General features: G+C 57.5%; 110 protein-coding genes and 2 tRNA genes (2 of these 112 cut by a window edge). 57 read left to right on the top strand and 55 right to left on the bottom strand.

Going from position 1 to position 113,592, the window contains the following annotated elements; translation table 11 throughout:
- The 3 genes in view from ACJO3M_RS06425 to selD are tightly spaced (at most 45 nt apart) and all read left to right on the top strand, a layout consistent with a single transcriptional unit that may run on beyond the window.
- On the top strand, window positions 1-157 hold the 3' end of the coding sequence (locus ACJO3M_RS06425; protein ID WP_407000543.1) for a hypothetical protein. It extends 242 nt beyond the left edge of the window; 157 of the gene's 399 nt are visible here — the last part of the coding sequence; the start codon falls outside the window, past its left edge; its stop codon occupies window positions 155-157.
- Window positions 158-202: 45 nt separating this feature from the next.
- A complete protein-coding gene (locus ACJO3M_RS06420; protein ID WP_407000542.1) occupies window positions 203-880 on the top strand; it encodes a helix-hairpin-helix domain-containing protein in 678 nt (225 codons plus the stop codon).
- Window positions 880-3,156, top strand: coding sequence for a selenide, water dikinase SelD (gene selD / locus ACJO3M_RS06415; protein WP_407000541.1), 2,277 nt, complete (start codon window positions 880-882; stop codon window positions 3,154-3,156). Before ACJO3M_RS06420 ends, selD begins: the two co-directional genes overlap by 1 nt.
- Here selD and senB read toward each other — a convergent pair.
- Window positions 3,140-4,123: a selenoneine biosynthesis selenosugar synthase SenB gene (senB, locus tag ACJO3M_RS06410; RefSeq protein ID WP_407000540.1), complete on the bottom strand. Its 984-nt coding sequence runs from the start codon at window positions 4,121-4,123 to the stop codon at window positions 3,140-3,142. The two genes, selD and senB, sit on opposite strands and share 17 nt — an antisense overlap.
- A 170-nt stretch (window positions 4,124-4,293) precedes the next feature.
- Between senB and ACJO3M_RS06405 the strand changes: the two genes are divergently transcribed.
- From ACJO3M_RS06405 to ACJO3M_RS06395, 3 genes are read left to right on the top strand one after another with little or no spacing between them, the layout of a single operon-like run.
- Window positions 4,294-5,160, top strand: a complete 867-nt coding sequence (locus ACJO3M_RS06405; protein ID WP_407000539.1) for a putative selenate ABC transporter substrate-binding protein — start codon at window positions 4,294-4,296, stop codon at window positions 5,158-5,160.
- The gene (locus tag ACJO3M_RS06400; protein ID WP_407000538.1) at window positions 5,160-5,810 is read left to right on the top strand and encodes an ATP-binding cassette domain-containing protein; all 651 of its coding nucleotides are present in this window, start codon (window positions 5,160-5,162) and stop codon (window positions 5,808-5,810) included. The genes ACJO3M_RS06405 and ACJO3M_RS06400 overlap by 1 nt, the downstream gene beginning before the upstream one ends.
- A gap of 17 nt (window positions 5,811-5,827) precedes the next feature.
- The gene (locus ACJO3M_RS06395; RefSeq protein ID WP_407000537.1) at window positions 5,828-7,294 is read left to right on the top strand and encodes a PhnE/PtxC family ABC transporter permease; all 1,467 of its coding nucleotides are present in this window, start codon (window positions 5,828-5,830) and stop codon (window positions 7,292-7,294) included.
- Window positions 7,295-7,330: 36 nt separating this feature from the next.
- Here ACJO3M_RS06395 and ACJO3M_RS06390 read toward each other — a convergent pair whose 3' ends face one another.
- Both ACJO3M_RS06390 and ACJO3M_RS06385 read right to left on the bottom strand, forming a co-directional pair.
- Complete coding sequence (locus ACJO3M_RS06390) at window positions 7,331-7,654, bottom strand: hypothetical protein (protein ID WP_407000536.1); 324 nt, start codon at window positions 7,652-7,654, stop codon at window positions 7,331-7,333.
- A gap of 65 nt (window positions 7,655-7,719) precedes the next feature.
- Entirely contained in the window at window positions 7,720-8,112 is a 393-nt protein-coding gene (locus tag ACJO3M_RS06385; RefSeq protein ID WP_407000535.1) for a hypothetical protein, read from the bottom strand.
- 198 nt (window positions 8,113-8,310) lie between these two features.
- Here ACJO3M_RS06385 and ACJO3M_RS06380 point away from each other — a divergent pair, with 198 nt between their 5' ends.
- From ACJO3M_RS06380 to ACJO3M_RS06370, 3 genes are read left to right on the top strand one after another with little or no spacing between them, the layout of a single operon-like run.
- Complete coding sequence (locus ACJO3M_RS06380; protein WP_407000534.1) at window positions 8,311-9,231, top strand: ABC transporter ATP-binding protein; 921 nt, start codon at window positions 8,311-8,313, stop codon at window positions 9,229-9,231.
- Window positions 9,232-9,256: 25 nt separating this feature from the next.
- A complete protein-coding gene (locus tag ACJO3M_RS06375; RefSeq protein ID WP_407000533.1) occupies window positions 9,257-10,018 on the top strand; it encodes an ABC transporter permease in 762 nt (253 codons plus the stop codon).
- A complete protein-coding gene (locus tag ACJO3M_RS06370; RefSeq protein WP_407000532.1) occupies window positions 9,979-10,533 on the top strand; it encodes a DUF192 domain-containing protein in 555 nt (184 codons plus the stop codon). The genes ACJO3M_RS06375 and ACJO3M_RS06370 overlap by 40 nt, the downstream gene beginning before the upstream one ends.
- Window positions 10,534-10,587: 54 nt before the next feature.
- Here the strand turns inward: ACJO3M_RS06370 and ACJO3M_RS06365 are convergent, their stop codons facing one another.
- Both ACJO3M_RS06365 and ACJO3M_RS06360 read right to left on the bottom strand, forming a co-directional pair.
- Window positions 10,588-11,733, bottom strand: a complete 1,146-nt coding sequence (locus ACJO3M_RS06365; protein WP_407000531.1) for a choice-of-anchor P family protein — start codon at window positions 11,731-11,733, stop codon at window positions 10,588-10,590.
- A gap of 188 nt (window positions 11,734-11,921) precedes the next feature.
- Window positions 11,922-12,707, bottom strand: a complete 786-nt coding sequence (locus ACJO3M_RS06360) for an enoyl-CoA hydratase (RefSeq protein WP_407000530.1) — start codon at window positions 12,705-12,707, stop codon at window positions 11,922-11,924.
- Between the two features lie 229 nt (window positions 12,708-12,936).
- Between ACJO3M_RS06360 and ACJO3M_RS06355 the strand changes: the two genes are divergently transcribed.
- The 4 genes from ACJO3M_RS06355 to ACJO3M_RS06340 all read left to right on the top strand — a co-directional run bounded on the left by ACJO3M_RS06355 (window position 12,937) and on the right by ACJO3M_RS06340 (window position 17,551).
- Window positions 12,937-15,537, top strand: coding sequence for a DUF6351 family protein (locus ACJO3M_RS06355; RefSeq protein WP_407000529.1), 2,601 nt, complete (start codon window positions 12,937-12,939; stop codon window positions 15,535-15,537).
- A gap of 108 nt (window positions 15,538-15,645) precedes the next feature.
- A complete protein-coding gene (locus tag ACJO3M_RS06350) occupies window positions 15,646-15,789 on the top strand; it encodes a hypothetical protein (RefSeq protein ID WP_407000528.1) in 144 nt (47 codons plus the stop codon).
- 22 nt (window positions 15,790-15,811) lie between these two features.
- Window positions 15,812-16,729: a DMT family transporter gene (locus tag ACJO3M_RS06345; RefSeq protein ID WP_407000527.1), complete on the top strand. Its 918-nt coding sequence runs from the start codon at window positions 15,812-15,814 to the stop codon at window positions 16,727-16,729.
- Between the two features lie 18 nt (window positions 16,730-16,747).
- Complete coding sequence (locus ACJO3M_RS06340) at window positions 16,748-17,551, top strand: enoyl-CoA hydratase-related protein (RefSeq protein ID WP_407000526.1); 804 nt, start codon at window positions 16,748-16,750, stop codon at window positions 17,549-17,551.
- Between the two features lie 57 nt (window positions 17,552-17,608).
- Here ACJO3M_RS06340 and ACJO3M_RS06335 read toward each other — a convergent pair whose 3' ends face one another.
- The 3 genes from ACJO3M_RS06335 to ACJO3M_RS06325 all read right to left on the bottom strand — a co-directional run bounded on the left by ACJO3M_RS06335 (window position 17,609) and on the right by ACJO3M_RS06325 (window position 19,556).
- Window positions 17,609-18,604 carry a hypothetical protein gene (locus ACJO3M_RS06335; protein WP_407000525.1) on the bottom strand — a complete coding sequence of 332 codons (996 nt, stop codon included), beginning with the start codon at window positions 18,602-18,604 and terminating at the stop codon, window positions 17,609-17,611.
- Window positions 18,605-18,766: 162 nt separating this feature from the next.
- A tRNA-Leu gene (locus ACJO3M_RS06330) sits at window positions 18,767-18,853 on the bottom strand.
- Window positions 18,854-18,932: 79 nt separating this feature from the next.
- On the bottom strand, window positions 18,933-19,556 hold the full coding sequence (locus ACJO3M_RS06325; RefSeq protein WP_407000524.1) for a class I SAM-dependent methyltransferase: 624 nt from the start codon (window positions 19,554-19,556) through the stop codon (window positions 18,933-18,935).
- A 187-nt stretch (window positions 19,557-19,743) separates the two neighbouring features.
- Between ACJO3M_RS06325 and ACJO3M_RS06320 the strand changes: the two genes are divergently transcribed.
- Genes ACJO3M_RS06320 through cydC form a run of 4 tightly spaced genes read left to right on the top strand, consistent with a single transcriptional unit; the run spans window position 19,744 to window position 25,497 of the window.
- On the top strand, window positions 19,744-21,189 hold the full coding sequence (locus tag ACJO3M_RS06320; RefSeq protein ID WP_407000523.1) for a cytochrome ubiquinol oxidase subunit I: 1,446 nt from the start codon (window positions 19,744-19,746) through the stop codon (window positions 21,187-21,189).
- A 2-nt stretch (window positions 21,190-21,191) separates the two neighbouring features.
- The gene (cydB, locus tag ACJO3M_RS06315; protein WP_407000522.1) at window positions 21,192-22,193 is read left to right on the top strand and encodes a cytochrome d ubiquinol oxidase subunit II; all 1,002 of its coding nucleotides are present in this window, start codon (window positions 21,192-21,194) and stop codon (window positions 22,191-22,193) included.
- Complete coding sequence (gene cydD / locus ACJO3M_RS06310; RefSeq protein WP_407000521.1) at window positions 22,194-23,885, top strand: thiol reductant ABC exporter subunit CydD; 1,692 nt, start codon at window positions 22,194-22,196, stop codon at window positions 23,883-23,885.
- Window positions 23,878-25,497 carry a thiol reductant ABC exporter subunit CydC gene (gene cydC, locus ACJO3M_RS06305; RefSeq protein WP_407000520.1) on the top strand — a complete coding sequence of 540 codons (1,620 nt, stop codon included), beginning with the start codon at window positions 23,878-23,880 and terminating at the stop codon, window positions 25,495-25,497. Before cydD ends, cydC begins: the two co-directional genes overlap by 8 nt.
- 7 nt (window positions 25,498-25,504) lie before the next feature.
- Here cydC and ACJO3M_RS06300 read toward each other — a convergent pair whose 3' ends face one another.
- Both ACJO3M_RS06300 and ACJO3M_RS06295 read right to left on the bottom strand, forming a co-directional pair.
- Window positions 25,505-26,746 (bottom strand): saccharopine dehydrogenase family protein, encoded by a 1,242-nt coding sequence (locus tag ACJO3M_RS06300; protein ID WP_407000519.1) that lies wholly within the window; start codon window positions 26,744-26,746, stop codon window positions 25,505-25,507.
- 11 nt (window positions 26,747-26,757) lie between these two features.
- Window positions 26,758-27,159, bottom strand: a complete 402-nt coding sequence (locus ACJO3M_RS06295) for a hypothetical protein (RefSeq protein ID WP_407000518.1) — start codon at window positions 27,157-27,159, stop codon at window positions 26,758-26,760.
- Between the two features lie 110 nt (window positions 27,160-27,269).
- Here ACJO3M_RS06295 and ACJO3M_RS06290 point away from each other — a divergent pair, with 110 nt between their 5' ends.
- Together ACJO3M_RS06290 and ACJO3M_RS06285 are read left to right on the top strand one after the other, a co-directional pair.
- The gene (locus ACJO3M_RS06290; RefSeq protein ID WP_407000917.1) at window positions 27,270-27,596 is read left to right on the top strand and encodes a hypothetical protein; all 327 of its coding nucleotides are present in this window, start codon (window positions 27,270-27,272) and stop codon (window positions 27,594-27,596) included.
- 12 nt (window positions 27,597-27,608) lie between these two features.
- Window positions 27,609-28,070: a hypothetical protein gene (locus tag ACJO3M_RS06285; RefSeq protein WP_407000517.1), complete on the top strand. Its 462-nt coding sequence runs from the start codon at window positions 27,609-27,611 to the stop codon at window positions 28,068-28,070.
- A gap of 27 nt (window positions 28,071-28,097) precedes the next feature.
- On the opposite strand, the gene ACJO3M_RS06280 is transcribed toward ACJO3M_RS06285, so the two are convergent.
- Window positions 28,098-29,039: an electron transfer flavoprotein subunit alpha/FixB family protein gene (locus ACJO3M_RS06280; protein ID WP_407000516.1), complete on the bottom strand. Its 942-nt coding sequence runs from the start codon at window positions 29,037-29,039 to the stop codon at window positions 28,098-28,100.
- Complete coding sequence (locus ACJO3M_RS06275; protein WP_407000515.1) at window positions 29,040-29,789, bottom strand: electron transfer flavoprotein subunit beta/FixA family protein; 750 nt, start codon at window positions 29,787-29,789, stop codon at window positions 29,040-29,042.
- Window positions 29,790-30,317: 528 nt separating this feature from the next.
- On the opposite strand from ACJO3M_RS06275, the gene ACJO3M_RS06270 reads away from it, so the two are divergent.
- Window positions 30,318-31,970: an electron transfer flavoprotein-ubiquinone oxidoreductase gene (locus ACJO3M_RS06270; protein WP_407000514.1), complete on the top strand. Its 1,653-nt coding sequence runs from the start codon at window positions 30,318-30,320 to the stop codon at window positions 31,968-31,970.
- A 147-nt stretch (window positions 31,971-32,117) separates the two neighbouring features.
- Here the strand turns inward: ACJO3M_RS06270 and ACJO3M_RS06265 are convergent, their stop codons facing one another.
- The 7 genes from ACJO3M_RS06265 to ACJO3M_RS06235 form a co-directional block, all read right to left on the bottom strand.
- Complete coding sequence (locus ACJO3M_RS06265; RefSeq protein WP_297794253.1) at window positions 32,118-32,579, bottom strand: FKBP-type peptidyl-prolyl cis-trans isomerase; 462 nt, start codon at window positions 32,577-32,579, stop codon at window positions 32,118-32,120.
- A 202-nt stretch (window positions 32,580-32,781) separates the two neighbouring features.
- Complete coding sequence (locus ACJO3M_RS06260) at window positions 32,782-33,354, bottom strand: DUF1285 domain-containing protein (RefSeq protein WP_407000513.1); 573 nt, start codon at window positions 33,352-33,354, stop codon at window positions 32,782-32,784.
- A 3-nt stretch (window positions 33,355-33,357) separates the two neighbouring features.
- Window positions 33,358-34,254: a radical SAM protein gene (locus ACJO3M_RS06255; RefSeq protein WP_407000512.1), complete on the bottom strand. Its 897-nt coding sequence runs from the start codon at window positions 34,252-34,254 to the stop codon at window positions 33,358-33,360.
- A 41-nt stretch (window positions 34,255-34,295) separates the two neighbouring features.
- A complete protein-coding gene (locus ACJO3M_RS06250) occupies window positions 34,296-34,745 on the bottom strand; it encodes a SixA phosphatase family protein (protein ID WP_407000511.1) in 450 nt (149 codons plus the stop codon).
- Window positions 34,746-34,772: 27 nt separating this feature from the next.
- Entirely contained in the window at window positions 34,773-35,840 is a 1,068-nt protein-coding gene (locus tag ACJO3M_RS06245; protein WP_407000510.1) for an NAD(P)H-dependent glycerol-3-phosphate dehydrogenase, read from the bottom strand.
- A gap of 69 nt (window positions 35,841-35,909) precedes the next feature.
- Entirely contained in the window at window positions 35,910-36,401 is a 492-nt protein-coding gene (locus ACJO3M_RS06240) for an STAS domain-containing protein (RefSeq protein WP_406985269.1), read from the bottom strand.
- 14 nt (window positions 36,402-36,415) lie between these two features.
- Window positions 36,416-37,624: a PP2C family protein-serine/threonine phosphatase gene (locus ACJO3M_RS06235; RefSeq protein ID WP_407000509.1), complete on the bottom strand. Its 1,209-nt coding sequence runs from the start codon at window positions 37,622-37,624 to the stop codon at window positions 36,416-36,418.
- A 113-nt stretch (window positions 37,625-37,737) separates the two neighbouring features.
- Between ACJO3M_RS06235 and ACJO3M_RS06230 the strand changes: the two genes are divergently transcribed.
- Window positions 37,738-39,207 (top strand): HD domain-containing protein, encoded by a 1,470-nt coding sequence (locus ACJO3M_RS06230; protein ID WP_407000508.1) that lies wholly within the window; start codon window positions 37,738-37,740, stop codon window positions 39,205-39,207.
- Window positions 39,208-39,214: 7 nt separating this feature from the next.
- Here ACJO3M_RS06230 and ACJO3M_RS06225 read toward each other — a convergent pair whose 3' ends face one another.
- On the bottom strand, window positions 39,215-40,231 hold the full coding sequence (locus tag ACJO3M_RS06225) for an NAD(P)/FAD-dependent oxidoreductase (RefSeq protein ID WP_407000507.1): 1,017 nt from the start codon (window positions 40,229-40,231) through the stop codon (window positions 39,215-39,217).
- A gap of 114 nt (window positions 40,232-40,345) precedes the next feature.
- Here ACJO3M_RS06225 and ACJO3M_RS06220 point away from each other — a divergent pair, with 114 nt between their 5' ends.
- The 10 genes from ACJO3M_RS06220 (at window position 40,346) to ACJO3M_RS06175 (ending at window position 48,825) form a co-directional block, all read left to right on the top strand.
- Window positions 40,346-41,302 carry an acyl-CoA desaturase gene (locus tag ACJO3M_RS06220; RefSeq protein WP_407000506.1) on the top strand — a complete coding sequence of 319 codons (957 nt, stop codon included), beginning with the start codon at window positions 40,346-40,348 and terminating at the stop codon, window positions 41,300-41,302.
- Window positions 41,299-41,766 (top strand): nuclear transport factor 2 family protein, encoded by a 468-nt coding sequence (locus ACJO3M_RS06215; RefSeq protein ID WP_407000505.1) that lies wholly within the window; start codon window positions 41,299-41,301, stop codon window positions 41,764-41,766. Before ACJO3M_RS06220 ends, ACJO3M_RS06215 begins: the two co-directional genes overlap by 4 nt.
- Window positions 41,763-42,545, top strand: a complete 783-nt coding sequence (locus ACJO3M_RS06210) for an SDR family NAD(P)-dependent oxidoreductase (RefSeq protein ID WP_407000504.1) — start codon at window positions 41,763-41,765, stop codon at window positions 42,543-42,545. The genes ACJO3M_RS06215 and ACJO3M_RS06210 overlap by 4 nt, the downstream gene beginning before the upstream one ends.
- 13 nt (window positions 42,546-42,558) lie before the next feature.
- On the top strand, window positions 42,559-43,824 hold the full coding sequence (locus ACJO3M_RS06205) for an NAD(P)/FAD-dependent oxidoreductase (RefSeq protein WP_407000503.1): 1,266 nt from the start codon (window positions 42,559-42,561) through the stop codon (window positions 43,822-43,824).
- 2 nt (window positions 43,825-43,826) lie between these two features.
- Complete coding sequence (locus tag ACJO3M_RS06200) at window positions 43,827-44,747, top strand: DUF1365 domain-containing protein (RefSeq protein WP_407000502.1); 921 nt, start codon at window positions 43,827-43,829, stop codon at window positions 44,745-44,747.
- Window positions 44,735-46,006: a class I SAM-dependent methyltransferase gene (locus ACJO3M_RS06195; RefSeq protein ID WP_407000501.1), complete on the top strand. Its 1,272-nt coding sequence runs from the start codon at window positions 44,735-44,737 to the stop codon at window positions 46,004-46,006. Before ACJO3M_RS06200 ends, ACJO3M_RS06195 begins: the two co-directional genes overlap by 13 nt.
- Window positions 46,003-46,524 (top strand): DUF2878 domain-containing protein, encoded by a 522-nt coding sequence (locus tag ACJO3M_RS06190; protein WP_407000500.1) that lies wholly within the window; start codon window positions 46,003-46,005, stop codon window positions 46,522-46,524. Before ACJO3M_RS06195 ends, ACJO3M_RS06190 begins: the two co-directional genes overlap by 4 nt.
- A complete protein-coding gene (locus ACJO3M_RS06185; RefSeq protein ID WP_407000499.1) occupies window positions 46,521-47,264 on the top strand; it encodes a hypothetical protein in 744 nt (247 codons plus the stop codon). The genes ACJO3M_RS06190 and ACJO3M_RS06185 overlap by 4 nt, the downstream gene beginning before the upstream one ends.
- A gap of 98 nt (window positions 47,265-47,362) precedes the next feature.
- Window positions 47,363-48,175 carry an exodeoxyribonuclease III gene (gene xthA / locus ACJO3M_RS06180; RefSeq protein WP_407000498.1) on the top strand — a complete coding sequence of 271 codons (813 nt, stop codon included), beginning with the start codon at window positions 47,363-47,365 and terminating at the stop codon, window positions 48,173-48,175.
- A 20-nt stretch (window positions 48,176-48,195) separates the two neighbouring features.
- On the top strand, window positions 48,196-48,825 hold the full coding sequence (locus ACJO3M_RS06175) for a TetR/AcrR family transcriptional regulator (RefSeq protein ID WP_407000497.1): 630 nt from the start codon (window positions 48,196-48,198) through the stop codon (window positions 48,823-48,825).
- 19 nt (window positions 48,826-48,844) lie between these two features.
- Here ACJO3M_RS06175 and ACJO3M_RS06170 read toward each other — a convergent pair whose 3' ends face one another.
- Window positions 48,845-49,267 (bottom strand): phasin family protein, encoded by a 423-nt coding sequence (locus ACJO3M_RS06170; RefSeq protein WP_407000496.1) that lies wholly within the window; start codon window positions 49,265-49,267, stop codon window positions 48,845-48,847.
- A gap of 375 nt (window positions 49,268-49,642) precedes the next feature.
- Between ACJO3M_RS06170 and ACJO3M_RS06165 the strand changes: the two genes are divergently transcribed.
- From ACJO3M_RS06165 to ACJO3M_RS06135, 7 genes are all read left to right on the top strand, one after another.
- Window positions 49,643-50,080 (top strand): YeeE/YedE family protein, encoded by a 438-nt coding sequence (locus tag ACJO3M_RS06165; RefSeq protein WP_407000494.1) that lies wholly within the window; start codon window positions 49,643-49,645, stop codon window positions 50,078-50,080.
- A 4-nt stretch (window positions 50,081-50,084) separates the two neighbouring features.
- Window positions 50,085-50,510, top strand: a complete 426-nt coding sequence (locus ACJO3M_RS06160; protein WP_407000493.1) for a DUF6691 family protein — start codon at window positions 50,085-50,087, stop codon at window positions 50,508-50,510.
- A 105-nt stretch (window positions 50,511-50,615) separates the two neighbouring features.
- The gene (locus ACJO3M_RS06155; RefSeq protein WP_407000492.1) at window positions 50,616-51,047 is read left to right on the top strand and encodes a protein tyrosine phosphatase family protein; all 432 of its coding nucleotides are present in this window, start codon (window positions 50,616-50,618) and stop codon (window positions 51,045-51,047) included.
- A 45-nt stretch (window positions 51,048-51,092) separates the two neighbouring features.
- Window positions 51,093-52,202: a ferrochelatase gene (gene hemH / locus ACJO3M_RS06150; RefSeq protein WP_407000491.1), complete on the top strand. Its 1,110-nt coding sequence runs from the start codon at window positions 51,093-51,095 to the stop codon at window positions 52,200-52,202.
- A 13-nt stretch (window positions 52,203-52,215) separates the two neighbouring features.
- Window positions 52,216-52,953 carry a 5-oxoprolinase subunit PxpA gene (locus tag ACJO3M_RS06145; RefSeq protein WP_407000490.1) on the top strand — a complete coding sequence of 246 codons (738 nt, stop codon included), beginning with the start codon at window positions 52,216-52,218 and terminating at the stop codon, window positions 52,951-52,953.
- A complete protein-coding gene (gene pxpB, locus ACJO3M_RS06140) occupies window positions 52,950-53,645 on the top strand; it encodes a 5-oxoprolinase subunit PxpB (protein WP_407000489.1) in 696 nt (231 codons plus the stop codon). Before ACJO3M_RS06145 ends, pxpB begins: the two co-directional genes overlap by 4 nt.
- Window positions 53,646-53,656: 11 nt before the next feature.
- Window positions 53,657-54,595: a 5-oxoprolinase subunit C family protein gene (locus ACJO3M_RS06135; protein WP_407000488.1), complete on the top strand. Its 939-nt coding sequence runs from the start codon at window positions 53,657-53,659 to the stop codon at window positions 54,593-54,595.
- Window positions 54,596-54,666: 71 nt separating this feature from the next.
- On the opposite strand, the gene ACJO3M_RS06130 is transcribed toward ACJO3M_RS06135, so the two are convergent.
- A tRNA-Ser gene (locus tag ACJO3M_RS06130) sits at window positions 54,667-54,757 on the bottom strand.
- A 211-nt stretch (window positions 54,758-54,968) separates the two neighbouring features.
- Here ACJO3M_RS06130 and ACJO3M_RS06125 point away from each other — a divergent pair.
- From ACJO3M_RS06125 to ACJO3M_RS06105, 5 genes are all read left to right on the top strand, one after another.
- On the top strand, window positions 54,969-55,667 hold the full coding sequence (locus ACJO3M_RS06125; protein WP_407000487.1) for a Bax inhibitor-1/YccA family protein: 699 nt from the start codon (window positions 54,969-54,971) through the stop codon (window positions 55,665-55,667).
- A gap of 102 nt (window positions 55,668-55,769) precedes the next feature.
- Window positions 55,770-56,183 (top strand): sulfurtransferase complex subunit TusD, encoded by a 414-nt coding sequence (tusD, locus tag ACJO3M_RS06120; RefSeq protein WP_406985246.1) that lies wholly within the window; start codon window positions 55,770-55,772, stop codon window positions 56,181-56,183.
- 3 nt (window positions 56,184-56,186) lie between these two features.
- Complete coding sequence (locus ACJO3M_RS06115; protein WP_407000486.1) at window positions 56,187-56,537, top strand: DsrE family protein; 351 nt, start codon at window positions 56,187-56,189, stop codon at window positions 56,535-56,537.
- Window positions 56,538-56,566: 29 nt separating this feature from the next.
- Entirely contained in the window at window positions 56,567-56,839 is a 273-nt protein-coding gene (tusB, locus tag ACJO3M_RS06110; protein WP_407000485.1) for a sulfurtransferase complex subunit TusB, read from the top strand.
- A 3-nt stretch (window positions 56,840-56,842) separates the two neighbouring features.
- On the top strand, window positions 56,843-57,160 hold the full coding sequence (locus tag ACJO3M_RS06105; protein ID WP_407000484.1) for a TusE/DsrC/DsvC family sulfur relay protein: 318 nt from the start codon (window positions 56,843-56,845) through the stop codon (window positions 57,158-57,160).
- Between the two features lies 1 nt (window position 57,161).
- On the opposite strand, the gene ACJO3M_RS06100 is transcribed toward ACJO3M_RS06105, so the two are convergent.
- The 3 genes from ACJO3M_RS06100 to nfuA all read right to left on the bottom strand — a co-directional run bounded on the left by ACJO3M_RS06100 (window position 57,162) and on the right by nfuA (window position 59,560).
- Window positions 57,162-57,506, bottom strand: a complete 345-nt coding sequence (locus tag ACJO3M_RS06100; protein WP_407000483.1) for a hypothetical protein — start codon at window positions 57,504-57,506, stop codon at window positions 57,162-57,164.
- 33 nt (window positions 57,507-57,539) lie between these two features.
- Window positions 57,540-58,736: a DUF445 domain-containing protein gene (locus tag ACJO3M_RS06095; protein ID WP_407000482.1), complete on the bottom strand. Its 1,197-nt coding sequence runs from the start codon at window positions 58,734-58,736 to the stop codon at window positions 57,540-57,542.
- A 236-nt stretch (window positions 58,737-58,972) separates the two neighbouring features.
- A complete protein-coding gene (nfuA, locus tag ACJO3M_RS06090) occupies window positions 58,973-59,560 on the bottom strand; it encodes a Fe-S biogenesis protein NfuA (protein ID WP_407000481.1) in 588 nt (195 codons plus the stop codon).
- A gap of 220 nt (window positions 59,561-59,780) precedes the next feature.
- Here nfuA and metH point away from each other — a divergent pair, with 220 nt between their 5' ends.
- From metH to ACJO3M_RS06070, 4 genes are all read left to right on the top strand, one after another.
- The gene (gene metH / locus ACJO3M_RS06085) at window positions 59,781-63,479 is read left to right on the top strand and encodes a methionine synthase (protein ID WP_407000479.1); all 3,699 of its coding nucleotides are present in this window, start codon (window positions 59,781-59,783) and stop codon (window positions 63,477-63,479) included.
- A 23-nt stretch (window positions 63,480-63,502) separates the two neighbouring features.
- Window positions 63,503-63,742 (top strand): DUF2970 domain-containing protein, encoded by a 240-nt coding sequence (locus ACJO3M_RS06080; protein WP_407000478.1) that lies wholly within the window; start codon window positions 63,503-63,505, stop codon window positions 63,740-63,742.
- 356 nt (window positions 63,743-64,098) lie between these two features.
- On the top strand, window positions 64,099-65,751 hold the full coding sequence (locus ACJO3M_RS06075) for a nitrite/sulfite reductase (protein WP_407000477.1): 1,653 nt from the start codon (window positions 64,099-64,101) through the stop codon (window positions 65,749-65,751).
- A complete protein-coding gene (locus ACJO3M_RS06070) occupies window positions 65,744-66,250 on the top strand; it encodes a DUF934 domain-containing protein (RefSeq protein ID WP_407000476.1) in 507 nt (168 codons plus the stop codon). Before ACJO3M_RS06075 ends, ACJO3M_RS06070 begins: the two co-directional genes overlap by 8 nt.
- A gap of 180 nt (window positions 66,251-66,430) precedes the next feature.
- Here the strand turns inward: ACJO3M_RS06070 and ACJO3M_RS06065 are convergent, their stop codons facing one another.
- Both ACJO3M_RS06065 and sohB read right to left on the bottom strand, forming a co-directional pair.
- On the bottom strand, window positions 66,431-67,429 hold the full coding sequence (locus tag ACJO3M_RS06065) for a YhdH/YhfP family quinone oxidoreductase (protein ID WP_407000475.1): 999 nt from the start codon (window positions 67,427-67,429) through the stop codon (window positions 66,431-66,433).
- A 25-nt stretch (window positions 67,430-67,454) separates the two neighbouring features.
- Window positions 67,455-68,516 (bottom strand): protease SohB, encoded by a 1,062-nt coding sequence (gene sohB / locus ACJO3M_RS06060; protein WP_407000474.1) that lies wholly within the window; start codon window positions 68,514-68,516, stop codon window positions 67,455-67,457.
- A gap of 226 nt (window positions 68,517-68,742) precedes the next feature.
- Between sohB and ACJO3M_RS06055 the strand changes: the two genes are divergently transcribed.
- Complete coding sequence (locus tag ACJO3M_RS06055) at window positions 68,743-69,057, top strand: SCP2 sterol-binding domain-containing protein (RefSeq protein WP_406985233.1); 315 nt, start codon at window positions 68,743-68,745, stop codon at window positions 69,055-69,057.
- Between the two features lie 64 nt (window positions 69,058-69,121).
- On the opposite strand, the gene ACJO3M_RS06050 is transcribed toward ACJO3M_RS06055, so the two are convergent.
- The 4 genes from ACJO3M_RS06050 to ACJO3M_RS06035 form a co-directional block, all read right to left on the bottom strand.
- Window positions 69,122-70,828: a FimL-related protein gene (locus tag ACJO3M_RS06050; RefSeq protein WP_407000473.1), complete on the bottom strand. Its 1,707-nt coding sequence runs from the start codon at window positions 70,826-70,828 to the stop codon at window positions 69,122-69,124.
- A gap of 248 nt (window positions 70,829-71,076) precedes the next feature.
- The gene (dnaQ, locus tag ACJO3M_RS06045) at window positions 71,077-71,790 is read right to left on the bottom strand and encodes a DNA polymerase III subunit epsilon (RefSeq protein ID WP_407000472.1); all 714 of its coding nucleotides are present in this window, start codon (window positions 71,788-71,790) and stop codon (window positions 71,077-71,079) included.
- Between the two features lie 18 nt (window positions 71,791-71,808).
- Window positions 71,809-72,252: a ribonuclease HI gene (gene rnhA, locus ACJO3M_RS06040; RefSeq protein WP_407000471.1), complete on the bottom strand. Its 444-nt coding sequence runs from the start codon at window positions 72,250-72,252 to the stop codon at window positions 71,809-71,811.
- Complete coding sequence (locus tag ACJO3M_RS06035; protein WP_407000470.1) at window positions 72,242-73,054, bottom strand: class I SAM-dependent methyltransferase; 813 nt, start codon at window positions 73,052-73,054, stop codon at window positions 72,242-72,244. Before ACJO3M_RS06035 ends, rnhA begins: the two co-directional genes overlap by 11 nt.
- A gap of 98 nt (window positions 73,055-73,152) precedes the next feature.
- Here ACJO3M_RS06035 and gloB point away from each other — a divergent pair, with 98 nt between their 5' ends.
- The 7 genes from gloB to ACJO3M_RS06000 all read left to right on the top strand — a co-directional run bounded on the left by gloB (window position 73,153) and on the right by ACJO3M_RS06000 (window position 82,355).
- Window positions 73,153-73,947, top strand: a complete 795-nt coding sequence (gene gloB / locus ACJO3M_RS06030; RefSeq protein ID WP_407000469.1) for a hydroxyacylglutathione hydrolase — start codon at window positions 73,153-73,155, stop codon at window positions 73,945-73,947.
- 155 nt (window positions 73,948-74,102) lie between these two features.
- Window positions 74,103-75,848: a lytic transglycosylase gene (locus tag ACJO3M_RS06025; RefSeq protein ID WP_407000467.1), complete on the top strand. Its 1,746-nt coding sequence runs from the start codon at window positions 74,103-74,105 to the stop codon at window positions 75,846-75,848.
- A gap of 80 nt (window positions 75,849-75,928) precedes the next feature.
- Entirely contained in the window at window positions 75,929-77,746 is a 1,818-nt protein-coding gene (locus ACJO3M_RS06020; RefSeq protein ID WP_407000466.1) for an extracellular solute-binding protein, read from the top strand.
- 43 nt (window positions 77,747-77,789) lie between these two features.
- A complete protein-coding gene (locus ACJO3M_RS06015) occupies window positions 77,790-78,875 on the top strand; it encodes a microcin C ABC transporter permease YejB (protein ID WP_407000464.1) in 1,086 nt (361 codons plus the stop codon).
- 6 nt (window positions 78,876-78,881) lie between these two features.
- Complete coding sequence (locus ACJO3M_RS06010) at window positions 78,882-79,901, top strand: ABC transporter permease (RefSeq protein WP_407000916.1); 1,020 nt, start codon at window positions 78,882-78,884, stop codon at window positions 79,899-79,901.
- 1 nt (window position 79,902) lies between these two features.
- On the top strand, window positions 79,903-81,504 hold the full coding sequence (locus tag ACJO3M_RS06005; RefSeq protein WP_407000463.1) for an ABC transporter ATP-binding protein: 1,602 nt from the start codon (window positions 79,903-79,905) through the stop codon (window positions 81,502-81,504).
- Between the two features lie 65 nt (window positions 81,505-81,569).
- Complete coding sequence (locus ACJO3M_RS06000; protein WP_406985223.1) at window positions 81,570-82,355, top strand: enoyl-ACP reductase FabI; 786 nt, start codon at window positions 81,570-81,572, stop codon at window positions 82,353-82,355.
- A gap of 43 nt (window positions 82,356-82,398) precedes the next feature.
- On the opposite strand, the gene ACJO3M_RS05995 is transcribed toward ACJO3M_RS06000, so the two are convergent.
- Entirely contained in the window at window positions 82,399-82,815 is a 417-nt protein-coding gene (locus tag ACJO3M_RS05995; protein WP_407000462.1) for a PilZ domain-containing protein, read from the bottom strand.
- A gap of 19 nt (window positions 82,816-82,834) precedes the next feature.
- The gene (locus tag ACJO3M_RS05990) at window positions 82,835-84,607 is read right to left on the bottom strand and encodes a DUF1631 family protein (protein ID WP_407000461.1); all 1,773 of its coding nucleotides are present in this window, start codon (window positions 84,605-84,607) and stop codon (window positions 82,835-82,837) included.
- A 230-nt stretch (window positions 84,608-84,837) separates the two neighbouring features.
- Between ACJO3M_RS05990 and ACJO3M_RS05985 the strand changes: the two genes are divergently transcribed.
- Window positions 84,838-85,911, top strand: coding sequence for a 3-deoxy-7-phosphoheptulonate synthase (locus ACJO3M_RS05985; RefSeq protein WP_407000460.1), 1,074 nt, complete (start codon window positions 84,838-84,840; stop codon window positions 85,909-85,911).
- 37 nt (window positions 85,912-85,948) lie between these two features.
- Here ACJO3M_RS05985 and cobA read toward each other — a convergent pair whose 3' ends face one another.
- The 20 genes from cobA to leuC all read right to left on the bottom strand — a co-directional run bounded on the left by cobA (window position 85,949) and on the right by leuC (window position 111,105).
- Window positions 85,949-86,800, bottom strand: coding sequence for a uroporphyrinogen-III C-methyltransferase (cobA, locus tag ACJO3M_RS05980; RefSeq protein WP_407000459.1), 852 nt, complete (start codon window positions 86,798-86,800; stop codon window positions 85,949-85,951).
- Window positions 86,797-88,071, bottom strand: coding sequence for a serine--tRNA ligase (gene serS / locus ACJO3M_RS05975; protein ID WP_407000458.1), 1,275 nt, complete (start codon window positions 88,069-88,071; stop codon window positions 86,797-86,799). The genes cobA and serS overlap by 4 nt, the downstream gene beginning before the upstream one ends.
- Before the next feature lie 91 nt (window positions 88,072-88,162).
- A complete protein-coding gene (locus ACJO3M_RS05970; protein WP_407000457.1) occupies window positions 88,163-89,503 on the bottom strand; it encodes a replication-associated recombination protein A in 1,341 nt (446 codons plus the stop codon).
- Window positions 89,503-90,156: an outer membrane lipoprotein periplasmic chaperone LolA gene (gene lolA / locus ACJO3M_RS05965; RefSeq protein WP_407000456.1), complete on the bottom strand. Its 654-nt coding sequence runs from the start codon at window positions 90,154-90,156 to the stop codon at window positions 89,503-89,505. The genes ACJO3M_RS05970 and lolA overlap by 1 nt, the downstream gene beginning before the upstream one ends.
- A gap of 13 nt (window positions 90,157-90,169) precedes the next feature.
- Window positions 90,170-92,755, bottom strand: coding sequence for a DNA translocase FtsK (locus ACJO3M_RS05960; RefSeq protein WP_407000455.1), 2,586 nt, complete (start codon window positions 92,753-92,755; stop codon window positions 90,170-90,172).
- 6 nt (window positions 92,756-92,761) lie between these two features.
- On the bottom strand, window positions 92,762-94,003 hold the full coding sequence (locus ACJO3M_RS05955; RefSeq protein ID WP_407000454.1) for an O-succinylhomoserine sulfhydrylase: 1,242 nt from the start codon (window positions 94,001-94,003) through the stop codon (window positions 92,762-92,764).
- Window positions 94,004-94,033: 30 nt separating this feature from the next.
- Window positions 94,034-95,557, bottom strand: coding sequence for an amidophosphoribosyltransferase (gene purF, locus ACJO3M_RS05950; protein WP_407000453.1), 1,524 nt, complete (start codon window positions 95,555-95,557; stop codon window positions 94,034-94,036).
- A 35-nt stretch (window positions 95,558-95,592) separates the two neighbouring features.
- Window positions 95,593-96,162 (bottom strand): CvpA family protein, encoded by a 570-nt coding sequence (locus tag ACJO3M_RS05945; RefSeq protein ID WP_407000452.1) that lies wholly within the window; start codon window positions 96,160-96,162, stop codon window positions 95,593-95,595.
- Between the two features lie 94 nt (window positions 96,163-96,256).
- Window positions 96,257-96,904 (bottom strand): SPOR domain-containing protein, encoded by a 648-nt coding sequence (locus ACJO3M_RS05940; protein ID WP_407000451.1) that lies wholly within the window; start codon window positions 96,902-96,904, stop codon window positions 96,257-96,259.
- 134 nt (window positions 96,905-97,038) lie between these two features.
- The gene (gene folC / locus ACJO3M_RS05935; RefSeq protein WP_407000450.1) at window positions 97,039-98,343 is read right to left on the bottom strand and encodes a bifunctional tetrahydrofolate synthase/dihydrofolate synthase; all 1,305 of its coding nucleotides are present in this window, start codon (window positions 98,341-98,343) and stop codon (window positions 97,039-97,041) included.
- Window positions 98,327-99,253: an acetyl-CoA carboxylase, carboxyltransferase subunit beta gene (gene accD, locus ACJO3M_RS05930; RefSeq protein WP_407000449.1), complete on the bottom strand. Its 927-nt coding sequence runs from the start codon at window positions 99,251-99,253 to the stop codon at window positions 98,327-98,329. Before accD ends, folC begins: the two co-directional genes overlap by 17 nt.
- Before the next feature lie 46 nt (window positions 99,254-99,299).
- Entirely contained in the window at window positions 99,300-100,112 is an 813-nt protein-coding gene (gene trpA, locus ACJO3M_RS05925) for a tryptophan synthase subunit alpha (RefSeq protein ID WP_406985208.1), read from the bottom strand.
- Between the two features lie 41 nt (window positions 100,113-100,153).
- On the bottom strand, window positions 100,154-101,362 hold the full coding sequence (gene trpB / locus ACJO3M_RS05920) for a tryptophan synthase subunit beta (RefSeq protein WP_406985279.1): 1,209 nt from the start codon (window positions 101,360-101,362) through the stop codon (window positions 100,154-100,156).
- Window positions 101,355-101,984: a phosphoribosylanthranilate isomerase gene (locus ACJO3M_RS05915; RefSeq protein ID WP_407000448.1), complete on the bottom strand. Its 630-nt coding sequence runs from the start codon at window positions 101,982-101,984 to the stop codon at window positions 101,355-101,357. Before ACJO3M_RS05915 ends, trpB begins: the two co-directional genes overlap by 8 nt.
- A gap of 10 nt (window positions 101,985-101,994) precedes the next feature.
- A complete protein-coding gene (truA, locus tag ACJO3M_RS05910) occupies window positions 101,995-102,888 on the bottom strand; it encodes a tRNA pseudouridine(38-40) synthase TruA (RefSeq protein WP_407000447.1) in 894 nt (297 codons plus the stop codon).
- 103 nt (window positions 102,889-102,991) lie between these two features.
- On the bottom strand, window positions 102,992-106,207 hold the full coding sequence (locus tag ACJO3M_RS05905; protein WP_407000446.1) for a FimV/HubP family polar landmark protein: 3,216 nt from the start codon (window positions 106,205-106,207) through the stop codon (window positions 102,992-102,994).
- Window positions 106,208-106,592: 385 nt separating this feature from the next.
- The gene (gene asd, locus ACJO3M_RS05900) at window positions 106,593-107,708 is read right to left on the bottom strand and encodes an aspartate-semialdehyde dehydrogenase (RefSeq protein ID WP_407000445.1); all 1,116 of its coding nucleotides are present in this window, start codon (window positions 107,706-107,708) and stop codon (window positions 106,593-106,595) included.
- Window positions 107,709-107,836: 128 nt separating this feature from the next.
- Window positions 107,837-108,910 (bottom strand): 3-isopropylmalate dehydrogenase, encoded by a 1,074-nt coding sequence (gene leuB / locus ACJO3M_RS05895; RefSeq protein WP_407000444.1) that lies wholly within the window; start codon window positions 108,908-108,910, stop codon window positions 107,837-107,839.
- 112 nt (window positions 108,911-109,022) lie between these two features.
- Window positions 109,023-109,670, bottom strand: a complete 648-nt coding sequence (gene leuD, locus ACJO3M_RS05890; protein ID WP_407000443.1) for a 3-isopropylmalate dehydratase small subunit — start codon at window positions 109,668-109,670, stop codon at window positions 109,023-109,025.
- A 16-nt stretch (window positions 109,671-109,686) separates the two neighbouring features.
- Complete coding sequence (gene leuC / locus ACJO3M_RS05885) at window positions 109,687-111,105, bottom strand: 3-isopropylmalate dehydratase large subunit (protein ID WP_407000442.1); 1,419 nt, start codon at window positions 111,103-111,105, stop codon at window positions 109,687-109,689.
- Window positions 111,106-111,284: 179 nt separating this feature from the next.
- Here leuC and ACJO3M_RS05880 point away from each other — a divergent pair, with 179 nt between their 5' ends.
- Window positions 111,285-112,169 carry a LysR family transcriptional regulator gene (locus tag ACJO3M_RS05880; RefSeq protein ID WP_407000441.1) on the top strand — a complete coding sequence of 295 codons (885 nt, stop codon included), beginning with the start codon at window positions 111,285-111,287 and terminating at the stop codon, window positions 112,167-112,169.
- Here the strand turns inward: ACJO3M_RS05880 and ACJO3M_RS05875 are convergent.
- Complete coding sequence (locus ACJO3M_RS05875) at window positions 112,166-113,326, bottom strand: MFS transporter (protein WP_407000915.1); 1,161 nt, start codon at window positions 113,324-113,326, stop codon at window positions 112,166-112,168. The genes ACJO3M_RS05880 and ACJO3M_RS05875 overlap by 4 nt on opposite strands.
- Window positions 113,327-113,422: 96 nt before the next feature.
- Window positions 113,423-113,592, bottom strand: partial view of a chorismate synthase gene (gene aroC, locus ACJO3M_RS05870; protein WP_407000440.1) — the 3' end only. 925 nt of this gene lie beyond the right edge of the window; the window shows 170 of its 1,095 coding nt (coding positions 926-1,095); the start codon falls outside the window, past its right edge; it ends in the stop codon at window positions 113,423-113,425.

The raw sequence follows: 113,592 nt of genomic DNA, 5'->3' as shown, positions 1-113,592 counted from the left end.
CTTCTTCTATGCCATTGATTTCATAGAACTTGACGGCACCAACTCTTCCCCGGTAGCCGACAAGCTCCGGCGCATTCGGGATGTGGTCATTAAAAAGCAGTCCCTGAAATCACGACGTTCCTCCGGGCCAGCTTCAGGTTTACAGCAAACGGCCTGACCAAGCACGACCTCACTTCGTTCAAACCGTAAGGAGACAGCCTTCATGGCCAAAAAAGCCAACAAACCAAGCGTGGATAAAATTGTCAAAAAGGTGAACAAGGAATTCGATAAAACGTCTTCCCAGATTGAAAGCCTGATCAATGATGCTCTCAAGCAGTTTGATAGCCTTCAGAATCAGATTCAGGATCCGGTACGCAAGTTACTGAAAGAAGTGGATGAACTTCGCGATCGGGAAATGAAGCGTTTCAATGAGGAATTCGAACGTAGACTGAAGGAATTCCATGAATTGCAGAACAGCATTCTTGATCGCCTGGGTATTGCCAGCAAGGAAGTCAGCGAGGAAGTAAAGAAAACCGCTGATACGGCATCCGCTAAGGTTAGCGCGGCCAAACCTAAAAAGGCAGCTGCAAAGCCGGCCGCCAAGAGTCCAGCCAAGAAAGCCCCCGCGAAATCGGCGACCAAGGCCAAGACCAAAACTCCTGCAAAGAAGGCTCCGGCCAAAAAGGCACCTGCCAAAAAGGCGGCCAAGCCAGCAGACAAAAACGATCTGACGCGCGTCAAAGGAGTAGGCCCGGCGACAGCCAAGAAAATGCAGGATGCGGGTATTACCTCCATCGAGCAGATCGCCACGCCCTCCGATGCGGATAAGGAAAAGCTGCAGGCCTTCTCAACAATGAAAGGGTTCGCAACGCTGTCTGACGAAGCCAAGAAAGTTCTCTGATGCGAACGCCTGAGCAGCCTGTATTACGGGATATTGTCCTGATTGGCGGCGGGCACAGTCACGTTGGGGTTCTTAAGCGGTTCGCCATGAATCCTGTACCGGGTGTCCGGTTGACGCTGATTTGCCGCGACACCCATACCCCCTACTCCGGCATGCTGCCGGGGTACGTGGCTGGGCATTACTCCTACGACGACGTCCACATCGACCTGAGCCGGCTGGCTGAATATGCCGGCGCCCGCTTCTATCGCGACGAAGCCATTGGCCTCGACAGGGATCGAAAGCGGGTCATCTGTAAGACCCGACCGGACGTGCCCTACGATCTCCTGTCCATCAATATCGGCTCATCTCCCCGGGTTGAAGATGTGTTGGGTGCTGCCGAACATGCGGTACCCGTTAAACCGATTAACGGTTTCAACAGTCGCTGGCTGGCGCTGCTGTCACGCCTGGAGAACCATCAGGGGCCGATGACCGTTGCGGTGGTCGGTGCCGGCGCCGGTGGCGTGGAGCTGACGCTGGCCATGCAGTTCCGCCTGCGGAACGAACTGAAACAGCGCGGGCTTGATCCGGATCAGTTGCACTTTCATCTGTTTGATGCAGAGAGCCAGATCCTGCCGACCCATAACGCCAGGGTGCGCGCGGTATTCGCCGAAAAACTCAGCAGCCGCGGGGTGAAGGTCCATCTGGGAACCGCTGTCTCCGAGGTGGAAGCCGGACGACTTCAAACCGCGAATGGCGACACGTTCGATGTTGATGAAGTGTTGTGGGTCACCCGCGCCGGAGGTCCCGCCTGGTTGAAAGACACCGGCCTGGCGCTCGACGACGGCGGTTTCATACGGGTCAGGGATACCCTGCAAACGGAAACCGACGACGCCATCCTAGCCGCCGGTGATATCGCCAATGTGGTCAATCATCCCCGGGAAAAGGCGGGCGTGTTTGCTGTCCGTCAGGGCCCTCCCCTGGCAGATAACCTCAAACGTCTGGCTACGGGCAAGTCCGCGAAGGATTTTCATCCCCAGAAGAAATGGCTGGCGCTGATCAGCACCGGTGACAAGTTTGCCGTCGCCTCCCGGGGTGATATGTCGTTCGCGGGTTCCTGGGTGTGGCGCTGGAAGGACTGGATCGACCGGCGTTTCATGGACAAGTTCAGTGATCTGCCGCCCATGGAAGACACTGGCAAGTTACCGGATACAGCCGCCGCCCAGAGCGCTGAGGAAGCCTCTCAGGCCATTTCTGCTGTCGCCATGCGCTGCGGTGGTTGTGGCGCCAAAGTTGGCAGCACGGTGCTGTCACGGGCCCTTGGTGAGCTGAAGCCCATCGAGCGGGATGACATCATTATTGGCCTGCACGCGCCCGACGATGCGGCCGTGCTCAGGGTGCCACCGGGAAAGGCCGTGGTTCACACCGTCGACTTCTTCCGCGCATTCATTGATGACCCGTACATCTTTGGTCAGGTTGCGGCGAACCACAGCCTTGGTGATGTCTTCGCCATGGGCGCCGAAGCGCAGAGCGCCACCGCCGTTGCAACCGTGCCCTATGGCATTGAGTCCAAGGTTGAAGATGTGGTGTACCAGATGATGTCCGGTGCCGTTGAAGTGTTAAACGATGCCGGCTGCGCCCTGGTGGGCGGCCACACCGGTGAAGGCCGGGAGCTGGCCCTGGGGTTTGCTGTCAACGGCCTGATCGACCCGGACGAAGTCATGAGTAAAGGCGGTCTCAAGGCCGGGGATGCGCTGATCCTCACCAAGCCCATTGGTACCGGAACCCTGTTTGCCGCCCATGCGAAACTCGCCGCGAAAGGACGCTGGATCGATTCGGCGCTGGCCTCCATGGTCCAGTCCAACAAGAGTGCGGCCCAGTGTTTGCGGAAGTACGGGGCCAAAGCCTGTACAGACGTAACCGGTTTTGGCCTGCTTGGCCACCTGGTGGAGATGACGCGGCCCTCGGGTGTCGATGCGGAACTGGACCTGTCCGCCATTCCGGTGTTGCCCGGCGCCGAGGAAACGGCCGCGGCCGGTATCCTGAGTTCATTGCAACCGGCCAACATCCGCCTGCGCCGGGGTATTCGTGATCAGGACAAATGGGTAAAGCACCCGCGTTATCCGCTGATCTTTGATCCCCAGACCGCCGGAGGGCTACTCGCCAGCGTGCCGGCGGACGTAGCCGACGACTGCGTGCGGGAACTCAAGGCTATGGGTTATCCCCATACCGCGATCATCGGCAGGGTGACTCCCCAGGACGAAAGCGGTCCCATAGAACCGATCAGCCTTCGGGACTGATCCTCTGCCTGCTGTTGGCGATGGCCTGCTCTATCGCCAACAGCAAGGACGTCTGTTCCACTTCCGGAACGAAACTACCCGCCAGAGCTTCCACGTGGCGGCGCAATTGCGACAGGTAGTCCGGTGACGTCTCCGCCCGTGACATCAACTGCGCCAGGTGTTGTTCGTCCTTTACCCGAAAACAGCCAGGATAGTCGTTCCCCAGAAGTCCCCGGTTTCCGGGAATATCCGAAGCCAGTATGGGCAGGCCCGCCCGGCACGCTTCCGAGACCACGTTGGCGCCGCCCTCCATCACCGAACTGATGACCATCAACCGTGACCGGGCCATCAGCGCGTCCGTTGCGGGCTTGTCCAGTTCTCCCAGCCACTGAAAACGGGGGTTCCGGGCCTGCTCGGCTTCAGCCATGCGTTGCCAACGCTCTGTGTGGGGCTTACCGGCATTGAACACCCGTATCCGGGAGTTCTCGGGCAGGTAATGGCAGGCCAGCGCCGCCCTAAGAGGATCCTTCTCGTCCCGCAAATGGCCAACCACGCAGATATCAAAGTGGCCATCATCAGCTTCGGCCGGTGTAATCAGCCCAGCAGACTGCAACACCGTGACCAGTTTCGACCGGAAAACGTCCGGGATGTCGTCGGCCACTTGATGGTGCAGACCAATGAGCGCGTCCGCCAGTGCCATCGACTGCCGGGTGTCCTGTGGAAATACGTGTTGATGGTGATAGATATCGGTGCCGGTCAGCACAGTGATTACGGGCGCTTCTGGATGGTCCCGGCAAAACTCGCGGATGGCTTGATGACTGCGCCAGGCGTGGAGTGCAATGAACACATCACAGGGATCCGGGGATAGTTCCGTGACCAGAGACACCCGATGACCGGCGTTCTGCAATAATCTTGACCAACGCTCCGCCGTGGCCCGGTTGCCGGCCCGTGAACCAGGTGGTGCAGGTGTCAGAATCTGGATATGCATTGTACAACCTTCTGCCTGATCATATTCTTGTTGGCGTTCCTGATCCGCAAGCGCTGACCCGATTTAGCCGCTCAATCGTATTGCAGTTCATGCCGGAGGTAAATCAGGGTATCCTGAACATCCGTGCAGTAACGCACTGAAATTTCCACTGTTATAAAAGGAATCACTCCATGGCCATGAGCTTTATACGGAAATTCATGCTTTCCAGCCTGCTAGCCCTTGCCTCATTCACGGTTTCAGCCCAGACATTCGTGTTCACCGCCATACCGGACGAGGACGAAACCAAGCTGAAAGAGCGTTTTCAGGGTATAGCGGATTACCTGCAGGAAGAGCTGGATGTTGAAGTCCGATACATTCCGGTCAAATCCTACGCTGCCGCGATTTCCGCATTCCGCAACAACCAGGTGCAGCTGGCCTGGTTTGGTGGTCTGTCCGGCGTTCAGGCCCGGGCACTGGTGCCGGGATCCCAGGCGCTGGCCCAGGGCGTTGAAGATGAAGCCTTCTATAACTATTTCATCGCACACAAGAGCACCGGCCTGGAAAAGTCCGACACCCTGCCGGAAGAGGTGCGCGGTAAGACTTTCACCTTTGGCTCGAAGGGGTCCACCTCCGGCCGCCTGATTCCGGAATACCATATTCGCCGGATCTTTAACGAAGCCCCCGAGGACGTGTTCTCCAGGGTTGGCTTCAGTGGCAACCACACCCGTACCCTGCGTCTGGTGGAAGCCGGTACCTACGATGTTGGCGCCATCAACTATGCCGTTTGGGAGAAGGAACTGGAGAACGGCAATATCAACACCGACGAAGTGAAAGTCATCTGGGAAACTCCGACCTACCCGAACTATCAGTGGACCATCCGCGGTGATGTGGACAACCGGTACGGCGAGGGTTTCACTGACAAGGTCCGGCAGGCCCTGCTGGATATGGATGATCCTGCATTGCTGGAAAGTTTCCCCCGCTCAGGGTTCATCCCGACGGCCAATGAAAACTACGAGCCCATCCGCTCAGTGGCGGAGCAGATTGGAATTCTGGATTAATGTCAGGATTTCAGCTCTCCGGACTGACGGCCTCCTTCGATGGCGAGCGGGTTATTGGCCCGCTCAGCCTGGATGTTAAGGAAGGCGAACGAGTGGCGCTGGTCGGAAAGAGCGGTGCCGGTAAATCAACGCTGATCAAGTTGATTCACGATCGGGTCGACGGCCATGCTTCCCTGGTGCCGCAGGATCTTGGCCTGGTGAATGCGTTGCCGGTCTTCCACAATGTGTTTATGGGGCAACTGGATGCCCATCCGGCATGGTACAACACCCTGACCCTGGTCCGGCCCTTCCGCAAGGACCGTGATGCCATCAGGGTGCTACTGCGTGAACTCTCCATGGCGGACAAGTTCTGGACGCCAGCCGCGTCCCTTTCCGGCGGGCAGCGCCAGCGGGTGGCCATCGCACGCGCGATATACCGAAACGCCGACCTCCTGCTCTCGGACGAGCCCATATCGGCCCTTGATGGCCCCATGGCTCACCTGGTCATGAAAGCTTTGAATCAGCGGTTTGCGACCAGCGTAACCGCCCTTCATGATGTGGAGATGGCGTTGACCTACGCCACGCGAATTGTCGGCATCCAGGATGGCCAGATTGCGCTGGATGAACCCAGCCAACGATTATCCGCGGCTGATATCATGCCGCTGTACTGACGGGCGACAGCAACCGTATGTATCTCTCTCCCACCCTGAGAATCAGCCTGCTCTTTCTGGCGATCGCCATCGCCGGGCTGTTCTTTGCGGACATCGCCATCACCACCGCCAACCCCTGGCAGGATCTCGGGCGATTTTTCCTCGGGGTGGCCACACCCGATTTTTTCAGCACTGAAGGACTGGCTACAGCATTGCTGCGAACCGTGGCATTCGCTTTTGTGGGCGTTGCACTGGGCAGCGCGTGCGGCTTCCTGCTGTCGCTTATTTACCGGTTTTCTCCGGTGCGAATCTTCTGCGCCTTTATACGTGCGATTCACGAACTTTTCTGGGCGTTGATCTTTCTGCAGTTTTTCGGCTTTCACCCGCTGACGGGGGTGTTGGCCATCGCCATTCCGTACGCGGGCATATTCGCCAAGGTCTATTCCGAAATTCTCGAGGAATCGGACCCCGGCCCTGCACGTTTGCTGCCGCCCGGCACGGGCGTTATCTCCACGTTCCTGTATACCCGCATACCGGATTGCTGGGTACAGCTTCGCACCTATACCGCCTACCGCCTGGAATGCGGGTTGCGCTCCAGCGCGATCCTGGGGTTTGTCGGGCTGCCCACCCTCGGGTTCTACCTGGAGACTTCCTTTTCCCAGGGGTTCTATTCCGAAGCCGGGGCCATGCTGATTCTGTTCTATGTCCTGATTGCGACCATTCCCCTGTGGGTGAAACCAAAACTGCTGCCGATCTATATCCTCGGCGCCCCCTTCTTCCTCGGTGACGGCATGCCCATCATCTGGGGCAACGTGGAGCGTTTCTTTACCGAGGACATTGTTCCGGCGCCGCTGAGAGACGGCGAGGGGCTGGCCGGGCTGGGTTCCTGGTTTGGTGATCTGATGCTTAACGAGGCTATGCCGGGAATATGGAATACCCTGGTGCTGACCCAGATTGCTCTGGTGGCCACCGGGATTCTCACCCTGCTGGCGTTTCCGCTGATCTCCAACCACTTTGGCGGCCCGGTCAGGCGCACCTCCGGCCATGTGTTGCTGGTGATTGCACGCTCCACCCCCGAGTATATTCTTGCCTACATTCTGCTCCAGCTCTGGGGGCCGTCCATGCTACCTGCCGTGGTGGCGCTGGCGCTGCATAACGGCGGCATCATTGGTCACCTGATCGGGCGGCAGACCAACACCATAACGCTCCGCCCAGACGCTCCCACCGGCTATCGTCGGTATAGCTGGGAGCTTGTGCCACGCGTGTACCGGTCTTTCCTGGCTTTCCTGTTCTATCGCTGGGAAATCATCATGCGGGAAACCGCCATACTCGGGATACTCGGTATCTACACCCTGGGGTTCTATGTGGACAGCGCAATCCAGCAAATCCGCTTTGATCGCGCCATCGTGCTGATCCTGATCACCGCCCTGCTGAATATCGGTATCGATATCCTTGGGCGTTACATACGCCGCAAACTTGCCCTGCAGACCATGCCGACCTGCTGATGTTGCAGTGTTGGGAAAAAGGTATGACCGGTGAATTCAGGCAGAGCCCTGGGCCGCGGCACGCGGGCCGGACGGTTCCAGTTGCCAGTCGGTGCCCAGATCCATGGCTTGTGATGAATCGGGCGAGTCGAGGGGAACGCCGGCAATAACAGGCTTGCTGAAACTGCCATCATCAAGGTGGCGCATGGACTCAACGTCCACCGAACGTACCAGGTAGGATTGGCCATCAAGCTGCACCCGCGCCCGGTGCGTCAGCCCAAAGATAAAACGGCAGTAGTCCAGCTTGAGCTGGAGCAAATCCTGTTCGGCTTTGCGGATTTTGCGGAGGAGAACTTTCTGAACGCTTTCGCTGTAATCCATCACATCTTTCCTGGCCAACTTGTTATTCCAATTATTCTACACAATCCTGACACCCTGTCATGGCCCTAGTTTCCTTCGGCCTGAAATACCAGTTTCACCGGCATATCATCGAACACCCTGTTGCCCTGTTTCAGATCAATACGCCACAACATGTCGGGATCGGTGGTGCAGAACGGCGCGGTGAAAGTAGCGCGCCAGACACCAATGCCTGCTTCCGTTTCCGCCCGCGTTAATGGCACCGGGTATTCGCCCAGGTACATGGATTCCCCCTTCAGCACCGCCAGGAAGCGGTCCGGATTGGAGCTGGTGTGAAGGCGCAGATGGTATTCCTGACCCTGGGTGCCTACTTTACCCTTTTCCAGTTCCGCCACCCAGAGCGTCCCCATCATCTTCCATTCACATGGGCCCATGTGAAGATCGCAAACCGGCGTTTCTGAAGCCTGCTCTTCCCCGGACATCAGCCATCCTGGCCCAAAAACAGCGGCTGCTATCAGCCCCGTCATTAGTACAACAACCGCAATCGCTCGTAACAATTCCATTTCCTCCAAGCAAAAGGTGGCATTATGGTCATTCACAACAGGAACGCAAAGGTTTCTAAACCACTGCCCATCGTGAGAAAATACTGCGCTTTGATTCACCACCCACAGGATACGCCAGTGCAGCCGGACATTTCCGTAAAGCACCTGAACAAAGTATACGCCGATGGATTTCAGGCCCTGAAGGATATCAACCTGGACATCACCCCGGGTGAAATCTTCGCCCTGCTCGGTCCCAATGGTGCGGGTAAAACCACATTGATCAGCATCATTTGCGGTATCGTGAACCTCTCCAGCGGCGAAGTGAAAGCCGCGGGCCACGACATCGTGCGGGACTATCGCAAGGCCCGGGAAAGCATCGGCCTGGTCCCCCAGGAACTGAACACCGACGCGTTCGAAACGGTCTGGGACGCGGTTTCATTCAGCCGTGGTCTGTTTGGTAAGGCGCCAAAGCCGGCGCATATCGAAAAGGTCCTTAAGGATCTATCGCTCTGGGATAAACGGAATAACCGCATCATGTCTCTCTCCGGTGGCATGAAACGCCGGGTGATGATCGCCAAGGCGTTGTCCCATGAACCCAGGATTCTGTTCCTCGACGAGCCCACCGCCGGGGTGGATGTGGAGCTGCGCCGGGATATGTGGGAGATGGTTCGCCATCTCCGGGAAGACGGCGTCACCATTATTCTGACCACCCATTACATCGAAGAAGCCGAAGAGATGGCGGACCGCATCGGCGTCATCCGTGAGGGGGAAATCATCCTGGTCGAAGAAAAGGACCGGCTGATGAGCAAGCTCGGCAAAAAGGAACTGCGCCTGCAGCTTCAGTCACCATTGGAGACGGTACCGGGCGAACTGGTGCTGGAGCCGGTTGAGCTATCCGATGATGGTTACGAGCTGATCTACACCTTCGACTCCCAGCAGGAACAGGCCGGTGTTGCACGCCTGCTTCGCACCCTGGGGGATATTGGCATCGAATACCGGGACCTGAAGACCCGGGAAAGTTCGCTGGAAGAGATCTTCGTCGGCCTGGTTCACGATTAGTGGCGCCGACATACTGGAGCAACCCATGAATTTATATGGTATCCGAGCAATTTATAACTTCGAGATGGCCCGTATGCGCCGCACTCTGATGCAAAGCGTGGCGTCGCCGGTGATCTCGACATCGCTGTACTTCGTGGTCTTCGGATCCGCCATTGGCAGCCGCATGGGCGATATCGATAACATCAGCTATGGCGCCTACATTATCCCGGGCCTGGTGATGCTTTCATTGTTGATGCAGAGCATCTCCAATGCCTCTTTCGGGATCTATATGCCCAAGTTTTCGGGCACCATCTACGAAGTGCTTTCGGCGCCGGTTTCCTACGTGGAGGTCGTGCTGGGTTATGTGGGCGCCGCGACCACGAAGTCGGTGATCCTCGGCCTGATCATACTGGCCACCGCCAAACTGTTCGTGGATTACGACGTGCTGCACCCGTTCTGGATGTTTTTCTTCCTGGTGCTCACCTCCGTCACCTTCAGCCTGTTTGGCTTCATCATCGGCATCTGGGCCGATGGCTTTGAGAAACTTCAGATTATCCCGATGATGATCGTAACGCCTCTGGTGTTCCTGGGCGGCACTTTCTATTCCATCGAGATGTTGCCGGAGATCTGGCAAACCATCAGCCTGTTCAACCCGGTGGTGTACCTGATCAGTGGTTTTCGCTGGGCCTTCTACGGGGTATCCGATGTTCATGTCGGCATCAGCGCCGGCATGATTCTGATGTTCCTGACTGCCTGCATGGTGGCGATATGGTGGATATTCAAAACCGGTTACCGGCTGCGGTCGTGACAGGACTTTCAGCAGGAACCGGCCGTTACGCCGGGGTTACATGCCTGCTGATTGGGTGCCTGTTCGTGCTGGGGGGCATGGCCAGGGAAACCATCGCGGAGGAGCGGTTGCCATTACGTCAGGCATGCCTGATCTCCGACAAGGGAGTCATCCCGATTACTGTGGAAATGGCAATCACTGACTCCCAGCGCAGGAAAGGGCTGATGGGGCGGGAATCACTCCCTGCGAACAGCGGCATGCTGTTTGTCTATGACGAACCCAGAAAACCGGACCACGGGTTCTGGATGTACAAAACCCTGATTCCCCTGGACATCGCCTATCTGGATAAAACCGGGACCATCAAGGCCATCAAGCACATGGCCCCCTGCAGATCCCGCACAAGTTCAGGTTGCCCGGTGTACCGCGCGGGGGTCAGCTTTTCCGCTGTGTTGGAAATGAACCGCTCCTTTTTCCGGAACCACGGTATTTCGGTAGGTCACCATTTCTCAACCAGCGAGTCCATCTGCAAACATTGAGATATCGAAGGCCAGCCCGGGATTTGTGGCCCGGGCCAGCCAAAGGCAAGGTGGTTATTTCTTCTTGCCTCCCTTGTTTCCGTTACCACCTTTGCTGTCATCATCTGTCTTGCATGACTTCGGTTTGTGAAGCTGGATGTTTCCGCCCTGGCTCAGTGTTCCACTGGCGGAGTAGCCAGAGTCACAACTGATGCCAAAGGTATCGGATCGTCCCGGTTCACCATTGTCTGCAACGGTTACCGTGCAGAAGGTAGCGCCGCCGTCATCGGCAACGTAATCCAGCTCGCGGGTTGTGGCATCGACAATACGATAGTCGACGACTGAACTGCCCCGTATGTGATGGCCCGGTGCAACCAGGTTGAAACGGCCTTTCATGTCGCCATTGGGGAACACGCCACCGTTCATGCCGAAGTTCACACGCTGCCCATAGTCATCGAAGAAAAAGCCACCACCGGTGACAAAATCCGCTGCAGGCGGGCACTCACCGTCCGGCCCACTACCACAGATCAGTCCCGCCTCGGCCCGGGAAACTTCGACTTCAGCTACTGGCGTACCCAGAGCGCCGAGAACCTCCACGCGGAGCGCAGTTACGGTGATGCTCTTGTCGGTTTCGACCTGTTCATTGATCGTCACTTTGATCAGCCCGCCAATATCCAGGGTCTGATTTGGCTTTCCGCTCACCTCGATGGGCATGCCATTGATCGTCAGCCCGACGATGTCAGAGTACCCGGAAAGAACCGGAGAGCCGTTGGTACACTGTGCCGAAGCGACAGCCTGAAGGACCGTGGCGCTGATGCTCAGATCAACGCCCAGGGACGTCAGATCAAGTCCGAGTCCCGCAGTAATGGCCATGGAATCGGTGCGGTGGCCGGAGCCCACCGTTGTCGCGTGCAGAACGCTGGCCCGAACCAGTCCCTGATCTACGTTTAGCAGGGACTCATCCTTGCTGCCCCCATGACTATCGAGCTGTCCCGTATCAGAGAGCACGATGTTCTCTTTGAGGAGCAGGAGGTTAAGGGACAAATCCAGCGCGGTCGAGCTGCCGATATAGGACGGCATCACTGACGTGTCAGATCCACCACCATTGTTCCCATTATTCGACTTGGGTGCGGCGACAGCCAGAGCCGAAGCAAAACACATTGCCACGGCCACAACGATCGCTACACCCCCTTGCCTGAGTGTTGCAGTATCCAAGGTCATATCACTCTCCTTGTTAGTTTTTATAGTGTGGCTACTGTCCTGGTTTCCCAAACCACATTATGAGTATTAGTGCTAACAAGGAGTGCGAGAAAGACGGATTCACTCTATAGAATGGCCAAAGTAGTACAGATGTACATAAAAGGGATATATCAACTTCAAGAACAGGTGCTTAGCGGGCTGTCGAGTTTTCAGTTGTCCTTCCATTCCGGTTTGCGCTTCTCCAGAAACGCGCAAATCCCTTCCTGGGCATCACCGGCGGCCAGGTTATCGGTCATCACCTGGGAGGTGTAGTCATAGGCATCCGCCAGGCCAAGTTCCAGCTGCCGGTAAAACGCTTCCTTGCCGACTTTCAGGGTATGGCTGGACTTGCCAGCAATAACCCGGGCCATGTTGTACACCGTTTCGTCCAGTACCTGTTCGTCCACCACCTTGTTCACCAGCCCGATCTGCTCTGCCCGCAGCGCGCCGATCATCTCGCCAGTCAGCAGCATTTCCATGGCGTGCTTGCGATGCACATTGCGGGATACTGCCACCATCGGGGTGGAACAGAATAACCCGATGTTAACGCCGGGGGTGGCAAACCGCGCCGTATCCGCCGCAACCGCCAGGTCGCAACTGGCCACCAGCTGGCAACCGGCGGCCGTGGCAACGCCGGCAACCCGGGCAATGACAGGTTTCGGCAAATTGACCACCTGTTGCATGACCTTGCTGCACTGATCAAACAGAGCTTTCTGCTGATCCTGGTTGCCAAACTGTTCCCTGACCTCTTTCAGATCATGGCCGGCACAGAACACCCGGCCACTGGCACCGAGTACAACGACCCGGGTATCCGGATCTTCAGCCAGAGACTCTAGCCGGTCCGATAACGACTGCAACATGGCCATGGACAGACTGTTGCGATTCTCCGGCTGGTTCAGGGTCAACGTTGTGATGCCATTGTCGGTGGCAACGGTAATCATCTCTTCCGCAGTCATGGTGACCTCATTCCTCAGACTTTCTCACAGTATTCAGCGGCCCCGGCGTCAAGTCGAGCAGACTTTCGTCGGCATCGTCCGCAACGCCGTCCCAGGTAGTTCGTGACACAGTTCACAAAAGTGACACCCTCCAATGTCCGCGTGGCCAACGCCCAGACAGTAAAACTTATGGTTTTATGTCGGCAAAGCGTGACAAAACATCACAAAAAAACAACAAAAAGAGGTAATCATGAGACTAATCAAGCAGGCTTTGCCCTTGGCAGTCGTAATAGCGCTCACCGGCTGCGGCGGAGGTGGCGGCGGCTCAGATGACAACCCCGATGACACGACCAGCGCGGTGGATTCGGAACAGCAGGAAGTGGCTGGCCAGGGTGTTATCCGCGTGCTTTCAAACCGGCCCGACCTGATCAACGGTGGTGACGCCCTGGTAGAAGTGGCGTCAGCGAATCTTGAGGGCGCCAGAATCCAGCTCAACGGTAAAGACATCAGTGACGCCCTGACCGCCATGGAGAACGGTACGCGTCGTGGGCTGATCACCGGCCTGGAACTCGGCGAGAACGAACTCAAGGTTATCCTCGGTAAAGGCGGTGTGCTGCGCAAAACCATCACCAACCACCCCAAAGGCGGCCCGGTATTCTCCGGCCCCCAGGTTCAGCCCTGGAACTGCACCAACGAGAACCCGGTAGACGACAAGTGTAACCAGCCGGCGGAATTCGAGTTAAAATATGTGCCCCAGTCGCAGTTTGACCTGTTTGCCGAAAGCTTTGACCCGGAATCCCCCGGATTACCGGGGGCATTCCTGCCCTACGACCCCGAAAACCCGCCACCGTCCGAAGACATCGCCCAGGTCACCACCGATGAAGGCGTCACCGTTCCCTACATCGTGCGGGTGGAAACCGGCGTGATGAACCGCGATCGCTACCAGGTCATGTCCCTGTATCAGCCGGATCAGGAATGGTCAGCGTTGGCGCCCCAGGAACAGTGGAACGGCAAAATCCTGATCCATCACGGGGGCAACGTGGGCGTCAGCTACGGCATGGGCCAGCCGCCCAATGGCGATATTGCCGGTACCGCGCCGGAGGGAGCGGAAACCCTGTTGGGGGACAGCATTTCCGTCGCCCTTGCACGCGGCTTTGTGACCCTGTCCACGGCCCAGGCCAACCTCGGGCATAACGTCAACCTGGTGACCGCAGCGGAATCCCTGGTAATGGCCAAGGAACACATCGTTGAGCAGTATGGCCCGGTGCGTTACACCATCGGCACCGGATGCTCCGGCGGCGCCATTGCCCAGCAGCATATCGCCAACGCCTATCCGGGCATTTATCAGGGGCTGATCGTTCAATGCTCCTACCCGGATGTGTGGACCACCGCCACCCAGTTTGCCGACTACAACCTGCTCAACGAGTACCTGGGCAACAAGGTATCCGAAGACCCGGCAGACCTGCTGACTTTCGTTGAGAGCCTGCTCACCTCACCGGTACTGGCGGTCCAGTGGCCTGCGCTGTACGGCCACCTGCCGGTAAATCCGATCGTTTCCGACCTGGCCTTCTTCCCCTCGGCGGAGCCGGATCAGGAGAACTGCCCGGGCCTGGCGGGACAAGCGGACGTGTATGATCCGGAAACCCGCCCGGATGGCCTGCGCTGCGGCCTGATTGATTACATGGTCAATCAGTTCGGCACGCGCCAGCCAGACGCGTGGTCCCCCAATGAGCAACTGCTGTCACGGGGCTTTGCCGGCATTCCGCTGGACAACACCGGCGTGCAGTACGGCCTGAAAGCCTTGCAGGACGGCGTCATCACTGGCGATCAGTTCCTGGCCGTCAACCGCGACATCGGTGGTCTCGACGTGGACATCAACTACCAGCCGGAGCGTATCGCTGCTGACCCGGAAGCGCTGGAGAATGCCTACCGCACCGGTGCAGTCAACACTGCGGAAAACCTCGCCAACGTCCCCATCATCGACCTGCGCGGCCCGGACCCCGGCATTGCCCACGACGCCTTCCACTCCTGGCAGGTACGGGCCCGGCTGCAAGAAACCCAGGGCCACGCCCGCAACCACGTGATCTGGTACGGCGCCTTCCCGCTGGCCGGCGATACCATCTTCACCACCGAAGCACTGCTGGTCATGGATCAGTGGCTGGCCGGCATAGAAGCTGATCAGGAAGCGACTCCGGTGCCGAACAAGGTCATCGCCAATAAGCCCGTCACCGCCAGGGACCGTTGCCTGTCGCTGTCCGCGCCGTTCTCTGCAGAAGGCCCCAAAGCGCCCTACACCGGTAACCTGCTTTATCCGGAGCCGCAAGTCTCCGGGCTGGATTCCGACCAGATTCCCACCTTCCCCGCAGAGCTGGGCCAGATACTGGACGTTGCCACCGGGCAAGTCTGTGGCCTGGATCTGGGCGACCTGGGGCTTCCCGACACCATCACCGACCCGCTCCAGCCCATCACAGACGAGGTCGTGAAAATCCAGGAACTGGTGGTCCAGACCCGCTTCGGCACCCCGCGCACCGTCGCCGGTGACGCCATCACCACACTGAACAACAAATGCCAACTGAAACCCGTGGAACCGGCGGACTATCCGGCCAGCATCCTTGACGGCGTGCTCACTTCCGATAACTTCGCCCAACAAGTCGCGGAGATCTTCCCGAACGGTGTCTGCGATTACAGCAAACCTCCGGTCGGCAAAGTGCCCACCCTGACCTGGTTGCAGTATGGCAATGAGAATGATGTCACCACCGGAGGCGAACCACTGCCCATACAGAAAGATACCGTCGCAGGCTGGGCTTCCCCGGCGTTCGGGGTGGATCTGAACCCAAGAACCAATCTCTGATCCCTGCCAAACAGGGGCGGCGCCTGCTGCCCCTGTTTGGGTTGCTATCCTCCCTCCTCGCCCACAAGATAGAGACAGTTCAGCTATTTTCTCAGGGAGAGGACCGTCATGCAGAAATCCACCATCCTTAAGATCGTTGTTGCCGTTGCCATCATCGTCGGCGGCATCTTGGTCGTCATGAAGGACGACCCGGCTGTGCCAACCGGAGACATCAACACCATCACCCCACTGCCAGATCAGGACAACCAGTAACACACGCCAGGGAACCGGTAACTTGACCGTAGAAACAACCCGGATAAAAGGGCTGACTATTGCCGCACTGGGCGTGCTGTTTATTACCCCGGACGCGCTCCTCGTAAAGATTACCTCCGTCGACCCGGTTGTTTTCGTGTTCTGGCGGGGCCTTCTGCTGGCCATCAGCTTTTACGTGATCAGCTGGCTCAGGTACCGCTCACGACTGGTACCCGAGATCCGCAAATGCGGCTGGAAAGGCCTGTTCTGCGCAGGGGCCTTTGCCATAAGCACACTGGGCTTTGTAGTGGGCATGAAAAACACCGCCGCCGGCAACGTTCTGGTGATCCTGAATACCGCGCCGGTGATTGCCGCCGTGATCGCGTGGGCAGTGTGGAAGGAAACCCTGCCCCTTAGAACCTGGGCCATCATCCTGGTGTGCGTCACCGGCGCCACGTTCATGGCGATTGGTGAATGGGGCAAGGGCAACCCGCTGGGGCTGATCATGGCATTCGTTGCCGCCACGGCCCTTGCCTCCAACCTAAACATGGCCCGTTCCAAACCGGACAGCGACATGAGCGTGATGCTGATGTTCGGCGCCCTGCTGCTGGCCGCTGTGGCCGCGCTGGCCGGCGGCGCACACATACCCTCACCCCGGGACAGCTTCTTTATCGCCCTGCTCTGCCTGGTGTTTCTCCCCATGGCCTGCATTCTTATCCAGATCGGCCCCCGTTATATTCCCGCGGCGGAAGTCAGCCTGATGCTGCTGTTGGAAACCGTACTGGGCTCCTTCCTCGTCTGGCTGTTCCTTGGCGAAGTACCGCCCAGACTCAGCCTGATCGGCGGGGTTATCGTGTTCTCCGCCCTGGCCGTTCACGGCTGGGTTGAAGTACGAAGGTACCGGCGAAGTCGCACGCAGTTGATCAACCCGGACCCGGCGCGGGAAGATACGCACTACTGATCACAAGGAATCGAAGCCATGACCACCCTACCGCAACTGACCGACGCCCTGCTGACCCTGGAAAACCGGGTAGCCACCCTCACCCTGAATCGCCACGACCTGCGCAACGCTCTGACAGGATCCCACCTGATCGAGGACATCGTGAGCACCGCCGAATGGGTAAACCAGTGTGAAGACGTATCAGTACTGGTAATCACCGGCGCCGGTTCCGCCTTCAGCGCCGGCGGCAACATCCGCGACATGGCCAACCGCAGCGGTGATTTCGCCGGCGATGTGGCCGAATGCGCCGACCGCTACCGCAAAGGCATCCAGCGAATCCCCCTGGCCCTGCAGGATGTGGAAGTCCCCATCATCGCCGCCGTCAACGGCCCCGCCATCGGCGCAGGCTTCGACCTGGCCAACATGGCCGATATCCGCCTCGCCTCGGAAACCGCAAAGTTCGGAGAAACCTTCCTCAACCTCGGCATCATCCCCGGCGATGGCGGTGCCTGGTTCATGCAGCGGCTGATCGGCTACCAGCGAGCCTTCGAACTGACACTCACCGGCCGCATCATCGATGCGAAAGAAGCAAAGGAACTGGGCATTGTTCTGGAAGTCGTCCCCGCCGATGAACTGCTCAATGCAGCACAAGCCATGGCGGATCGAATGGCCAGCCAGCCGCCGAAAGCCACGCGCCTGACCAAGCGCCTGATGAAAATGGCTCCGCGTATGGAGCTGAAGGATTTCCTGGATGTATGCGCCAATTTTCAGGGCATGTGCCACAACGAGCCGGAGCATCTGGAGGCGGTTAATCGGATGTTGGAGGCTATGGCGAAGAAGTAACGGCCTATCAGTTAGCCGCATCAGGGGCAGCTTGTGCTGCCCCTGTATACTCAGTTACTACAGAGCACCCGGGAACACGTTGGCATCGAATTCGTCGCAGGTTTCATAGGACTCAACAGTATTATTGTTGACCTCCACGACAACGTCCGCGCCGGTGCCGGTGTCCATCCCGTAACGCACTTCAACCACACCATCCCCTGCCATACGATTGATCCCCTGGATGGGGCATAGGGTCTCCTGGGAGAGATCGATCACGACGGGGCTGGGCGTTGTATAGTCAACGTAGCCGTTCATTGCCGAGCTGATCAGTTTGAATTGCGTACTTAAAGACAGCTGGTCGCCCTCAACGCTGAGGGTAATGAGTGAGCCCTGCAATGCGACGTAACTTGTCCCTTTCTTGAACTCCAGAACATCAGATGTCAGCGTCAGAGTGGCCTTTTCCGCAGCGGCATCAGAGGTTTCTGACCAGCTATCACCACCTTTGAGAGCGAATGGCGTGTCGGAGGCAACAAAGCTCCCGGAGATATTGAAAGTCTCCGAACCACTCCAGGATTCCGATCCGGAGCTGGAACTGCCACTTTCCTTGTAGGTGTAGGAACCGTTCAGCTCAACCTGACCGAAACTCACCGTCGTCAATCCACAATTGCTGAAGTCGTAGCGCAGGTCAGTGACGCCGGAGACAGAATTGTCGGTGACCTTGACCGAGCCGCCCTCATTTTCGCAAGCCAGATCCACGGAAGCATCCTGCGCCTGAGCAGTCGCGCCATCTTGAGCGACCTCCTCCAGCCCGCCAGAGTTGATAACCTCCTCGACTTCAGTCACGAGGTCCAGGGCTTCTTCCGATGACTGATAGGCAGACGTCGTACCCTCGAAATCTTCTTGCGTGTTGAGCGATGCCTTACGGGTCGAATAGCCGCCATCGTCCAGAGAAAGCGATCCACCAGACGACACTTCACGATCACTCCCACCTCCTCCGCCGCCACCACCACAGGCGGACAAAACCAGAGCGACGGACGTCACCATGACCGACTTGATAAAGGTTTGCTGCTTCATATGATCTCATTCCCTTGGTTTTTCATTGTGTTCACAGGGCACCCAGCCCAAGCCTTTTATAGCGGAATGTCGTGAAAATAACCATGTTTGGCTTTCTGTGAGCGGTGGAGAGCATGACGGTGATCACGAAAGTTGGGGTGAGGTCATATGGTAGGAAGCAAATGGTGCCCGGAGCCGGAATCGAACCGGCACGGCCTTGCGGCCGAGAGATTTTAAGTCTCTTGTGTCTACCAATTTCACCATCCGGGCATCGGAGGGAGGTTTTGAGGGGCAGAATTGTATAAGGCCGTGTCGGCTAACGCAATTCCAATTGGCCGCCGGGGAAAGCTCATGCCGCTTTGACTGCCCTGCCCTTGTAGATATAGCCGGCGATCTTTGGGGCTTTCGGCATGTAGAGGTTGTCCAGTTCCAGAATGTCGAACCCGGTTTCGCGGATCAGGTCGGCTATCGGGCGGTTCAGGTGGCAGCCCCCGGCCAGTTTTTTCCAGCCCGGGGTGATCCGGTGTTGCCACCGGCGAACGCCTTGGTCACTGGATTCTCCGTGCTCCAGGAACAGCAGTTCTCCGTCGGGTTTGAGCACCCGTTTCATCTGCTCCAGAGCGGCCTGCCAGTCGGGTATGGTGCACAGGGTGAAGGTCAGCAGAACGGTGTCTACGCTGTTGTCAGGCAGCGGGATTTTCTCTCCCGGCAGGTCCAGCCATTCCACGTTTACCGGTGACCGGCTGAGGTTTTCCCGGGCTTTTCGGCGCATGCCTTCGGACGGCTCCAGGCCATAGACCAGGCTGACGGTGTCCGGGTTATAGAATTCCAGGTTGATGGCGGAACCCATGCCGACTTCCAGCACCACGCCCCTGGCCTTCGGTACGACCTGGCTACGCAGTTTCATCACCTGGCCCACGGAGCAGGTGCAGTCTATGATGTGAGGCAGTATTCGGTCTTCGTAAAAGCTCATTGGATTCGCCATAATTGTTATAGATCAAGGGACAGAGACATTTTGTCCTGTTGGTCAGGGCCCTGTTTTTAGTAGCATGGCCCGCATCTGCCGGTAATAACAACTTTACAATATGAGCTTAGGCAGCGGCCGAACGGGTGCGCTTTGCCCGTTTTTGTAACGTGTGAGTAGTTACCGGAGGTTCCCAATGGAACTTGATCCTCTCATCCTATCGCGAATCCAGTTCGCGTTTGTGGTGTCATTTCACGCCATCTTTCCGGTGTTCACCATCGGGCTTGCTTCCTTCATCGCTGTGCTTGAAGGGCTCTTCTTTAAAACACGCAATCCGGTATGGGAAAAGCTTTCGGGTTTCTGGACCAAGGTCTTTGCCGTTGTCTTCGGTATGGGGGTGGTGTCCGGCATTGTGATGTCGTTCCAGTTCGGCACCAACTGGAGCAATTTTGCCCAGGCCTCGGCCAACTTCCTCGGCCCGGTTCTCAGTTATGAGGTGGTGACGGCGTTCTTCCTGGAAGCTGCGTTTCTTGGCGTGCTGCTGTTCGGGCGCAACAAGGTACCGGCCGGTGTTCACCTGTTTGCGGCCATTATGGTGGCGCTGGGAACCTTTATTTCCTCGTTCTGGATTCTGGCCGCAAACAGCTGGATGCACACTCCTGCAGGTACGGAACTGCGTGATGGCGTGTTCTACGTAACTTCCTGGAGCGAAGCCATTTTCAACCCGTCTTTCCCCTACCGCTTTATGCACATGGGGCTGGCGTCGTTCCTGACCGGCAGTTTCGTGGTTGCCGGGGTCAGCGCCTGGTACCTGCTGAAGGGCCGCGAGATAAAGGCGAACAAGAAAGCGCTGTCGATGTGTCTCTGGCTGCTGCTGTTCATCGCGCCTCTGCAAGCGGTTGTCGGTGATTTTCATGGTCTGAATACTCTGGAGCACCAGCCGATGAAGGTGGCGGCAATGGAAGGCAACTGGGAAACCTCTACCCATGTGCCGTTGTTGCTGTTTGCGATTCCGGACCAGGAAAACCAGACCAATCTGTTTGAGATTGGCTTGCCGGGCGTGGCAAGCCTCATCCTCACCCACGAATGGGATGGCGAGGTTCCGGGCCTGAACGAAATATCGGCCGATGAACAGCCCCCGGTTGCATTGGTGTTCTGGTCATTCCGGGTGATGGTGGGCCTTGGTTTGCTGATGATCGCCTTTGCGGTGACCGGTCTGATCCTCAGGGCGGGTGGTCGCTACTGGCGTTCTCCCTGGTTCCTGCAGGGGTTGCGGTTTATGAGCATTACCCCCTTTATTGCGGTACTGGCCGGCTGGATAGTGACAGAGACCGGCCGCGCGCCCTGGCTGGTGTACGGGATGATGAACCACGCTGATTCGGTTACACCGTCCCTCACCGGCGGTATGGCCCTTTTCACTCTGATCGGCTATATCGTGGTGTACGCCCTGGTGTTCTCTGCCGGGGTCTATTATCTCATGCGTGTACTGTATGTCGGTCTGGAGGACTCACACGAAGACGACGATCATGAAGCGGAGCGCCCGAAACGCCCGTTGTCCGCAACCCATGTGCCCTTTGAGATTGAGCACAATGAAGGCGACCTTGTCGGTACCGCGAAACCCACCAAGCACGGAGGCCATTGATTATGGAACTGTTTGATCTGCCCCTTATCTGGGCCTTCATTATTGGTTTTGGCATCATCATGTACGTGTTGATGGACGGGTTTGACCTGGGTGTTGGCATTCTCTTTCCCTTTGCGCCTTCCGAGGAAGACCGGGATACCATGATGAACACCGTCGCCCCGGTATGGGACGGCAACGAGACCTGGCTGGTGCTGGGCGGCGCCGGGCTATTGGCGGCGTTCCCGATGGTGTATTCCATCCTGCTGCCGGCCCTGTACATTGGTGTGTTCCTGTTACTGGCTGGGTTGATTTTCCGGGGCGTGGCGTTCGAATTCCGCTTCAAGGCCAACACATCCCGCTATCTCTGGAACTGGGCGTTCGCCGGTGGCTCCACGTTGGCGGCGTTTGCCCAGGGCGCGGTGGTTGGCGCCTACATCCAGGGGTTTGAAACCATGGATGGCGTGTACGTCGGTAGTGCCCTGGACTGGTTAACCCCGTTCACGGTGCTGACCGGGCTCGGCATGCTCGCCGGTTATGCGCTGCTCGGCACCACCTGGCTGATCCTGAAAACGGAAGGTCGCCTGCAGGACTGGGCGTACAAGCTGGCCCTGCCGCTGCTGGGCGGCGTGCTGGTGGTGTTTGGGATTATCAGTGTGTGGACACCGTTTGTGGATGACATGGTACGGGACCGCTGGTTCTCCAACCTCAGTGTGATCTGGATTCTGCCGGCGCTGACGCTGCTGTGTGCGTTCCAGATTTTCCGGTCGGTCCGCAAGCGCTCTGAAGGCATGCCCTTTGTTGCCACCATGGGATTGTTCATCTTTACCTACCTGGGCCTGATCGTCAGCCGCTGGCCCTATGTGGTACCACCGGATTACACCCTGTGGGATGCGGCCTCCGCCTATGAGTCCCAGCTGTTCCTGTTGCTTGGTCTGCTGTTCGTGATTCCCATTGTGCTGACGTATACCGCCTGGACGTATTGGGTATTCCGCGGCAAGGTCCGGGCCGGCGAGGGATATCATTAAGTGACCGAACCGACGCCTGCGGACGTCCGGACATGGCTGGGTGAACTGGCCCGGGGCAGCCGCTCCCTGATTCGGGGAGCGGTTATCGCGGGCACGGTGGCCGGGCTGGCCACCATTGCCCAGATGGCGTTGCTGGCACGCATTGTCTACCTCGGCGTGGTCGATAAGGCGCCGGTAACCGAACTGGGTGCCCTGTTCGCCGGGCTGGTGGCTGCCATCCTGGTTCGTGGTGTCGCCCAGGGCCTCCAGACCCGGGTGGCGGCACAATGCAGCCGCAAGGTGCGCGCGGATGTCCGTCGTCAGCTCAATCGTCACTGGCGGGCCTGTGGCCCGGTTCATCTCGGGCAGCAATCCGCAGGTACGCTGGCGCGGGAATGGATTGACCATGTGGATGCCCTGCATGGTTATTTCGCCCGTTTCCTGCCGCAACTGGTGCTGGCCGTTGCACTCCCGCTGATCATTCTGGTGGTGGTATTCTGGCTGGACTGGCTCGCGGGCATTTTCCTGCTGCTGTCCGCGCCCCTGATTCCGATATTCATGGCCCTGGTGGGGATGGGAGCGGAAAAGCTCAACCAACAGCATTTTGAAACCATCAGCCGGCTGTCCGGCCAGTTTCTCGACAAGGTGCGCGGGCTCACCACTTTGCAACTGTTTGGCGCGACGGATACCGCCATTACCGCCATTCGTGAACGCTCGGATCGCTACCGCAGAATCACCATGAAGACTCTGAAGGTGGCCTTCCTTTCCTCCGCCGTTCTGGAATTCTTTGCGTCGGTCGCTATTGCGGTCATCGCCATCTACATCGGGTTTGGCCTGCTGGGTTACATCGCCTGGGGCCCCGCCGGAGAGCTGACGTTGTTTTCGGGCCTGTTGGTGTTGTTGCTGGCACCGGAGTTTTTCCAGCCCCTGCGTACCCTCTCCCAGCACTATCACGACCGGGCTGCAGCACTGGGCGCCAGCGCCGAACTTCTGGCCAGGTTGCGCTCGACACCCGAACCCCATTCGCGACCAGTCACCGCGCCAACACAGCAACAAGGGGTAAATGGGAACAACAGCCGGATTAGCCTGCAGGGTATCTCGATGAGGTATGGCGATGGCCCGCCGGTTTTCAGCAATCAGTCCCTAGTCGTTGAACGGGGTGATATTGTTGCCCTGACCGGACCCTCCGGGGGCGGCAAGTCTACCCTGCTTCAGATCCTGGCCGGTTTCATCCGTCCCGATGAAGGCACTGTTGACGTGTTCGGCCAGCCCGCCGGCAGTTTCCGCTTTGGCTGGCTCGGGCAGTCAGCGTTTCTGGTGCATGGCAGCTGGGCGGATAACCTGCGGCTGACCACGCCGGATGCATCGGACATCGCCATTGAGGCGGCGCTGCGGCATGTGGGGCTGGGATACCTGATCGACAACCGGGACCAGGGAATCTACAGCACCGTCTCCGAGGATGGCCAGGGGCTGTCCGGCGGTCAGGCCCGGCGCCTGAGCCTGGCCCGGATCTTTGTGGCGGATTATGACCTGATCCTGCTGGATGAGCCGACCGCCGGGCTGGACACCGACAGCGAGATTTTCGTGCTGGAGGCGTTGCACAAACTGTCGGTTGCCGGCAAAACGCTGATCTTTGCCACTCACCACCAGGCGCTGCTCACGCTGGCCAACCGTATTCTACTGGTCTCGCAGGGAGAGGTTCGCAATGCCTGAACTCAAACCCTGGCTGGCACTGATCTTCCAGCGCCCGGGGCGGCTGATAACCGGCGGCCTGTTAATGTTGCTGACGCTGCTTGCCGGTATGGGGCTGCTGGCACTTTCAGGCTGGTTTATTACCGCAACAGCACTCACCGGACTGCTGCTGGCTGCCGGTGTGCAGGCGTCCCTCAATCTCTATATACCCGGTGGCGGTATCCGGTTGTTTGCGGTCACTCGGACCGTGGCGCGCTATCTTGAACGCGTCTACAACCACGATACGGTGCTGAGACTGCTCACCGATATCCGGGTTACCCTGTTCCGTCAGCTGTCCCTGGCCAGACGCGGCAGCCGGTCAGCCCTCAGGGGCTCACAGTGGCTTTCACGGCTGACCAGTGATGTGGATGCGCTGGACACCCTGTACCTTCGACTGATCGCCCCGACGGCGCTGGCCGCATTGGTGACCATGCTCCTGGTGATCACGGCGGCCCTGTTTTACAGCTGGCAACTGGCGCTGATCCTGCTCGCCCTGCTAACCGTGGCGTTCGTGGGGGCGACGGTGGCGGTATTTTTCAGAACCCGCGCGCTGACCTCTCGGCAAACCGACGAAACCGAGGAAATCCGCACCGGAGTGATAGAGCATCTGGATGGGTTTGCTGAGCTCACCGCCGCCGGACGTACCGGAAAGCATGCCGCCTGGCTGCTGCGTAACGCCTCCTGGGTGACACGGCAGCAGGCAGAGACGGAAACCCGCGTGGGCTGGCACTCTGCCCTCACCCAGGTATTGATCAACCTGGCGGTGGTTTGTGCGCTGTGGGTGGGGCTACAGCTCTACAGCATTGATGCCATTAGCGGTCCGGTCATGGTGTTGCTGCCCATCGCGCTGCTGGGGTTGGGCGAAGTCTACGCCATGCTGCCTGACGCCTTTGGCCGACTCGGTGGCACGATAGCCTCCGCCGCAAGACTGAACCGGGACTGTCACGATGCGCCTGATGGCCATCCGGCCCCGGAACCCAGCCCTGCCTTGCAGGAAAATGTAGCAGTCGAGATCCGTAACCTGACCCTGCGGCACCCGAACCATCCACCGCTGATGACCCATTTCAACCTGTCCGTCGAATGCGGGCAGTGGCTGGGAATTATCGGGGTATCCGGTTCCGGAAAATCCTCACTCGCCGACGCCCTGGCGGGACTGATAACGCCAACAGCCGGCTCGCTGATCACCCGGGAATGTTGCTACCTGACGCAACAACCGGTGTTGTTCGAGGATACCTTGCGGTCCAATCTTTTGCTGGGTAATCCGGATGCCACGGATCAACAGCTTTGGAGCGTACTGGAACTGGTGGGTATGGCGGAACGATTCGTTCATGAGCCGGAGCAGCTGAATACCTGGCTTGGCGCCAGTGGCAGCCGTTTATCGGGAGGCGAGGCCCGGCGCATTGCCCTGGCCAGGGTGTTGCTGACGTCTCGCCCTATTGTCATTCTGGACGAGCCATTCACTGGCGTGGATGCCACAACCCGCGACCGGATCAATGCGCGGCTGCCGGCCTGGCTCAGCGGGAAAACCGTGATCAGTCTGGGCCACGCGCCGGAAGCCATTCCCGGCCCCGGCGCGGTGGTTCACCTCAGCTAGGATCGCTTCAGCGGGTTTCCACTACCTCAAAGGTCAGGCCCGCTTTGGAGGTCAGGCGCTCAAGCAGTTTGCCATCCAGCAGCGATGCCGGTGTCCAGAAACCGCCCGGCTGCTCGGCGGGCACATCAAACGCCAGGCACATGCCTGCCTCACCCAGCATTTTACCGGTGGAACCGTACCCCGGGTCCTGATCGCCGGTTACCTTGGTGATGATGGTTTTGCCATCCTCGGTCCGGCCAACAAAACGCAGATCGTAGAATCCGGCTTTCTGGGCTTCCGGGCTGGGCCCTTCGCCGGGCTTGGGCACGAACTTCTCCACCAGCCAGCGGGTCGGCTTGATGGCAGAGGCGGTAAAGAACCCGGCCAGGCCGCCGATGATGGCGTACGAAGCCAGCCGCCCCCTGGCGCCACGGCCGGTCATCATCGCTTCGTCGTAAGTGAATTCCTTGCCGTACCGGGCATCCTGCAAGGCGTTGGAGCGATGCACCACCCGGGTATTGATCGCGCCCATCACAAAGGGTGCGAGCCAGACATTGAAGGTTTTGTCGAATTCAGCGCCTTTGAGGCTTGGCTGACGGGTTGTCGAGCGGTGCTCCGGCGGACAGATGGAGAACGGGTTCGCCAGTTCCTTTCGCAGCTGGGGATCCGCTGCGGCTTCCCTGGCCACGTTCATCATGGAAGCCACGGTACCCCCCGAAAACTCGCCTTTGGCGACCTTCACCCGCATACGAACATCACGACAAGGCGCGCCAAAGGTCTCCTCCGCTTTATTCTGCAGGAACCAGACGCCCATATCCGACGGGATGGAGTCAAAGCCGCAACAATGGACAATGCGGGCGCCGGACGACTGTGCCTCTTCCTCGTAGCGCTCGACCATCTTGCGAATCCATTGTACTTCCCCGGTCAGGTCGCAGTAATCGGTTCCGGTGCGCACACAGGCCTGAACCAGAGGCTCACCGTATAACGCGTAGGGTCCGACCGTGGAGATGATGACCCGCGTCTGGTCGCACATTACCTGCAAGCTGGACTCATCGGCGGCATCAGCAATGATGACTGGGAGTTCCGTACCTTTGGGCCCCAGATCGCCCTTGAGCTTGTCGAGTTTGCCCTGTGAACGTCCGGCGATTGCCCAGGAAACCGATTGCCCCACTCCGTAGGTCTCCAGCAGATACCGCGTGAGGATCTGCCCTACAAAACTGGTCGCCCCGAAGACCACCAGATCATAGGTTGTGTCCGTTGATTTTGTCATTGTTCATCCTTTTATTTATTACGTTGGAAAAAGTGCATGAAAATCGCGACGCCCAGGCCCCAGAAGCCGTTCAGTACCAGCCCGCCAATCCAGGTCTGGGCGGACACATCAAGGCTTTTCAGGGGAAATACGACCAGCATGGCAACTGCAGTGGGACCGATAGCGCCCACAATGACATGACCAAGCCAGAATTTTATGCCGGCCATTCTCCCCAGAATAGCCCACAACAGGACACCCCAAAGGCCTCCGAAAAACGCCAGGGATACCACCGCAGGTACGCCAAAAGGCGGTACAGCAGTCATGTTGAACGGCGCAGCTGGGACCATGCCCCCAAGGTAGAACAGTGCAAACAAGCCCTGGTGGAAAACCAGGGTGGCGAGAAAGCCACTGACAAACGCCTTGAACCAAACCATGTAATATCTCCTGAAAATGACCGTCGGCACGGCCAATCGTTTGTCACAATGTATCCGGCACACTGCAGGAAACACAATGAAAAACACACACGTCCCGGAGGTCAACCTTGGTGACACTGTTACTGATACTGAGCCTGTTACTTGCCGCCTTCAGTGCCTTTCTTTTCTGGCAGATCTGCGAGCAGCGTAAAGTCATCGCCCAGATGATGGAAAGTGATGACATCACAGAACCGGATCGGGACCCGGAGCTGATCCTTACGCTGCGGGTTGTGGATCCGATTTCCGTAGCCAAGCGGGAGTCCCGTTCAGCCCGCGTTCTGGCCGATCACCTGCCTGTTATGGTACGAAAAATGGTGTATCAGGAAGTGATGAAGGAGCTGGAACGGGAACTGGATGAACGTGAAATCGACGTGCAAATGCACATTGAATATCGCTGATTGAGGTAACCCATGTCTACTCTGATTGCCTCTGCCGCCCTGTTGACAGCAACCACAGCCGGCCTTTCCTACACATACTGGCAACTACTCGACAGCCGTCGCCGTCTGCGGGTGGTGAACTCCCACCGTATTGCGGCGAACAGTGCCATCCAGAAAAGCCGGATGGACCTGCTGGAAGTCCGTAACCGTGCGAAGTTGCTGGAAGAAACCGTCACCGGCGGCGCGACGGCCGTGGAGAAGGTCCACAAGGCCATTTCCTCGACCACCTTTGGGCTGATTGATCATTTCTCCCGGGATGACCAGTTCCGTCAAACTGCCCGCAAGGCCCGGGAAACCCATGACCAGACCAGCCAACAGATCTACCATGGCGTGCGCACCACCAATCGGGCGCTGCACATACTGGCCGACACCCTGATTATCGGCAAAGCGGAAAAACGGATCGTTTCCAGGAAGCATAAAAAAAGGCACCCGTAGGTGCCTTTTTTCTGAGAGATCCGAAAGTTACAGAACTTTCTTCAACTCTTCCTCAAGCTGCGGAACCGCTTCGAACAGGTCCGCTACCAGGCCATAATCGGCAACCTGGAAGATCGGCGCTTCCTCGTCCTTGTTGATCGCAACGATCACCTTGGAGTCGGACATACCGGCCAGGTGCTGGATGGCACCGGAGATACCAACAGCGATGTACAGCTGCGGTGCAACGATCTTACCGGTCTGACCGACCTGCATGTCGTTCGGTACGAAGCCGGCATCAACGGCAGCGCGGGATGCACCCACGGCGGCGCCCAGCAGATCTGCTACCTGCTCCAGCATCTTGAAGTTGTCACCGTTCTGCATGCCACGGCCACCGGAAACCACAATACCGGCACTGCCGAGGTCCGGACGATCAGACTTGGCCAGCTCTTCGCCTACGAAGGTAGACAGGCCGGCGTCTTTCACCACGTCCAGCTGCTCAACGGAGGCGGAACCGCCTTCTGCTGCAACCGGATCAAACGCGGTCGGACGCACGGTGATGACCTTGATGGCATCGTTCGCCTTCACAGTGGCGATGGCGTTACCAGCGTAGATCGGACGAACGAAGGTGTCTTCGGACTCGACGCGCATGATGTCGGAGACCTGAGCCACGTCCAGCAGCGCAGCAACGCGCGGCATGAAGTCCTTACCGGTGGTACCGGCAGCAGCCAGGATGTGGCTGTAGCCCTTACCCACTTCGGCAACCAGTTCACCCAGGTTTTCAGCCAGGAAGTGACCGTAAGCGGCGTTGTCGGCAACCAGAACCTTGTTGACGCCTTCGGCCTTGGCAGCAGCTTCCGCCACCGCACCACAGTTCTCGCCGGCAACCAGTACGTCGATGTCACCGCCGATGGCCTTGGCAGTAGCGACTACGTTGAGGGTCGCCTGCTTCAGGCTGCTGTTGTCGTGTTCAGCAATTACAAGGATGCTCATTTAGATCACCTTCGCTTCGTTCTTCAGTTTATCGACCAGCTCAGCAACGTCAGCTACCTTCACACCCGCCTGACGGGAGGCCGGCGCTTCCACTTTCAGAGTGGACAGACGATTGGCAATGTCGACACCCAGATCGGCCGGGCTCATGGACTCGAGCGGCTTCTTCTTGGCCTTCATGATGTTCGGCAGCGAAGCGTAACGCGGCTCGTTCAGACGCAGGTCGGTGGTGACCACGGCAGGCAGGTTCAGAGCCAGGGTCATCAGACCACCGTCGATTTCACGGGTGACGTTGACCTTGTCGCCTTCAACAACCACTTCAGACGCGAACGTGCCCTGACCCATACCGGTCAGCGCGGCCAGCATCTGGCCAGTCTGGTTGTTGTCGGAATCGATGGACTGTTTACCAAGGATAACCAGCTTGGGCTCTTCCTTCTCTACCACAGACTTGAGCAGCTTGGCCGCTTCGAGAGACTGAACCTCTTCGTCTGTTTCGATGTGGATACCACGGTCAGCACCCAGTGCCAGAGCAGTACGGATTTGCTCCTGGGCGGCCTTCGGGCCGATGGATACCACCACGATTTCACTGGCAACGCCCTTCTCTTTCAGACGAACCGCTTCTTCTACAGCGATTTCGCAGAACGGGTTCATTGCCATCTTGACGTTGGCGAGATCAACGCCGGTGTTGTCCGGCTTGACGCGCACCTTTACGTTGTAGTCGATAACTCGTTTTACAGCGACCAGAACCTTCATAGATTCCTCGTTCTTCTACGATGGGTTTAATGACTCGCAATCAGAAACACTCTCAAAACACGACTCCACGTATGCGGAAAACAGAGTGTTTCTCGATTCCTGTCGTTTCGATGTGAGGCCGGAATTAAGGGCTTCAGACCGAACGTTCAAACAGCGGCCTCACGCGGGGCCTGCTGTCACGGCGGACTTATACTGCAGGCAAAGGTGCACGGGGTCAATAGCCCCATTCGACACGCCACGCCTGTTTTCACAGCCAACTGAACCGTGTTGACTCAGCAAAGCTGTGAGACGATACTAAAAAACGACTCAGAAAGCACGCTTAGTACCTTTATTAACAATGCCAAAGGACAGGCCAAATTTCAAACAAACGTTTGTTTGATTTCCGATATGCGCTACCCTTTAGGTTATCAAGTCGGGCTATTCGGCTTTGGGGAGTCGTCTATACGGAGTTTTACCGGTATGATAACCCCCCTGAATTATCCGCCTGCGGGCACATAATATCCATTAAAGAAGTATGAGGAGACCAACGTGGAACGCGAATCGATGGAATTTGATGTTCTTATCGTCGGCGGTGGGCCCGCTGGCCTTTCGGCAGCCTGCCGGGTCATGCAGCTGGCGCAGGAAGCTGAGCAGGAACTGACGGTCTGTGTCGTTGAGAAAGGTTCCGAGATCGGCGCTCATATCCTGGCCGGTACCGTATTTGAGCCAACCGCGCTGAACGAACTCTTCCCTGACTGGAAAGAGAAAGGCGCACCGCTCAACACCCCGGTTACCCGGGATGACATTTTCCTGCTGAAGAACCAGGAAAAAGCCACCAAGATCCCCAATGCCTTTGTGCCCAAGAACATGCACAACCACGGCAACTACATCATCAGCCTGGGCAATCTGTGCCGCTGGCTGGCCGAGCAGGCCGAAGCCCTGGGCGTGGAAGTCTACCCGGGCTTTGCCGCTTCCGAGACCATCATTGAAGATGGCCAGGTAAAAGGCATCATCACTGGTGACATGGGCGTGGCCCGTGACGGCAGCGAGAAAGACGGCTACATGCCGGGCATGGAACTGCGCGCCAAGTACACCCTGTTCACCGAAGGCTGTCGTGGTCACCTGGGCAAGCGCCTGATCAATGACTTCAAGCTGGACGAAGGCAAGGACCCCCAGCACTACGGTATTGGTATCAAGGAACTGTGGGACATCGATCCGGCCAAACATGAGCCAGGTCTGGTGGTTCACTCCACTGGCTGGCCGCTGAGTGAAAGCGGCTCTACAGGCGGCTCCTTCCTGTACCACCTGGAGAACGGCCAGGTGTATGTCGGCCTGATTACCGACCTGTCCTACAGCAACCCGCACCTGAGCCCGTTTGGGGAATTCCAGCGCCTCAAGCTGCACCCGGAGTTCAAGCAGTATCTGGAAGGCGGCAAGCGTGTTTCCTACGGCGCCCGCGCCATCACCAAGGGCGGCTTCAACTCTCTGCCGAAGATGAGCTTCCCGGGTGGTCTGCTGCTGGGCTGTGATGCCGGCACCCTGAACTTCTCCAAGATCAAGGGCTCCCACACCGCCATGAAATCTGGCCTGCTGGGCGCGGAAGCGGTGTTCGAAGCGTTGAAGGAAGGCAAGTCCGGTGAGGAAATTACCAGCTTTGCCGATCGCTTCAAGGACAGCTGGCTCTACAAAGAGCTGTATGACGAGCGCAACTTTGGCCCGGCCATGCACAAGTTCGGCAACGTGGTTGGCGGCGGCATCGCCTTCTTCGAGCAGAACATCCTGCGTCGCAGCCTGCCGTTCACCCTGCACGACACCATCCCGGATTACGCCACCCTGAAACCGGCGTCCGAGGCCAAGGAGATCAATTATCCGAAGCCGGATAACACCCTGACCTTCGATCGCCTCTCCTCGGTGTTTATTTCCAACACCAACCATGAGGAAGATCAGCCGGTTCACCTGAAACTGACTGATCCGGACATTCCGCTGAAGGAAAACCTGCCCAAGTTCGACGAGCCCGCGCAGCGCTACTGCCCGGCCGGCGTATATGAGGTGGTTGAAGCCGAAGACGGCAGCGGCAAGAAGTTCCAGATCAACGCCCAGAACTGTGTTCACTGCAAGACCTGTGATATCAAGGATCCTGCCCAGAACATCAACTGGGTGACTCCGGAAGGGGGCGGTGGTCCCAACTATCCGAACATGTAAGTTCGGTTTCCGGTACAAAAAAACGGCCCTTTATGGGTCGTTTTTTGTTTGGGGTGTCGGATTAGGCGCAGCCGTAATCCGACAAAACCTGCAGACATAAAAAAACGGCTCACAAGGAGCCGTTCTTCGATAACGCTTCGGAAAAGCTTAGTGCACGTGGCCGTGCTCTTGCTCTTCGTCGGTCGCATCACGAGTCTCTACCACTTCTACGTCGAAGTGCAGAGTCTGGCCAGCCAGCGGGTGGTTGGCATCGATGGTGACGGTCTCGTCGCCAACTTCAACTACACGAACAACCTGAGGGCCGCCCGGAGTCTGTGCCTGGAACTGCATGCCCGGCTCGATAGTATCAACGCCTTCAAATGCAGAACGGGGAACCGGCTGGATCAGTTCTTCGTTAACTTCACCGTAGCCTTCACCGGGCTCGACAGTAACTTTAGCCTGGTCACCGGCGTTCTTTTCGTTCAGCGCACTTTCCAGTCCGCCGATAATGTTTTGCGCACCTTCCACATAAGACAGAGGCTCACGACCTTCTACACGGGAAGAGTCAAGCTGCTCGCCCTGGTCATTAGTGAGTGTGTAATGGATGGTGACAACACGAGGTTGGGCCATGTGATCTCCTTGCGTGTCGCAATGACTGTTTAATTGAATTTGGGTAATCGCAAGTATTCATGAACAGCCATACTGCACAGAGGGACTAACGACCACCGGGCCTCGTTAGAGAGCCAGGCTCGGTAACAAGATCGAAAATACAGTTTAACAATTGTAGGACTGCCTTTTCTACCGTCAGTTATTTGGGGCGATGTCAGTCTTTTCAACTCCCCTGCCCGATTTCGTAAAAATTTCCGCCGCTCCACACTCCCAGTATCGGTGAGCCGTCATCCGTCTGGCCCTCGCTGACATGCTCAGCCAGGTCGTAATACGCTGCTGTGACCAGCCTTGCCTCCAGACCATGCCGCACAACTACCACCGGTCGTGGCTCGTCGCTGCCTGGATAGCGCCCGACACTCAGCGGATGTTCGTTGCCGACAGCCAGGGTTTCCCCCACATTGGTTGTGAGGTATAGCGTCTGGTCGGCGCCCTGGCCCTTCACCTGAAGGGTGTGGGCAAGCAATGGTGCATCTTCCACCTGGACGCGCCATTTCTCGACCGGCGTTACCAGGTAATACTGGCCATCGTCTTCCCGGCGAAGAATGGTTGAAAACAGCCGGACAATCGCTTCTCTGGCGAGAGGTTCGCCTTCATAGATCCATTGTCCATCCCGGGTAATGCGGATATCGATGTCTCCGGACAGCTCCGGATTCCACTTGTCCAGCGGGGGCAGGCCCTTGCCTGAGTCACCCGATTGCTCAACCTGCTTCGCAATGTTCTCCGGCTTATGCGCCATGATTTAAAGCCCTCTCATCCATTCCGGCCGCAAGGCCGCAGTGCCGGGGCTGGAGATCGCCAGATTCACTTCGTCCAGCAGCCGCTGCTTGTCGCGCCCAAGTGTGCCCTTCAATACCAGGTAATTGGAGGCGTGGTCACTGCGGAAGATCGTTCGGTCCAACTCCAGGTGTTCGAGAAACAGGCGGATCTCACGAAACAGACCGTCCTGGTTCAGTGGTACGAAATCATCGCCAAATCCCTCACGAAATCTTTCCTCACCCTGCGGAAAGCTCACCACCAGTGTGGACAGATAATCCGGCTGGGTGTCACTGCAGAGTTTCGCGGTGTTGATGGCGTGCTGCTCTGACAGGGCTTCACCGCCAAGACCATTGAGAACCATCACCGAACTGGTCAGCCCCGCTTCGCGGATTTTCAGCAGTGCGGACCGGGTGGATTCGCCGGTTTCCCCTTTGTTGACCCGACGCAGGATCTCATCGTCACCGGATTCCATACCAACATACAGAATCTTCAGCCCCGCCTCCCGCAGCTGGGTAAGCTCTTCAACGGTTTTCCTGGCGAGGTTTCTTGGCAGGCAATAGCTGGATACCCGCTGAAGATCCGGAAACGCTGCTTTCAGGTCCGCGAGGATTTCAAGCAATCGGCGGGTGGGCAGCACCATGGCGTCACCGTCCGCCAGAAACACGCGGCGAACCCCGCCCAGGCTGCGTGCCGCCTTATCGATATCTGCACGTACGTCCTCCGGCTTCCTTGCCCGGAACTTCTTCTGGGGCTGAGTGTACATTTCGCAAAAGGTGCACTTGTTCCAGGAGCACCCATTGGTGACGGGCAGGATAAGGGACTTGGCCTCGCTGGGCGGGCGGAATACGGGTTCGATGTAATCAATCGGGAAACTGTACATAAATGATTCGGGTGCTCTCTGTTGGCTTTGACTCGCCTCGCTCAGGGCAGAAACTGTGCCCGTATATCGGCGCAACCAGGCCCTACCACCGGCATCTCCAACAATATGGCCTGGGAAGTCATGAACGGAATACCACGACGGTGCCCATCCACCAGCAAGGTAGACAGCGCACCCACAAATGGCATGTGCGACACCAGCATCAAGGGTGATGTCGCTGCCTCGAGCAATTCGTCGAGGCAGCGGCCGGGATCGTCATCCGGCGTTATGAAGTCCTTTTCAATAACCGGGCAATTGATAATTTCGGACATGATGGCCGCTGTCTGCCTCGCGCGGACCAGCGGGCTGCACCAGACAGCCTCCGGGCGCCAGGGTGATTCGGCGATGTCTGCCGCAACGGTGGCGACCGATGCACGCCCTGCTTCGGTCAGCTCACGTTCCTGATCGATGGTGTGCCACCCGGCCTCACCATGACGCATGACAATCAGATGCAAGGGCCACCTCCGGCTGTCACTGGTTGGTTATTGGCTAATGGTCCGGGGCAGAATAAATTCCACATCGGAGTTCTGAACCGACATCATCAGGCTGTTAATGACCGCACTGATGGAAGCGGAGTCATAAAGAATCTCGTAGAGGCCACGGACCAGAGGCATGTAGATACCAATCGCCTCAGACTTTTCCTTGACCAGCTTCAGGGTGTAAATGCCTTCGGCCACCTGTCCCAGTTCCGCTACGGCATCGTCGAGCTTCTTGCCTTTACCGACCGCGTAACCGACCCGATAGTTCCGGCTTTTCGACGAGGTACAGGTCACGATCAGATCGCCGACACCGGCCAGCCCCATAAAGGTCATCGGGTTGGCGCCAAGACTGACGGCAAACCGGCTCATTTCCGCCAGGCCACGGGTCATCAGCATTGCCTTGGCGTTTTCCCCAAGGTCAAGCGCGGACGCGAGGCCGGAAACAATGGCGTATATGTTCTTCAGGGCCCCGGCCAGTTCAACACCGTAAACGTCCACGTTGGCGTAGACGCGAAAATACTCGCATCCGAGCAGGTCCTGTACGGCGCGGCGCACTTCCGGATCCTTGGCGGCAATAACAGTGGCGGTCAGGTCCTTGTTGACGATCTCGCCCGCCAGGTTGGGGCCGCTCAGCACACCGATACGACAGCGCGGGATCTCTTCCTGCAGGATTTCACTCATCAGTTTGAAACCGTGCTCTTCGATACCCTTGGTCAGACTGATGACAATCTGGTCGTCGGAAAATTCCGCGCAATGGTCACGAATAACGACCCGAAATGCCTTGCTGGGAATCGCCAGGAATACAACCTCGGCCTTGTTGACGGCGGCCGCCAGGTTGGTGGTTGGCTGGATATCACCGGTCAGTTCGATGCCGGGCATATAGCGGCTGTTGACGCGGGTACTGCGGATCTCTTCTACCTGGGCTTCGTCGCGCATCCAGAAGTGTACGGTGTGGCCGTTATCCGCCAGCACTTTGGTCATGGCGGTACCGAAACTGCCGCCGCCCAGCACTGCAACATCACGGCCCGTGGAGGAAGCCCCTGTTGTTTGCGGGTCGTTTTTTTCAGGCATAGGTTGTCCGTTCTTTTATTGGATCGAATGAGGTCGCGGCTGCCATTCTCACAGGAGATGTGGCCGTGATCAGCCGTGCTCTTCACATTCCAGGGCGCGAACCAGATTCTTGAACTCTTCCCGGTTGCGGCTGTTCAGCCCCATCAGGACCCGGTGAGCGTCCAGTACTTTGTCGCGAACCTGCTGTTCGCTGGCACGCAGTACGGGAATTTCCTCGAGTTGTTCAATCCGGGATGCGGGCTCACGAACAATGATGAAGATCTTGTCGAAACCCATGGAAGTGATGATTCGGGTAATATCAGGGTTGGTGGATACCAGTGTGGGCAGGAAATGGCTTCGTTTCTGGGCGGCCATGGCGATCTTTGCCAGCAACCCCAGGGTGGTGCTGTCGATGATCTCGCACTCGGTAAGATCAATCACCACGGTTTTGAAGTCTGGATCCTGGGTGATGGACTCAACCAGATTATCCAGCGTCGAACACAGGTTCAGCCGGATTTCCCCGATAAACTTCAGGAGGTAAATACCCTGATTTTCAGCTTGCAGGATCTTGTAACCAGCCATGTTATACACTGCCACTATTCCGACGACGTGTTTTCTGAACCGGATTCGGTATCAGTAACCGAAACGATCGCGATATCGTCCGGCAACTCTGTAATCGCATCGAGATTCAGAGCCTGGTTCAGCGATGCGATAGTGTGACGACCTCCCGACACGAGTTCAAGTAGTGTCTGCTCCTTTTCATCCAGGCTTTTTGCCCGGATAACCTCAAGTATGCCATCCGAAAACAGAATGAGCCGGAACGGTTGCTCAAGCGGTACTTGATATACTTCCCACTCCGGTGCTTCAAATAGCCCTACGGGCAAGCCGCTTCCTTCCAGAAAGGATGTGCTGCCGCCCTCGAAGGAAAGAATCGGCATCGGGAAGTGGGCGCCTACCGCATAACTTAATGTACGCTCATTCACGGAGATTATGCCAACGAATACGGTTACGTGTTTACCGAGTCCGGTATCCAATAGCTCCGAATTGATCCTGCTCAGGAACCGGTCAGGGTACAGGATGTCATCACTGGACCCGCGCCGAAGGTTCCGCTGAAGCCGGTTGGTGAGGTTTTTCAGCAATACCGTAACGAACGCTGAGCTGGCGCCATGGCCGGAAACGTCGGCAATATAGACCAGCACTTTGTCTTTCGATATCCGGAAATAGTCCAGAAAATCGCCGCTCAGGTACAGGGATGGCTTGATCAGGTGAGACACGCTGAGGTCCGCCAGGCGCTGGTCGTTGTCCGGCAACATGCGCAGTTGTACCTTGCGCCCTGCCCGCTGATCCGCCCGCAACTCGGCAATCCCGTTGCGCAGGTCCCGGTTGGCTTCCTCCAGTTCCAGGCGGTACAGTTGGTTCAGTCGATTCACTCGAACCCGATCGAACAGCTTGCCGATGACATCGTCCAGGGCGCCCTTGTCGTCGGAACAATGCTTCAGGAAAAAGTCTGCGGCACCGGCACGAAGGGCATCCACCACAGCAGCGGAATCCGCTGCATCGGAACAGGCCACTATCGGAGTGAATGTCTCCAGGTCTTCCAGCCTTGAGGCCAGGTCATGGATCTCGGCGGGCAATATGTCGGCGAAGATAACATCAGGAACGGTCTGATCGAACATGTGGAAGGCCGCGCCAATGTCAGCGCATCCGGTGACGTAGAAGCCCCGTGCCTCCAGGTGCCGGCTCAATTCTGAGCGTGCCTTTTTGTCAGCATCAATAATTAATATGCGCTCGGTGCGCGAGGTCATGGCTTCTGCCCTAAACTACCATCGGTAAAGGATAAATCGGGTACTTAACGCCTATTCTGGCACGACCCTGTGATATAACAAGGCAAGTTTGATGATTTTGGGGGAACCAGGCAATGAGAAGTGCAGTAAATGACCTGCTCGGCGCATATGACAAGCTGATTATGGACCCCGTCCACGGCGGCATTCCACTCTATCGCCATGAAATACGGGTGATTGACCACCCTTTGTTCCAGCGCCTGCGCAACATCTGCCAGAACGATATTCTCAGCCTGGTATTCCCCGGGGCGACCCACTCCCGCTTCCTGCACAGTATCGGCGTCATGCATGTGGGCACCCGCATGTTCCGCTCAATGATTGATGCTTACCTCCGGGAAAAGCAGCTCAGCGAGAAAACCGATCTCAGCCTGAGCCAGCTGGACGCCATTGATTACCTGGCCAAAACCATCCGCCTCGGCTGCCTGCTCCACGACAGCGGGCATTCCAGTTTCTCTCACCAGTTCACCCAGGCGCGCCGCATTCGGGATCTGATGTCCCGCCGGGACCGGTTTGAAGACCTGTGGGAAGGTGTGGATTATTCCACCTACCACAGCAGCCAGCCGGATGAGCTTGAGCACGAACACTATTCGGTCCGCGTCGCCCATGAGGTTTTGAAGGATATCGACATCCGGGCCGCGGGGCTCGATGCCCGGGACGTTATCGGCATCATGGAGACCACCGACGTTCAGCCCAGTGAGGCGTTCCGCAAACACGCGCGGACGTTCTGGGCCTTTATCGCCGGGGATGATGCCCACTCCGGCGCCCTGAGCCATGCGGATATCCCCCGTCTGGTCATGGACCTGCTGTCTTCTATCGTGTCCGGGGAGATCGACGCTGACCGGGCGGACTATATGCTGAGGGACGGCTTTCACTCATCCGTGACCATTGGCGGTTTCAATCTTGATCACCTGCTCAGCAACCTGCGGTTCGGGTGGGATGTGTCTGAGCCCTGGCTGGGACTCGCCATCACCCAGAAAGGCCTCGGCGCACTGGAGGATTTTGTCTACAGCCGCCATCAGATGTATCGCAAGGTCTACGCTCACAAGACCGCCCTGGGCTTCGACTGGCTCCTGCGGGAAGCCATCAACGAAGTGCTGGAAGACGCGGAAAGCTTCGACTGGGTGGATACCTGCCTGAGCAACATGCAGTACTTTGCGGAGTTGACCGACAACTTCTTCTGGGAGGCCTTTCGCAAGGTCGCCCGCCGGTACCCCGACAGTTTTTCCCGCTGCATTGTGGATCGCATCAAGCTTAATCACCTGGATACCCGGGAAGATCTGTCTCCACAAGACATGGAGGATCATAGCCAATGGCTGGCGAAAGAGCTCGGATTGGACCCGGACCACGTGGTCACCTGCTCGATGCGTGCCCGTTTTTCCAACATCCAGGACAATTTTAACGGTATCAAGGTACTGGTCCGGGATCCGATTAACCGCCAGCGTTCATTGCGCAAGATTACCGACGTCAGCGCATTCTTCAGCAAGTTCAGTGACGGCACCATCACCCACTTTTACCTGCAGCCGGAGGTGACGCGGCCAGATGAGTGACCGCCGGTTATCGGGTCATGTTTTTAACCAGCGCGCTGGCGCTGTCAAAGGCACCCTCAACCCGGCCTCCGCACAGCCAGTCCCCCGCCAGCCCGATGCCCTCCCCGGGGAACCACAGGCATCCGGGCTTCTCGTTACTTTCAGAGCGCGCGTATAACCAGCGATGCGCTACGGTTTCGTCCGGGGAAAGATCTGTGCCGGTTACCGTCCGAAACGCGTCCAGCATCGTCGCGATGACCTCGGCAGGCGGCGTGTCCACATTTGCTGCGGACCATTGTGACGTGGCGTGAAGTACCCACCATTGACCCTCGCCCTCGCGCCCGGGTTTGCTGGAGTTATTGGCAACCCAGGACAGCACGTTATTGGCCGGACGCAAGCCATCAAATGCTTCATACGGCGCCGCCTTGAAATGGGCCGCCAAAGCCCAGCATGGTTGCATGGCGGCAACAGCGCCATCCAGCGATTGCGCCAGGTTCTGCAAACCGCTGTCTGCCAGAATATCTCTTGCCTGGGCCGGGGGAGCGGTAAGAACCACCTGGTCGAAAGGCCCATGACATTGAGCCGCTGTATCGGTCAGAAACCAGCCACTGTCCTCCCGGGCCATCTGGGCAATGCGCACTTCCGCCTGGACGTCGACATTCGTTGCCAGCGCCCGGCTGACCGCAGTCATTCTTGGAATGCCGACAAATCGTGGCTCTTCGGGGAACGCTTGCCAGTGCCCGTCGGACTGCTGGTAACCAAGGCGCGCCGGCCAGGAGCCAAACCTGTCCGTGCCGGCATGGCACTCAAGGAATGCCCGGAAATCCGGGTTACGGATGGTGAAGTACTGGGCGCCAATGTCAGCGGACCCGCCCCTGACCCGCTTTGCGGCAAGACGACCGCCGGGGCCGCGGCTTTTTTCGAAGACCGTCACCCGGTGATTTTGCTGTTTCAGCAAAATTGCGGCAGACAGGCCTGCCAGACCTGAACCAACGACCGCTATGCGGCGTATATTCGGGCACTGGTTATTTTGGTCTTTCATCATTGATGGTGCATCCAGATACAGGTGTTTAAACGTAATGCAGGGCAAGCGTACGAAATATGCTCCCCGAAACACAAAACAGCAAAAGCTTACTCACGAAACAAAGGCAGTCTGGGTATGACCCGAGCGCAATACTGGCTAACAAACATTCTGAGATGGTTCGATTCCTCCGCTGGTTCGGATCACATCGATGCCACATCACGATCATTCAACTTTATACGAGTTATCCCATTCATCGCATTGCATCTGGCGTGTCTGCTGGCCTTCTTCACCGGCGTCAGCGGATTTGCACTGGCCTTTGCGTTCGGCTTTTTCTTTTTGCGGATGTTCGCGATAACCGGGTTCTACCATCGTTACTTCGCCCATAAAACCTTCAAGACCAGCCGCCCGGCACAATTCGTGTTTGCCATTCTGGGGGCAAGCGCGGCTCAACGGGGCCCCCTGTGGTGGGCGGCCCACCACCGCCACCATCATCAGCATTCCGACCAGGAGGAAGATCTGCACTCCCCGCATCAGGGCGGATTCTGGTGGTCCCATGCCGGATGGTTCACCTGTGATGCCGGTTTTGCGATGGACGAGCGGCGCGTCAGGGACTGGCTGAAGTTTCCTGAGTTGCGCTTCGTGAACCGTTTCGACTCGCTTGTTCCGGCCGCTGCCGCAGTGCTGATCTATGGCATCGGTGAGGCGCTGGCCGCCTGGGCTCCTGGCTTGGGCACCAACGGTTTACAGCTTCTGGCCTGGGGCTTTTTCATCTCCACGGTGGTGCTTTTCCATGCCACCGTATCCATCAATTCCCTGTCCCATGTATGGGGCAAGCGCCGGTTCGATACCCCGGATGACAGCCGTAACAATTTCTGGCTCGCCCTGCTCACCCTGGGTGAAGGCTGGCACAACAATCACCATCGTTGGCCACAATCGGTCCGCCAGGGCTTTCGCTGGTATGAAATCGATATTACCTGGTATGGACTCTGGGCGCTGTCCAGGCTCGGTATCATCTGGGATCTGAATCCGATTCCCAGGCACATACAGGAAGAAACACGGCAACTTGACGCGCAAAAGAGGAAGCAACTGTGAACACCGCCCCGGCAATCGAAGTTGGCACCCGGAATTCCTCCGTTCCCGGCACGCTCGAGCGCTTCCGGGAGCTGTTCAATTCGCTGGACGCCGGCAACCTAAACAAACTGTCGTCGGTGTACAGCGAGAACGTTCAGTTCCAGGATCCGCTGTCTTCCGTGTCCGGACTGGATCAGCTTACCCGGTACTTCGCAGGCGCCTACGCCAACGTGCTGTCCTGCGAGTTTGAGTTTGGCGACGCCGTGATCACCGGGGAGCATGTGGCGATTACCTGGGTCATGCGTCTGCGCCACAAACGCATTCGCCGCGGCAGGGAGATTCTCGTGGACGGCATGAGCCGGCTGGTTATCCATAATGGCAAGGTCACATACCACCGGGACTATTTCGATGCTGGCCAGTTGCTGTACGAACACCTTCCGGTGATCGGTCGTTTTATTCGCTGGATCAGGAGGGGCGCGGCATGAGTGGCAGGCTCCAGGTTCCGGAAAACATCTGGATTACCGGTGCCGGTTCCGGTATCGGTGAAGCGGTCTCCCGCGCGCTGCTCCAGCAGGGCCACAGACTGATTCTGACCGGCCGTCGGCGGGAACCTCTGGAGGCCATTCAGGCCGTAGCGCCGGATCGTGTGACCGTTGCGCCTGCGGACACCACCGACCCGCAACAGCTCGCGTCTATAGCTCCCCGGCTTGAGAGCCATGGCGAACTGAACATGGCCATCCTGAACGCGGGTACCTGTGAATACCTGGAGATCAGCCATTACAGCAGTGATGTCATCGCCAACAACCTGCAGACCAATGTGACAGGGACGGCACGCTGCCTGGATATTGCCCTGCCTGCACTCCGCCGGGCTCGCGCAAAGGGCCGTCCAGCGACTCTTGTAATCGTCAGTTCATCGGCCTGGTGGTTTCCTTTCGGGCGTGCCGAGGGCTACGGCGCCTCCAAGGCTGCGCTCAGCTATTTCGCGTATGCCCTCCGGGCCGACCTGGCTGCCGAAGGCATTGATGTCGTGGTGGTGTCCCCCGGTTTCGTGAAAACGCCCCTGACAGACCGTAACGATTTTCCGATGCCATTCCTGGTCACTGCCGAGGACGCTGCCCGGCGAATTGTGAACGGATTAGCCAGAGGGCGTCGCGACATCGCGTTTCCCAAACGTTTTACCTGGACGCTGCGGCTGCTTGGCGCCCTGCCCCGCGGAATCATTGACCGAATGGCTGCGGCGATGGCCCGGAAGAGCAACACTTAACAGGAATGATCAGATGAACGAACCACGTCAGCGCATTGCTGTCATTGGCGCCGGAGTTTCCGGTCTCACTGCTGCCTGGCTGCTATCGGAACACCATGATGTCCAGCTCTTCGAGGCTGGCGATTATGCTGGTGGTCATACCAACACCGAACACGTTCAGGCCGGCGGTAAGGAGTGGCCGGTCAACACGGGCTTCATTGTGTTCAATGACTGGACCTACCCCAACTTCATCAGGCTGATGGATCGGTTGGGCGTGGCATCGGAGGTCAGTGACATGAGTTTCAGCGTGGATTGCCACGCTAACGGTCTGCAATACAATGGCACCAGCCTGAACACCCTGTTTGCCCAGCGCAGCAACCTGCTGAATCTGCCATTCCTGAAAATGGTCCGTGAGATTCTCCGGTTCAATCAGGAATCCCGCGCCGATCTCGCATCAGGCGCCATCAATGATGAAGAAACCCTGGGCGAGTACCTGAACAGGAACCGCTATTCCCGCTATTTCCGCAACTACTACATTGTGCCCATGGGGGCTGCCATCTGGTCTGCGCCGGAAATTGTGCTGGAACGGTTCCCGATCCGCTTCTTCCTGCAGTTCTTCAACAATCACGGCATGCTGTCGGTGGATGACCGACCAACGTGGCGGGTTATCTCCGGCGGGTCCGCGCAGTATGTGAACAAAATGATGGACCGACTCAGGGAGCATACCCACCTGAACAGTCCGGTGACGTCCGTTACACGGTTGCCGGACAAGGTGCTGCTCACCGCCCGGGATCAGGAACACGAATTTGACCAGGTGATCTTCGCCTGCCACAGCGATCAGGCGCTGGCCATGCTCTCAGACCCAACGGATGCGGAGCGCAGTATCCTGGGAGCGATTGCCTACCAGCGAAATGACGTGGTGCTGCATACCGACCGTTCGGTACTGCCATCCAACCGGCGGGCCTGGGCTGCCTGGAACTACTTTATCCCCGGCCACAGTACCGAGCCGGTCTCCGTGACCTATAACATGAATATCCTGCAGAACTTCCACGATGCCCCGGAAACCTTCTGCGTCACGCTCAACCGCAGTCAGGACATCGCCAGTGAGCGCGTGATAAAACGTTTTGACTACGCCCACCCGGTGTTCACCCTGGAAGCCGTGGCCGCCCAGAACCGGTACCAGGAAATCGGTAATCGGAACCGCAGCCATTTTTGCGGTGCCTACTGGTTCAACGGGTTCCACGAAGACGGTGTACGCAGCGCCCTGCGTGTTACCAGCGCCTTTGGTGTGGAGCTCTAACGATGGTGATGCAACGGGCTGATAACATCGCCAGCGCACTCGCCAGCCAATGGCTGGAGGGTAGCATCCGCCACCGTCGCAAAAGCCCGGTTGGCCATGAGTTCAGCTACCACACCGGGATGCTGGCGCTGAACCTGGGTGAATGGGACCGGGTAACCCGCATCAGCCGGCTGTTCTCCCTGGAGCGCTTCAACTGGCTGTCGCTGCACCGCAAGGATTACTTTGCTCCCGATTCAGGAGATCTTCTGGAGGCTGTCCGTCGCCAGGTCCATCAGGCAACCGGATGGCAGCCAGACGGGGCCGTGGAGCTGATCACCCACGCGCGCTACCTTGGCTACGTGTTCAATCCGGTCAGTTTCTATTTTTGCTATGCCTCCGGCGATCGGCCCGAGGGCGGCGCTGTGCCCAGGGTCATTCTCGCCCAGATCACCAATACCCCCTGGCATGAGCGCCACGTCTATTGCCTGGAAACCACCGGGGAAACCGAAACCCGGAAGGGCTGGCGCTCGGAGCGGTTCGGTTTCAGCAAGCGCTTCCATGTATCGCCGTTCAATGGCATGGATCAGCATTACCAATGGACCTTCAGTTTCCGCGGTCCGGAACTGCGTATTCACATGAACGTGCTCGAGGGTGGTCACAAACAGTTTGATGCCACCCTAGTGGTCCAACGCACCCCTCTGACACGTAAACAGTTACACCGAAGCCTGAGGCGGTTTCCGCTGGAAGCCCTGAAGGTCGCAGGCGGCATTTACTGGCATGCGCTGAAACTCAAGCTCAAGGGCGCGCCATTCTATTCCCATCCGGACAAACTGCGGAATTCCGACCCCGCCTACCGGCTGGGCCACAGCGACACCGGGCTTGATGTGACCGAAACAAACAACACCGAAAAGACAAGTGGAAGGGTCAGCTCATGGAGAACCTGAATACCTCACTGGAAACCGGCGAACGCAACACCCTTGCGCCGTTGACCAGTCGCGTTGCAAGACGGCTGGTGTGCCAGCAGCTGGCACAATTGAAGGAAGGCGTGCTGACGGTTCGCGAATCGGGTTATGACGATCTTGTGTTTGGCGATGGTGACACCGGCCACGCGCCTGCGGAACTTGTCATCCATCACCACAGCACCTGGCGGGATTTACTTACCGACGGCAGCGTGGGAGCGGCGGAATCCTGGGTGGCTGGCGACTGGCATTCACCGGACCTGGTCGCCCTGCTGCGGTTCTTTACCCGCAACGTGGACAGGATGAATGCATTCGAGGACCGCTTCAGCTGGATCACCAAGCCGGCGCTGAAGAGCCTGCATTGGCTCAATCGCAATACCAAAGCGGGATCCCGCAAAAACATCAGCGCCCATTACGATCTCGGCAACGATCTGTTCGAGATGTTCCTTGATCCGACCATGATGTACTCCTCGGCCATCTATCCCGACAAAGACAGCACGCTGGACGAGGCCGCCGTTCACAAACTGGACACCATCTGCCGCAAGCTCGACCTGAAGCCCGGTGACCGGGTCATCGAAATCGGCACCGGCTGGGGTGGATTTGCCATTCACGCCGCCAGGCATTACGGCTGCCACGTTACCACCACAACGATATCAGAAGAGCAGCTGACCCTGGCAAGACAGCGCGTCGCAGAAGCGGGCCTGGAAGACCGCATTACCCTGCTGTTCGACGACTACCGGGATCTTGAAGGCCAGTTCGACAAGCTGGTGTCCATCGAGATGATCGAAGCCGTAGGGCCTCAGTTCCTCGACAGCTACCTGAGCCAGATCAGCGCACTACTCAAACCGGACGGACTGGCGCTGATTCAGGCAATCAACATGCCGGAGCAACGTTATCAGCGCGCATTACGCAATGTGGACTTTATCCAGCGCTATATCTTCCCTGGAAGCTTCATTCCCTCTTTCGGCGCCATTCTGGACTCCGTCCGCAGGGGCAGCAACCTGGTGCTGACCCACGCCGAGGACATCGGATTCCATTACGCCCGCACGCTCCACGACTGGTGCGAGCGCTTCATGGCCAGCAGCCATCACCTTGAAGCCAATGGGTACGATCTGGCCTTCCGAAGGCTGTGGCAGTTCTATTTTGCCTATTGCGAGGCCGGCTTCAGTGAACGCGCCATCGGTGTCTCCCAGTTAATGCTCGCAAAACCCGGGAACAAGCGGGAAAATATCCTGAGCCTATGATTCGCTCCGAAACGTTGCGCAACGTCCTTAACTTTGTGCTTTTTCAGGCCGGCTGGCTGATCTGCGTGCTGTACCCCGGAATGCTTGCCGCCGGTGTCGTGGCCGTGTTCCTGGTGCTGCATTTTGTCCTGGTCAGCCAGCACCGCTGGCTCGAAGCACAATTCATCGGTTTTGGCACGGTGGTGGGTGGCGTTCTGGACGGCATCTGGTTTCAAACCGGAATTCTGGACGACGGCACCGGCGAGGTATTACTCACGCCGATCTGGCTGGTGGCGATCTGGGCCATATTCATGACCACCCTGTGTCATTCCCTGCAATGGATCGGCCGCAAACCATGGTTGCCGTGGGTTCTGGCCCCCATGGCAGGTCCGTTTGCCTATTGGTCCGCCAGTCAACTGGGCGCGGTTGAGCTGCCCCTGATGAATCTGTCGCTGCTGGCGCTGGCCCTGGGATGGCTATTGGTGTTCCCCCTGCTGTTGCTGGTTCGCAACGCACTGTATACGGAGCTCGCGTCATGAACATTCGATCCGCTGTTTCAGCCATTACGGCGTCGCTGGTGACATGCGCGGTGTCCGCCGCCGAGTCAGAGCTCCGTTTCATCGGTAAGGCCAGTGAAGACGGCACCCCGGTTTACGAGGAACGACATCGCGTTTTGGGAGAATGCAGGGGCGGGCTCTGGCACCCGGATAGACACTCAGTCGATTACCAGCGCCCGGGCGGCGGCGATACCTTCGCCACCAAAGAACTGAACTACCAGCATTCTACCTTGCGACCGGAAGTTGAGTTTGAGCAACGGGATTTTGATGAAACCCTCTCCATAAAGCACGTGGATGACGACACCCTCAGGATCCGCTGGCAGAACCCATCGGGCGATGTCGAAAACTATGATGTCCCCTTCGATGAGACTGTTGTGGTGGATGCCGGCTTCGATAACCTGATCCGTCAAAACTGGAACGCAGTAACCGCGGGACAATCCGTCGACTTCCGGTTCCTGGGCCCGACCCGGGGTGAGCACTACGGCTTCGTCATTGAGCCTGCCAGCACGGAAAGGACCAACGCGGCCCACATCGTCCGTATACGGCCTTCCGGCTTTATTGCCCGTTTTCTGGTAGACCCTGTCACCCTGGGGTACAACGAATCCGGCGTCCTCACTGATTACTTTGGTCTGAGCAATATCCGCAAATCCAGAGAGGACAACTACACCGTCCACATCCGTTATGAAGTCACCCGGCAAGCGAATTGTGAACTGACTCCCTGAATGCGTCCTCTCAGCCAAGGCGGAATCCCTCGCAGGCTGTGATAAACTCCGGCGCTGAGCCCAAGCCAATGAGCCAGCGAATCAGAGAGTAATCACCCATGATCTTCGTTTCCTTCAATGTCAACAGTATCCGTACCCGCCTGCACCAGTTGGCAGAGGTGATCAACACGCTCAATCCGGACGTGATCGGGCTGCAGGAAACCAAAGTGACAGACCAGGATTTTCCTGTCGAAGCGATTCGCGAACTCGGCTATCACGTGCATTTCCATGGCCAGAAAACCCACTACGGCGTCGCCCTGCTATCGCGGCAGGAGCCTGACAAGGTGGTCAAAGGTTACCCATGGGATGGCGAAGACGCCCAGCGCCGCCTGATTACCGGGCATTTTTCAGCCCACGGCGAGAAAATCACCGTGATCAACGGCTACTTCCCACAAGGCGAAAGCCGGGATCATCCGGTCAAGTTCCCCGCCAAGGAGAAATTCTACAGCGACCTTATGCGCTACCTGGATGACCTGAAAGCGGAAGGCGGTCATGTGGTGCTCATGGGCGATATGAACATTTCACCGACGGACAGGGACATTGGCATTGGTGCGGATAACGCCAAGCGCTGGTTGCGCACGGGCAAGTGCTCGTTCCTCCCGGAAGAGCGGGAATGGCTAGGCCAGGTCGAGAGCCGTGGCTACACGGATGTTTTCCGGCATCTCCACCCTGAAGAAGCCGACACCTTCAGCTGGTTTGACTACCGCAGTAAAGGGTTTGAGCGTGAGCCCAAGCGGGGCCTGCGCATCGACCTGATCATGGCGAGCGACAGCCTTCTGCCATTGGCCAGGGAAGCCGGTGTGTCCTACGATATCCGTGCCATGGAGCGGCCATCGGACCACTGCCCGATCTGGGCCCGCTTCGACCTTTAATTCCGGAACCAGGCCGCGACATGAAAAAAATCAAAACCCGCGACCGTATACTCGATGCCAGCCTGATGCTGTTCAATGCCGTTGGTGAGCCCAACGTCACGACCCTGCTGATCTCCGACGAACTGGAGATCAGCCCCGGCAACCTGTATTACCATTTCAAGAGTAAGGGCGACATCGTCGAGGAATTGTTTGATCGCTATGAAGACGAGATGGTGGATCTGCTGTCAGTGCCGGAGGACGTGGAAGTCAGCCTCGACCAGCAGAGCTTCTTTCTCCACTTGCTGTTCGAAACCGTGGCGCGCTACCGTTTTCTCTATCAGGATCTGGTGAATGTCCTGTCCCGGCACGACCAACTGCAAAACCGCTTCAAGCGAATCCTGAAGAAGAAGACCGCGGCGTTTACCACGATATGCAGCAGCCTCCAGAATCAGGGCATGATGGATATCACTGACAGCCAACGTTCATCCCTGTGTGAACAGTTGACGCTAACTGCCTGTTATTGGAGTAGTTATGACAGCCTGTCCCACCTGGATAATCGGGACGCGGTTGACCCGGGCCGGGGCGTCTATCAGATGATGCAGCTGTTACTGCCCTACCTCGGCCCTGACGAGAAAGAACAGGTCTGCCTGATGAGCCAGGACTACCTGTAACCTGTCTACCCTGATCCGTTCACTCCTCCTCTGAGTGATCTTCGATCTCACCCCGTAACCGGTTCAATTCGGATTCCAGGGCTTCAATGCGCCGCTCCATTGCCTCGATTTCTTCGCGGCGATGAATCCCCAATCGGCGTAGCGCCCCGGATACCCGCTGGTCAAACATGTGCTCAAGCCTGTCCCAGGTGCCGGTGGCCCGTTCACGGACATCGCCAACACGATCCTCGACGGTCTTGATCTGTTTTTCAACGACGCCGCGGGTCTTGTTCTCCAGTTGCTCGCCTTCGTTCACCAGCCTCTCAAAGAACCGGCCGGCATCCTCTTCAGCCTTGGTATAGGCTCCCAGGCCGGCCAGCCAGATCTGGCGTGCGGAATCCTTTATCTTGCCCGCCAGTTGCGGATCATCCTGGGCTTTGTTTTCGTTTTCATCATCAGACATGTGACAACCTCGGGCTTGGAACTGCATTGTGGCTCTATTGTATTACAGGCAAGGTGGAATTTCAGTGGGTAGTGCACCCCTGTGACCCGCACAATGACAGGCGGCAGTATAAGCACTCAATCAATATGAAAAAATGTTTTCAAAGTATTGGCACTGTTGCTTGAAGTGTACAAATTATGGTCAATACTTCCCTATACCGGTGTCCCTGCTGACGCCGGTTTGTCTGGAAGTCTTTCATGGATACTACTCGCACGCCTCTGCCCGGCCATCAGCGCCGGGCTTTTTTTATGCATCCCTCCAGCCATATTCCTGTTACATCTATGCATATTCCATTTATAATCAGGGCCAGCACAAGGTAATCACAGGGAGCCCTTTATGATCGACATTGCCTGGAACAGCTTCACCCCCTGGTCCGCCCTGGCCGGCGGCCTCTTGATTGGTCTGGCGGCCGCCAGCTTTATTCTCCTGAATGGTCGCATTGCCGGTATCAGCGGAATTCTCGGCGGCTTGCTTACTCCCCGCAGCAGCGATATTGGTTGGCGCGTCGCGTTTATTGCCGGCCTGGTTATCGCTCCAATCGTCTGGATCATAGCGGGAGATCTCCCGGGGATCCGGATAGAGGCTGGCTATCCGATGATCATTTTTGCGGGACTGCTGGTGGGAATTGGCACCCGCTTCGGCTCCGGCTGTACCAGCGGTCATGGGGTTTGCGGCATCTCACGCCTGTCGCCGCGCTCGCTGGTCGCCACCGTGTGCTTCATGGCCACCGGCTTCGTGACCGTTTATCTGGTTCGACATGTATTCGGAGGATAATCCAATGAAATATTCATTGTCGGCTTTTGGTGCGGGGCTGGTCTTCGGTATTGGACTGCTCATCTCGGGCATGGCGAACCCTGAAAAGGTGCTGGGCTTTCTGGATCTGGCCGGCGCCTGGGATCCTTCTCTGGCCTTCGTCATGGGCGGCGCCATCATTGTCGGAGTATTCGCCTTTACGGTTGCCCGTAAACGTACCCTGAGCTTTCTGGGCGCTGATATGAAACTCCCCGCCAACAAGCAGATTGACCGCCGCCTGATGGTCGGCAGCCTGATGTTTGGAGCCGGCTGGGGGCTTGCTGGCTTTTGCCCCGGGCCGGGGCTGGTCGCGCTGGGCGCGGGTGAAACCAAAGCCGCAGTATTTGTGGCGGCAATGATTGCCGGTATGGCGATCTTCGAGATGATTGAGCGGAGCCGGCGCAGCGCCTGAGGGAGAATATCCGGTAAAATAATACCAGGCCGCTCTGAAAGATCCTGTCTGCTATGTCATCATTGCGGCATACCTTCCATTCACATCCAAAGGCCTGTTTGCATTATGGACCTGAGAAAGATTGATGATCAGATAACCGTGGCTCCCCAGATCACCGTGGACGATGTGGCGGAGATTGCCAGACTGGGATTCAAGACCGTTGTTGCCAACCGTCCGGACCAGGAAGAGCCGGGCCAGCCAGCGATGGCGGAACTTGAAGCAGCAGCCCGCGAACACGGCCTTGAATGGGTCTATATGCCGGTGGAGTCCGGCAATATCACCGATCGGGATGTGGACCAGTTCGCCCCGATGATCCAGCAGGCTGACAAACCCGTACTGGCCTTCTGCCGATCAGGAACCCGTTGCACCGTGCTTTGGGCCCTGAGCTCTGCCCGCGACACCGCCGCCGAGGAAATAGTCACCAAGGCATACAGCGCTGGCTATGACATTCGCGGCCTGGCCCCCAGGCTCGCACAACAAGCCGCCAAAAAGGGTTAAACCGGAAGAGCAATTCCCCACTACCGTCAGCCAGGACATTCCAGCATGCAGTACAAAGGAACAGAGAATTTCAACCACAGGCTCCCCGAGAAACTTGGTGTACTGGTCACCAATCTCGGCACGCCGGATGCCCCCACGCCTTCCGCACTTCGGCGCTATCTGGGGGAATTCCTGTCCGACCCTCGCGTGGTGGAACTGCCCAGGCCGCTCTGGTGGCTGATCCTGCATGGAATCATCCTGAGAATACGGCCGCGGAAGTCGGCTAAGGCCTACGCCGGCGTCTGGCGACCAGAGGGTTCGCCACTACTGACACACACCGCCAATCAGGCGGAAGGTATTCGCCAGGCGCTGGAAAAGAAATACGGCAATCAGGCCGTGGTCGGGTTCGCCATGCGCTATGGCAATCCAGCAATTGCCACTGTGTTGGATGAAATGCAGAACCAGGGCGTGCGCAAGCTGATGGTACTACCGCTCTACCCGCAATATTCGGCCTCAACCTCCGCCTCAACATTTGACGCTATTGCGAAGGACTTTACCCGCCGCCGCTGGTTGCCGGATTTCCGCTTCGTATCCCACTATCCGGATTATCCGCCCTACATCGAAGCCATGGCAGCCCACATCCGCGCCTTTTGGGAACAGCACGGGCGGAATGACAAGCTGATTCTGTCCTATCACGGCATTCCCCTGAAGTACCTGAAGAAAGGCGACCCCTACCATTGTGAGTGCCACAAGACATCCAGGTTACTCGCCGAATGCCTCGGCATTGGGCCGGACGAGTACCTGACCACCTTCCAGTCCCGTTTCGGGAAGGAGGAATGGCTGAAACCGTACACTGACGAAACCCTGAAGGCCCTGCCCGCCAAGGGTGTCCGCTCGATTGACGTGTTCTGCCCGGGGTTCTCCGCGGACTGCCTTGAAACCATTGAGGAAATTGACGAAGAGAACCGGGAATACTTTATGGAATCCGGCGGTGAGGGCTTCAGCTACATTCCGGCTATGAACGCAACGCCCGGGCATATTGATGCCCTGGTCCAATTGATTGAAGATAACCTTCAGGGCTGGTCACTTCCGGATAACAGTCCGGAAACGCTCCAGCAGCGCGACGCCCGGGCGCAGCAGCAACAGGACATGGTGTACCCGGGCGGGACTTCCTGAAGGTGCAACAACGATGAGACTGAACTGCGATCTTGGTGAAAGTTACGGCGCATGGACCATGGGTCAGGATGAACAGGTCATGCCCCTGATCGACATGGCAAACGTTGCTTGCGGCTTTCATGCCGGCGATCCCACGGTCATTCGCCGTACCATTGCACTGGCCGCCCGACACGACGTTCAGATCGGCGCCCATCCTTCCTATCACGACCTTGTTGGCTTTGGCCGGCGGTCCATCGTTCATTCCGCAGAGGAAATCCAGGCGCTGATGCTGTATCAGCTTGGCGCCCTGGAGGGCCTGTGCCGTGCTGAGGGAGTGACCATCAGCTACGTGAAGCCCCACGGCGCGCTGAACAATGACATGATGAAAGACGCCACTCTTCTGCAGGCGGTCATGGAGGCCGTCCGGACCTTCCGAGCCGACCTGCCTCTGATGATACCGGTCACGGTCCATTATCGCCGGCACCAGCAGCTGGCCGGACAGGCCGGCGTCCCCCTCCTGATGGAAGCCTTTGCCGACCGCGCCTACGATGACCAGGGGCAACTGGTGTCCAGAAAGCAGCCAGGCGCGGTACACCATGAGCCACAACGCATCATCGACCAGGCCGTTTCGTTCGCCACCAAGGGCGGAATTAACAGCGTCAATGGCCAATGGCTGGAATTGCCGGCGGACAGTCTTTGCGTCCACGGCGATAACGACAGCGCTTTGGCCGCTGTGCGCGGCATACGAGACGCCCTGCATTCAGCGCAATGAAGATCTCCGCAATCTCCGAAGACAGCGTGCTCATTACCCTGGCGGATGCCATCGATGACACCCTTCCACGCCGCATTGCCCGGCTTTGCGAGCTTATCGAGGCGGACGGCAGCCAGGACTGGCTGGTAGACCTCGTGCCCTCCTACACCACCCTGCTGGTGATCTACGACCCGGAACGGATTGATTTCCGCCGCGTCATGGCACACTTGAGAAGATCCCTGCAGATGGGTGGAAAAACTGCTTCTGATAAAGCGTCCGGCAGCCAGTCCGGTCAGGCCGCCCGGGATATTCCGGTGTACTACAGTCCGGAAAGCGGCCCGGATCTGGAATGGATTGCCCGGGCAAACAATCTCAGCGTTGAAGACGTTATTGATTACCACACCGACGCCACCTACACCGTGTACGCCATGGGGTTTGCCCCGGGTTTCGCGTTTATGGGTCAGGTCGACCCGGCCATAGCCACACCCCGAAAAGACACTCCCCGTTCCCATGTGCCTGAGGGCTCCGTGGGTATCGCCAACCGGCAAACCGCGGTATACCCGAAAGCCTCCCCGGGCGGCTGGCAACTGATCGGTAAAAGCCCCGTCAAACTGTTTGACCCCACCAACCTGTCCCTGCTGAATGTCGGTGACCTGGTTCGTTTTCGCGCCATTACCCGGCAACAATTCATCGACCTGGGCGGTGAGCTGTGACAGGGCTTCGGGTGATCCATCCTGGCGCGCGTGCAACCGTGCAGGACAGCGGCCGGCAGGGGTATCGCAAACACGGTCTGTCAGCTGGCGGCGCTCTGGATATTCATAGCTACCACTGGGCCAACAAGCTACTGGACAACCCGACCAACTGCGCCTGCGTGGAAATCCTGTTGGGAGGTTTTGAAGCCGAGGCAGAGACCGACATGGTCATCGCCGTCGCGGGTGCCGCAACCAGCATTCGTATTAACGACGCTCCACGGGAAGGCTGGCAGAGCCTTCAGCTTCGCAAAGGAGATGTGATCGCCATCGACCCTGCCCGCACCGGGAGGGTCACCTACCTCGCGACCTCCGGCGGCTTTGATACCGCTACCTGGTTTGGGTCGCGTTCAGTCGTTGTGAGGGAGCAGATTGAAGGGATCGAACCGATCGGGCCCGGTGACCTCCTCGCACCGGCAGAGCACAACGCCGGATTCATCCCCCGCCGGGTTCCAGGGCGATTCCAGGGCAACTATTCAGAACGGCTGACCCTGAGACTGATTCCATCTGCCCAGTATTCCCTGTTTCACCGGGATGACCTGCTGAGACTGACAAGCAGCGTTTATCGTGTGGGAAACCAGTCAGACCGGATGGGATTCAGACTGGAAGGCCCCGCGCTGGAACGGGTACCGCCGGGTATTATTTCAGAAGGCATCCCAACGGGGTCGGTCCAGATCCCTGGAGATGGCAAGCCCATCGTCTTGCTGAATGACTGCCAGACCATCGGCGGATACCCGAAACCCGGTACGCTCGGCGCGTTGGACGCGGGACGGCTGGCCCAGAGACTACCGGGACAGGAACTGGAATTCTGTTTTGCCGATGTGACCGATATTCAGAATGAACGGGTCGTATTCCACCGTTTCTTCAGCAAAAGCCGCTGGCACGAGGATGGGATGGACCTGAGCTGGAGATAAGGCAAACGCCGTGATCAGAAAGCTTTTGAGAAGATGCAGAATCGGGGAATAATCAGGGAGTCAGGAAAAAATGGCGGTGGGCCAGGGATTCGAACCCCGGGAAGGCTACTAACCTTCGGCGGTTTTCAAGACCGCTGCATTCAGCCACTCTGCCAGCCCACCGTTTTTTCCATCGCCGTCATTGCGACAGCGGTGAGCATGATACCGGAATTGCCTGCCCTGTCAACGCCCTGCATAAAGCTGACCGGACTTTTCAACATTAACAGCATTTAATGGAATCTGGTGCGTGCTTTTCTGTCGTAAATGATTGAAAGTTGTGGTTGTGACATTATAGTGGTGTCAGTGACCAGACGTTTTACCAACGGAGATGACAATGGAAGACAGACGATTCGGCGTTCGCAACAATCAGGGAGCCTACTCCGCTCCCCAGACAGAGCGCGCGACCACTGGCATCAGCGCAGATGCCATGAAGGTGTTGCGCAACACCTATATGCTGCTGGGTATGACCCTGGCGTTCTCGGCCCTGACTGCCTTCCTGAACATGAACGGCACTCACCCGGGATTCCTGATCACGATTGTGGGCTACATCGGCCTGCTGTTCGCGACCTATAAATTGAAGAACAGCCCCTGGGGCATCCTCACCACCTTCGCACTGACCGGCTTCATGGGTTATACCCTGGGCCCGATCATCGGTGCACTCGTGGCTGGAGGCGCCTCTCAGATCGTCGCACAGGCACTCACGCTGACCGCTGTCGCATTTGTCGGGCTGTCCGCAACCGCGCTTATCACCAAGAAAGATTTCAGCTTCCTGTCCAGCTTCCTGACCGCTGGTGCATTTGTGCTGATCGGCGCCATGCTGCTGGCTTTCTTCATGCAAAGCTCCGTGCTTCACCTGGCGGTATCCGCAGGCTTCACGATCTTCGCCTCGATCATGATCCTGTTCGAGACCTCTCGGATCATCAAGGGCGGCGAGCGTAACTACGTAATCGCAACGGTGGGGCTGTATGTGGCTATCTACAACCTCTTCGTCAGCCTGCTGCACCTGCTGATGGCATTCAGCGGCGAAGACTGATCAATGACGGAACATTGATTCGGCCTGAAAGCCCCGGCATTTGCCGGGGCTTTTGCTTTCGGTACACTACCCCCCTGACCTCATCGGAATTAACCGTTACAGATGCCTGCTGACAAACATACGTTCACGCTGGTCATTACCGGCGCTCCCTACGCCTCACAGGCGCCTGAAACCGCCCTTGGGTTCGCCCGTGCCGCCGTCAGGGCCGGACACGGCATTGATCGTGTCTTCCTCTATGGTGACGGGGTCCATCTGGCCTCTTCGCTGGCATCCCCTCCCTCGGACGAAACCAACTGGACCCGCGCCTGGAGTGAATTCCTGGCCGAGCACGGCGTTCCCGGTATCGCCTGCATTGCCTCGGCGCTGCGACGGGGACTGGTTGATGAAGCGGAGCAGCGGCGCTACCAACTGCCGGCCAACAACCTTGCGGCGCCTTTTGAAGTTGCAGGACTCGGGGAATGGGTGGAGAGCACGGTTCAATCTTCGCGCGTTATCTATTTCCACGGTGGAGCCTGAAGCATGCACACGCTGATTGTGATTGATCAGCCCCCCTACGGCAGCTGGGGAGGACGGGAAAGCCTGGATATGGCCTTTTCACTGGCGGCTTTTGATCAGCCCGTGTCCCTGCTGTTTATCGATTCAGGCGTGCTCTGGCTGAAGCAGGGCCAGAACCCCCAGGGTATCCATCAGAAGTCGGTGGAGCGGAACCTGGCTGCGGCCGGCATTTTCGGGGTAGAGGCCATATTGGCGGACAAAGCGGCCTGCGAACGGTTTGGCCTCAGCGACGCCACCCTGATCGATGGCGTCAATCTGATTGAGAATACAGCCGAGACGCTGGAACAGTACCAACACGTCGTATTTTCAGGTTGAAACACCGACGCCCGGGAGACAGAACTGTTATGCACACACTTCATATCGTCAGCAAGCCGCCCGGACACACACGGTTTCGTGAGTGCCTTGGAATGATGGGCGTTCAGGACGCACTCCTGCTGACCGGCAATGCCGTCACGGCCCTGGCCGATTCAACCGTCACCCTGCCGGATACGGTGTATGCGCTGCAGGAAGATCTACGCGCCAGGGCGATTGAAACCGCACAGGATGCTTCAGGACACATCACTTTCGATGATATGGTCTCCCTGACCACTCAGGCACAACGGGTTATCAGCTGGTAAATCATGGCAACGGTCATTCGCAATAACGAGGGGTTTCTGGAGGACGCATTTGCCTGGACCGAAGAGGTGGCCCGGGAAATTGCGTCAGAGGACGCAATTGATCTCTCAGAAAATCATTGGGAAATCATTATGTTCCTGAGGGGTTTTTATAAAGAACATGAAATGTCACCCCCCTCGAATCGCCTGTTCGTCAAGGCGGTCAAGGAAGCATTGGGCGAGGAAAAGGGAAACAGCATCTACCTGATGCAACTGTTCCCGGGCACGCCGGCCAAAACAGCCTGCCGCATCGCGGGGCTGCCCAGACCAACCAACTGTCTGTAGATTACTCCCGCGGGCCCAGGCCATTTTCGTGGGATTTACGCTCCAGATCCGCCGCGCTCCCCAGGAAGCTGCTCAATCCGTTCTCAAACAGCCCGGATCCGAACTTGAGAAACTGGCGGGTGGATTCCTTGACCGTGCTTTCAGGCAGTTCCCGTATCGTTTCCGCCACGCCTGCTTTCACGCCTCGCGTGACACCGGGCTCTATCTCTTTCGACGCTTCAATAAGCTCTTGCACCTTGCGGTCCAGATACGGGCGCACAACCCTGAACCAGAAGCCGGCAAGCACGCCCAGCACAACCAGGGCAGTAACGATAACCTGGGTCAGTAACATTAATCCGAATTCCATGCGTGACTCTCCTTGGAATAGGTGTTCAATAATCTAAAGCAGATGGTTGAGGGCGATAAACTGGAGAATGCCCGCTACGGCGCCGAACAACCCACCAACCACCATCAGTTGAATCTCTTCCTCCCGGAACGCCGGGCGAAGGATGTCCTGAAATTCCGATGGCCTCAGCGACTTCATCTGCCCGGCCAGTACCTCCGCAACGACTGGCGCCCGTTCACGATTGAAAGCAGGGTCACCGAAGACATCCCGGGTCGCGAGCACGGCCTTCTGGTTCATGGCCTTTTTCAGCTCTGTGTAACCGGTCATACCTACAGTGACCTGAGCAGTGAGCTTCATCAATACGGAATTGTCCAATAAGGGGCGGAGATGCTTCTGGATAATCGCTCGCGTACGGTCGCCGTGATTGCCGTTGATCATCGCGTCTGCGACTTTCTCGACCGTAATCAGCTCTTCCGCCACCAGGCGGGCCCACACATCGCTGATTTCTGGCTGCCGGCGCAGGAACAGGCCCTGGACCTTCCAGAACAGGATGCGCCTGGGCTTAAGGGGACTGAAGATCAGGTTGATCGCCAGCCAGTTGGTCAGGAAGCCAACGGCAAACCCGCCCACCGGCAACAACCAGGGTTCCGGGTATCTCGCCCACAATGGCGCGAGAATCGCGCCCAGCAAGGCGCCGATGATCGCCCCGCGATTGATAACGGAGCGAAGCTCGACCGAACCGGCCTGCTGGAAAATACGGTTCATCAGATCCGGGTGGTGTTCAAGCTCACGGCTGAGGAGGGTTTTGAGGTCCACCAGATCGTTGAGGTCATCCCCGAAATCCTCGACCAGGGATTCGATTCGCGAGGGCAACTGCTCCCTCGCCCACTCGTAGATCCGGTTGCGCAGAAACAGCGGCAGGTTATCCCACAATACCGGCTGGATTTCATACATCACTTCATCGATGTATTCGTCCAGTCGTGGATTCACCTGGGCTACCACCTGCTCGACGATCCGATGGGGTTCCAGTTTGCGGTAGACTGCGTTGAGGTCCCCGAACTGTTGCAGGGTACGATCAATACATATGTGCGCCATCTTCTCCGCTTTACGCGGGATAACGCCCTGCCAGCCGATCACGCCGATGCCGATAAACCGCACCGGATAGAAGGACATCTGAATAGCCAGCCAGTTGGTAAACCAACCAACGGCAGCCGCCATGAGTGGCACAGAAAGAAGTGCAACGTCGAACAAATCTAACCCCGGTTATAAAAGTGTCGCAGACTTGCTGTGCCCGCGATTGCGCCCTTATTTATCAGGCAGGCATGTTACCCGCCCATGGTTTTTGATTGTGTGACAGATGATGAAGTAATTGAAATGCAACGGCATTGGCCGTGTAGCCAAACAAGCGAGGGTAATGCGGCAGCAGCCAGGAGGGTTGCCAGGGCCCGGAATCAATCATCCGGAACCCGGCGAACTCGGTACGGGGATTACTGGTAGTACGCGTTCTCGGTAACGGTGTGATCCGTCACGTCCCGGACGGCGGTAATCTCGGGAACACGCTCTTTCAGAGTGGTTTCAACGCCCTGCTTCAGGGTCAGGCTCACCGCGCTGCAGCCCTGGCAACCGCCACCGAAGCGCAGAACCGCAACAGATTCGTCGACAATTTCCACCAGGGAGACATCGCCACCGTGGGAGGCCAGGTTGGGATTGATCTCGGACGCCAATACGTAGTTCACGCGGTCCGGCAGGGGCGCATCGTCGTCAACGTTCGGAACCTTGGCGTTGGGCGCCTTGATGGTAAGCTGGCCGCCCATCTGGTCCTTGGAATAGTCTACGTACGCTTCTTCGAGAAACGGTACGGAGTTGTGATCCAGAAACAGGGTGAACTTGCCCAGGTCCACCTGTTCGTCGGTTGGAACAACCTCGTTGGGCGGGCAATAGGCCAGACAGGTCTCAGCATTCTTGGTGCCGGGCTGGGTCACGAAGATTCGTACGCCCATGCCTTCCACGTCCTGCTTTTCGATAAGTTGTGCCAGGTAATCCCGTGCGGGATCAGTCACAGTAACCAATGCCATGTTTTCAACCCGTTTGAAAGTTTCACTTCATTTTAAGGGAGTTCGCCTGAACATGAAAGACCAAGTAAAATAGTCGGGCATTACGATGATGATGAATTTCCCCTATTGACGCCGATAGTTGACTATTGTCATCGGTACCGGGACGGAATCCTGCAATTTTGCTATGATCCCGCGCCGTTCAGTTAAATACGACGTTAAACACGACTTCCGGAAGTACGCTATGACCGATCGCACCACTCGCCTGGAACAGCTCCACAAGGCCCTGCAGGAACGCATTGTTGTCCTTGATGGCGGCATGGGTACCATGATCCAGAACCTCAAGCTGGACGAGGAAGCGTTTCGAGGTGATCGTTTTGCGGATTACGACCGGGAAGTTCAGGGCAACAATGACCTGTTGAACCTGACCCAGCCTGCCCTGCTCCGCAATATTCATGCGGATTACCTGGACGCCGGCGCGGACATCATTGAGACCAATACCTTCAACTCAACCCAGTTGTCCCAGGCGGATTACGGGCTGGAATCCATCGCCAAAGAGCTGAACGTTGCCGCCGCCAAGCTGGCGCGGCAGATCGCGGACGACTTTACCGCGAGAAACCCGGCAAAGCCGCGGTTTGTCGCCGGTGCCGTTGGCCCCACCTCGCGCACGGCCTCCATCTCTCCGGATGTGAACAACCCCGGCTATCGCAATGTCGATTTCCAGACCCTGGTGGACAACTATTACGAAGCGGTGGAAGGCCTGGTAGAAGGTGGCTCCGACCTGATCCTGATCGAGACCATTTTCGATACCCTGAATGCCAAGGCGGCCATTTACGCCACCCAGCAATATTTTGAAGACAGCGGCATTACCCTGCCGATCATGATTTCCGGCACCATCACCGATGCTTCCGGCCGCACCCTGTCTGGACAGACGACGGAAGCCTTCTGGAACTCGGTGGCTCATGCCAAGCCCATTTCCGTAGGTCTGAACTGCGCCCTCGGGGCCGACGCTTTGCGCCCGTACGTGGAAGAGCTGTCCACCAAGGCGGAAACCTACGTCAGTGCCCATCCGAACGCAGGTCTGCCCAACGAATTCGGCGAATACGACCAGACGCCGGAAGAAATGGCGGAGATCATCGAAGGCTTTGCCAGAGACGGTTTCCTCAATATTATCGGCGGCTGCTGTGGCTCACGCCCTGACCATATCGAAGCCATTGCCAATGCGGTGGCCAAGTATCCGCCCCGCCAGATTCCTGACCGCCCCAAGGCCCTGCGCCTTTCCGGCCTGGAGCCATTCACCGGTGACGAGAACACCCTGTTCATCAACGTGGGTGAACGCACCAACGTCACCGGCTCCAAGCGCTTCCTGCGTCTGATCAAAGAGGAACAGTACGAGGAAGCGTTAAGCGTTGCCCGTGACCAGGTGGAGAACGGCGCCCAGATCATCGATATCAACATGGACGAAGGCATGCTGGAATCGAAGGAGGTCATGGTGACCTTCCTCAAACTTGTTGCCTCCGAACCGGATATCTCCCGCGTTCCCCTTATGATCGACTCATCCAAATGGGACGTGATCGAAGCCGGCCTGCGCTGCATCCAGGGCAAGGCCGTGGTGAACTCCATCAGTCTCAAGGAAGGCGAAGAGGAGTTCATCAAGCGCGCCCGAGACTGCATGCGCTATGGCGCCGCCGTGGTGGTCATGGCCTTTGACGAACAGGGCCAGGCAGACACCTACGAGCGCAAGACCGAGATCTGCAAGCGCTCCTACGACGTGTTGACCGGCATCGGATTCAACCCGGGCGACATCATTTTCGATCCCAACATCTTTGCCATTGCGACCGGCATTGAAGAGCACAACAACTACGCCGTCGACTTTATCAACGCCACCCGCTGGATTCGGGAAAACCTGCCCCATGCCAGCATTTCCGGCGGCGTCAGCAACGTGTCCTTCTCGTTCCGCGGCAACGATGTGGTCCGTGAGGCGATCCACTCCGTGTTCCTGTACCACGCCATCAAGGCCGGGATGAACATGGGGATCGTGAATCCGGGCCAGCTGGTGATCTACGATGAGATCGATCCGGAGCTCAAGGAACTGGTGGAAGACGTCGTGCTCAACCGCAGGGACGACGGCACCGACCGCCTTCTGGAGATTGCCGAGCGCTTTAAGGGTAAAGGCGGCAAGACCCAGGAAGAGGACCTGGCCTGGCGTGAATGGCCAGTGCAGAAGCGTCTCGAACACGCACTGGTCAAGGGTATTACCAGCTACATCATTGAGGACACCGAGGACTGCCGCCTTGAGGCCGAACATCCCATCGAGGTGATCGAAGGTCCATTGATGGATGGCATGAACGTGGTGGGCGACCTGTTCGGTGACGGCAAGATGTTCCTGCCCCAGGTGGTCAAGAGCGCCCGAGTGATGAAACAGGCCGTTGCTCACCTGATTCCGTTTATCGAGGCGGAGAAGAGCGAAGGCCAGAAGGCCAAGGGCAAGATCCTGATGGCCACCGTGAAAGGCGACGTCCACGATATCGGTAAGAACATCGTAGGTGTGGTACTCCAGTGCAACAACTACGAAGTGATCGATATGGGCGTCATGGTGCCCTGCGACAAGATCCTGGAGACGGCGAAGAAGGAAAACGTCGACATTATCGGCCTCAGTGGTCTGATCACTCCATCCCTGGACGAAATGGTTCATGTTGCCCGGGAAATGCAGCGCCTGGATTTCCACCTTCCGCTGATGATCGGCGGCGCAACCACATCCAAGGCCCACACGGCCGTCAAGATCGAGCCCCAGTACAAGAACGACATTGCACTGTATGTCTCTGACGCTTCACGCTGCGTGAACGTTGCCTCGCAACTGCTGAGCAACACAGCAAAACCTGCGTTGGTCGAGGCGGCTCGCACCGAGTACGACGAGATTCGCGAACGCCGCAAGAATCGTGGCGATCGCACCAAGCTGGTGTCATTGAAAGAAGCCCGTGACCGCGCGCCGGACATCGATTTTGATGGCTATCAGCCCCCGAAACCGGCCTTCACCGGCATTCGTGTCTTTGAGGACTATGACCTCAACGAACTGGTGGACTACATCGACTGGACGCCGTTCTTCATCTCCTGGGATATGTCCGGCAAATACCCGGCCATTTTCGATGACCCCAAGCGTGGCGAAGCGGCCCGCACGCTCTTTGACGACGCGCAGAAAATTCTGCGCCAGATGATCGATGAAAAGCGGGTGTCCGCGCGGGGCGTGATCGGTTTCTGGCCGGCCAACCGCAGGGGCGATGACATTGTTGTTTACAAGGACGACACCAGAACCGAGGAACTGACCACCCTGCACCACTTGCGCCAGCAGGATGATAAAGCCCCGGGCAAGCCAATGATGACGTTGTCGGACTTTGTCGCGCCGGAACAATCCGGCACCGCCGATTACGTAGGCGGCTTTGCTGTGACCACGGGGGTTGGCGCTGAAGAATTGTCCGTGGAATACAAAGACCGTAACGACGACTACAACGCCATTATGGTAAAGGCCCTGGCCGACCGGCTGGCCGAAGCCTTCGCTGAGCGGATGCACGAACGGGTGCGGCAGGAATTCTGGGGCTACGCCATGGATGAAAAGCTGGCCAATGAAGACCTTATCCGTGAACGCTATCGCGGCATCCGCCCTGCTCCCGGTTACCCGGCCTGCCCCGACCATACCGAAAAGGCTGCACTGTTCAGCCTGCTGGATGCGACCGGGCAAACCGGCATTGAGTTGACCGAGCACTTCGCCATGTTCCCGACCGCTGCGGTATCCGGCTGGTACTTTGCCCACCCCGAGTCCAAGTATTTTGCGGTCGGCAAGATTGGCGCGGATCAGGTCGAGGACTATGCTGAGCGCAAGGGTATTTCAAAGGCGGACGCAGAACGCTGGTTGGCGCCCAGCCTGGCTTATGACCCGGCTGAATAATTCACTGTAGCGGGATAGTTCCGATGGCAAACGAGGGAAAAGAGGACAACAGAAACGAAAAGTCCCGATCGGGAAATCCGGGGGTGCTGAAAATCATGCAAAGCATCATCGCCGGCGCTTTCGGCGTACAGTCGGACAAGCGCCGGCAGGAGGACTTTTCCAGCCACAGCCCGCTTCCCTATATCATTGCGGGCCTGCTGTTCACCATTGGTTTTGTCGTGACCCTGGTGATTGTCGTTAAACTGGTGCTGGCCGGACAGTAGGCTACTGTCCGCTTACCCAGACCACGGCAAATGCCACAACCAGCATGACCAGCAACACGGCTGCTACGGCATCAACACTGCTGTCAGAATGTGCGTTCTTCTTCATTCCGGATTCCTCCTGATACTGTTTTTTGTTATCTGGATCTGGCACACGGGATTGAGCCCCGCCAGAACACTCGCCCTTTAAAGTTAAGCACGGAATTGACATCCGTCCAGTGTTTTTCCCAATTCATTATCACCTAAATCGATAAACATATTTGGAAATAATCATTTTAAGAATATATACACGATGATATTCTGCGCACCAGAAAAGGCCTCAAAGCCTGATACCACGCGTTTTTGCAGGACGTTTTACTATGTACGTATACGATGAACACGATCGGCAGATAGCTGCCGAGCGGGTTGCCCAATTCCGTGACCAGACCGAGCGGGCTCTTGCCGGCGAACTGAGCGAGGACGAATTCCTCCCGCTTCGACTCCAGAACGGTCTTTACGTTCAGCGTCTTGCGCCCATGCTGCGGATCTGTGTCCCCTACGGCATGCTCCATTCCGGACAGCTACGCCGCCTGGCACGAATTACCCGTGATTACGATAAGGGCTACGCCCACTTCACTACCCGTCAGAATGTTCAGCTGAACTGGCCGGCACTGGAAGATGTGCCCGACATTCTGGCGGAACTGGCGGAAGTGGAAATGCACGCCAACCAGACCAGCGGTAACTGCATCCGTAACACGACCACGGATCAGTTCTCCGGCGTCCAGGTGGATGAAGTGGCCGATCCACGGCCGTACTGCGAAATCATTCGCCAGTGGTCCACTTTCCATCCGGAATTTGCGTTCCTGCCCCGCAAGTTCAAGGTGGCGGTGAATGCCTCCGAGAAAACCGACCGGGCCGCCATCCAGGTTCACGACATCGGCCTGCAGATGGTGCGCAACGATCAGGGCGAGCTTGGTTTCCGCGTTCACGTTGGCGGCGGCCTGGGCCGCACTCCAATGGTGGGTCCGGTGATTCGCGAGTTCCTGCCGGAGCTGGATCTGTTGACCTATCTTGAAGCCGTACTGCGGGTGTACAACCGTTACGGCCGCCGGGACAACAAGTTCAAGGCGAGAATCAAGATTCTGGTGAAGGCGCTGACGCCGGAAGGCTTTGCCGAGAAAGTAGAGGCTGAGTGGGCCCATATCAAGGACTCCCCCACCCGCCTGACCCGCGAAGCCATTGAGCGCATTCAGGGCTACTTCACCGAGCCGGACTATGACGCTCTGGAGAACGCTTCCGAACAGCTGGCCAGCCAGCGATTCGAGAATCGTCGGTTTGACCAGTGGCTGAGCCATAACGTCGACAGCCACAAGAAGCCCGGCTATGCGATCGTCACCCTGACCATGAAGAAGACCGGCACTCCGCCCGGCGATGTGTCCGATACACAGCTGGAACAGATTGCCGAGCTGGCAGACCAATACAGCTTTGGCGAAGTTCGCGTCACTCACCAGCAAAATGTCGTGTTGGCTGATGTACGCCAGGACCAGCTGTTTGAGCTTTGGCAAGACATCGAGCCCATGGGCTTCGCGACCGCCAACCTCAACACACTGACTGACGTTATCTGCTGCCCGGGTGGCGATTACTGCGCCCTGGCCAACGCCAAGTCGATTCCGGTTGCCGAGTCTATCCAACGTCGCTTTGACGACATGGATTTCCTTTACGATCTGGGTGAGATTGATCTGAATATCTCCGGATGCATGAACGCCTGTGGCCACCACCACGTGGGCAATATTGGCGTTCTGGGCGTCGACAAGAAGGGCGAGGAGTTCTATCAGGTAAGTCTGGGCGGTTCTTCTCATCACGATGCGACCATCGGCAAGATTCTTGGGCCGTCTTTTGCCCAGGAGGACATGCCGGAAGTGATTGCCAAGATTATTGATGTGTACGTCAACAACCGGAAAGAGGAAGAGCCTTTCTTGGAGACTTACCGTCGGATTGGAATTCAGCCATTCAAGGAGCGGGTTTATGCCTGAAGTTATCACTAAAGACGGGGCCATCAAGCAGGATTCCTGGGTTGTTGTTCCCCGCCCGGCGGACGGTGATTCCCTGGATATTCCCGAAGGTCAGCCGGCGCTGATTCCTGTGGATCTCTGGCTGGCTGGCAAGGAGCATTTTGAGGGGCGCGATGATATTGGCGTCTGGTTCGACAGTCACGATGAGCCGGAGTTGCTTGAGGGTCAGGTCAATGAGCTGAAGCTGATTGCCGTGAACTTCCCCAAGTTTGCCGATGGCCGGGGTTACAGCATTGCGCGTCTGTTGCGGGAGCGTTTTGGCTACCAGTTTGAGCTGCGGGCAATCGGGGATGTTCTGCTGGATCAGTTGCAGTTCATGAAGCGTTGCGGGTTTGATAGCTACGCTTTGCGGGAAGATAAGGATGCTTCCAAGGCTGCCCGTGCTCTGAACTTTTTCAGTCAGGGTTATCAGGCTGCTACGGATACCGACGTGCCGCTGTTTCGTCGTCGGGCTTCTTAAACTTTTTTGACTCCCCAGACGAACAAAGGGGGAATGGGTTACCAAAACACGCCTCGAGACGTCCATGTGCGGCTTGGGCTCCGCCATCCATGGCTCCGCACAGTTTTGGTAACCCATTCCCCCTTTGTTCTGGCTGACTATTCAGACAGCCGTCCCTTCTAAAGAAAAGAATCGACTCTCTTAAAGAGCGTGATCTAGCACGATCTTGCCAGACGACTCCCCTTTCAAAAACGCTTTCAGCGCACCATCCAGCTCACCTCGACCAATGTCCCGGGCGGATGCTTCGGTTTTGGGGCACGCCCACTCGCCAGCGAACTTTTTCCAGACAGTGGCTTTATCTGCCAGCGGAATCTCTACCGAATCCACGCCAAGCAGGTTTACACCCCGCAGGATGAACGGCAGAACCGTGGTTTCCAGTTGCGGGCCGGCGACGAGGCCGCAGCAGGATACGGAGCCGCCTGGCTGGATCTGTTTCAGGAGCTCTGCCAGGGGCTGTCCGCCGACGGTGTCTACGGCGTTGGCGAATGCGGGCTTGAGCATGGGCTTTTTCTCGGCGGTCAGGGCGTCACGGCCAACGACTTCGGAGGCTCCCAGAGCTTTCAGTTCGTCGGCGTGGTCCTGTTTGCCACTGATGGCGATCACGTCGAAACCAAGTGTTGATAACAGCTCTACCGCGACGCTACCGACAGCGCCGCTGGCGCCGGAGACGGCGACTTTGCCCTGCTCCGGGGCTGCGCCCATTTTGAGCAGTTTCTGGACGCACAGCCCGGCGGTCAGGCCGGCGGTGCCGTAGATCATGGCGGTGCGGTTTTCCCAGCCGTCGGGCATGGCAACGCACCAGGAGGCCGGGACGCGGATGTATTCACCAAAGCCGCCATCGGTGTTCATGCCCAGGTCGTAGCCGGTCACTATGACCTTGCTGCCAACCGCCGGCTCCCCAGTGGCGGATTCAATGACTTCACCGGCGGCGTCGATGCCCGGGGTATGGGGAAAGTTGCGGGTGACGCCTTTGTTTCCGGAAGCTGACAGGGCGTCCTTGTAGTTCAGGGACGAGTGACTAACCCTGATCAGCACCTCATTCGCCGGCAGGTCGCTGGTCGACAGGGTCTGTTCACTGCCAACATATTCTCCGTCCCGCTCCTGTACGCGCCAGGCTTTGAATTCGGTCGTTGTTGTCATACTGGTCCCCGTTTGTCTGTATCAGCTACTGGATTTTCTGGTTACGAAACGCACTCAACAATTTCCATACGGTGTGCTCAAGGGCTGCGCTGGTCGCCAGGCCAAGCTTTTCCGGCAAGGTCCGTTTGCGCTGGTAACTCACTGAGATTACGTCTGCACTTTCGCAGGCCTCAATGAGATATTCGTCGGAGGTTTTGATTTCGTCGATCAGGTTCACGTCCAGTGCCCGGCGGCCAAACCAGATATCGCCATTGGCGACCGCCGAGATGTCGAGCTCCGGCCGGCGCTCGCTGACGTATTCCTTGAAAAGCACATGGGTATCTTCGAGATCTTCCAGGAATTTCTGCCGGCCTTTGTCGGTATTTTCACCAAACACCGTCAATGTACGCTTATGTTCGCCGGCGGTCAGGACTTCGAAATCCACGTTGTTCTCTTTAAGGAGTCGGTGGAAGTTCGGCAGTTGGGCCACAACACCGATGGAGCCGAGTACGGCGAAGGGAGAGGCCACGATGCGGTCCGCCACACAGGCCATCATATAACCGCCGCTGGCGGCCACCTTGTCGACGCAGGCGGTCAAGTGCAGGCCTTTGCTGCGGATGCGGTCCAGCTGCGCGGCTGCCAGCCCGTAGGAGTGCACCAGACCACCACCGCTTTCCAGTCGGATAACCACTTCGTCCGTAGCCGGATTCGCCACACTCAGTACAGCGGTAATCGCCTTGCGCAGAGGGTCGGTATCACTGGCTTTGATGTCGCCGTCGAAATCGAGGACAAACACTCGCTTCTTGTCTTCAGCCTGACCTTCCCCGGCTTTCAGTTTTTCCTTTTCTGCCTTGGCCCGGGCTTTCTCTTCTTTCTTGTGTTTCTTGGACCAGGCCTTGTGCTCATGACTGGAAAGCAAGCGGGCGTGCAGGGACTCTCGCAGTTTCCGATACTTTTCATTGAGCTTGCGAACCCTCAGTTCGCCGTCACCGTCGTCACCTTTATCCTTCTGGGCTGCTGACATGACCACCGAGATAACCACGACCAGGGCAACGACGATCGTCACGGCCTTGGCGATAAACAAACCGAACTCTGTCAGAAATTCCAAAGTGCTTCTCCAGCCAGATTTTAAAGCGGTGATTGTAACTTACAGGTGTCTTTGTGGTAAGCCGCCCGAAAATTTAAAACAAGCGTTCGATCGAGCTTGACACTGCTATGTTGGCACCATAAAGTCGAATGGCTGCGTCGGCTAACCCTGGCCTTCCGGAACAGGCTCACCGCCAGGGACGTCAAGCCGTCGCCAAGCCAAGACAATCATCAATAAGGGTAAAATAATGTCTGTAGCTCAGGTATTTGACAAACTCGAACAGAATTTCAACGCAGACGCAGCCGAAGGCCTGGATCTGGTATTCCAGTTCGATATCGAAGACGACAAGACCTACCACCTGGTCATCAAGGATGGCACCTGCAAACTCCACGAAGGTGCACACGACGATCCTTCCGTAACCCTGATCATGAACTCTGAAACCCTGCAGGGCATCGTGTCAGGCGAAACTGACGGTATGCAGGCATTCATGGCCGGCCAACTCCGCGCCGAAGGCGACATGATGCTGGCTACCAAACTGGGCGAGCTGTTCAAGATGGGCTAAGCAGTCCCGGACAGACAGACCTGAAAAAACCCTGCCTTACTGAGCAGGGTTTTTTTATGCCTATCTACAGGCCTACATCGTTTAGTGATGACTCGGCAAGGCGTAGCAGGTCTGCGTTACGATCTTCACGCTTGCCTATGCTCTCGATGTAATACTCCAGGGATGTCAGCGCATCCGCCAGAGCTTCCAGCACCTGTGGGGACGGCGCTTCCCGGGAATCCAGCAGTCGCTGCTGAATCGAGGCTGCAACCCGTTCCAGAACACTGGCGGCGCCGGGATCCCCGACCATATGCAACCCGCCCCAGATGCTGTGCAGCGTTCCAGGCAGGTTGGCAAGATGCAGTTTATCGTAATCAGACTCAATAAAGGCGGTTATGGCACGCTTGGCCAGTGTCAGCGCGCTCCTGGCCTCATCGGCCACAACGTAAGTCGCTTCCTGCAGATACAGGGATTCATCGCGCTTACGTTCACCCGTTGCCAGGGCATCGGTTTCCGAGGTGATACCACGAGTCACAATCTGCATTATGGCGTCTTCTATGCCAAGCACGGAATCCGCCAGTGCGTAGAGCTCGTCATCGGCAGGCGGTCGTGACTCAGACTCCCAGCTACGCAGGCGGGCTGCCTCGCCCCGGCATTTTCCGGCAAGCTGGTTCAGGTCCAGCATGACCAGGGTGTTACCGAGCCTCTCAAGGGTGTCCGCGATTGATGAGAATTCTGCCAGATCAGGTTCAATACCACGCTCAATGATATCCAGCTTGTCCTTCAGCTGGTTCAGCTCATCCTGCAATGCTTCGGAAAGCGACTTGAGAACATCCGCACCGGGACCGTATAGCCTCCTTGCGTGCGCCTCCAGCATGGAGTCCGGGAACTCCGCCGGCGCCAGTCGGTACGCAGACAGAATGCCGGCCACCTCTGGATTGCCAGACCCGCTCCGGTAGAGGATATAGATCAAGTCGCGGATCAGTGAGTCGGGAGCGTCCTTGGAAGTGGCCACCTTGCCGACGTAAACCACCTCCCGGGCATACTTTTCTATCCGCATGAACATGCGCTTGCGGGCTTTGGTAAAAGGCATGGCCCGATCCAGCATGGTGTCCGCCACGATCGCGACAAGACACCACATCTGCCCCATCGGCGCTCCCTGGCACACCCTGGCCAGCCCCCTGGCGGCACGTCCGATCAGCTTTTTGCTGACCACGTCATTACGCTCCCGCAGAATGCCTAGCAGGGCGACCTGGAACGTCAGCCTCATGCGGCGCGCGAGGATTTCGTATTCTGATTCATTGCCCTCAAAGGGCTTAAGCGCGACCCCGGAACAGAAGTCCGGTCGGGCTTTGACATCAACGTCAAAGAAGCAGGATTCGGGGTAAGGTTTTTCCCTGCGGGCTTCGCGCAAGTCATTGATCACCGGGAGCAACAATTCCGGATGGTCCGCCCGCTGCTGGTGATAATATTCAACGTAACGGCGCAGAATGAACAATGCGCTGTTGAGCGTGGTCAGCAGAATGTTCTTGTCATCGTTGGCGCCGACAGGTACGTCGTTCGCCATGGTGACGGCTTCCTGGCACAACAGCGTGCCGCCGCGCAGTTCCACCAGAATGAAGATACCGCGAAGCTGATTCAGGAAGTCCACACAGTTTTGCAGATCTTCCCCACTCTCGCGGTTTTCCTGAAAGCGTTCAAGGCTGGACTCTGCCTGCTTTATGGTCTGCTCAATTTCACTTTTGACCAGATCAAAGGACTGTGACTTCGTCGCCAGAGACGATTGAACCATAAACGCTTCCTGTTGACTTCGCGGAAACTACCGCGTCCTGTTCTTGGAGTGTGACCCTGCCGATGGACTTCGAGGCCTTGTTATGAACCGGTTTTGTCCTGTCCGGTTAATTATTGTGTTCGCAAAAAACTGGCGAACTTATCATTACTTATAACATAAAACTCAAGTAGCTCAAGAAACCGGGAATGTAACAAAAAGTACAGCACGACCCAGTTCGCACTCTGGGTTCAGTGTACCCGGATCCGGCGTTACTCTCCCGGATTGTCCATACGCTCCCAGACGGTCCCGCCCGCCTGCTTGGAGAGCAGTTCCATGAACTCGTCATGGGCCGCACACTCATCTTCAGACGCTTTCAGAACCTTCAGCGGCTTCCGCTCGGCGGACAATCGACGAATGCCATCCATGCCGCTGTCATTGTCGGTACCGGCATCCAGGGAAAGTGCAGTCTGACCACCGGTCAGCAGCAGGTAGACATCCGCCAGGATCTCGGCATCCAGCAATGCGCCGTGCAACTCACGATTACTGTTATCAACGCCGTAGCGCTTGCACAGGGCGTCCAGACTGTTTTTCTGGCCAGGATGCTTCTTCCGGGCAATAGCGAGGGAGTCCACAATACCGCAATGATCCGCGGTTTTGCGGACGGGTTTCAGGCGGGCAAATTCCGAGTCCATGAAGCCCACGTCAAACGCAGCGTTGTGAATGACCAGTTCAGCGTCCCGGATAAACTCGAAGAATTCGTCCGCGATTTCAGAAAACACCGGCTTGTCCGCCAGGAACTCATTGGTAATACCGTGGACCGTGATCGCTTCCGCTTCAACTTCACGCTCGGGATTGATGTAAACATGATAGTTGCGGCCGGTGAGCTGCCGCTCAACCATCTCCACACACCCGATTTCGATGATCCGATGACCTTCCGATGGATCAATACCCGTGGTCTCAGTGTCCAGTACTATCTGTCTCATACCCCTGCCCGTCTCTGATTACCCATTTGCCAGTTCTTCGACACCCCGGTTGGCAAGCTCATCCGCCAACTCGTTATCGGGAACTCCGGAATGCCCTTTCACCCAGTGCCAGTTAACAGCATGACGGGCCACCTGGCTGTCCAGTTCCCGCCACAGGTCCTCGTTCTTCACCGGTTTCTTTGCCGAGGTTTTCCAGCCGTTTCGCTTCCAACCGGCCATCCATTCAGTGATGCCTTTGCGGACATACTGAGAGTCGGTATAAAGCTCTATCTCGCAAGGCCGGTTTAAAGCCTCCAGCCCCTTGATGGCTGCCATCAGCTCCATGCGGTTGTTGGTGGTCTGCGGTTCACCGCCATGGAGAGTTTTCCTGGTCTCTCCGTATCGGAGCACCACGCCCCAGCCTCCCGGGCCAGGATTGCCCTTGCAGGCGCCATCGGTATAAAGCACAACCTTACCGGCCATTACTGCTCCCTGAATTGGATGATTTGATAGTGGATCGGCTGGCACATCCTCGCGATGCACCCACGGTTCCGGAACCGGGCAGTGTAATCACTTTCTGCTGTTTCCACACGGGGCGACGGGGAATGCGAGAGCAGACCCGCTTTTTCGCAAGGATACAGTAATAGGCACCCACCGGAAGAATCCCGTTACCACAGAGTTTCTCGAGCAAATTGCGGCGACGCTCCGTCACCGGCCTCTGCAGCGGCAAATGGTAAAAGCATGAGCGCGAAGACTCCACCGAAAAGTCCAGCAATCTGAGCCAGTCTTCCATACGGCTTTTCATCAGAAAACGCCCGCCCCATGGACCAGTGCGAGATCTCGACAACAGCCTGCGCAACCCCCAGGTACTGATGGGGTTGAAGCCAATCAGCAGGATCGTACCCTCACCGCGTAGCACCCTGGAGGCTTCCCTCAATACCTGATGGGGATGGGGGGAGAAATCCGCCGTGTGGTGAAGTATCACCAGATCCATGGAGTCACCCGGGAAAGGCAATTCATCCGCATCACAGACGGCGACACCGTCGGGAATAGCCGGGCTCCAGTTCGGGGTGCTTACGATCTTCTGGGAGAAATCGGTGCCGCTGGCCAGCGGGAAACGATGACTGATCCCCACCTGCAGCTGCCTTGCCCCGGCCAGTTCGCTCAGATGGAAATCAACGCACGCACGCTGATCCGCGAGCAGCGCACGCCCAAGGGGCGTCTGGTACCACCTCTCAAAGCTGTCATGCCGTAAAGAGAAATCAACGGGTTCGCGCGATGCCATTGTGTTCTGCCCTCGGCCAGGTGATTTCCGCCCCCTTGGGGCGTTCCGGGTAATGCATTATCATAACAGGCACATCCATCTGGCACATGTAGGGCGCTATGCTGACCATCACCGCCATCCCGGCGTTTAACGACAATTACATCTGGTGTCTTGCGGATACCGATTCCGGCAAGGCTCTGATAGTTGACCCTGGCCAGGCGGAACCGGTCAGGGAACACCTCAGACAGCATGATCTGACGCTCGACACCATACTGGTGACCCATCACCATCCGGACCACGTGGGTGGGGTAAACGCCCTGGCCGGAGACGCACCGGATTGCAGGATCACCGGTCCGGCCGGGTCGCCATTCAAAGGAATTACCCAGGCGGTACGGCCGGGCGACGAGGTCACCTGGTATTCGATGACCTTCCGGGTCATTGGCGTACCGGGGCATACCCTCGATCATATCGCCTACTTTTCCGCGACACCGGTCAACGACCACCCGGTGCTGTTTTGTGGCGACACCCTGTTTGTCTGCGGTTGCGGTCGCCTGTTCGAAGGCACGCCATCCCAGATGCGCGAGTCCCTCGCAAGCCTGAGAGACCTGCCCGATGACGCGCTGGTCTATTGTGCCCATGAATACACCCTGGCCAATCTCAGGTTCGCCCGGCACTGGCTGCCGGAGGATGACAACCTGCGGCGTTTTGAGGATAAATGCCAGGCTCTGCGCGATAAAGGGATGGCCACCGTACCCTCACTGCTAGGTGACGAGAAGCGACTGAACCCGTTTCTCAGATGGGATGACCCGGCGGTTATCGAATCGGCGCAAAGCTACTGCACCGACAACGGCTTACCTTCGACTTCCGAGGATGAAGTGTTTGCTGCCGTCCGACATGGCAAGGATCACTTCTAACGCGGTTAACAAATCCTCTCAATGACGTAACCAGAGGTTTCTTGACCCCTTCTGACCGCGACCATAGAATCCTTTCAAAATTATTGCCATAACTTATTAAATGTGCCGGGCTTCCATACATATCCCGGCGTATACAGCCAGTCGGAAGTATTACTATGCCGGTCAGACAACTTTCCACGCTTTTGTTCGCGAGCGCCCTGATGGGCGGCTGCACTACCCTCGAAAATAGTACGCCTGACTGGATCAACCCCGCCACCTATCTCGGCGACAACAATGAGGACGGCGATAGCCCCCTCGACTCCAGGGAAACGACGGTTGCCGCCGGCGACGATGAGCTGAAGGAGTCCGTTGAATCCGGTGACAGCAGAGACAAAGACGCCCGCACAGAGCTCGACGAAGCCATCGCACCGGAACTGAAAGCCGCAGCGGAAGGTGCCAGGGACAAACTGGATTCTCCCCGGCAACAGGCTGACAATGACGCCGATGCCACAACAGACCTTTGGCACCGCCTCCGGGCCGGTTTTGAGCTTGATCACGACGTCACTGACCCCAGGGTAAAAAGCCAGCTCGACTGGTACCGTAAGCACCCGAGTTACATCCGCCGAGTGGTTGAGCGCGGCAGTCGCTATTTGCATTACATCGTTTCGGAAACCGAAAAACGTGGCCTGCCAACGGAGCTCGCCCTGCTTCCTGTGGTTGAAAGTGCGTTTGACCCTTTCGCCTATTCTCACGGTCGGGCTGCCGGGCTGTGGCAGTTTATTCCCAGTACCGGTAAATACTTCGGCCTGACTCAAAGCTGGTGGCACGACGACCGCCGAGACATTATTGAAGCAACAGACGCTGCCCTGACCTATCTGGACCGTCTGGCCAAACGGTTCGACGGCGACTACACCCTCGCCCTGGCGGCTTATAACAGTGGCGGCGGCACGGTTTCCATCGCCATGCGCCGAAATCGTAACGCCAACAAACCGACGGATTACTGGTCCCTGAAGTTGCCACGGGAAACCACCCACTACGTGCCCAAACTGATTGCCCTGGCAAAGATTTTCGACAAGCCCGAAGACTACGGCATCGAACTGCCGCCGCTGAGTGACGAACCCTATTTCGAAGTGGTGGAAACCGGTTCACAACTGGATCTTGCCCAGGCAGCAGAGCTGGCAGAGGTGGATGTCGACGAAATCTATCTGCTCAACCCCTCCTTCAACCGCTGGGCAACTGCCCCCGACGGTCCTCACCGCCTGCTGATTCCACGGGAAAAGGCCAGCACGTTCAGGGAGGCACTGAGCAAAATCCCAGAAAATGAACGAGTAGCCTGGCGCAACTATAAGGTGGTCGCGGGTGACAGCCTGAGCACCGTGGCAAAGAAGTTTTCCACCACAACGTCCGTTATTCGCCGTGTCAACAACCTCTCCGGCGACATGATTCGTGTTGGTCAACGACTGATGATCCCCTCCGCCAGCCAGAATTCCGACCAGTACGCGCTCAGTGCCAGTCAGCGTCTGGAGAAAAAGCAGTCGCGCAACCGGAAGGGTAATCGCGTCAACTATACCGTCCGGCGTGGGGACACGTTCTGGGATATCGCCCGCGAACATCGGGTCTCCGTTCGCCAGGTGGCGGCCTGGAACAATATGGCGCCGGGCGATCCGCTGATTCCCGGTAAACGACTCGTGATCTGGTCACAGACCACCCAACCAAAAACCACGGCCAGCAACGGCCGGGGCAAGGCCATGGTTCGCAAGGTTGGCTACAAGGTGCGCAAGGGTGATTCCCTGTCAGCCATCGCCAGCCGGTTTTCAGTCAATGTGCGCGATATCGCAAGTTGGAACGACCTGAACTCCGCCCGTTATCTCCAGCCGGGGCAAAGTCTGGTACTCTACGTAGATATCAGGAACAGCCCCTGACAATTTCGCCAACGGCGGGAACTCCGGGCAATAAAAACAATCATTGATTCCTGGACGATTCACCAAAACGTGCGAGATCTATGACAACAACACGGACAACCTCATACCTTACGTCGTTTTGCTCACTGGCTTTGGCACTCCTGGCTGCCCCACTCCCCGCACAGGCGGCGGATGCCGATACCGGACACGCCATCGCCATGCATGGAGCCCCCAAATACTCCGAGGGGTTCAGCCACTTTGATTACGTCAATCCGGACGCCCCCAAGGGCGGCACGCTACGCATGGCGGTCGTGGCGAACGGCTATGACTCCTTCAATCCGTTCGTGATTCGCGGTGTTGCTGCCGCCGGAGTCAGCAGTTATCTGTATGACACGCTGCTGGAATCGTCCGATGATGAACCCTTCAGCGCCTACGGGCTGATTGCGGAATCCCTGGAAACCCCGGAGGACCGCAGCTACGTCATATTCAACCTCCGTGAGGAAGCACGCTTCCAGGACGGCGAACCTATTACCGCAGAGGACGTCAGATTCTCCTTCGAAACGCTTACAACGGAAGGACATCCGTTCTACCGGAATTACTACGCCGACGTCACCGAAGTCACCGTGGAAGATGAACACCGGGTGCGCTTCGACTTTGGCGACACCAATAATCGTGAGTTACCCCTGATCCTTGGACAAATGCCCATCCTGCCCGCCCATTACTGGGACGGCCGTGAGTTCGGTCGCAATGGTCTGAAACCGCCGGTGGGCAGCGGCCCTTACAGGATCGGCAGTTTCGAGGCCGGGCGCTCCATCACTTACAAACGGGTCGATGATTACTGGGCCCGGGATATTGGAAGTCGAAAAGGCCGTTTCAATTTCAATGAAATTCGCTACGACTACTACTCTGATGACACTGTGGCCCTGGAGGCTTTCAAGGCCGGCAGTTTTGATTTCCGCATTGAATCTTCCGCCAAGAACTGGGCCACGTCGTACAACGGCGACAAGTTCGACAACAACACGATTGTGACGGAAGCCATTGAGCATCAACGCCCCGCAGGCATGCAGGCATTTGTCCTGAATACCCGCAAATCGATGTTTTCGGACCCCAGGGTTCGGGAAGCGCTGTCTTACGGTTTTGACTTCGAATGGGCCAATAAAAATCTCTTCTACGGCCAATATACCCGCACAGAAAGTTTCTTCGAGAACAGCGAACTGGCCTCTACCGGATTGCCAGAAGGCCGGGAACTCGAGATTCTGGAGCAATATCGTGATCAACTGCCGGAGGACGTCTTCACCGAGGACTATCAGCCGCCGGTCATTGAAGGCAAAAACGGTCTCCGTCAAAACCTGCGCAAGGCGTTGCAGCTGCTCAAAGAGGCCGGATACGATATTCGCGACGGGAAAATGGTGAACACTGACAATGGCCAGCCGCTGGCGTTTGAAGTGCTGCTGCACCAGAAAAACTTCGAGCGTATTGTACTGCCCTTTAAAGACAACCTCGCCCGGCTTGGAATTGATGTATCCGTTCGGCTGGTCGATACCAACCAGTACGTTCAGCGCGTACGGCAGTTCGATTACGACGTGATTACCCAGGTGTTGCCCCAGTCCGACTCGCCGGGTAACGAGCAGCGGGAGTACTGGCATTCCTCCAATGTCGATGTGAATGGCTCCAGGAACTACATGGGCGTCAACGACCCGGTGGTTGATCAGTTGGTCAGCAAGGTTATCCAGGCCCCGGACCGCGAAGAACTGGTTCACCGCGTACGCGCGCTGGATCGCGTGCTTCTTCACGGTCACTATGTGATCCCCCAGTGGTATCTGCCCCGCGACCGTATTGCGTACTGGGGTTACCTGGAACGCCCTGACATGACACCCAAGAACGGCATTGATATCGACAACTGGTGGATTCAACCCTGACCCAATGATTGCGATCGGTACAACGGTGAAAGGGCTCCACTAGATGGGCGTATACATACTACGACGGCTGGCACTGATCATTCCGACGCTGATCGGCATCATGCTGCTTAACTTCGTTATCGTACAGGCGGCGCCCGGCGGCCCCGTCGAGCAGCTGATCGCCGAAATGGAGGGTCATGGCGGGGGTGCCCTGGCCCGCGCCAGCGGCGGAGGCAGTGGCGGTGAAGTGGCCTCCTCCGACGGCGATACCCGTGGCTCACGGGGCATCCCGGACGAACTGCTGAAAGAGATCGAGGTCATGTACGGCTTTGACAAGCCGGCCCATGAACGCTTCTTCAAGATGCTGGGGGATTACGCCACCTTCAATTTTGGCGAGTCCTTTTTCCGTGAACGAACGGTGCTTGAGCTGATCGTTGACAAAATGCCGGTATCCATATCCCTCGGTCTCTGGTCCACGCTGATCATCTACCTGATTTCCATCCCCCTGGGCATTCGCAAGGCGATCACTGACGGTTCACGGTTTGATGTCTGGAGTAGCTCTGCCATCGTCGTTGGCTATGCCATTCCGGGTTTCCTGTTTGCCATCCTGCTGATCGTGCTGTTTGCCGGTGGCAGCTATTTCGACTGGTTTCCCCTTCGCGGGCTGACCTCCTCCAATTTCGACGAGCTTAACTGGTACCAGAAAATCGGCGACTATTTCTGGCATCTGGCGCTGCCGGTCACCGCCAATGTTATCGGCGGTTTTGCCACCCTCACCTTGCTGACCAAGAACTCGTTCCTGGATGAAATCAGCAAGCAGTACGTAGTGACGGCCAGGGCCAAGGGACTCGAGGAAAAGCAGGTACTCTATGGCCACGTGTTCCGCAACGCCATGCTGATTGTGATTGCCAGCATGCCGGGCGTACTGGTTTCGCTGTTCTTCACCGGTTCCCTGCTGATTGAAGTCATTTTCTCCCTGGACGGCTTGGGCCTGCTTGGCTTTGAAGCTGCACTCAACCGGGATTACCCGGTGATCTTCGGCACGCTTTACATCTTTACGCTCATGGGACTGGTGCTGAAACTGATCAGCGACATCACTTACGTGCTGGTAGACCCGCGCATTGATTTTGAAAGCCGGGAGGGTGCCTGAGGCATGATGTCACTCACCCCGATCCAGCAGCGAAGGCTGCGGAACTTTCGCAACAATCGCCGGGGCTTCTGGTCCCTGTGGGTCTTTCTGGCACTGTTCGGTTTGTCCCTGGTGGCGGAACTCATTGCCAACGATGCGCCCCTGGTGGTGTCCTATCAGGGTGATTTCTACTTTCCGGTAGTGGAGGCCGTGCCGGAGGAAACCTTTGGCGGCTTCCTACCCTCCGAAGCCAATTACCGGGATTCGTTCATCGCAGACGAAATCAAGGCCAATGGCTGGATGCTCTGGCCACCCATCCGCTTCAGCTATGACACCATCAATTATGATCTGGAGGTGCCCTCTCCCGCCCCGCCCAGCGCCGAAAACTGGCTGGGTACCGATGACCAGGGCCGTGATGTCGCCGCACGGGTGATCTACGGATTCCGGATTTCCGTGCTCTTTGGCCTGACACTGACCATTGCCAGTTGCATTGTTGGCGTTACCGTCGGGGCGATCCAGGGCTTCTATGGCGGCAAGATCGACCTGCTGGGCCAGCGATTCATCGAAATCTGGTCTGGTCTGCCGGTGCTGTACCTGCTGATCATTCTGTCCAGTATCGTCCAGCCCAATTTCTGGTGGCTGCTGGGAATCATGTTGCTGTTTAGCTGGATGGGCCTGGTGGATGTGGTCCGGGCCGAGTTTCTCAGGGCAAGGAACTTTGAATACGTTCGCGCCGCCAGGGCACTGGGGCTGGGTAATCGCAAAATCATGTTCCGGCACATCCTCCCCAATGCCATGGTGGCGACGCTCACGTTCCTGCCTTTCATTCTGACGGGCGCCATTACCGGGCTCACCTCGCTGGACTTCCTGGGGTTCGGCCTGCCTTCGGGGTCACCTTCGCTGGGTGAGCTGATCGCCCAGGGCAAGACCAACCTGCACGCGCCCTGGCTCGGTATCTCGGCTTTTGTGTCGCTGTCCGTGATGTTGACCCTGCTGGTGTTCGTCGGCGAAGCCGTGCGCGACGCCTTTGATCCGAGAAAAAACTGATATGTCCAAGCTGCTGGAAATCTCAGACCTCTCCATTCGCTTTGATCAAGATCATCTGGTGGTCGATGACCTCTCCATCGACATCACCCGGGGAGAAACCCTGGCCCTGGTGGGTGAAAGCGGCTCCGGAAAATCCGTTTCCGCGCTTTCCATTCTGCGGTTACTGGACGAACGACACGCCCGTTACCCTTCCGGGCGGATCCTCTTCCAGGGTGAGGACATGCTGAAGGCGGATGACAAAAGGCTTCGGCAAATTCGCGGGCACCGGATCAGCATGATCTTTCAGGAACCCATGACCTCCCTGAATCCCCTGCATACGGTTGAAAAACAGGTCAGTGAAACCCTCGCCCTTCACAAGGGATTGCGGGGCCCCCAGGCACGCAAACGTTGCCTTGAACTACTGGAACTGGTTGGTATCCCTGAGCCTGAATCCCGACTGAACAGCTACCCTCACCAGTTATCCGGTGGCCAGAAGCAACGTGTCATGATCGCCATGGCGCTGGCCAACGAGCCGGAATTGCTGATCGCCGACGAGCCCACCACGGCGCTGGATGTAACCGTGCAACGTCAGGTCCTGGAACTGCTACGGGACCTGCAACGGGAATTCGGCATGGCCATCCTGCTGATTACCCACGACCTGTCCATCGTGCACCGTTATGCGGACCGGGTCGCGGTCATGGAACGGGGCAAACTGGTGGAGCTGGCCACCACTGAGCAACTGTTCAGCGCGCCGGAACACCCCTACACCCGTCGCCTGCTGGATGCCGAGCCCCCGGAGCATCCCGTCAGCACAGATCAATCAGATCAACCGCTGCTTGAGGTCAGCAACCTCGATGTGCGGTTTGTGATCAAAAAAAGCCTGTTTGGCCGAACAACCCGCTACTTCCACGCGGTTCAGGACACCAGTTTTACTCTGGCCCGCGGAGAAACCCTCGGCATTGTCGGGGAAAGCGGCAGCGGTAAAACCACCATCGGCCATGCCCTGCTCAAGCTCACGGGCGCCACCGGCAGTATTCGCCTGAACGGCGAGGAGCTGGCACATCTGGACCAGAAGCGGTTTCGGCCCTATCGCAGCCGTGTGCAGATTGTTTTCCAGGATCCCTTTGGCAGCCTGAGCCCGCGGATGTCCGTCGCCGAGATCGTTCGTGAGGGGTTGGAAATCCATACCCCGGCCAGTGCGGAAGAGCAGGACCGGAAAGTCATCCAGGCACTCTCTGATGTCGGCCTCGACCCGGAGGCAAGACACCGCTACCCCCATGAGTTTTCGGGCGGGCAGCGTCAACGCATCGCGATCGCCAGGGCCCTGGTGTTGCAACCGGAAGTCATCATTCTCGATGAACCCACTTCGGCCCTCGACCGCACGGTGCAGAAACAGGTTATCCAGTTGCTGCGGGATATCCAGGCCCGTTATCAGCTAAGCTACATCTTTATCAGTCACGATCTTTCGGTCGTAAGAGCGCTGAGCCATAAGCTGTTGGTGTTGCAGAATGGCAAGGTGGTCGAGTACGGAAACGCAACGGAGATATTCCAGTCACCGAAACAGGGCTACACTCAGGAACTGTTGAGTGCCGCACTGTTCTATCAAAAGCCTACGACCAATTGAGCGTTACCCCCTTTGATTCACATCAGGGATAATGCATGCAAACCGAGAACGCAGGGAGAAAACCAATGGGATTACTCAGTGGCAAGAAAGCACTGATTGTTGGCGTTGCCAGCAAACATTCAATTGCCTACGGCATTGCCGAAGCATTTGCCCGTGAAGGCGCGGAACTGGCCTTCACCTACCAGAACGAGAAACTTCAGTCCCGGGTTGAAAAATTCGCAGAGGGATGGGGTAGCAAGCTCACCTTCCCCTGTGATGTTGCCAGTGACGAAGAAATCGAAAATGTGTTCAAGGAACTCGGGAAGCACTGGGATAATATCGACATCATCATTCATGCGGTTGGCTATGCCCCGGCCCATGAGCTCGATGGCAATTTCGTCGATGTAACCACCCGTGAGGGCTTCAGGATTGCGCACGACATCAGCTCTTACAGCTTTGTCGCGCTCGCGAAAGGCGCCCGTGGCATGATGCACGAAAACAGCTCACTGCTGACACTGAGCTACCTGGGCGCCGAGAAGGTATTGCAGAACTACAACGTCATGGGTCTGGCCAAGGCCTCGCTTGAGGCCAATGTGCGCTACATGGCGGCAAGTCTGGGTCGTGAAGGCATCCGGGTAAACGGTATCTCCGCCGGCCCGATCAAGACTCTGGCGGCATCCGGCATCAAGAGCTTCCGCCGTATGCTGGCTGAAAACGCCAGGCGCGCCCCCCTGCGCCGCAACGTGACCACCGCGGAAGTGGGTAACGCCGCAGCCTTCCTGAGCTCCGACCTGGCCAGCGGTGTCACCGGTGAGATCATGTATGTAGACGCCGGTTTCAACATCACCGGCATGGGCGAACTCGAGGACTGAGCTTGCTTTTCCACCGGGCTGTAACACGCCCGGTGGAGTCTTGCTAATCTTCGACCATCACCTTTGAGACAGCTTCCACCCAATCCAGGTAGGACGTATCGTCCGATTCCTGAATCCTGATACCCACCAGCCATTCGCCGGGACTGCCCTCATGGCACCACACCACCTCCACGGTGAATTGGAACGGCGAGTGCCCGCGCCCCAACGTTACACTGGCCGATAACAGTGCCCCAGTGGTTACCGGCAGAGACGTCACCAGACATAAGCCGCCGACGGAAAGATCCCTGATACGGCACTCCAGAATCCTCGCGCCCGACGACGGACCACCAGAGCTACCGGGCATCCCGGAATCCAGTTCCAGGGTCGCGTACGCACTGGCGAAAAGCCGATAGTCTCCCCGGGAGTCCTTACCTGCCGGCACGTCTTCGTTATTCCCGAAGTTGTAATCCACATCACTCATGGCTCTACACCCTGCTCCCTCAGTTGCGACCAACCCGTATTCGCCCCACGACCCGACTCAGGGTCTCATCAAATTCCGCGGAACTGCCCAGCACACGGACCTCCCCCGAAAGGACGCCCCGAACCAGTTCATCTCCGGGAAACTCCCTTCTGTTGAGACCGAGGCGATCAACAAACACCAGCTTGTTGGAAGCATTAATCCGTACGGCCAGCTTCAGCCTCACCGGATCACCGCTGGCGTCGTTCTCATTGAGAACAATCCAGCCACCGAGCTTTATGTTACCCACCAGCTTGCGCGCAGCCGCCAGCTTTTCCTGTTCTTCGCGCTCCTGTTCCGCCTGTTCGTCAGCCTGGCGTTTTTCCTGTTCTTCGCGCCTGCGCTTGTCGATTTCTGCCTGCCGTTCCGCTTCTTCTGCCTTGCGCCGGGCCTCCGCGGCTTCCTTTTCCCTCTTCAGCGCATCGGCCCGGTTGCGGGCTTCCCTGGCGGCTTTTTCCCGCAGCGCTTTCTGCTTTTCCAGCACAGTCGCAAGAGACGTGACCGCATCGGTGAGAATACGACCAAACGGCGTCAATGCCGGTAACGGGCGGATACGACCCTGGCTTCTTGCGGCCTCGAACTCCGCCCAGGGCTGCAGCCCCAGCTTTACGCCAGAGCCGTTCGTCCACAATATTTCAGCGGTGTCCGGCAATAACGCAAAAAAGTATCGCCGCTGTTCACCGGTTCCTTCCCCCTCGACAAACCAGTGACCTTCCAGCTCGTCAAGGCGTTGCTGATCCGGGCCCTCGAAAGACAACCAGGCGGTGTCCCAGGTAAAACCGGACTGACCCGACAGCCCATCGGCCAACTCCGGACTCTCTCCCCTCAGGCGAGCCATCATCACAGTCTGTATGCCTTCCAGAGCCTTTGTAGGCAGTGGTTCGCCCTGAACCCGTTGCCAGACATCCAGAATACGATCACCGATCTGCTCACCCACATGGTAAAGGCGGTTGCGGTCTTTGTCAGACAGTGCCGGGTCACCAATCCAGACCAGCCACTCAAGGAGTTTTCCGCTGTGCCGCCAGTTTTCACCATCCATGCCGCCAGACCAAACCACCTGCTTCAGTAGCGGCATCCAGTATTCGAAAATAAAGGCGATAATGGGCCTGGGTAACTGGCGATCACGAAGGGCACGCCCCACCAGGGCCCTGGCGGTCTGCTCGGCACGCCGCTGCCTGGCAGCGCCGCTCTCGGTTTCAAGCAGGCGCTGACGGAACCTGGATATCTGCTGAGCGCGCTTGTCGGAATCCATCTGCCAATCCCGGCAGAACGCCTCCAGAGGTTTCCGGGTACCCGTTTCGAAACAGGCCGAGACGGAAATCACCAGAGAGTCCAACTGGTCGAGCAATAATTTGGACGAGCGTCCTCCCGAATCGCTCCAGCCCCTCAGTTCCTGCAGGCCGTCCAGCCAGGACAGCAGGTTGTCGCTGAAGGCGGCCGCTCCCTCCTCGTTCATACGCCAGGCCAGGAAGAAGCGCAGGCGGGCAATCCGCCGGGCAAGCTCGGGGTGCAGCCCGCTGGTCTGCACGAACACATCCATGATGCGATCAGCCACATAGGCTGCGTTAATCTGGCGCACCGACCAGGTGAGGGAGACCGAACGTATCAGCTGTGTCACCCGTTCGTCCCGCTGCTCCGTCCAGCAGGAAAACAGCAATGGCTGCCAGTCGCTGACGGATTCCGTCGGGACTTTTCCGACCGGATACGGAAGGTCCGGTACTCGAATGCCGGACAGGACATCCGAAATCCTTTCCATTACCTGTCCAGGGGGCACTGCTGAAAGCGGTTTCCGCCGGTTCTGAGACATCCTTCATCCGCACGTAAGAAGCGTTGAAATGGGCTACCAAATGACGCAGTATAACCAACTCGCCGGGGTTTACCTCAATGTAGACCGGCTTGTTTAGTTAATATTGGCACGACCTGCAGGGTATCAGAATCCCTGTCTGAAGGGTCGCTGCACTGCTCAGAACCGGGGAAAACAACAGAATGTCGGGCAACAAACTTGAGAACATTAATGTGGCAAATCAGGAACAACTGATTACCCCTGAAGCGCTAAAGCAGGAACTGCCACTATCCAGCGCCGCAGCCGAAACCGTTGAGAAAGGACGCCAGGCCATCTATGACATCATGGATGGCAAGGATCACCGCCTGTTTCTGGTGGTTGGCCCCTGCTCCATCCATGATGTGGAAGCCGCTCGCGATTACGCCACCAGACTCAAGAAACTTGCCGATGAAGTCAGCGACACGCTGCTGATCGTTATGCGTGTCTATTTTGAGAAGCCGCGCACAACCGTTGGCTGGAAGGGATTGATCAACGATCCGCACCTGAATGACACGTTTGATATCGAGCAGGGCCTGCACATTGGCCGCCGGTTGCTTCTGGACATTGCTGAAATCGGTCTGCCAACCGCGACAGAAGCGCTGGACCCGATTTCGCCCCAGTATCTGCAAGACACTATTTCCTGGTCAGCCATTGGCGCTCGCACCACTGAATCCCAGACACACCGCGAGATGAGCAGCGGCCTGTCCATGGCCATCGGTTTCAAGAATGGCACGGACGGCAGCCTCGACGTTGCGGTTAACGCCATGAACTCGGTTTCTCATCCTCACAGTTTCCTGGGCATCAACCAGCAGGGCCAGGTCGCGATCATTCGCACCAAGGGCAACAACTACGGTCACGTTGTCCTGCGGGGCGGCGGTGGTAAGCCCAACTACGATTCCGTCAGTGTGGCCCTGTGCGAACAGGCACTGGATAAAGCCGGCCTGCGCAAGTCCGTCATGGTGGATTGCAGCCACGCCAACTCCAGTAAGGACCCGGCTATTCAGCCGCTGGTCATGCAGGACATTACCCATCAGATCCTGGAAGGCAACCAGTCCATCCAGGGCCTGATGGTTGAGAGCAACATCAACTGGGGCAACCAGTCCATTCCCGACAACCTGGCCGACCTGAAATACGGCGTATCCATTACCGATGCCTGTATTGACTGGCCAACCACCGAAAAGGCCATTCGGGATATGCGCGACAAGCTCCGCGACGTACTTCCGAAGCGAAAAGGCTGAGGTCAGACAAAAACGGGGAGCCCAGGCTCCCCGTTTTTTATGGTGTAGTGGAAATCGCCCCTATCCAGTCCAGGCGATCCCGTAAACTGACCACCTGCCCGATAATGACCAGCGTCGGAGGCTGTACCTGGCGCTTGTTCACCCGATCCACAATCGTCGACAGATCTCCGGTGATCACTTCTTGCTCAGGTGTGGTGCCTTTCGACACCAGCGCAACCGGCATATCACTGGCCATTCCGTGAGCCACCAGTTCCCGACAGATGATCGGCAGCCCCACCAGGCCCATGTAGAACACCAGTGTCTGGTTATTCTGGACAAAATCCCGCCAGGGCAGATCGCAGGTATCGTTTTTAAGGTGTCCAGTGACGAATCGCACCGACTGGGCGTAATCCCGATGAGTCAGCGGTATACCTGAATAAGCTGCACAGCCAGAGGCGGCAGTAATACCGGGCACCACCTGAAAACGGACACCGGCTTCAGCCAGGGTCTCGATTTCCTCTCCGCCACGTCCGAAGATAAAGGGATCGCCGCCTTTGAGACGCACGACACGACGACCTTGTCGCGCCAGCTCCACCAGGCGGTGATTAATCTGCTCCTGGGGCAGCGTATGATTGGCCCGCTGCTTTCCCACATGGATGCGCTCTGCGGACTCGGGAATCAATGCCAGGATCTGCGGTGACACCAGGCGATCGTACAACACCACTTCCGCCGAGTTGATCAATCGCCAGGCCTTCAGGGTAAGCAGCTCTGGGTCGCCCGGTCCCGCCCCTACCAGGGCGACTTCGCCGCTGGAGGTGTTGGGGTTGTCAGTGACCGGATTGGCCCTGTATCGAACTGGTGCATGCCCTGCCCTTACGCCCTTTCCTGGTGCATCGTCCCGATTAGTCATTGAATCTTTTCCAAACCTCCCATATACGGCTTCAAGACATCCGGAATCACAATGCTGCCATCGGCTTGCTGGTAGTTTTCCATGACCGCAATCAGTGCACGGCCCACCGCAAGACCTGAACCATTGAGGGTATGGACAGGCTCGGGCTTACCGGTTTCCGGGTTACGCCAACGAGCATGCATGCGCCGTGCCTGAAAATCACGGGTGTTGGAACAGGATGAAATTTCACGGAACTTGTCCTGGCCCGGCAGCCATACCTCGAGGTCATAGGTCTTGGCGGCAGAGAAGCCCATGTCGCCGCCGCACAGCGCAACCACCCGGTAAGGCAGCTCAAGCAGCTGGAGGACTTTCTCGGCATGGCCGGTCAGGGTTTCAAGCGCAGCTTCCGAATCTTCCGGACGGACCACCTGAACCAGCTCCACCTTGTCAAACTGGTGCTGACGAATCATGCCTCGAGTATCACGACCATAAGAGCCCGCTTCGCTGCGGAAGCATGGGGTGTGGCACACCATCTGTAGTGGTAGCTCCTTGGCATCGAGAATGGTATCGGATACCAGGTTCGTTGCCGGCACTTCCGCGGTCGGAATCAGGTACAGGGGATTCTCGCCCTCGGTCTTGAACAGGTCTTCCTCGAATTTGGGAAGCTGCCCGGTGCCGTAGAGCGTCTCTGCGTTAACCAGGTATGGCACGTAGGTTTCGGTATAACCGTGATCACCGGTATGCAGGTCCAGCATGAACTGGGTGAGCGCCCGGTGCAGGCGTGCCACAGGCCCGCGCATCACTGCAAAACGGGAATGCGCCAGCCGTGATGCGGTTTCGAAATCCAGTCCTTTCAGGGCTTCTCCCAACGCAACATGGTCCTTCGGTTCAAACTCGAAAGATTTGGGAGTGCCCCAGGTCCGTATCTCGACGTTGTCGTCTTCGCTGTCGCCTGCCGGCACGTCGTCGTCCGGAAGGTTGGGGATGCCGGCCAGGAAGGCATTCAGCTGTTCCTGCAATGCACGGAGCTCGTCCTCAGCGTCTGACTTCTGCTTCTTGAGGTTCTCTACCTCGTCCAGCAGCGGCTGGATATCCTCGCCGGCAGCCTTGGCCTTGCCAATCGATTTGGAACGCTTGTTCTGCTCGCTCTGCAAAGTTTCCGTGCGCACCTGGATGGCACGACGGCGCTCCTCAAGCTGCTCGAAGGTGGCGGTATCAAATTCGACATTCTTGATGGCCAGCCGACGGGCGATCTCTTCTGTCTGAGTACGGACGCGTTTGGGATCGAGCATGATTATCCTGACTTTTCCGATTAGCAATATGTGTTGAATGACAGGCCATTATACCTGCACAGGCGCTGGTGGCTACCGTGCCGGAGCCTGCTCAGGAATAGCGTTTGCGGGAACTTTCGGTGTTGCGGGCATCCAGCCGCTGACGCTTTTCCGCCAGTTTGATCTCCAGCCCGCGGTGAACCGGTTCGTAGTAGCGGCGTTGATGGATAGCTTCCGGCAAGTAGGATTCACCGGCCGCGAAAGCTTCGGGTTCGTCGTGGGCATAGCGGTATTCATCCCCGTGGCCAAGGCTTTTCAGCAGCTTGGTCGGAGCGTTGCGCAGGTGGACGGGGACCTCGTAGTCCGGATCATTGCGGATATCCGCCATGCACTGGTTAAAGGCCTTGTACACAGCGTTACTCTTTGGCGACATGGCCAGGTACGTTACGGCCTGGGCCAGAGCCAGCTCACCCTCCGGGCTGCCCAGGCGCTCCTGCGCTTCCCAGGCATCCATTGAAAGCTGCAGCGCCCTCGGGTCGGCATTGCCAATATCCTCACTGGCGATACGAACCAGCCGACGGGCCACATACAAGGGATCGCAGCCACCATCGAGCATGCGACACAGCCAGTACAGGGAGCCATCGGGATCCGATCCCCGCACCGATTTGTGAAGGGCGGAGATCTGGTCGTAGAAGACATCGCCGCCCTTGTCGAAGCGACGCAGGCTGGTCTGGAGTACCTGCTCGAGATGATCATCGGTAATTCGCAGAGCCCCCTGAGGATCTTCCTCGGCAAGGTCCGCCGCCACTTCCAGAATATTGAGCGCCCTGCGGGCATCGCCACCGGAGGCGGATGCCATCATGGCCAACACCGTTTCATCAACGGTTATCTGGCTGTTCAGGCCTTCTTCTGCTTCCAGCGCTCGCCGAAGGAGCACCAGCACATCGCTCTCTTCGAGATTTTTGAGGACGTAAACCCGGGTTCTCGACAACAGTGCGCTATTGAGTTCGAAGGAGGGATTCTCAGTGGTTGCACCCACGAAAATAAAGGTGCCGTCCTCGATGTGGGGTAAGAACGCGTCCTGCTGCCCCTTGTTGAAACGGTGAACCTCGTCCACGAATAACAGGGTGTCCCTGCCTTCCGTATGCTTGCGGTTTTTCGCCCGCTCAACGATGGCGCGGATATCTTTCACGCCGCTGAGTACGGCTGAGACAGTCTCAAAACTGAGGTCACCAAGATTGGCCAGCAACTGGGCAAACGTGGTTTTACCAACGCCGGGCGGCCCCCACAAAATCATGGAATGGAGCTGTCCCTGCTCGACCGCTCGCCTCAGCGGCTTGCCAGGGCCCACGAGGTGGGCCTGACCAACGTATTCATCCAGGTTTCGCGGGCGCATTCGGGCGGCGAGAGGGCGAAACCCCTGCTGCTGCCCGGAAAACAGGTTCTCCTGCATCAGGCCCCGTCCCGGATAACGTCCACCTCGTCTGGGTAATCGAGGGTGAAGGCGGTGTCTTCAATGGCCCTGTTAAGCTCGATATCGTCGAAGCTCAGCACACTGATCTGCGACAGGGAGTCTTCCATGCGCATTTCCTGGAGTTCGCCCTTGTAGAAAGTCAGGCGTAAAGACACAAACAGGGAGTCAGCGTTTCTCGGCTCCAGGGTAAATTCGCGGGTGTGCTCCCCCTTGTTGCGACCGGAGACCTTGTAGGTTTCATCAAGGTTCCCCACTTCGCCGCTCAGCAGTAATGCCGGGGTGGTCTGAACTCGTTCATCGAGGCTGTGAACGGTCACCTGCTCCAGGTCCGGATCATATACTTCAACGGTGGAACCATTACTGACAATAAACTGGGGATACGGATCACGGGTTTCCCAGTAAAACAGCCCAGGGCGCTTGGCTTTCAGGAAGCCGCGGGATTCCTGAACCCGACTGCCGCCCTCATTGACAACAATCTGGATAAAGCGGGCCTGATAGGATTCGTAGCTTTCCAGCATTTGCGCCAGTTCGGAGGCATCCTGCTTACTGCCATCTTCAGCCTGTACCGCAAATGACGGCACCAGAACGGCCACCAGAAACGATATCCAGAACAGTCGGGCAAATTGTTTCATCGTCAGCTAACTCCTAGTCTCTTGGTGGGGGCGGTGCCAGCACTTCCCGCGCGCCATTATGGCCGGCGGCACTGACCACACCCGATGCTTCCATGGCATCAACCAGGTTTGCCGCCCGGTTGTACCCGATCTTGAATTTACGCTGAACGGAGGAAATGGAAACCCGACGCCCTTCGGTAACGAACGCCACAGCCTCATCAAACAAAGCGTCGCCTTCGTCACCACCACCCTCGGAAAGGGTCGGTACGCCGGGCAGATTTTCCCCTTCAGCGCCACTTAACACGTCATCTACGTATACCGGCTCGCCCCGCGCTTTCCAGGCACTGACCACCCGATGAACCTCATCATCGTCGACGAATGCACCGTGTACCCGAACCGGCAGGCCGGAGCCCGGGGGCAGGTACAACATGTCACCGTGGCCCAGCAATTGTTCCGCGCCGCCCTGATCCAGCACGGTACGGGAATCAATCTTGGAAGAGACCTGGAAAGACATCCGCGTCGGGATGTTGGCCTTGATCAGGCCGGTGATGACATCCACTGACGGTCTCTGAGTGGCCAGTATCAGGTGAATACCCGCTGCCCGGGCTTTCTGGGCGATTCGGGCAATCAGCTCTTCCACTTTCTTGCCGACGATCATCATCATGTCGGCGAATTCATCAATCACCACCACGATGAATGGCAGGGTTTCCAGCTCGGGGCGCTCCTGCTCATCGTTGGCCAGGTATTCGTCGGGTTTCCACAGCGGATCCAGTAGCGGTTCTCCAGCTGCTGCGGCATCACGGACCTTGCGGTTGTAACCGGCAATGTTACGAACACCCAGGTTGGCCATGAGACGGTAACGACGCTCCATCTCGGCTACGCACCAGCGCAATGCATTGGCCGCCTCTTTCATATCCGTGACCACAGGCGCCAGCAGGTGCGGAATGCCGTCGTAAATGCTCAGTTCGAGCATTTTTGGGTCCACCATGATGAAGCGAACCTCTTCCGGCGTCGCCTTCAGCAGCATGCTCAGCAGCATGGCATTCACACCCACGGATTTACCGGACCCCGTGGTACCGGCGACCAGCAGGTGAGGCATTTTTGCCAGGTTGGCAACCATCGGGTTGCCACCAATGTCGTTACCCAACGCCAGCGTCAGGGCGGAGGAGGATTCCGTAAACACCCGGGCACCCAGAACTTCGCTCAGGCGAACCATTTCGCGCTCTTCGTTGGGAATTTCGATCCCGACAACGGATTTGCCCGGAATGACTTCCACTACCCGAACGCTCAGCACTGCCAGGGACCGGGCAAGGTCCTTGGCTAGGTTCGATATCTTGCTGACTTTGACCCCCGGCGCCGGCTTGATCTCAAAGCGGGTGATCACAGGTCCCGGATTGACTTCGACCACCTCAATGGAGACCCCGAAATCCGCCAGTTTTTCTTCCAGCAGCCGCGACATGTGCTCAAGGGATTCTTCCGAATAGCCCTTCTCCTTATGCTCCTCCGGCGGATCAAGCAACGTAATCGGAGGAACCGGACTTTCCACGTCTTCCAGCAGAGATCGCTGGCTGGACTTGCCGTTTTTGGCATTACTGGCAGGCTCATCCCGCTTGAACGGCGATATCTTCAGAGCCCGGGATACGGGACCCTCGGGCGCAGACTTTTCTTTTCTGGCGGTGCCATTCACCGAGGGCGGATCCACCGGCTCCATATCATCCCTTGAACTGAAGCTTTCCAGGCGTGCGGGCTCCTCGTCCGTCGAGGTGTGCAGGCCATCCATGGCCGGCTCCTTGCGGTCCGCTGACCTTTTGTCGGCCGCTGGCCCGGGCTTTTTGGGCCCCAACCCCGGGATCTTGTGCCACCAGCGGACACCGGTCACTTTGCCCGACCGGGAGCTATCAACCCGATCCTTTACTACCGGCGGTTCCGGCTGCGGCTTCGCAGCCGATTCAGGCTTTTGTTTTTTAGCGGACTTTCCATCGGCACTGAACACATTCTTCAGCCAGGTGCAAAAACGGATAGTGGTCAGCCCCACCTGATCCATCAGCCAGAACCAGGACAAACCTGTGGTGACGGTAAGTGCAAACAGGAATATTGAAATGAGCAGCAGGGTTGTCGCGGGCAGATTGAAAAACCGCACCATGGCTTCAGATACCGCAGCACCCAACACCCCGCCGGAAGACACTCCCAGGCCGAATACGGAGTACAGGGACAGCAGACTGGTCGCAGACAGCAGGATCAACAGGAACCCGCCGAATCGCATCATCAGCAAGGGCCAGTGAAGGTCCAGCGGGTCGTTCCGGCGGCGAATCAACATCACCGCGTAGCCTGCAATCATCAGCGGGAACAGGAAGGCCACGTGGCCGAAGAAGTCCATCAGCAGGCTGGCAATCCAGGCCCCGGTGCGGCCGGCGTAGTTATCAACACTGGTTTCATGGCCGATGCTGGCCCAGCCAGGATCAGAAGGGCTGAATGTCACCAGCGCCATTGCCAGGTAAATACACAGGGCAATCAGGGCGATCACGGCGCCCTCGCGGCTGCCCTGGGCCGCCAGCCGACGAAATCGCTGCTGTTTTTCGGTCAGTTCCCGTGCCTTTTGTGCTTTTGCAGACTCTGCCATGAATACTCAGACGTTTCCGTTACTGTTATTTTCAAGGGCCCTGAAGCCTCGCTCAAGATCGCTTTTCAGGTCCTCGACCGCTTCAATACCAACCGACAGTCTGACGAGGTTTTCTGTAATGCCGGCTTCCGCCTTGTCTTCCGGGGATAACCGACCATGGGTGGTTGTCGCCGGATGGGTAATCGTGGTTTTCACATCCCCGAGGTTCGCCGTAATGGAAATCATCCGGGTGCCATCAATGAATGCCCAGGCTTCTTCCCTGCCCCCTTTCAGTCGGAACGAGAGCACGCCACCGAAGCCGGTTTGCTGGCGTTTGGCCAGCTCATGTTGCGGGTGTTTCCCCAGTCCGGCATAGAATACCTCGGCCACTGCCGGCTGCTGTTCCAGCCACAGGGCCAACTCTAACGCATTGTCGCAATGGGCTCGCATACGGATTGGTAAGGTTTCCAGTCCCTTAAGGAACACCCAGGCGTTAAAGGGGCTCATGGTGGGGCCTGCCGAACGTAAGAAACCGTAGACCTCTTCCATCAGCTTGTCCGGACCTACCACAACACCACCGACACAACGGCCCTGGCCGTCGAGATACTTGGTGGCGGAGTGAATGACAATATCGGCCCCGTGCTCGAAGGGACGCTGCAGTACCGGCGTGCAGAAACAGTTGTCCACCACGAACAGGGCGTCATTCTGGTGAGCGAGGTCTGCCAGCGCTTTCATGTCAGCGACCTCGCACAGCGGGTTGGACGGTGTTTCAATGAACAGCATCCGGGTTTCCGGCCGGATGGCGGCTTCCCATTGCGCCATATCCGTCAGACTGACAAACGTGGTCTCCACGCCAAACCTGGCCATGTACTTCTGGAACAGCACATTGGTTGTGCCGAAGACGCCCCGGGAACAGATCACATGATCACCGGATTGCAGCAACGACATGCAGGTACTGAGAATAGCGGCCATACCGGACGAGGTGGCCACTGCCCTCTCCCCGCCTTCCATGGCCGCAATTCGGCCTTCAAACGCCTGCACCGTCGGGTTGGTGAACCTGGAATAGATGTTACCCGGCTCTTCCCCACCAAACCGTGCGGCAGCCTGGGCCGCACTGCCATAGACAAAACTGGAGGTCGGGAAGATCGCGTCACTGTGCTCCAGTTGGCCGGTACGGATCTGTCCGGCACGCACCGCCAGGGTGTCAACTGACATGCCTTCAAGATCCGATTCCGGGATCCAGACCTGTTCGTCGCGGCAAAATGTCATGGTTTGCTCCTGAAATTCGCGGTGTGGCGGTTAGTCTTCATCGTTGTACAGATCAATGATGCCGTTGTCGGCGGATTCCCCTCCCGCCGCCTGGAAGCGATTCTCATCATTACGCATGGCTTCCAGCTTGTTGAGGTAGGCTTCGTCGACATCCCCGGTGACATACTTACCGGTGAATACGGAACACTCCCAGTCCTCAATGTCTGGATTCACGTCGCTGACACAGGTAATCAGATCACTCAGGTCCTGATACAGCAGCCAGTCAGCGCCAATCAGGTCGCGAATCTCATCTTCGGTTCGATCATGGGCAATCAGCTCGCTGGCCGACGGCATGTCGATACCGTACACATTCGGGTACCGAACGGGGGGCGCTGCCGATGCAAAGTACACATTACGGGCACCGGCATCCCGGGCCATCTGCACAATTTCCTTACAGGTGGTGCCACGGACAATGGAATCATCCACCAGCATGACATTCTTGCCACGGAACTCCAGATCGATGGGGTTGAGTTTCTGGCGCACTGACTTCTTGCGCATTTTCTGGCCAGGCATGATGAACGTCCGACCAATGTAGCGGTTCTTGATGAACCCCTCGCGGAACTTCACCCCAAGCAGGTGGGCCATCTGAAGGGCGGATGTCCTGCTGGTATCCGGTATCGGCATCACGACATCAATATCGTGATCCGGGCGCTCTCTCAATATTTTTTCCGCCAGGGTTTCCCCCATCCTGAGTCGCGCCTTGTATACCGACACCTTGTCGATGATCGAGTCGGGACGGGCAAAATAGACGTGCTCGAAAATACAGGGATACAGGTGCGGATTTTCCGAACACTGTTCCGTGTACAAGGTACCGTCGGTTTCAATGTAAACCGCCTCCCCTGGCGCGATGTCCCTGACCAGCGTATATCCGGCGGCACTCAGCGCCACACTCTCGGAGGCAATCATGTATTCCTTGCCTTCGTCGGTTTCACGCACACCGTAACAGGCCGGACGGATGCCATTAGGGTCACGGAAACCTACGATACCGTACCCGGTAATCATGGCAATCACCGCATAGGCACCACGACAGCGCTTGTGAACTGCACGGACGGCAGAAAAGATTTCATCCTTGGTCGGATCCAGTTTGCCCAGCTTCTGGAGTTCGTGGGCAAACACGTTCAGCAGGACCTCGGAGTCCGAGTTGGTATTGATGTGGCGCAGATCAGTGCGGAACAGATCCTTGCTGAGATCGTCAGCGTTGGTCAGGTTACCGTTGTGAGCCAGGGTGATGCCGTAAGGGCTGTTTACATAGAATGGCTGGGCTTCGGCCGAACTCGAGCTGCCGGCCGTCGGGTACCGTACATGCCCTATCCCGACATTGCCGACCAGACGGCGCATATGCCGGGTGTGGAACACATCCCGAACCAGCCCGTTATCCTTGCGGAGGTTAAACCGATCATCCTGAAACGTAACAATGCCCGCCGCATCCTGGCCCCGGTGCTGTAAAACGGTCAGCGCATCATAAAGCGACTGATTCACGTTGGAAGTACTGACTATGCCGACAATGCCACACATGGATACGGTAATCTCCGAAGCGTTATTACTGAATGTTAGCGGGACGCGGAAACAGGTTCCACGCCTTCTTTCTGCTGAGGTTCATCGGGACTGGCAGTCTCGTCGTCCGCCGGCCCCAGGAATCGGGCAAATTCATCCCCGAGTGTACGTCTGGACCAGTCTTCCACAACGGCCAGCCGATCAATCATGATAGAGGTATTCCACCAGGTGTCCTGAGCCAAAGGGGTATAGCGAGTAAACGCAATACCCACGATCACCACCACCACGCCACGAAGCAGACCAAACCCCATGCCAAGTACGCGGTCCGTGGCTGACAATCCGGTTGCACGGATAAGATGACCGATCATGTTATTGATAATGGCACCGATGATCAGGGTGCCAAAGAACAGTATGGCGAACGCTGCAACCAGGCGAACCAGAGGGGTCTCAACGGTACTTTCCAGCAGGGACTGCATCTGGGGATGGAATGTCCGGGCGATAATAAACGCGCCGACCCAGGTGACCAGCGACAGGGCTTCTTTAACGAAGCCCCGCTTTAGGCTGATAAGAGTGGATACGGTGATTAGGGCAATGATGACCCAGTCAATCCAGATCAGCGCTTCCATGAAAAACCCGGTGGTGATATTGAAGCGCGAATTCTAACAGGAAACGCCCCCGCACCAAACTGCCGGTTTCGCATAACACCTACGGAAGGCCGTGTTATTTGTCCCCGGTGGTCACCAGGCTGTTCAGACCAAACTCTCGATCGAGTGCTTTCTTGGCTCGTTCAGCCTCGGCTTTTTCTGCAAACGGGCCACTGAACACGCGGGTCAGGGTCGCATCGCCACGCTGTATTTCCTGCAGGTGGGAGCTGTAACCGGTATCGCGAACCTTGTTGCGGAGGTTCCGGGCATTATCGGCACTGCCAAAACTGCCCAACTGAACCACCCAGGCACCTTCCAGAGATCCGGCGTATTCAGCAGAACCAGCCTGCTGAGGCCCTTCACCGTCATCCGGTTCAGGCCTGGATTGGTCTGCTACCGGCTGCGACACTGGCGCTTCCGGGGCAGCCTCAGGTTCCGGTTGCGGCTCTGGCGCCTGCTCAACAGGCTCTTCCACACGCTGTACCTGCTGGGAATCCCTGTCTGCGACCGGTTCGGGTTCATCCGTTTCCTCAAGCCGGTAGGCCGGAGCGTCCGCTTCCGGGGGCTCCGGGGCATCAACCTCGGGGAATGGAGGCTCCTCGGGAATCTTGATCGGGTTGGAGGTACGCTCGGAATGGGGCTCGTCAAACAGCATGGGCACAAAAATAACCGCGAGGGAAACCAGTACCAATGCGCCGATTATTCTTTGCTTAAGTCCGTCCACGTCTTGATGTCCCCTGTTTTATACCACTGGCGGCCACGGAAGTTGGCGATCAGGCCAGATACTAACCGCCTGCTGCGGAGAACTCAAAGTCTCTACCCGGGCATGACCAAACTTTAAGGCGGAAGTTCGCCATTTTATGACTCCACCCCAAAGAAGCGGCGGGTTTCCGCCACCGTATAGAAAGAGCCAAAGGCAATCACCAGGTCATCCGGCTTGGCCAGACTCATGGCCGCCTGAAGCGCACCGGAGACAGTATCGTACTCGGTAACACTGAGCCCGGAAGATGCAGAAGCGACCCGCCCCGCGAGCTCCCCGGCAGCCAGTCCGCGCTCACAATCCAGACCGCCCACATACCAGTGGTCCACCACCGTTGCCATGGCCGACACCACACCCTCGACATCTTTGTCGGAGAGCGCCCCATAGACCGCCAGAATCCGCCCTGCAGGCGATTTCATCGATTCAAGGCGAATGGCCAGCCAGCGGGCCGCATGGGGATTGTGACCAACATCCGCATACACGGCGGGGCTGTCATCCAGTTTTTCGAACCGGCCCGGCGCGCGGACCTGACCAATGACTGGAACGAGCGAATCCAGCGACTGCTCAGGCTCCAGTTCGTGAAAGGCGACGATTGCGGCAGCAACACTGCCCAAAGGCAACGTTACTGGCGGCAGCGCAACGGTGACATTGCCGTCGCTGAAGTGAAGCGCCCTCACCTGCCCGCTCTCCTCCAGACTGTAGCTATCGCCCAGTCGATGCAACCTGACACGCTGTGCCGCCACCTGCTGCAAGACGGATCGAGGTGGGTCGATATCGGCATAGACCGCCGGAATGCCGGGCCTGAGGATGCCTGCCTTCTCAAAGCCTATCACCTCCCTGTCATTACCAAGGAAGGCAACGTGATCAATATCCACTGAAGTGATAATGGCCAGGTCCGGATCGAGCACATTGACGGCATCCAGGCGTCCGCCAAGACCGACTTCCAGGATCCAGTCCTCGACCCCTGCCCGGGCCAGCAATACGAAAGCCGCCAGTGTTCCGAATTCAAAGTACGTCAGCGTGACATTCTTGCGGGCGTTCTCGACTTCTTCGAACGCGGCAATCAGTTCGTCATCCGCAACGTTTTTGCCATTCAGCCGTACCCGTTCATTGTAATGCTGGAGATGAGGCGAGGTGTAAGCCCCCGTCGTGCGACCAGCGGCCATCAACAGGGACTCCAGACAGGCCACGGTACTGCCCTTTCCGTTGGTGCCGCCGACAGTGATAATCCGTGCGGCCGGTTTACGGGGAAACAGCCGGCGCAGCACCACCAGCACACGGTCAAGTCCGAGGTCAATTTCTGCGGGGTGAATGGATTCCAGGTAGGACAGCCACTGATCCAGCGTGGCTCCGGCACCCGGAGCTTCCGGGTGCCGGGACAGGTGGTCAGCTTTCGGGGGCATCGGTTTCCGGTCTTTCTGTCACTTCAAACTCTATCGGGTCTTCCGTCGCCGGCTTGTCATGCCCGGTAAACTTCGCCAGCACATGGGTGATACGCTCACGCATCTGGTGGCGATGGAGAATCATGTCGATGGCACCGTGCTCCAGCAGGAATTCACTGCGCTGGAAACCTTCCGGCAGTTTCTCCCGAACAGTCTGCTCAATGACCCGCGGGCCGGCAAACCCGATCAGGGCGTTAGGCTCGGCAATGTTCAGGTCACCCAGCATGGCCAGGCTCGCGGACACCCCACCGAACACAGGATCGGTCATCACGGAAATATAGGGGATACCTTCCTGCTTCATGCGCTCCAGCACAGCTGCTGTTTTCGACATCTGCATCAGGGAGAGGATCGCTTCCTGCATGCGCGCACCGCCGCTGGCAGAAAAACAAACCAGGGGAATACGTTCCTCAAGACAGACATTTGCCGCCTGCACGAACTTCTCGCCCACAACCTGACCCATGGAGCCACCAAGAAAGTTGAACTCAAAGGCACAGGCCACCAAAGGCAGCCCAAGGGTTGTGCCCTTCATGGCGACCAGCGCGTCTTTCTCGCCCGTTGCCTTCTGTGCATGGGCAAGACGGTCCTTGTAGCGTTTGCTGTCCTTGAACTTGAGCCGGTCCCAGGGTTCCAGATCGGCTGCAATCTCTTCCCGGCCGTCGGGGTCCAGGAATACATCCAGTCTGCGCCGGGCGTTCACCCTCAGGTGATGATTACACTTGGGGCAGACATCCAGGTTTTTTTCAAGCTCAGGCTTGTACAGGAAGGCGCCGCATTTGGGGCACTTCTTCCACAACCCTTCAGGTACGCCAGTGCGCTGCTTGGATTCCGAGCGAATCTTGCTCGGCATGATTTTGTCCAGCCAGTTACTCATGTTTTCATCCTGTCCTTTGATGCCTGCCCGTCTGGTTGCCTGAGATTCAGGAAGCCAGACCGTCCAGTGCTTCTCGCATCGGGTGAAGCAGATCCGTCAGTGCCCGTTTCAGCTGTTCAGGATCCGCCTGATTTCTGGCTATTGTATCGACCAGAACGCTGCCAACAATTACACCATCGGATACCCGACCAACCGCTGCAGCGGTTTCCGCATCACGAATACCGAAACCAACGCCCACCGGCAAGGCGGTGATGTCGTGAATATGGGCAACCCTGGAGGCCACTTCATCCACGTCTATGTTGCCAGCACCGGTGATCCCCTTGAATGAAACATAGTACACATAACCGGATGAGTGCTCACTGATTGAGCGGATCCGGTCATCGGTCGTCGTGGGCGCCAACAGGAAAATCGCATCGAGCTTGCGGGCGGTGAACAGTGGAGCCACTTCGTCCGCTTCTTCCGGTGGCAGGTCGACCGTCAGGATACCGTCGACTCCGGCATCGGCCGCCGCGTCCGCAAACGCCTCGTAGCCCATGGCTTCCATCGGGTTCAGATACCCCATGAGGACCACCGGCGTGGTGTCATCGGTTTCCCTGAACTGTTTGATCATAGCAATAACCTGGCGCAGCGAGGTGCCATGCTTCAGGGCCCGCTCACAGGCCAATTGAATCACCGGGCCATCGGCCATGGGATCGGAGAACGGCACACCCAGTTCGATAATATCCGCTCCAGCCTCTACCAGGGTGTGCATCAGACCAACGGTTTGGTCCGGGTGCGGATCACCTGCGGTAATGTAAGGGATCAACGCCTTGCGTCCCTGCCCTTTCAGGGACTTGAGCACCCCTTCAATTCGACTCATGCCTGCTCCTGTCTCTTGTACACTGAGTGTTTACCGTTAGATCAGACTTCAATGCCATCCAACTGGGCGATGGTGTGTATGTCCTTGTCGCCACGGCCAGAGACGTTAATTACGAGCACCTGATCCTTGTCCATGGTGGCCGCCAGTTTTACCCCATAGGCCACAGCATGAGCGGATTCCAGCGCCGGCATGATGCCCTCCACCCGGGTGAGCTTGCGGAACCCGTCCAGCGCTTCGTCGTCAGTCACTGACACATACTGGGCGCGACCAATGTCTTTCAGCCAGCTGTGCTCGGGACCAACACCCGGGTAATCAAGTCCCGCGCTTACGGAATGGGTGCTGGCGATCTGGCCATTCTCATCTTCCATCAGGTAGGTCCGGTTACCATGGAGCACACCCGGACGGCCCGCGCACAGCGGTGCCGCATGCTGGCCGGATTCGATACCCAGGCCACCAGCCTCTACGCCGTACATCTGCACACTCTCATCCGTGAGGAACGGATAGAACATGCCAATGGCGTTAGAACCGCCGCCCACACAGGCTACCAGAGCATCCGGGAGCTTACCGGCCTGCTCAAGAGACTGTCTGCGGGTTTCGCGGCCAATCACCGACTGGAAGTCCCGCACAAGCAAGGGATAAGGATGTGGACCAGCGACCGTACCGATGATGTAGAAGGTTTCATCCACGTTGGCCACCCAGTCACGCATGGCATCGTTCATGGCATCCTTCAGGGTCTTGGTACCGCTTTCCACGGCATGGACCTCGGCCCCCAGAAGCTTCATCCTATACACGTTCAGGGATTGCCGCTTGACGTCTTCCGACCCCATGAACACATGGCACTCAAGCCCCAGGCGCGCGCATACCGTGGCTGTCGCAACGCCATGCTGGCCGGCACCGGTTTCGGCAATGACCCGCTTCTTGCCCAGGAAGCTGGCCAGCAGGGCCTGGCCAATGGTGTTGTTCACCTTGTGGGCACCGGTATGGTTCAGGTCTTCCCGCTTGAGCCAGATCTGGGCGCCGCCGGTTTCACGGGTCAGGCGTTCGGCAAAATACAGCGGGCTGGGGCGGCCAACATAATTGGCAAGATCTTCATCAAACGTCTTCTGGAATGCAGGGTCCTTCTTCAAACGCAGGTACTCTCTTTCCAGCGTCATCAGCGAATCCATCAGGGTTTCCGACACAAACCGGCCGCCGTAGGCACCGAAGTGACCCCGTGCATCCGGAAGTGCGCTCAGCATTTCTTCAGTCAGTTTCATCGACACGGTGAACCTCGTTTATAAAGTCGGAAATTTTCGCGTTATCTTTCACGCCCTTGCTACTCTCCACACCGCCACTGACGTCCACCGCCCAGGGCCGGACCTGTGCTACAGCGCTGGCAACGTTATCAGATGCCAGACCTCCGGCCAATATCAGCGGTAACGGACGATGAGCCGGAATCAGTGACCAATTGAAACTCTTGCCGGTTCCCCCGTACCGCTGGGGGTCCCAGGCGTCAACCAGTAAACCGCTGGCGCCCGCGTACCGATCGTACGCCAACTCGATATCACCGGCGCTTTGGACACGAACAGCTTTGATCCAGCGCTTGCCGAAACTGGCGCAGAATTCCGGTGATTCATCACCATGGAACTGGAGCAGGTCCAGGGGAACGGTTTCGAGGACCTCTTCAACCCACTCCCTCTCCGGATTCACAAACAACCCTACGGCTCCGGTGAAAGCCGGCAAAGCTGACACCAGACTCCGCGCCCGTGCCACGGTCACCGATCGGGGGCTTGGTTTGTAGAATACGAAACCCAGCGCATCCGCCCCCGCCTGTGCAGCAGCGCGAACATCCTCGGGTCGGGTTATGCCACAGATTTTGACTCGGGTTCTCATAGGCCTTGCGTCAATTGGTTCGATGGGTCCACGTGGGCTGCCGTGGTCGGTTGTAGTCATGCTCAAACCAGGGGCGGAGAAACCCCGGGCCACAGAGAGCGGACGGTATTCCGAATCGCTCAGGATAGCCCACATCCACCAGATACAACCCGAATGCCGGCGCGGTCACTCCAGCCACCGTCCGGTCTTTGGCCTCAAGTATCTCACGAATCCACTGCACAGGTCGCTTACCGGTACCAACCGCCATCAAGGCACCGGCAATATTCCTGACCATGTGATGAAGGAACGCATTGGCCTGTATATCAATTACGACGAATTCGCCTTTTCGGCTTACCTGTATATGCTCCATAAAGCGATTGGGGGTGCGGGACTGGCAGCCAGCAGCACGGAATGAGGAGAAGTCGTGCTCGCCCTGAAGGAATTGGGCAGCCTCGTGCATCTTTTCCGCGTCCAGGGGGCGAAATGTCCAGCTGACCTGTCCACGCTGGATACCGGGCCGGACCGGGTGGTTATAGATCACGTAACGATAACGGCGATAGGTGGCGGAAAACCGGGCGTGAAAATCGCCAACGCCATTCCCGGCCCAATGCACGGCGATGTCATCAGGCAATGCCGTGTTGATGCCCATCACCCACGAACGCAGGTTGCGCACCGATGACGTGTCAAAATGAGCAATCTGGTAACTGGCGTGAACACTCGCGTCGGTACGACCGGCGCAGACCAGATCCACCTCGTGATCGGCCACTTTTGATACAGCCCGGGCCAGCTCCGCCTCAACCGAGCGAACACCGGATTTCTGTGCCTGCCAGCCGTGAAAGGAGCGTCCGTCGTATTCAAAAGCCAGGGCGACGCGGCCATCGCCTATGGCATTATCCGTGGTAAGTGCTTGCGGGTTCAGAAACAAGTGACAATCCGACTAACCTGTATAACAAAACAAAACGCCGGCTGTGACCGGGTCAGCGCCCGGTAGCCGGCGTTCTGCGTTCGATGAGCCTGATTATAACGAATCAGGACAGATTTTTAAGAAGATCCTGCGCTTCTGTCTTCTGCTCATCGCTTCCTTCCAGCGAAACTTCCTCAAGAATGTCGCGGGCGCCGTCCACATCCCCCATTTCGATGTAAGCACGAGCCAGATCCAGTTTGGTCGCCGCTTCATCTGTACCTGCGAGGAAGTCAAAGTCGTCATCATCGCCCAGGTCGGATTCGTCAAGATCTTCAATCGCTGTTTTGCGGGAATCCGCATCCAGTGAATCCGAAGCCACGGGTGGCTCGACATCCGTTTCTTCTGAAGTTTCAGAGGCATCGGCCGAAAATTCATCGGTTTCGCCGAGATCCGAAAGCTCCTCTGGTGTCTCGTCCTTGTTGTCCATCAGGGAATCCTCCAGATCAAGCTCCTCATCCAGCTCCGGAGCGGGCTCTTCAGTTTCCGGTGCATCGACTTCCGGTGTATCGGCATCGCCGGACTCCGAAAACTCTTCCATCAGCGCCAGGTCTTCGTCAGAAACATCCAGCTCAAGGTCATCCATGCCGGACTCTTCGCCCGCCAGGGGGTCATCGCCGGACTCGTCGGCAACCTTGTCGAGTTCCGCATCCAGCTCATCGAGGAAGGATTCATCGAGATCACCAAGCCCCTCGCCTTCCCGGGTATTGCCTTCAACCGGTTCCTCAAGCGATGGCGCCTCATTTGCCTTTTCGGCCGCGTCATCCGTGGTGAGATCGCTTTCAAGGCTGTCAAAATCTTCCAGAGACAATTCATCAGACAAATCGTCTGAAGCCTCAACGGATGCCGTGTCGGCGTCACCTTCCAGGGAGGAGTCCTCAAAGTCAAAGCTCAGGTCATCATCATCTTCAACGCCCTCAACAGCGGGGACCTCATCATCCCTGGCTCCCTCAATGCCCGAGAGATCGTACTCGATCGTACCGTCGTCGGAGTCAGCCTCTGACTCAGACTTCTGCCCCACCTCCGGCTCTTCCGTCAGCTCCAGGTCGGAGAAATCGGTATCAAATTGCTCAAGCTCGTCCGTGGACTGCTCAGGCTGACCGGACTCCCCCTGGTCGCCAAGGGTCTCATTCGTCAGATGGACGCCACTCTCGGACGATACTGTCTCCTCGCCAGACGTTTCTTCTTCCCGACCAAAGGAATCAGAACGTAACTGGGACTCCAGGTCATCAATACTGGGCATGGACTCCGCTTCGTCCAGCCTTTCCCGCAGCGTGCCGGCTTCCGCGATGGCGCTGTCATCTTCCAACGCCTCAATCTCACGGAACTGCTTATCAAACGATTCCCGATCCTGGGTGTCTGCGTACACGCCCAGCAGCTTCAGCCTGAGATCAGTGCGGCTGGGTTCCCTGGAAATCGCAGTTTCCAGGGATTGAGCCGCTTTATCCATCTGGCCGTAGGCGATATAGGTTTCCGCCTCAGCCATGGGATCACCCGCTGCCGTATCTGCAGGCTCATCGTCTTCAAGGCTCAGATCAAAGGTATCTGAGCCATCACCCTCTTCCCCATTCAATTGCTCATAGAACGCCTTTTCGCGATTTGCGTTACGACGCGCCAGAAGCAACAACAGCAATAAAAGCAGAATCAGGCCGCCGCCAAGGGCGATCTGATACAGGGGGTTATTGGTAATCGCATCTATGACATTGCCAGGGAAACCCTTGTCCGACTGTTGCGCCGGAGCAGCCGGCTGAGTGGCGGGCTCCTCGGTCGTATTTGGCTCTGTAACCGACGGCTGAGTTCCGGGGGCGGGATCATCCGCCCCTTCTTCCGGACCAGGCCCATCCTGACCAGACAGTCCGGTATCGTTAGCTGCTGCCATATCTTCTTCAGCGGGCTCGTCGCCCTTGGCTGCCGACAGATCACCATTGGCTTCAGCAACGTCGTCACCGGTTTCCAGTCCTTCAGGACCTCCTGCTTCAGCAGACTCACCGGTCGCATCCGCGGTTTCGGTTGATTCCCCGGCGACGTCCTGATCTTCACTGACCGGTTGCTCTGGCTCTCCCTGGCCAACGATCTCATCATCGGCGGCCATGGGGTCTTCATCCATGGTCTTATCTTCGCCAGGCTGGGCTGTCGCTGACGTCTCTTCATCACCGCCCATCTGCTGCATCTCAGCCAACTGGCTATCTTTCAACTCCAGCAGGCGTTGCAGGGTTTCGACCTGATCCTGAAGGTCTTCCACCCGGCTGTTCAGCTCCTCGGTTTCGCGGCGAGCACTTTCAAGTTCTTCCATCGCCACTGCAGAACCCGCATCGACGCCGCCAGCGGTCTGACCATCGCCACCTGCGGACCCGCCGTCTTCGCTATCACGGCTGCCTGAATCATCTGCCGCAATCAACCGCAGCTCATCACCACCAGCACCTGCGGTGTCCGGGGCAGCCTCGTCTGACGACCGCGATTCGGTGGCGTCCACCGTACGGGTCTGACTGGAAAGCGCCTCATTCTGCATCGAGACCTGGCGATTGGCCTCACCACGGCTACGACTACGAATCTGTTCCAGATCTGGAACCCTCAACACTTCACCGCGCTTGAGACGATTGATATTGCCATCAATAAACGCGTCTGAATTCAGATCCTGGATAGCCAGCATGACCTGTTGCGTAGAAACGCTGTCATTCGGCTTCACGCTTTGGGCAATTTGCCAGAGCGTGTCGGAAGAATTGGTTGGCCCAAGCGTACGGGGGCCAGCAGTGGTACGTGAAGATGAGGTACCGTCAGACAGGCGCTGCCCGGAAGGCTGCGAAGTTCCGGTGCTGGCCTCAGGTGTCGTTGACTGACGGGTGGCCGGCGCAGACACCTGCTCCTGAATACCTGATTCTTCAGCGTAAACAGGTGGGTCTACCAGCAGTGAATATTCCCGCATCAGCCTGCCGCTTGGCCAGGTCACTTCCAGCAGGAAGTTCAGATATGGCTCGCGGAGCGGTTCTCTTGAGGATACGTTGACGATCAGATTACCGTCACTGCTGGTCGTAACCTCAAATTTGAGTTTGGTAAGGAAATAGTTCCGATCAATACCGACTCTCTGGTAATCGCCTTCTGAAGCGATATTGACGAATACATCGTCAGGATCGATTCCCCGGCTTTTACGCAGGTTGATATCTGCTTCAAGAGGCTCATTGAGATAGGACTGCAGTTCAATTTCACCCAGCCCCAGGGCCTGTGCGACACCGGAACCGAGCCCTCCCGCCAGAGCCAGGGCAACCGCAAGCTTGCGTACCTTCATGCTTTTTCCTTACCAGTCTCCGTTATTCGTTACTGCTTTTTCAAACAGAATCGGACGAGGTTGGATGACTTCCGTCTGGTTTTCTATAGTTATTATGTAATCTTTTTAATTTTCAGTGGGCCAAGTATTGTTGATAAAGCCCGTTTTATCAATCAATCAGCTGCAGTCGTTGTACCATTTTTTTACAAAAGGCGCGGAACTTACTGTTACCGAACGGATGATCGGCTTGATCAGTACGGGAAGCAGTAGCCCTACCCAGGCACGAACACCTACAAACTCGCTTCTGAAAAATAACAGGGGCGAAGGCTGATTGCAGCCTCCGCCCCCTGACCGGCTCTCTGAAACCGGACACAGTTGGCATTTAATACCAACTGTTACACAGCCATTAACGCTCCTGGAGAATCCGGAGCATCCTGCGCAGCGGTTCGGCAGCCCCCCACAACAGCTGATCCCCCACGGTGAACGCGGAAATATATTCCGGCCCCATGGTCAGCTTGCGGATTCGGCCGATCGGTACGCTCAGGGTTCCAGTAACCTTGGCCGGTGTCAGCTCTTCAATGGTCGCATCACGATCATTGGGGATCACCTTCACCCAGTCATTGGCCTTCGCCAGAATAGACTCAATCTCGGAAACCGGAAGGTCCTTCTTGAGCTTGATGGTCAGCGCCTGACTGTGAGAACGCATCGCGCCAATCCGGACACAGATACCATCAATGGGAATCGGGTTGTCAGAGCGACCAAGGATTTTGTTGGTCTCAACGCCCGCTTTCCACTCTTCCTTGCTCATGCCGTTATCAAGCTGCTTGTCGATAAACGGAATCAGGCTGCCGGCCAGGGGCACCTGGAAGTGCTCGGTCGGAAAGCCATCGGAACGCATGGTTTCGGTGACCTTGCGGTCAATGTCCAGAATCGCTGACGAAGGGCTGTCCAGCTCGCTCTTGACGCTGCCGTTCAACTCACCCATCTGGTTGAGCAGTTCGCGCATGTTCTGGGCACCGGAACCGGAAGCCGCCTGGTAGGTCATTGGAGACACCCACTCGATCAGATCCTGCTCCAGCAGGCCACCCAGGGCCAGCATCATCAGGCTGACGGTGCAGTTACCACCGATGTAATCCTTGACGCCCTTGTCCAGCGCTTCGTCAATAACGTTGCGGTTGACGGGATCCAGAACAATCACGGAATGATCCACCATCCGCAGTGTGGATGCCGCATCGATCCAGTAGCCTGCCCAGCCTGCATCACGCAGTTTCTGGTAAACCTCGCCGGTGTAATCGCCCCCCTGACAGGTAACGATGACATCCATGGTTTTCAGGATATCGACATCAAACGCGTCCTGCAGGGGAGGAACGCCTTCCTTACCTACGTCCGGTGCCGGTTTGCCGGCCTGGGATGTGGTAAAGAATACCGGTTCGATATCCGCGAAATCGTTTTCTTCACGCATGCGTTGCATGAGGACAGAGCCCACCATGCCACGCCAGCCAATAAGTCCAACTCGCTTCATGTGCGACCTTTGAACCTCGTTTTATGCCCGCCCTCTGCCTTTATCGCTGGCAGGGACAGGATGGATGATCCCGCGGTAACTGCGTCCCGTTACCGTCGGGTCTCAAATACATTAACCCGGGCCGCGGCTTACAACGCCGCCAGAACCGCCTCACCCATTTCACGGGTGGACACCTTTTTCGCCCCTTCGGACATGATGTCCGCGGTACGAAGCCCCTGGTCCAGTACCTTGCTGACTGCCGCCTCAATGGTCTCGGCGGCTTTTTCCTCGTTCAGGCTGTACCGCAACATCATGGCGGCACTGAGGATGGTTGCCAGCGGATTGGCCACGCCCTGACCGGCGATATCCGGCGCCGAACCGTGGCAAGGCTCGTACATGCCCTGCTTTTCCGAGTTCAGGGAAGCCGATGGTAACATGCCAATCGAACCGGTGAGCATAGCCGCTTCGTCCGAAAGAATATCACCAAACATGTTGCCAGTCACAATCACATCGAATTGTTTGGGGGCACGAACCAGCTGCATCGCCGCGTTATCAACGTACATGTGGGACAGTTCAACGTCCGGGTACTCCCGGCGCAGGTCTTCCATGATTTCCCGCCACAGGACCGTCACTTCCAGCACGTTGGCCTTGTCGACGGAACACAGTTTCTTGCCGCGCTGCTGTGCGGCCTCAAAAGCCACCCGCCCGATACGACGAATTTCCGATTCGGTGTAGGCGTAGGTGTTGTAACCCTGGCGCTCACCGCTTTCCAGTTCGCGCACACCGCGGGGCTGGCCAAAATAGATACCACCGGTCAGTTCCCGCACGATCATGATGTCCAGACCGGAAACCACTTCCGGCTTCAGGGAAGATGCAGAAGCAAGCTGCGGGTATAGAATCGCCGGGCGGAGGTTGGCAAACAGCTCCAGACTGGAGCGCAGCCCCAGCAACCCCTTTTCCGGGCGTTTCGCCATCGGCATGCTGTCCCATTTCGGACCACCTACAGCGCCCAGAACAATCGCATCCGCCTTACGGGCTTTATCCAGGGTGTCTTCCGGCAGTGGGCTGTCCGTTTCGTCGATAGCCGCACCGCCGACCAGCCCGGACTCAAAGGTCAGACCGAGGCCGAACTTTTCGTTGATTTTATGAAGCACTTTCTCGGCTTCAGCGACGATTTCCGGGCCGATGCCGTCACCCGGCAGCATTAGTACAGTTCTGGACATAGCTTTTCCTTGCAAGATTGCTGATTTGTCGGATTACGCCGTTGGCTAATCCGACCTACTCTTGGGTTCTTGTAGGTCGGATTAGCGAAAGCGTAATCCGACACTGAGGCGATCAATTGCCGGCGTTAAATAACCACGGAGCCGTTTTCCGGCGGCTTTCTTCGTACGATTTAATCAGCTCTGCATCTTCCAGCGTGACGCCAATGTCGTCCAGCCCGTTTAGCAGGCAATGCCGCCGAAAATCATCAACATCGAAACTGAAGGACTCTCCGGACGGTGTCGTCACGGTTTTAGCCTCAAGGTCCACCGCCAACTGATAGCCTTCCTGAGCCTCGGCCTCCTGAAAAAGCTGGTCAACCACTTTTTCTTCCAAAACAATGGGTAACAGACCATTCTTAAAGCAGTTATTGTAAAAAATATCCGCAAAGCTGGGCGCAATAATCACCCGAAAACCGTAATCATCCAGCGCCCAGGGGGCGTGTTCACGACTGGAACCGCAACCGAAGTTGGCCCGGGCCAGAAGTACGCTGGCGTTTTTGTAACGATCCTGGTTCAACACAAAGTCCGGATTGATCGGACGCTGGGAACAATCCTGGTCCGGTTTGCCTTCATCCAGATAGCGCAGTTCGTCGAACAGGTTCGGGCCAAACCCCGTGCGCTTGATGGATTTCAGAAACTGCTTGGGAATAATCATGTCCGTGTCCACATTGGAACGGTCCATGGGGGCGACAATGCCCTGGTGTTGCGTAAATGCGCGCATGGTTCTCTCCTGTGGATCAGTGCATCAATTCGCGGACATCAACGAAGTGGCCGGTAACAGCGGCTGCCGCGGCCATGGCCGGGCTCACCAGGTGGGTGCGGCCACCGAAGCCCTGACGCCCCTCAAAGTTCCGGTTCGAGGTAGAGGCACAATGCTCGCCCTGCCCCAGTTTGTCAGCATTCATGGCCAGACACATGGAGCAGCCCGGGTCACGCCATTCCAGACCGGCTTCTATGAAGATCTTGTCCAGCCCTTCCTGCTCCGCCTGAGCCTTCACCAGCCCGGATCCAGGCACGACCATCGCTTGCTTGAGTGTCGGAGATACTTTGCGCCCTTTCACTACCGCTGCGGCTTCGCGGAGATCCTCGATACGACTGTTGGTGCATGAGCCAATAAACACACGATCCAGCTTGATATCGGTAATGGGCATGTTCGGCTGAAGCCCCATGTATTTGAGCGCCCGGACGATACCCTCGCGCTTGATGGGATCCGCTTCTTTCTCCGGGTCGGGCACATTGCCGTCCACACCGGCCACCATTTCCGGCGAAGTCCCCCAACTGACCTGCGGCTTGATAGCGGAACCATCAAGCTCCACGACTTTGTCAAACTCTGCGTCATCATCGCTGTGCAAGGTACGCCAGTAGTCAACGGCTGCCTCCCACTGATCGCCTATGGGCGAGAACGGGCGGTCCTTGACGTAATTGATGGTGGTATCATCCACGCCTACCATGCCAACACGGGCACCGGCCTCAATGGCCATGTTGCAGATGGTCATGCGGGCTTCCATGCTCAACCCCTGAATGGCTTCTCCGCCGAACTCGATGGCGTAGCCGGTTCCACCTGCGGTACCAATCTTTCCAATGATGGCCAGTACGACGTCTTTACCGGTGACTCCGGGTCCAAGTTTGCCGTTCACCCTGACCAGCATGTTTTTCATCTTCTGCTGCACCAGGCACTGGGTGGCCAACACATGTTCCACTTCCGAGGTGCCAATGCCGTGGGCGAGACAGCCGAAGGCCCCATGTGTGGAGGTGTGGGAGTCGCCACAGACGATGGACATGCCCGGCAGGGTGGCGCCCTGCTCCGGGCCAATCACATGGACGATGCCCTGGCGCTGATCCTTGATCTTGAATTCGAGTATGCCGAATTCATCGCAGTTCTTGTCGAGGGTTTCGACCTGGATACGGGATACCGGGTCCACAATGCCTTCAACACCACGGTCACGGTCGGTGGTGGGCACGTTGTGATCCGGCGTGGCGATGTTGGCGTCAATCCGCCACGGCTTGCGGCCCGCCAGGCGCAGCCCTTCGAAGGCCTGGGGCGACGTCACTTCATGAAGCAACTGCCGGTCGATATAAATCAATGCGGAGCCGTCGTCCCGCTGCTTGACGAGATGGTCGTCCCACAATTTGTCGTATAAGGTCTTGCCCGCCATGGTTCTTTCTCACTCTTTGGGGGTTTCTGATTATGACTCTCTATAAGGCTATCTTACCGCTCTGCACTGGATAACCTCAATTCATGTTTTTTATTCTTTGCATTCCTTCTTGGCATATCCTATTTTTGCGTAAACGCGGCTCCGAGTGCCACCAATCTAGGCGATACAAGGGTTCCCAAATGGACTCCAATTCTTTAAGGGCGTTTATAACAATCGTTGATCAGGGCTCATTTTCTGAAGCCGCTGAAATCCTCCATCTGACCCAGCCTGCTATTTCCAAACGTTTGGCGGCACTCGAAAATCAGCTCGGCACTTCGCTGATTGACCGCAGCCACCGCCAGATCAGGCTTACGGACGCCGGCGCCCGGCTGCTCCCCCATGCCCGCAAGATCCTCGATGAGATTCATAATGCCCGGGTGGCGCTATCTCCGGATTCCGGACAGGTGGAAGGCGAGCTGCAGATCATCGCCAGCCACCATATCGGGCTTCACCACCTGCCTAACTGGCTGCGCCGGTTCAGCCGGGAGTTCCCGAATGTGTCGCTGAACCTGCAGTTTATGGAATCGGATGCGGCTTTTGAACAGATGCGCAAGCGCAACGCGGAGCTGGCGTTTGTCACCCTGAGCGACAGCATGGAAGGGAATTTCATGGTGTACGATCAGTGGCCCGACCCCATGGCTTTTGTGTCTGGGCCGGAACACCCGCTGGCAGGGCTTGAATCGCCCAGGCTGGAGGATCTCGCGGGGCATCCGGCGTTGCTGCCGGACACTACGACGGCGACCTATCGGGTGGTCAGCCGCCTGTTTCTGGAGGCCAACCTGCCCCTGCACCCAAAAATGCCGACCAATTATCTTGAGACCATCAAGATGATGACTAGCGTCGGGCTGGGCTGGAGCGTGCTGCCAGTGAGCATGATGGATAACAGCATTCACCGTCTGGATATTGGGTTTCCGGTCACGCGGGTGCTCGGTGCCGTCGGTCTTTCTGGCCGTCAGCTCAGCAGTGCCGCGAGGGCTTTGATTGAAGTGGTTAAAGCCGAGGAAGACGGAGGCAAGCCGGACTAATTCGGCGCCAGGCTGCTTTCATCTTTCGGCGGGGCTCTGAGCCCTCGCCAGGTGATGACGATCGCCACCATCATTGCGATTGCCCCACCCCAGAACGCCGCTGATGTGCTGATACCATCCACCAGAAAACCCGACAACCACGCCCCCGCCGCGCCGCCGGCGCCAAACGTCAACCCGCTGTAGAGCGCCTGGCCCTGACCATGGTGGTGCTGGCCAAAAAAGCCCTGGATGTATTGCACTGAAATGGCATGCAGGGCGCCATAAGAAGCCGCGTGCAGGAGCTGGGCAAACAGCAGCACAGCGACCACATCCGTTAACTCGGCAATTAACACCCAGCGGATCATGGTCAGCGTCAGTGCGCCGATGGCAATCTGGCGAACCGAAAAAGTACGGGATAGCCGATGCATCACCAGAAACAGTCCGATCTCCGCCACCACCCCCAGGGACCACAACAGGCCAATGGACAACTTGCCATAGCCGTGTTGTTCCAGATGGATACTGAAGAAGGTGTAGTAAGCCCCATGAGATACCTGGAGCAGAAAATTCATCAGGAAAAATGACACCACCGCCGGATGGGTGACAATGGCCTTCAGGCTACCCTTAGGGGCTGGTGGCTTTCGTTCACCTCGCTCAGACGGCACCAGAAAGGCCGACACCGCTATCCCCGCAAACACCGGCAAAAGCAGCCATGGCAGCTTCTGGATAGGCACCCATTCCAGAATCCCGCCCACGAGCGCCACGGCGCCGATAAACCCGACAGACCCCCACAGCCTGACCCTGCCGTATTTGTCCTTTTGCTTCCCCAGAGCTCTGAGCGTGATCACCTCGTAGAGCGGCAGGATGGCATTCCAGAAAAAGGTAAACGCCAGCATGACAAGCAGCAGTCCGTAGAACCCGGGTTCCAGGAAAACACCGGCAAAAAACAGGGACCCGGTAATGGCGCCAAACCGGACCAATCGCACTCGCTGCCCCGACCGGTCCCCCAACCAGCCCCACACGCTGGGCGCGATGATCTTGGTGAGCTGGATGGTCGCCATCAGCGTGGCGATCTGGAGATAGGAAAAGCCCTGCCCCTCAAGGTAAAGGGACCAATAGGGAAGAAGCCCTCCCAAGAGGGCAAAGAACCAGAAATAGAGGTTTGAGAGCCGCCAGTAGATAACAATAACCCTTCAGGATGCCACTAATGCCCGACAATTGTCGGATTACGCCTTTGGCTAATCCGACCTACGACCACCAAGTAAGCGGGGTTGGCGTCAGAGTTGGCCGAGAACCGGTGTGGAGACCTCCACATCGCCATTCTGTCCGCGATGGCGTAAGTAGTGGTCCATCAGCACCATGGCCATCATTGCCTCGGCGATCGGCGTTGCCCGGATACCCACGCAGGGATCATGGCGACCGGTGGTAATAACCTCCACGGGATTAC

This window comes from Marinobacter alkalisoli (assembly GCF_045449795.1).
GTDB lineage: Bacteria > Pseudomonadota > Gammaproteobacteria > Pseudomonadales > Oleiphilaceae > Marinobacter.
Note: the sequence above shows the minus strand (reverse complement) of the source record. Positions and strands in the feature narration are given on the sequence as shown.

Excerpts from the sequence above, each read along its gene's own strand:
- gloB (WP_407000469.1), top strand. The coding sequence starts at position 73,153 with ATGCTGACCATCACCGCCATCCCGGCGTTTAACGACAATTACATCTGG.
- pxpB (WP_407000489.1), top strand. The coding sequence starts at position 52,950 with ATGAAGATCTCCGCAATCTCCGAAGACAGCGTGCTCATTACCCTGGCG.
- ACJO3M_RS06370 (WP_407000532.1), top strand. The coding sequence starts at position 9,979 with ATGGTGGATATTCAAAACCGGTTACCGGCTGCGGTCGTGACAGGACTT.
- ACJO3M_RS06285 (WP_407000517.1), top strand. The coding sequence starts at position 27,609 with ATGTCTACTCTGATTGCCTCTGCCGCCCTGTTGACAGCAACCACAGCC.
- ACJO3M_RS06300 (WP_407000519.1), bottom strand. The coding sequence starts at position 26,746 with ATGACAAAATCAACGGACACAACCTATGATCTGGTGGTCTTCGGGGCG.
- ACJO3M_RS06070 (WP_407000476.1), top strand. The coding sequence starts at position 65,744 with ATGCCTGAAGTTATCACTAAAGACGGGGCCATCAAGCAGGATTCCTGG.
- trpA (WP_406985208.1), bottom strand. The coding sequence starts at position 100,112 with ATGAGTCGAATTGAAGGGGTGCTCAAGTCCCTGAAAGGGCAGGGACGC.
- ACJO3M_RS06340 (WP_407000526.1), top strand. The coding sequence starts at position 16,748 with ATGACCACCCTACCGCAACTGACCGACGCCCTGCTGACCCTGGAAAAC.
- accD (WP_407000449.1), bottom strand. The coding sequence starts at position 99,253 with ATGAGTAACTGGCTGGACAAAATCATGCCGAGCAAGATTCGCTCGGAA.
- dnaQ (WP_407000472.1), bottom strand. The coding sequence starts at position 71,790 with ATGAGACAGATAGTACTGGACACTGAGACCACGGGTATTGATCCATCG.
- ACJO3M_RS06170 (WP_407000496.1), bottom strand. The coding sequence starts at position 49,267 with ATGTCTGATGATGAAAACGAAAACAAAGCCCAGGATGATCCGCAACTG.
- ACJO3M_RS06065 (WP_407000475.1), bottom strand. The coding sequence starts at position 67,429 with ATGACAACAACGACCGAATTCAAAGCCTGGCGCGTACAGGAGCGGGAC.
- leuC (WP_407000442.1), bottom strand. The coding sequence starts at position 111,105 with ATGGCGGGCAAGACCTTATACGACAAATTGTGGGACGACCATCTCGTC.
- ACJO3M_RS06255 (WP_407000512.1), bottom strand. The coding sequence starts at position 34,254 with ATGTACAGTTTCCCGATTGATTACATCGAACCCGTATTCCGCCCGCCC.
- ACJO3M_RS06055 (WP_406985233.1), top strand. The coding sequence starts at position 68,743 with ATGTCTGTAGCTCAGGTATTTGACAAACTCGAACAGAATTTCAACGCA.
- asd (WP_407000445.1), bottom strand. The coding sequence starts at position 107,708 with ATGAAGCGAGTTGGACTTATTGGCTGGCGTGGCATGGTGGGCTCTGTC.
- tusD (WP_406985246.1), top strand. The coding sequence starts at position 55,770 with ATGCCTGCTGACAAACATACGTTCACGCTGGTCATTACCGGCGCTCCC.
- ACJO3M_RS06240 (WP_406985269.1), bottom strand. The coding sequence starts at position 36,401 with ATGGCTGGTTACAAGATCCTGCAAGCTGAAAATCAGGGTATTTACCTC.
- nfuA (WP_407000481.1), bottom strand. The coding sequence starts at position 59,560 with ATGGCATTGGTTACTGTGACTGATCCCGCACGGGATTACCTGGCACAA.
- ACJO3M_RS06190 (WP_407000500.1), top strand. The coding sequence starts at position 46,003 with ATGATTCGCTCCGAAACGTTGCGCAACGTCCTTAACTTTGTGCTTTTT.
- ACJO3M_RS06355 (WP_407000529.1), top strand. The coding sequence starts at position 12,937 with ATGAGACTAATCAAGCAGGCTTTGCCCTTGGCAGTCGTAATAGCGCTC.
- ACJO3M_RS06320 (WP_407000523.1), top strand. The coding sequence starts at position 19,744 with ATGGAACTTGATCCTCTCATCCTATCGCGAATCCAGTTCGCGTTTGTG.
- ACJO3M_RS06235 (WP_407000509.1), bottom strand. The coding sequence starts at position 37,624 with ATGACCTCGCGCACCGAGCGCATATTAATTATTGATGCTGACAAAAAG.
- ACJO3M_RS06230 (WP_407000508.1), top strand. The coding sequence starts at position 37,738 with ATGAGAAGTGCAGTAAATGACCTGCTCGGCGCATATGACAAGCTGATT.
- ACJO3M_RS06360 (WP_407000530.1), bottom strand. The coding sequence starts at position 12,707 with ATGACTGCGGAAGAGATGATTACCGTTGCCACCGACAATGGCATCACA.
- ACJO3M_RS06385 (WP_407000535.1), bottom strand. The coding sequence starts at position 8,112 with ATGTCCGGGGAAGAGCAGGCTTCAGAAACGCCGGTTTGCGATCTTCAC.
- xthA (WP_407000498.1), top strand. The coding sequence starts at position 47,363 with ATGATCTTCGTTTCCTTCAATGTCAACAGTATCCGTACCCGCCTGCAC.
- purF (WP_407000453.1), bottom strand. The coding sequence starts at position 95,557 with ATGTGTGGCATTGTCGGCATAGTCAGTACTTCCAACGTGAATCAGTCG.
- ACJO3M_RS06145 (WP_407000490.1), top strand. The coding sequence starts at position 52,216 with ATGAGACTGAACTGCGATCTTGGTGAAAGTTACGGCGCATGGACCATG.
- ACJO3M_RS06245 (WP_407000510.1), bottom strand. The coding sequence starts at position 35,840 with ATGCCTGAAAAAAACGACCCGCAAACAACAGGGGCTTCCTCCACGGGC.
- ACJO3M_RS06015 (WP_407000464.1), top strand. The coding sequence starts at position 77,790 with ATGGGCGTATACATACTACGACGGCTGGCACTGATCATTCCGACGCTG.
- cydB (WP_407000522.1), top strand. The coding sequence starts at position 21,192 with ATGGAACTGTTTGATCTGCCCCTTATCTGGGCCTTCATTATTGGTTTT.
- ACJO3M_RS06125 (WP_407000487.1), top strand. The coding sequence starts at position 54,969 with ATGGAAGACAGACGATTCGGCGTTCGCAACAATCAGGGAGCCTACTCC.
- ACJO3M_RS06220 (WP_407000506.1), top strand. The coding sequence starts at position 40,346 with ATGACCCGAGCGCAATACTGGCTAACAAACATTCTGAGATGGTTCGAT.
- ACJO3M_RS06375 (WP_407000533.1), top strand. The coding sequence starts at position 9,257 with ATGAATTTATATGGTATCCGAGCAATTTATAACTTCGAGATGGCCCGT.
- ACJO3M_RS05990 (WP_407000461.1), bottom strand. The coding sequence starts at position 84,607 with ATGGAAAGGATTTCGGATGTCCTGTCCGGCATTCGAGTACCGGACCTT.
- ACJO3M_RS05995 (WP_407000462.1), bottom strand. The coding sequence starts at position 82,815 with ATGAGTGATGTGGATTACAACTTCGGGAATAACGAAGACGTGCCGGCA.
- ACJO3M_RS06165 (WP_407000494.1), top strand. The coding sequence starts at position 49,643 with ATGATCGACATTGCCTGGAACAGCTTCACCCCCTGGTCCGCCCTGGCC.
- ACJO3M_RS06405 (WP_407000539.1), top strand. The coding sequence starts at position 4,294 with ATGGCCATGAGCTTTATACGGAAATTCATGCTTTCCAGCCTGCTAGCC.
- senB (WP_407000540.1), bottom strand. The coding sequence starts at position 4,123 with ATGCATATCCAGATTCTGACACCTGCACCACCTGGTTCACGGGCCGGC.
- serS (WP_407000458.1), bottom strand. The coding sequence starts at position 88,071 with ATGCTCGATCCCAAACGCGTCCGTACTCAGACAGAAGAGATCGCCCGT.
- ACJO3M_RS06280 (WP_407000516.1), bottom strand. The coding sequence starts at position 29,039 with ATGAGCATCCTTGTAATTGCTGAACACGACAACAGCAGCCTGAAGCAG.
- ACJO3M_RS05955 (WP_407000454.1), bottom strand. The coding sequence starts at position 94,003 with ATGACATTTTGCCGCGACGAACAGGTCTGGATCCCGGAATCGGATCTT.
- tusB (WP_407000485.1), top strand. The coding sequence starts at position 56,567 with ATGCACACACTTCATATCGTCAGCAAGCCGCCCGGACACACACGGTTT.
- ACJO3M_RS06365 (WP_407000531.1), bottom strand. The coding sequence starts at position 11,733 with ATGACCTTGGATACTGCAACACTCAGGCAAGGGGGTGTAGCGATCGTT.
- ACJO3M_RS05985 (WP_407000460.1), top strand. The coding sequence starts at position 84,838 with ATGTCGGGCAACAAACTTGAGAACATTAATGTGGCAAATCAGGAACAA.
- hemH (WP_407000491.1), top strand. The coding sequence starts at position 51,093 with ATGCAGTACAAAGGAACAGAGAATTTCAACCACAGGCTCCCCGAGAAA.
- ACJO3M_RS05905 (WP_407000446.1), bottom strand. The coding sequence starts at position 106,207 with ATGAAGGTACGCAAGCTTGCGGTTGCCCTGGCTCTGGCGGGAGGGCTC.
- ACJO3M_RS06175 (WP_407000497.1), top strand. The coding sequence starts at position 48,196 with ATGAAAAAAATCAAAACCCGCGACCGTATACTCGATGCCAGCCTGATG.
- ACJO3M_RS05915 (WP_407000448.1), bottom strand. The coding sequence starts at position 101,984 with ATGAGAACCCGAGTCAAAATCTGTGGCATAACCCGACCCGAGGATGTT.
- ACJO3M_RS05970 (WP_407000457.1), bottom strand. The coding sequence starts at position 89,503 with ATGCAGGAGAACCTGTTTTCCGGGCAGCAGCAGGGGTTTCGCCCTCTC.
- ACJO3M_RS06105 (WP_407000484.1), top strand. The coding sequence starts at position 56,843 with ATGGCAACGGTCATTCGCAATAACGAGGGGTTTCTGGAGGACGCATTT.
- metH (WP_407000479.1), top strand. The coding sequence starts at position 59,781 with ATGACCGATCGCACCACTCGCCTGGAACAGCTCCACAAGGCCCTGCAG.
- cydC (WP_407000520.1), top strand. The coding sequence starts at position 23,878 with ATGCCTGAACTCAAACCCTGGCTGGCACTGATCTTCCAGCGCCCGGGG.
- ACJO3M_RS06010 (WP_407000916.1), top strand. The coding sequence starts at position 78,882 with ATGTCACTCACCCCGATCCAGCAGCGAAGGCTGCGGAACTTTCGCAAC.
- ACJO3M_RS06200 (WP_407000502.1), top strand. The coding sequence starts at position 43,827 with ATGGTGATGCAACGGGCTGATAACATCGCCAGCGCACTCGCCAGCCAA.
- ACJO3M_RS06265 (WP_297794253.1), bottom strand. The coding sequence starts at position 32,579 with ATGGCCCAACCTCGTGTTGTCACCATCCATTACACACTCACTAATGAC.
- ACJO3M_RS06155 (WP_407000492.1), top strand. The coding sequence starts at position 50,616 with ATGGACCTGAGAAAGATTGATGATCAGATAACCGTGGCTCCCCAGATC.
- ACJO3M_RS06390 (WP_407000536.1), bottom strand. The coding sequence starts at position 7,654 with ATGGATTACAGCGAAAGCGTTCAGAAAGTTCTCCTCCGCAAAATCCGC.
- ACJO3M_RS06395 (WP_407000537.1), top strand. The coding sequence starts at position 5,828 with ATGTATCTCTCTCCCACCCTGAGAATCAGCCTGCTCTTTCTGGCGATC.
- ACJO3M_RS06160 (WP_407000493.1), top strand. The coding sequence starts at position 50,085 with ATGAAATATTCATTGTCGGCTTTTGGTGCGGGGCTGGTCTTCGGTATT.
- leuD (WP_407000443.1), bottom strand. The coding sequence starts at position 109,670 with ATGCGCGCATTTACGCAACACCAGGGCATTGTCGCCCCCATGGACCGT.
- ACJO3M_RS06260 (WP_407000513.1), bottom strand. The coding sequence starts at position 33,354 with ATGGCGCATAAGCCGGAGAACATTGCGAAGCAGGTTGAGCAATCGGGT.
- ACJO3M_RS06295 (WP_407000518.1), bottom strand. The coding sequence starts at position 27,159 with ATGGTTTGGTTCAAGGCGTTTGTCAGTGGCTTTCTCGCCACCCTGGTT.
- folC (WP_407000450.1), bottom strand. The coding sequence starts at position 98,343 with ATGCCCCCGAAAGCTGACCACCTGTCCCGGCACCCGGAAGCTCCGGGT.
- ACJO3M_RS06050 (WP_407000473.1), bottom strand. The coding sequence starts at position 70,828 with ATGGTTCAATCGTCTCTGGCGACGAAGTCACAGTCCTTTGATCTGGTC.
- leuB (WP_407000444.1), bottom strand. The coding sequence starts at position 108,910 with ATGTCCAGAACTGTACTAATGCTGCCGGGTGACGGCATCGGCCCGGAA.
- lolA (WP_407000456.1), bottom strand. The coding sequence starts at position 90,156 with ATGAAACAATTTGCCCGACTGTTCTGGATATCGTTTCTGGTGGCCGTT.
- ACJO3M_RS06195 (WP_407000501.1), top strand. The coding sequence starts at position 44,735 with ATGGAGAACCTGAATACCTCACTGGAAACCGGCGAACGCAACACCCTT.
- rnhA (WP_407000471.1), bottom strand. The coding sequence starts at position 72,252 with ATGGCCGGTAAGGTTGTGCTTTATACCGATGGCGCCTGCAAGGGCAAT.
- ACJO3M_RS06080 (WP_407000478.1), top strand. The coding sequence starts at position 63,503 with ATGGCAAACGAGGGAAAAGAGGACAACAGAAACGAAAAGTCCCGATCG.
- selD (WP_407000541.1), top strand. The coding sequence starts at position 880 with ATGCGAACGCCTGAGCAGCCTGTATTACGGGATATTGTCCTGATTGGC.
- ACJO3M_RS06420 (WP_407000542.1), top strand. The coding sequence starts at position 203 with ATGGCCAAAAAAGCCAACAAACCAAGCGTGGATAAAATTGTCAAAAAG.
- ACJO3M_RS06000 (WP_406985223.1), top strand. The coding sequence starts at position 81,570 with ATGGGATTACTCAGTGGCAAGAAAGCACTGATTGTTGGCGTTGCCAGC.
- ACJO3M_RS06400 (WP_407000538.1), top strand. The coding sequence starts at position 5,160 with ATGTCAGGATTTCAGCTCTCCGGACTGACGGCCTCCTTCGATGGCGAG.
- ACJO3M_RS06100 (WP_407000483.1), bottom strand. The coding sequence starts at position 57,506 with ATGGAATTCGGATTAATGTTACTGACCCAGGTTATCGTTACTGCCCTG.
- ACJO3M_RS06335 (WP_407000525.1), bottom strand. The coding sequence starts at position 18,604 with ATGAAGCAGCAAACCTTTATCAAGTCGGTCATGGTGACGTCCGTCGCT.
- ACJO3M_RS05960 (WP_407000455.1), bottom strand. The coding sequence starts at position 92,755 with ATGGCAGAGTCTGCAAAAGCACAAAAGGCACGGGAACTGACCGAAAAA.
- ACJO3M_RS06350 (WP_407000528.1), top strand. The coding sequence starts at position 15,646 with ATGCAGAAATCCACCATCCTTAAGATCGTTGTTGCCGTTGCCATCATC.
- ACJO3M_RS05945 (WP_407000452.1), bottom strand. The coding sequence starts at position 96,162 with ATGGAAGCGCTGATCTGGATTGACTGGGTCATCATTGCCCTAATCACC.
- ACJO3M_RS06205 (WP_407000503.1), top strand. The coding sequence starts at position 42,559 with ATGAACGAACCACGTCAGCGCATTGCTGTCATTGGCGCCGGAGTTTCC.
- ACJO3M_RS06185 (WP_407000499.1), top strand. The coding sequence starts at position 46,521 with ATGAACATTCGATCCGCTGTTTCAGCCATTACGGCGTCGCTGGTGACA.
- ACJO3M_RS06210 (WP_407000504.1), top strand. The coding sequence starts at position 41,763 with ATGAGTGGCAGGCTCCAGGTTCCGGAAAACATCTGGATTACCGGTGCC.
- ACJO3M_RS05880 (WP_407000441.1), top strand. The coding sequence starts at position 111,285 with ATGGACTCCAATTCTTTAAGGGCGTTTATAACAATCGTTGATCAGGGC.
- ACJO3M_RS06115 (WP_407000486.1), top strand. The coding sequence starts at position 56,187 with ATGCACACGCTGATTGTGATTGATCAGCCCCCCTACGGCAGCTGGGGA.
- ACJO3M_RS06005 (WP_407000463.1), top strand. The coding sequence starts at position 79,903 with ATGTCCAAGCTGCTGGAAATCTCAGACCTCTCCATTCGCTTTGATCAA.
- ACJO3M_RS06075 (WP_407000477.1), top strand. The coding sequence starts at position 64,099 with ATGTACGTATACGATGAACACGATCGGCAGATAGCTGCCGAGCGGGTT.
- cobA (WP_407000459.1), bottom strand. The coding sequence starts at position 86,800 with ATGACTAATCGGGACGATGCACCAGGAAAGGGCGTAAGGGCAGGGCAT.
- ACJO3M_RS06025 (WP_407000467.1), top strand. The coding sequence starts at position 74,103 with ATGCCGGTCAGACAACTTTCCACGCTTTTGTTCGCGAGCGCCCTGATG.
- ACJO3M_RS06035 (WP_407000470.1), bottom strand. The coding sequence starts at position 73,054 with ATGGCATCGCGCGAACCCGTTGATTTCTCTTTACGGCATGACAGCTTT.
- ACJO3M_RS06225 (WP_407000507.1), bottom strand. The coding sequence starts at position 40,231 with ATGATGAAAGACCAAAATAACCAGTGCCCGAATATACGCCGCATAGCG.
- ACJO3M_RS06020 (WP_407000466.1), top strand. The coding sequence starts at position 75,929 with ATGACAACAACACGGACAACCTCATACCTTACGTCGTTTTGCTCACTG.
- ACJO3M_RS06275 (WP_407000515.1), bottom strand. The coding sequence starts at position 29,789 with ATGAAGGTTCTGGTCGCTGTAAAACGAGTTATCGACTACAACGTAAAG.
- ACJO3M_RS06325 (WP_407000524.1), bottom strand. The coding sequence starts at position 19,556 with ATGAGCTTTTACGAAGACCGAATACTGCCTCACATCATAGACTGCACC.